This is a genomic window from Micromonospora palomenae, from assembly GCF_007829925.1.
In the GTDB taxonomy this organism is placed as follows: domain Bacteria; phylum Actinomycetota; class Actinomycetes; order Mycobacteriales; family Micromonosporaceae; genus Micromonospora; species Micromonospora purpureochromogenes.
In genome coordinates, this window is sequence record NZ_VIXA01000007.1 from 1 (window position 1) to 82,054 (window position 82,054).

Annotated in this window: 71 protein-coding genes and 1 pseudogene; 39 read left to right on the forward strand and 33 right to left on the reverse strand. The window is 74.7% G+C overall.

Annotated features, from left to right (window positions below; genetic code table 11):
- A partial coding sequence (locus FHX75_RS29960; RefSeq protein ID WP_154943947.1) for an MMPL family transporter occupies window positions 1–1,231 on the forward strand: 1,231 nt, incomplete at its 5' end.
- A gap of 246 nt (window positions 1,232–1,477) precedes the next feature.
- Here the strand turns inward: FHX75_RS29960 and FHX75_RS29965 are convergent.
- The 4 genes from FHX75_RS29965 to FHX75_RS29980 all read right to left on the reverse strand — a co-directional run bounded on the left by FHX75_RS29965 (window position 1,478) and on the right by FHX75_RS29980 (window position 5,822).
- Window positions 1,478–2,602: a glycosyltransferase family 4 protein gene (locus FHX75_RS29965; protein ID WP_154943948.1), complete on the reverse strand. Its 1,125-nt coding sequence runs from the start codon at window positions 2,600–2,602 to the stop codon at window positions 1,478–1,480.
- A complete protein-coding gene (locus tag FHX75_RS29970; protein WP_154943949.1) occupies window positions 2,599–3,858 on the reverse strand; it encodes a M48 family metallopeptidase in 1,260 nt (419 codons plus the stop codon). Before FHX75_RS29970 ends, FHX75_RS29965 begins: the two co-directional genes overlap by 4 nt.
- A gap of 226 nt (window positions 3,859–4,084) precedes the next feature.
- Window positions 4,085–4,297 (reverse strand): hypothetical protein, encoded by a 213-nt coding sequence (locus tag FHX75_RS29975; RefSeq protein WP_154943950.1) that lies wholly within the window; start codon window positions 4,295–4,297, stop codon window positions 4,085–4,087.
- Between the two features lie 121 nt (window positions 4,298–4,418).
- Entirely contained in the window at window positions 4,419–5,822 is a 1,404-nt protein-coding gene (locus FHX75_RS29980) for an NYN domain-containing protein (RefSeq protein ID WP_154943951.1), read from the reverse strand.
- 127 nt (window positions 5,823–5,949) lie between these two features.
- On the opposite strand from FHX75_RS29980, the gene FHX75_RS29985 reads away from it, so the two are divergent.
- The 5 genes from FHX75_RS29985 to FHX75_RS30005 all read left to right on the forward strand — a co-directional run bounded on the left by FHX75_RS29985 (window position 5,950) and on the right by FHX75_RS30005 (window position 11,504).
- Window positions 5,950–7,707, forward strand: a complete 1,758-nt coding sequence (locus FHX75_RS29985) for a DEDD exonuclease domain-containing protein (protein ID WP_154943952.1) — start codon at window positions 5,950–5,952, stop codon at window positions 7,705–7,707.
- A 128-nt stretch (window positions 7,708–7,835) separates the two neighbouring features.
- The gene (locus FHX75_RS29990) at window positions 7,836–9,623 is read left to right on the forward strand and encodes a RelA/SpoT family protein (protein ID WP_154944003.1); all 1,788 of its coding nucleotides are present in this window, start codon (window positions 7,836–7,838) and stop codon (window positions 9,621–9,623) included.
- A 79-nt stretch (window positions 9,624–9,702) separates the two neighbouring features.
- A complete protein-coding gene (locus FHX75_RS29995; protein ID WP_154943953.1) occupies window positions 9,703–10,239 on the forward strand; it encodes an NUDIX domain-containing protein in 537 nt (178 codons plus the stop codon).
- A gap of 50 nt (window positions 10,240–10,289) precedes the next feature.
- A complete protein-coding gene (locus tag FHX75_RS30000; RefSeq protein ID WP_154944004.1) occupies window positions 10,290–11,135 on the forward strand; it encodes a sugar phosphate nucleotidyltransferase in 846 nt (281 codons plus the stop codon).
- Between the two features lie 81 nt (window positions 11,136–11,216).
- Window positions 11,217–11,504 (forward strand): Lrp/AsnC family transcriptional regulator, encoded by a 288-nt coding sequence (locus FHX75_RS30005; protein WP_088961047.1) that lies wholly within the window; start codon window positions 11,217–11,219, stop codon window positions 11,502–11,504.
- A 67-nt stretch (window positions 11,505–11,571) separates the two neighbouring features.
- On the opposite strand, the gene FHX75_RS30010 is transcribed toward FHX75_RS30005, so the two are convergent.
- The 5 genes from FHX75_RS30010 to ctaE form a co-directional block, all read right to left on the reverse strand.
- Entirely contained in the window at window positions 11,572–12,243 is a 672-nt protein-coding gene (locus FHX75_RS30010; protein WP_154943954.1) for a DUF4142 domain-containing protein, read from the reverse strand.
- A 178-nt stretch (window positions 12,244–12,421) separates the two neighbouring features.
- On the reverse strand, window positions 12,422–14,050 hold the full coding sequence (gene qcrB, locus FHX75_RS30015; RefSeq protein ID WP_154943955.1) for a cytochrome bc1 complex cytochrome b subunit: 1,629 nt from the start codon (window positions 14,048–14,050) through the stop codon (window positions 12,422–12,424).
- Window positions 14,047–15,135 (reverse strand): cytochrome bc1 complex Rieske iron-sulfur subunit, encoded by a 1,089-nt coding sequence (gene qcrA, locus FHX75_RS30020; RefSeq protein WP_154943956.1) that lies wholly within the window; start codon window positions 15,133–15,135, stop codon window positions 14,047–14,049. The genes qcrB and qcrA overlap by 4 nt, the downstream gene beginning before the upstream one ends.
- Before the next feature lie 67 nt (window positions 15,136–15,202).
- On the reverse strand, window positions 15,203–16,036 hold the full coding sequence (gene qcrC / locus FHX75_RS30025; RefSeq protein WP_154943957.1) for a cytochrome bc1 complex diheme cytochrome c subunit: 834 nt from the start codon (window positions 16,034–16,036) through the stop codon (window positions 15,203–15,205).
- Between the two features lie 72 nt (window positions 16,037–16,108).
- Entirely contained in the window at window positions 16,109–16,708 is a 600-nt protein-coding gene (gene ctaE / locus FHX75_RS30030) for an aa3-type cytochrome oxidase subunit III (protein ID WP_154943958.1), read from the reverse strand.
- Window positions 16,709–16,816: 108 nt separating this feature from the next.
- Here ctaE and FHX75_RS30035 point away from each other — a divergent pair, with 108 nt between their 5' ends.
- The 4 genes from FHX75_RS30035 to FHX75_RS30050 all read left to right on the forward strand — a co-directional run bounded on the left by FHX75_RS30035 (window position 16,817) and on the right by FHX75_RS30050 (window position 19,771).
- The gene (locus FHX75_RS30035) at window positions 16,817–17,803 is read left to right on the forward strand and encodes a cytochrome c oxidase assembly protein (RefSeq protein ID WP_154943959.1); all 987 of its coding nucleotides are present in this window, start codon (window positions 16,817–16,819) and stop codon (window positions 17,801–17,803) included.
- Window positions 17,804–17,909: 106 nt separating this feature from the next.
- Complete coding sequence (locus FHX75_RS30040; protein ID WP_154943960.1) at window positions 17,910–18,305, forward strand: response regulator; 396 nt, start codon at window positions 17,910–17,912, stop codon at window positions 18,303–18,305.
- A gap of 89 nt (window positions 18,306–18,394) precedes the next feature.
- The gene (trpD, locus tag FHX75_RS30045) at window positions 18,395–19,441 is read left to right on the forward strand and encodes an anthranilate phosphoribosyltransferase (RefSeq protein ID WP_154943961.1); all 1,047 of its coding nucleotides are present in this window, start codon (window positions 18,395–18,397) and stop codon (window positions 19,439–19,441) included.
- 117 nt (window positions 19,442–19,558) lie between these two features.
- On the forward strand, window positions 19,559–19,771 hold the full coding sequence (locus FHX75_RS30050) for a hypothetical protein (protein WP_154943962.1): 213 nt from the start codon (window positions 19,559–19,561) through the stop codon (window positions 19,769–19,771).
- Window positions 19,772–19,954: 183 nt separating this feature from the next.
- On the opposite strand, the gene FHX75_RS30055 is transcribed toward FHX75_RS30050, so the two are convergent.
- Window positions 19,955–20,383: a cytochrome c oxidase subunit 4 gene (locus FHX75_RS30055; protein ID WP_154943963.1), complete on the reverse strand. Its 429-nt coding sequence runs from the start codon at window positions 20,381–20,383 to the stop codon at window positions 19,955–19,957.
- Window positions 20,384–20,393: 10 nt separating this feature from the next.
- Complete coding sequence (gene ctaC / locus FHX75_RS30060) at window positions 20,394–21,365, reverse strand: aa3-type cytochrome oxidase subunit II (protein WP_154943964.1); 972 nt, start codon at window positions 21,363–21,365, stop codon at window positions 20,394–20,396.
- A gap of 170 nt (window positions 21,366–21,535) precedes the next feature.
- On the opposite strand from ctaC, the gene FHX75_RS30065 reads away from it, so the two are divergent.
- Both FHX75_RS30065 and FHX75_RS30070 read left to right on the forward strand, forming a co-directional pair.
- Window positions 21,536–22,687 (forward strand): cysteine desulfurase family protein, encoded by a 1,152-nt coding sequence (locus tag FHX75_RS30065; protein WP_154943965.1) that lies wholly within the window; start codon window positions 21,536–21,538, stop codon window positions 22,685–22,687.
- Window positions 22,684–22,911 carry a sulfurtransferase TusA family protein gene (locus FHX75_RS30070; RefSeq protein ID WP_154943966.1) on the forward strand — a complete coding sequence of 76 codons (228 nt, stop codon included), beginning with the start codon at window positions 22,684–22,686 and terminating at the stop codon, window positions 22,909–22,911. The genes FHX75_RS30065 and FHX75_RS30070 overlap by 4 nt, the downstream gene beginning before the upstream one ends.
- Window positions 22,912–22,954: 43 nt before the next feature.
- On the opposite strand, the gene FHX75_RS30075 is transcribed toward FHX75_RS30070, so the two are convergent.
- From FHX75_RS30075 to FHX75_RS30090, 4 genes are all read right to left on the reverse strand, one after another.
- On the reverse strand, window positions 22,955–23,461 hold the full coding sequence (locus FHX75_RS30075; RefSeq protein WP_154943967.1) for a P-loop nucleotide/nucleoside kinase family protein: 507 nt from the start codon (window positions 23,459–23,461) through the stop codon (window positions 22,955–22,957).
- Complete coding sequence (locus FHX75_RS30080) at window positions 23,458–24,435, reverse strand: carbohydrate kinase family protein (protein ID WP_154943968.1); 978 nt, start codon at window positions 24,433–24,435, stop codon at window positions 23,458–23,460. The genes FHX75_RS30075 and FHX75_RS30080 overlap by 4 nt, the downstream gene beginning before the upstream one ends.
- A gap of 183 nt (window positions 24,436–24,618) precedes the next feature.
- Complete coding sequence (gene erpA / locus FHX75_RS30085; protein WP_088961031.1) at window positions 24,619–24,987, reverse strand: iron-sulfur cluster insertion protein ErpA; 369 nt, start codon at window positions 24,985–24,987, stop codon at window positions 24,619–24,621.
- A 185-nt stretch (window positions 24,988–25,172) separates the two neighbouring features.
- Window positions 25,173–26,309 carry a glycerate kinase family protein gene (locus FHX75_RS30090; RefSeq protein ID WP_154943969.1) on the reverse strand — a complete coding sequence of 379 codons (1,137 nt, stop codon included), beginning with the start codon at window positions 26,307–26,309 and terminating at the stop codon, window positions 25,173–25,175.
- 68 nt (window positions 26,310–26,377) lie between these two features.
- Between FHX75_RS30090 and nadA the strand changes: the two genes are divergently transcribed.
- The 3 genes from nadA (at window position 26,378) to FHX75_RS30105 (ending at window position 29,849) form a co-directional block, all read left to right on the forward strand.
- Window positions 26,378–27,577 (forward strand): quinolinate synthase NadA, encoded by a 1,200-nt coding sequence (nadA, locus tag FHX75_RS30095; RefSeq protein ID WP_154943970.1) that lies wholly within the window; start codon window positions 26,378–26,380, stop codon window positions 27,575–27,577.
- Window positions 27,578–27,809: 232 nt separating this feature from the next.
- Window positions 27,810–29,165: a UDP-N-acetylglucosamine 1-carboxyvinyltransferase gene (murA, locus tag FHX75_RS30100; protein WP_088961029.1), complete on the forward strand. Its 1,356-nt coding sequence runs from the start codon at window positions 27,810–27,812 to the stop codon at window positions 29,163–29,165.
- Window positions 29,166–29,207: 42 nt separating this feature from the next.
- Window positions 29,208–29,849: a DUF3043 domain-containing protein gene (locus tag FHX75_RS30105; protein WP_154943971.1), complete on the forward strand. Its 642-nt coding sequence runs from the start codon at window positions 29,208–29,210 to the stop codon at window positions 29,847–29,849.
- Between the two features lie 81 nt (window positions 29,850–29,930).
- Here FHX75_RS30105 and FHX75_RS30110 read toward each other — a convergent pair whose 3' ends face one another.
- The 3 genes from FHX75_RS30110 to FHX75_RS30120 are packed head-to-tail and all read right to left on the reverse strand — an operon-like array spanning window position 29,931 to window position 32,570.
- Window positions 29,931–30,917 carry an ABC transporter ATP-binding protein gene (locus FHX75_RS30110; RefSeq protein WP_154943972.1) on the reverse strand — a complete coding sequence of 329 codons (987 nt, stop codon included), beginning with the start codon at window positions 30,915–30,917 and terminating at the stop codon, window positions 29,931–29,933.
- The gene (locus tag FHX75_RS30115) at window positions 30,914–31,726 is read right to left on the reverse strand and encodes an ABC transporter permease (protein WP_154943973.1); all 813 of its coding nucleotides are present in this window, start codon (window positions 31,724–31,726) and stop codon (window positions 30,914–30,916) included. The genes FHX75_RS30110 and FHX75_RS30115 overlap by 4 nt, the downstream gene beginning before the upstream one ends.
- A complete protein-coding gene (locus FHX75_RS30120) occupies window positions 31,719–32,570 on the reverse strand; it encodes an ABC transporter permease (RefSeq protein WP_154943974.1) in 852 nt (283 codons plus the stop codon). Before FHX75_RS30120 ends, FHX75_RS30115 begins: the two co-directional genes overlap by 8 nt.
- Before the next feature lie 161 nt (window positions 32,571–32,731).
- Here FHX75_RS30120 and FHX75_RS31850 point away from each other — a divergent pair, with 161 nt between their 5' ends.
- Complete coding sequence (locus tag FHX75_RS31850; protein ID WP_246158831.1) at window positions 32,732–37,621, forward strand: WG repeat-containing protein; 4,890 nt, start codon at window positions 32,732–32,734, stop codon at window positions 37,619–37,621.
- 58 nt (window positions 37,622–37,679) lie between these two features.
- The gene (locus FHX75_RS30130) at window positions 37,680–38,678 is read left to right on the forward strand and encodes an aldo/keto reductase family protein (RefSeq protein ID WP_088961025.1); all 999 of its coding nucleotides are present in this window, start codon (window positions 37,680–37,682) and stop codon (window positions 38,676–38,678) included.
- Between the two features lie 105 nt (window positions 38,679–38,783).
- On the opposite strand, the gene FHX75_RS30135 is transcribed toward FHX75_RS30130, so the two are convergent.
- Both FHX75_RS30135 and FHX75_RS30140 read right to left on the reverse strand, forming a co-directional pair.
- Window positions 38,784–39,584 (reverse strand): site-2 protease family protein, encoded by an 801-nt coding sequence (locus FHX75_RS30135; protein ID WP_154943975.1) that lies wholly within the window; start codon window positions 39,582–39,584, stop codon window positions 38,784–38,786.
- A complete protein-coding gene (locus FHX75_RS30140; protein ID WP_088961023.1) occupies window positions 39,584–39,784 on the reverse strand; it encodes a hypothetical protein in 201 nt (66 codons plus the stop codon). Before FHX75_RS30140 ends, FHX75_RS30135 begins: the two co-directional genes overlap by 1 nt.
- 146 nt (window positions 39,785–39,930) lie before the next feature.
- Here FHX75_RS30140 and FHX75_RS31855 point away from each other — a divergent pair, with 146 nt between their 5' ends.
- The 4 genes from FHX75_RS31855 to FHX75_RS30160 all read left to right on the forward strand — a co-directional run bounded on the left by FHX75_RS31855 (window position 39,931) and on the right by FHX75_RS30160 (window position 46,311).
- Window positions 39,931–42,228, forward strand: a complete 2,298-nt coding sequence (locus tag FHX75_RS31855; protein WP_246158833.1) for a serine/threonine-protein kinase — start codon at window positions 39,931–39,933, stop codon at window positions 42,226–42,228.
- A 48-nt stretch (window positions 42,229–42,276) separates the two neighbouring features.
- On the forward strand, window positions 42,277–44,193 hold the full coding sequence (locus FHX75_RS30150; RefSeq protein WP_154943976.1) for a bifunctional adenosylcobinamide kinase/adenosylcobinamide-phosphate guanylyltransferase: 1,917 nt from the start codon (window positions 42,277–42,279) through the stop codon (window positions 44,191–44,193).
- On the forward strand, window positions 44,183–44,956 hold the full coding sequence (gene cobS, locus FHX75_RS30155; RefSeq protein WP_154943977.1) for an adenosylcobinamide-GDP ribazoletransferase: 774 nt from the start codon (window positions 44,183–44,185) through the stop codon (window positions 44,954–44,956). The genes FHX75_RS30150 and cobS overlap by 11 nt, the downstream gene beginning before the upstream one ends.
- Window positions 44,957–45,021: 65 nt before the next feature.
- Window positions 45,022–46,311 (forward strand): DUF2314 domain-containing protein, encoded by a 1,290-nt coding sequence (locus FHX75_RS30160; RefSeq protein WP_154943978.1) that lies wholly within the window; start codon window positions 45,022–45,024, stop codon window positions 46,309–46,311.
- Between the two features lie 112 nt (window positions 46,312–46,423).
- Here the strand turns inward: FHX75_RS30160 and gcvT are convergent, their stop codons facing one another.
- Entirely contained in the window at window positions 46,424–47,554 is a 1,131-nt protein-coding gene (gcvT, locus tag FHX75_RS30165; protein ID WP_154943979.1) for a glycine cleavage system aminomethyltransferase GcvT, read from the reverse strand.
- Between the two features lie 164 nt (window positions 47,555–47,718).
- Here gcvT and FHX75_RS30170 point away from each other — a divergent pair, with 164 nt between their 5' ends.
- On the forward strand, window positions 47,719–49,290 hold the full coding sequence (locus tag FHX75_RS30170) for a leucyl aminopeptidase (protein WP_154943980.1): 1,572 nt from the start codon (window positions 47,719–47,721) through the stop codon (window positions 49,288–49,290).
- Between the two features lie 161 nt (window positions 49,291–49,451).
- Here FHX75_RS30170 and FHX75_RS30175 read toward each other — a convergent pair whose 3' ends face one another.
- Window positions 49,452–49,781, reverse strand: a complete 330-nt coding sequence (locus tag FHX75_RS30175; protein ID WP_154943981.1) for a hypothetical protein — start codon at window positions 49,779–49,781, stop codon at window positions 49,452–49,454.
- 178 nt (window positions 49,782–49,959) lie between these two features.
- On the opposite strand from FHX75_RS30175, the gene lpdA reads away from it, so the two are divergent.
- Both lpdA and sucB read left to right on the forward strand, forming a co-directional pair.
- Window positions 49,960–51,348, forward strand: a complete 1,389-nt coding sequence (gene lpdA, locus FHX75_RS30180; protein WP_154943982.1) for a dihydrolipoyl dehydrogenase — start codon at window positions 49,960–49,962, stop codon at window positions 51,346–51,348.
- A gap of 73 nt (window positions 51,349–51,421) precedes the next feature.
- The gene (sucB, locus tag FHX75_RS30185; protein WP_154943983.1) at window positions 51,422–53,251 is read left to right on the forward strand and encodes a 2-oxoglutarate dehydrogenase, E2 component, dihydrolipoamide succinyltransferase; all 1,830 of its coding nucleotides are present in this window, start codon (window positions 51,422–51,424) and stop codon (window positions 53,249–53,251) included.
- A gap of 100 nt (window positions 53,252–53,351) precedes the next feature.
- Here sucB and FHX75_RS30190 read toward each other — a convergent pair whose 3' ends face one another.
- Complete coding sequence (locus FHX75_RS30190; protein WP_154943984.1) at window positions 53,352–54,296, reverse strand: SDR family NAD(P)-dependent oxidoreductase; 945 nt, start codon at window positions 54,294–54,296, stop codon at window positions 53,352–53,354.
- A gap of 150 nt (window positions 54,297–54,446) precedes the next feature.
- Between FHX75_RS30190 and FHX75_RS30195 the strand changes: the two genes are divergently transcribed.
- From FHX75_RS30195 to FHX75_RS30205, 3 genes are all read left to right on the forward strand, one after another.
- The gene (locus FHX75_RS30195) at window positions 54,447–55,790 is read left to right on the forward strand and encodes a low temperature requirement protein A (RefSeq protein ID WP_154943985.1); all 1,344 of its coding nucleotides are present in this window, start codon (window positions 54,447–54,449) and stop codon (window positions 55,788–55,790) included.
- A gap of 77 nt (window positions 55,791–55,867) precedes the next feature.
- Window positions 55,868–56,338, forward strand: coding sequence for a hemerythrin domain-containing protein (locus FHX75_RS30200; RefSeq protein WP_154943986.1), 471 nt, complete (start codon window positions 55,868–55,870; stop codon window positions 56,336–56,338).
- Between the two features lie 70 nt (window positions 56,339–56,408).
- Window positions 56,409–57,323 (forward strand): LLM class flavin-dependent oxidoreductase, encoded by a 915-nt coding sequence (locus FHX75_RS30205; protein ID WP_154943987.1) that lies wholly within the window; start codon window positions 56,409–56,411, stop codon window positions 57,321–57,323.
- Window positions 57,324–57,328: 5 nt separating this feature from the next.
- Here FHX75_RS30205 and FHX75_RS31065 read toward each other — a convergent pair whose 3' ends face one another.
- Both FHX75_RS31065 and FHX75_RS30210 read right to left on the reverse strand, forming a co-directional pair.
- Window positions 57,329–57,508, reverse strand: coding sequence for a hypothetical protein (locus FHX75_RS31065; protein ID WP_170285510.1), 180 nt, complete (start codon window positions 57,506–57,508; stop codon window positions 57,329–57,331).
- Window positions 57,509–57,511: 3 nt separating this feature from the next.
- Window positions 57,512–57,880, reverse strand: a complete 369-nt coding sequence (locus tag FHX75_RS30210) for a MerR family transcriptional regulator (protein ID WP_154943988.1) — start codon at window positions 57,878–57,880, stop codon at window positions 57,512–57,514.
- A 53-nt stretch (window positions 57,881–57,933) separates the two neighbouring features.
- On the opposite strand from FHX75_RS30210, the gene FHX75_RS30215 reads away from it, so the two are divergent.
- Both FHX75_RS30215 and FHX75_RS30220 read left to right on the forward strand, forming a co-directional pair.
- Window positions 57,934–58,932 (forward strand): aldo/keto reductase, encoded by a 999-nt coding sequence (locus FHX75_RS30215; protein WP_154943989.1) that lies wholly within the window; start codon window positions 57,934–57,936, stop codon window positions 58,930–58,932.
- 110 nt (window positions 58,933–59,042) lie between these two features.
- Complete coding sequence (locus FHX75_RS30220) at window positions 59,043–59,942, forward strand: TIGR01777 family oxidoreductase (protein WP_154943990.1); 900 nt, start codon at window positions 59,043–59,045, stop codon at window positions 59,940–59,942.
- 97 nt (window positions 59,943–60,039) lie between these two features.
- On the opposite strand, the gene FHX75_RS30225 is transcribed toward FHX75_RS30220, so the two are convergent.
- Together FHX75_RS30225 and FHX75_RS30230 are read right to left on the reverse strand one after the other, a co-directional pair.
- Window positions 60,040–61,233: an extracellular catalytic domain type 1 short-chain-length polyhydroxyalkanoate depolymerase gene (locus FHX75_RS30225; RefSeq protein ID WP_154943991.1), complete on the reverse strand. Its 1,194-nt coding sequence runs from the start codon at window positions 61,231–61,233 to the stop codon at window positions 60,040–60,042.
- 154 nt (window positions 61,234–61,387) lie between these two features.
- The gene (locus FHX75_RS30230) at window positions 61,388–61,777 is read right to left on the reverse strand and encodes an SCO5389 family protein (protein ID WP_088961009.1); all 390 of its coding nucleotides are present in this window, start codon (window positions 61,775–61,777) and stop codon (window positions 61,388–61,390) included.
- A gap of 136 nt (window positions 61,778–61,913) precedes the next feature.
- Here FHX75_RS30230 and FHX75_RS30235 point away from each other — a divergent pair, with 136 nt between their 5' ends.
- Genes FHX75_RS30235 through FHX75_RS30250 form a run of 4 tightly spaced genes read left to right on the forward strand, consistent with a single transcriptional unit; the run spans window position 61,914 to window position 65,455 of the window.
- Entirely contained in the window at window positions 61,914–63,764 is a 1,851-nt protein-coding gene (locus FHX75_RS30235; protein WP_154943992.1) for a DUF6311 domain-containing protein, read from the forward strand.
- Window positions 63,765–63,792: 28 nt separating this feature from the next.
- Window positions 63,793–64,431 carry a lipoyl(octanoyl) transferase LipB gene (gene lipB / locus FHX75_RS30240; RefSeq protein WP_154943993.1) on the forward strand — a complete coding sequence of 213 codons (639 nt, stop codon included), beginning with the start codon at window positions 63,793–63,795 and terminating at the stop codon, window positions 64,429–64,431.
- A 5-nt stretch (window positions 64,432–64,436) separates the two neighbouring features.
- Window positions 64,437–64,829 (forward strand): VOC family protein, encoded by a 393-nt coding sequence (locus FHX75_RS30245; protein WP_154943994.1) that lies wholly within the window; start codon window positions 64,437–64,439, stop codon window positions 64,827–64,829.
- Window positions 64,830–64,873: 44 nt separating this feature from the next.
- Window positions 64,874–65,455, forward strand: coding sequence for a mycothiol transferase (locus FHX75_RS30250; protein WP_154943995.1), 582 nt, complete (start codon window positions 64,874–64,876; stop codon window positions 65,453–65,455).
- A gap of 31 nt (window positions 65,456–65,486) precedes the next feature.
- Here FHX75_RS30250 and FHX75_RS30255 read toward each other — a convergent pair whose 3' ends face one another.
- A complete protein-coding gene (locus FHX75_RS30255) occupies window positions 65,487–66,245 on the reverse strand; it encodes an SRPBCC family protein (RefSeq protein ID WP_154943996.1) in 759 nt (252 codons plus the stop codon).
- 59 nt (window positions 66,246–66,304) lie between these two features.
- Window positions 66,305–66,910 carry an ArsR/SmtB family transcription factor gene (locus FHX75_RS30260; RefSeq protein ID WP_211364643.1) on the reverse strand — a complete coding sequence of 202 codons (606 nt, stop codon included), beginning with the start codon at window positions 66,908–66,910 and terminating at the stop codon, window positions 66,305–66,307.
- A 154-nt stretch (window positions 66,911–67,064) separates the two neighbouring features.
- Here FHX75_RS30260 and FHX75_RS30265 point away from each other — a divergent pair, with 154 nt between their 5' ends.
- From FHX75_RS30265 to FHX75_RS30275, 3 genes are read left to right on the forward strand one after another with little or no spacing between them, the layout of a single operon-like run.
- Window positions 67,065–67,775: an SRPBCC family protein gene (locus FHX75_RS30265; protein WP_154943997.1), complete on the forward strand. Its 711-nt coding sequence runs from the start codon at window positions 67,065–67,067 to the stop codon at window positions 67,773–67,775.
- The gene (locus tag FHX75_RS30270) at window positions 67,772–68,446 is read left to right on the forward strand and encodes a DUF4166 domain-containing protein (RefSeq protein ID WP_154943998.1); all 675 of its coding nucleotides are present in this window, start codon (window positions 67,772–67,774) and stop codon (window positions 68,444–68,446) included. The genes FHX75_RS30265 and FHX75_RS30270 overlap by 4 nt, the downstream gene beginning before the upstream one ends.
- 14 nt (window positions 68,447–68,460) lie before the next feature.
- Window positions 68,461–69,084 carry a TetR family transcriptional regulator gene (locus FHX75_RS30275; protein WP_154943999.1) on the forward strand — a complete coding sequence of 208 codons (624 nt, stop codon included), beginning with the start codon at window positions 68,461–68,463 and terminating at the stop codon, window positions 69,082–69,084.
- Between the two features lie 44 nt (window positions 69,085–69,128).
- Here the strand turns inward: FHX75_RS30275 and aspS are convergent, their stop codons facing one another.
- Complete coding sequence (gene aspS, locus FHX75_RS30280) at window positions 69,129–70,415, reverse strand: aspartate--tRNA(Asn) ligase (RefSeq protein WP_154944000.1); 1,287 nt, start codon at window positions 70,413–70,415, stop codon at window positions 69,129–69,131.
- Window positions 70,416–70,824: 409 nt separating this feature from the next.
- Here aspS and lipA point away from each other — a divergent pair, with 409 nt between their 5' ends.
- On the forward strand, window positions 70,825–71,814 hold the full coding sequence (lipA, locus tag FHX75_RS30285; protein WP_154944001.1) for a lipoyl synthase: 990 nt from the start codon (window positions 70,825–70,827) through the stop codon (window positions 71,812–71,814).
- A gap of 60 nt (window positions 71,815–71,874) precedes the next feature.
- The gene (locus FHX75_RS30290; RefSeq protein ID WP_154944002.1) at window positions 71,875–73,557 is read left to right on the forward strand and encodes a hypothetical protein; all 1,683 of its coding nucleotides are present in this window, start codon (window positions 71,875–71,877) and stop codon (window positions 73,555–73,557) included.
- A 248-nt stretch (window positions 73,558–73,805) separates the two neighbouring features.
- On the opposite strand, the gene FHX75_RS32070 is transcribed toward FHX75_RS30290, so the two are convergent.
- Window positions 73,806–76,589, reverse strand: a complete 2,784-nt coding sequence (locus tag FHX75_RS32070; RefSeq protein WP_281290854.1) for a helix-turn-helix transcriptional regulator — start codon at window positions 76,587–76,589, stop codon at window positions 73,806–73,808.
- 42 nt (window positions 76,590–76,631) lie between these two features.
- Here FHX75_RS32070 and FHX75_RS32075 point away from each other — a divergent pair, with 42 nt between their 5' ends.
- A complete protein-coding gene (locus tag FHX75_RS32075) occupies window positions 76,632–79,469 on the forward strand; it encodes an ATP-binding protein (protein ID WP_154944007.1) in 2,838 nt (945 codons plus the stop codon).
- 248 nt (window positions 79,470–79,717) lie between these two features.
- Here FHX75_RS32075 and FHX75_RS30305 read toward each other — a convergent pair whose 3' ends face one another.
- Both FHX75_RS30305 and FHX75_RS30310 read right to left on the reverse strand, forming a co-directional pair.
- Entirely contained in the window at window positions 79,718–81,400 is a 1,683-nt protein-coding gene (locus FHX75_RS30305; protein ID WP_154944002.1) for a hypothetical protein, read from the reverse strand.
- Between the two features lie 60 nt (window positions 81,401–81,460).
- Window positions 81,461–82,054 (reverse strand): annotated as a pseudogene (locus tag FHX75_RS30310) (lipoyl synthase); the annotation flags it as partial.

An 82,054-nucleotide genomic window follows, 5' to 3' on the forward strand; every position in this document is an offset into this window, starting at 1 on the left:
CGCCGACCTGCCGTCCACCCGTGGCCTCGGCCCGGTCGGCGCGGTCGGCATCGGCGCCGCCCTGCTCGCGATGACCACCCTGCTGCCGGCGGTGCTCGTCCTGTGCGGCCGGTGGCTCTTCTGGCCGTTCGTGCCGCGCTACACGCCGACCGCCGTCAGCGCCGACGTCACCGCCGACCACGGGATCTGGCGGCGGATCGCGGGGCTGGTCGGCGGACGTCCCCGCGCGGTCTGGATCGGCACCGCGGCGGCGCTCGTGGCGCTGACCTTCGGCATCGGCAACCTCAGCATCGGCCTGCCCAACGAGGAGTCCTTCACCTCCGAGGTCGGCTCGGTGACCGGCCAGCGGCTGATCGCCGCGCACTACCCGAGCGGTTCCGCGTCCCCGGCGGAGATCCTGGCCACCGCCGGCGCGGCCGACCAGGTGATCGCCGCCGCCCGGGCGGTGCCCGGCGTCGCCCGGGTCGACGAGCCGGAGCGCTCGCCGGACGGCGCCTGGGTACGGGTCCCGGCGGTGCTGGCCGACACGCCGGACAGCGACGCCGCCATGGCGACCGTGCAGCGGCTCCGCACGGCGGTGCACGAGGTGCCCGGCGCCCAGGCGCTGGTCGGCGGCAGGACCGCGGTGCTGGTGGACGAGGAGCGCATCGTCGGCCGCGACAACCGGGTGGTCATCCCGCTGATCCTCGCCGTCGTCCTCGTCATCCTGGTGCTCCTGCTGCGGGCGCTGGTCGCGCCGCTGCTGCTGATGGTGAGCGTGGTGCTGTCGTACGCCGCCGCGATGGGGGCCGCCGGTTTCGTCCTGGACGCGCTGGGCTACACCAAGCTCTTCGTGGGAATCCCGCTGCAGGCGTTCCTGTTCCTCGTCGCCCTCGGCGTCGACTACACGATCTTCCTGATGACGCGGGCCCGGGAGGAGGCGGCGCAGCTGGGCCACCGGCCGGGCGTCCTGCGGGCGCTGACCGTCACCGGCGGCGTCATCACCAGCGCGGGGATCGTGCTCGCGGCCACGTTCGGCGCGCTGGGCGTGCTGCCGCTGGTCCCGTCGATGCAGACCGGGGTGATCGTGGCCGTCGGCATCCTGCTCGACACGCTGCTGGTCCGCAGCCTGCTCATCCCGGCGCTGGCGCTCGACCTGGGCGCCCGCACCTGGTGGCCGGGGAAGCTGTCCCGGCGGACCGCCCCACCCGCCCCGGCCGCCCCGGCCGAGCGGGTCCCCGCCGGAGCCTGACCGCGACCGCACCCCCGCCGGACCGGGCGGGCCGGGCTTCACCGCCTGGCCCGCCCGGTCCCGCGTGCGCACTGCTGCACCGCGGCGTGTCTTTCCGACCCGGCCGTCACCGAACGAGCGTGATACCTCAGAGTCATATTGATGCCTCTGAGGTATCACGCTCGCGGTGTGCCATACCTCGCACCGGTGCGACCGGGGCGCGACCGCAGTCTCGCCACGCGGATCGCGCCAGCACGCGCCCGGTCGTCAGCCGGCGAGCAGAGCGGCCATCCGCTGCGCCTGGGTTTCCCAGCGCCACTCTCGCTCCACCCAGGCCCGGCCGGCCGCTCCGAGCTGCCGGGCCAGGTCCCGGTCGGCGAGCAGGGTGGCCACCCGGTCGGCGAGCTGGGCCACGTCCCGGCCACGCACCACGTACCCGGTCTCCCCCTCGCGGACCGCGTCCGGCGCGCCGCCGGAGTCGCCGGCGACCACCGGCAGGCCGGTCGCGGAGGCCTCCAGATAGACGATGCCGAGCCCTTCGACGTCCAGGCCGCGGTTGCGGGTGCGGCAGGGCATCGCGTAGACGTCACCGGCGGCGTAGTGCGCGGGCAGCTCGGCGGCCGGCACCGAGCCGGTGAAGACCACGTCGCGCTCCACGCCGGTGTGCCGGGCCAGCTTCTCCAGCGCCGCCCGGTACGGCCCGCCGCCGACCACCAGCAGCGCCGCGTCCGGCACCCGACGGCGGATCTCCGGCATGGCCCGGATCAGCATGTCCTGCCCCTTGCGGGGCACCAGCCGGGACACGCACACCACCACCGGCCGGTCGGCCAGGCCCAGCCGGACGCGGACCGGCTCGCCGTCGACGGCCGGGTGGTAGGTGTCCACGTCGACGCCGGGCGCCAGCCGGTGCAGGTCGGTCACCCCGTGCAGCGCCCGTTCGAGCCGTACCCGGGTGTAGTCGCCGAGGTAGGTGACCACGTCGGTGCCGCGACCGATCCGGCGCAGCGCGGCCCGGGCGGCGGGCAGCGCCGCCCAGCCGACCTCGTGGCCGTGGGTCTGCGCGACCACCCGGCGGATCCCCGCCCGGCGGCGCAGCCCGGCCGCGAGCAGGCCCAGCGGGGCGGCGGCGCCGAACCAGACGGTGTCGCAGTCGTGCTCGCGGGCCAGCCGGGCGGCCCGGCGGGCCACCAGCGGGGTTGGCAGCAGCACCCGGGTCCGCTCCCGGACCACCTCGAAGGGCTGGTCGGCGTCGAACTTCGCCGCGCCCCGCCAGCTGGAGGCGTAGACCACCACGGAGCCGGAGGGCTGCCGGACGGCGAGGTTGTGCACGAAGGACTGGATGCCGCCGGGGCGGGGTGGGAAGTCGTTGGTGATCAGCAGCGTCCGGCTCATCTGCCGGCCTCCCTGGCGTAGGCGCGGGCGGCGGCCATCCGCTCCACGGTGGACGGGTGCGACGCCGACCAGAGGTACTCCCAGCGCGGCGGGTCGGGATCGGCCAGGTTGACCCCGGCCAGCCGGCGCTGCATCGCCTCGAAGGTGGCCGGGTCGCCGGTCAGCGCGAGGGCGTGCGCGTCGGCGCGCGCCTCGACCCGGCGGGAGATCAGCGCCTGCGCCGGCGCGGCGACCAGCCCGGCCACCGTCACCAGGGCGATCAGCAGCGGGAACGCGCGCGGCTCGGCGACCGAGTCGACCCCGGCCAGCCGCAGCAGCGGACCCCAGGAGCCCAGCAGGTAGAGCGCGACGACCGCGAGGGCGGCGCCGAGCGCGCCGGTGAGCGTGCCGGTCCAGACGTCCCGGTCCTTCGCGTGCCCCAGCTCGTGCGCGACCACGCTGGTCACCTCGGCCGGGGTGGCCTCGCGCAACAGGGTGTCGTAGACCACCACCCGCCGGGTCGGCCCCAGCCCGGAGACGTACGCGTTGACCGCCTTCGTCCGCCGGGAGGCGTCGGCGACCAGCACGTCGCGCACCGGCACCCCGTCGCGGGCCGCCATCGCCATCAGCTCGGTGCGCAGCGGACCCTGCTCCATCGGGGTGAACCGGTTGAACACCGGCTCCACCAGCACCGGCAGCACGAACGACAGCAGCACGACCAGCCCGGCCGCCCCGGCGGCGCCGAACGCCCACCACCAGCGGGGGGCGAGCCGGGTCACGGTGTAGAAGCCGAGCAGCGCGATCGCACCGATGACGGCGCTGACCGCGTACGACTTGAGCAGGTCGACGGCCCAGCCGCTCCAGCCGTGGGTGCTCAGCCCGTACCGGGTGAGAACGGACTGCCGCCAGGCGGCGAAGGGCAGGGTGAGCAGGTCGGCGAGGAGCACCACGGCGAGCCCGCCGAGCACCGCGCGGGCGGTCCAGTGGCCGCCGAAGGGGCGCCCGGCCAGCTCGACCAGGCGGGCGCCGAGCGGGGTGAGCCCGAGCAGCAGCGCCACCAGCAGCCCGACCACCAGCGCGCCGTACGCGCCGGGGCGCAGCGCGGAGCGGAACTCGCGCGCGTGGGCCACCTGGTTGACGGGGAGTTCGCCCAGCGCGGCGACCTGGTCGGCCCGGGGTGCCGGCGGCCGGCTCCACGGCACCAGCACGATGCTGGCGACCAGCAGCGCCAGCACCAGCCCGCCGAGGGTCAGCACCGCCCATCCGCGGGGGGTCACGCCGGCACCTCGTCCGCCGGCCCGCCGCCACCACGCCGTAACCGCGTCATGCCGCCGCTCCTCCCGCCGTGAGCGCCCATCCTATTGCCCGCCGCCACCGGACCCGGCGCGGTGCCCGCGCCCGCGCGGGCCGACCGGCGCGGACCACTGTCGGGCGATCGGTGCGGCCCGCCGCCGAGCGGCCGGTGCGGCCGGTCGACGGAGGCGTGGCGGCGTGGCGTGCCGGTCAGGCCACCCGGCGCCGGCGGGCGGCACGGGTCGGCGCGGCCTCGTGGGCCAGCACCGCCACGTCGAAGCCGGCCCGGGCGAAGACCTCGACCGCCCGGAGCTCGGCCGGCCCGAGGTCGGCGGCCGGCGAGTCGGCGTCGAGCAGGGCGGTCACCAGGCAGCCGTTACAGCCGGCGCCCCGGATCCCGCACCTGTCGCAGTCGATGAGCATCGTGCCTCCCTGACGGAGTGCGGCGCGGCGGGTGCGACACCCTGGTCACCACCCGCGCACCGTCGGTCAGGTCGGACACTAGTCATCGGGTACGACAGAACCGGACAACAGTGATCAAGAGTCAGGAACGGGCCAGCCGGCGCAGCAGCGAGTCCGCGCCGAGCGGGTACGCGCCGTGCCGGCGCACGCCGTCGGCGACCTCGCGGTCCGACGAGACGACCACCACCGGCCGGCCCGCCGGCTCGGCCCGGACCAGGCGGCGGATCAGCTCGTCGGCGGTCTCCCCCTTGCGGGAGAAGAGCACCCGGACGCCGCGCGGGGTGGGCGGCAGCCCGTGCATCCGCTCCGCGCCGTCGAAGACCACGGTGACCTCGTCGCCGGTCTGCGCGGCGATCCCGCCCAGCCCGGTGATCAGCCGTTTGCGCTGCTGTTCGAGGGACATCTCGCCGAAGCCGCGCTTGGTGACGTTGTAGCCGTCCACCACCAGGTGCGCCCGGGGCAGGGCGAGCAGCTGGTCCAGCCGGGCCGGGTCGTCGGTGTCCCGGGCGCGGGCGGCGGTGCCGGCGGGCGTGACGGCCGACGAGTCGGCGAACGCGTCGGCCACGAAGTCGGCCGGCAGCTTTTCCACTGGGTCCAGCGCCAGCTCCCGGCGCAGCCCGACGGCGGCCTGGCCGATGGTCTCCAGCAGCAGCCAGAGCCGGGCGTCGTCGACCGAGCGGGCCTCCTTGGCGCTGGCCCGGGCGACCCCGGCCGCCGCCTCGGCCTCGGCCAGCCGGGCCCGCGCCCGGCGCAGCTCGGCGTCGCTGTCGGCGGCCGCCCGGGCCGCCCGGCCCCGCTCGGTGGCGAGCAGCTCGTTGGCCCGGCGCTCGCGCGCCTGCGTCTCCCGCAGCGCCCGCTGGACCTGGCGGTTCTCCTCCCGCAGCTGCCCCAGCTCCTCGCGGACCCGGGCCAGCTCGTCGCGGAGCTTCTCCGCCTCGACCCGGGCCACCGCCCGGTCGTGCTCGGCGCGGGTGGCCCGCTGCTCGGCCTCCCGGACCAGCTCGGCGATGACGGCGCTGTCCGCCTCGGCCCGCACGGCGGCGCCGCTGGCCTCGATCAGCTCCCGCCAGCCCCGGGGCCGGGCCAGGTACGCCAGCGCGGCCACCTCGACCGGGTCGGCGGCGGCCGGCGCGGTGCCCTCGACCACGGCGGCGCCCAGGTCGCCGGCATCGGCGAGCACCCGCGCGGTGACCCGCTGGCGGAACAGCGGGTCGGCGGTGAGTTGGGCGGCGATCACCGGCGCGCCCAGCCGGGCGCGGCGGTTCGGGGCGAACTTGGCCACCCGGCGCAGCGGCACCGGCAACTCGTCGGCGGCCAGCCCGGGCAGCACCGCCGCGGTGAGCGTGACGATGCGCTGGCGGACCGGCTCGGGGAGGGTGGGCTCCGGCTCGGGCGCCCCCGCACCCGGTTCCGCTCCGCCCTCGGGCGCGGCGGTGGACGACCCCTCCTCCGGGAGGTGGTCGTCGTACGGCTCGGTGAGGGGCATGGGGCAAGTCTCCCACCGCGACCGGGCCCACCGCCGGGTGAGTGAGCCGATCTCTCATCCTAGACCGGCGGTGACGGCTGGGACGCCTGCGACGGGAGTGTCGGACCGGGCCGCTAGCCTGCCGCGCGTGGCACCTGGGGAGTACGTCCAGCAGACGCTGGCCGGTCTGGATCCGACAGCGGGCGGCGGGGTGGACCCGGCGCTGCCGCTCTACGCGACGACCTTCGTGGTGGTCGACCTGGAGACGACGGGCGGCGCCCCGGACGGCGGCGGCATCACCGAGATCGGCGCGGTCAAGGTGCGCGGCGGCGAGGAGCTGAGCGTGCTGGCCACCCTGGTCAACCCCGGGGTGCCGATCCCGCCGTTCATCACCGTGCTGACCGGCATCACCCAGGCCATGCTGATTCCGGCCCCGCCGATCGAGCAGGTGCTGCCGAGCTTCCTGGAGTTCATCGCCGACGCCGTGCTGGTCGCCCACAACGCCCCCTACGACGTGGGCTTCCTCAAGGCGGCCTGCGCGAAGCACGGCTACCGCTGGCCCAACCCGCGGGTGCTCGACACCGCCGCCCTGGCCCGCCGGGTGCTCACCCGCGACGAGGTGCCCAACCGCAAGCTCGGCACCCTCGCCGCCTACTTCCGCACCGCCACCCAGCCCACCCACCGGGCGCTGGACGACGCCAAGGCCACCGTCGACGTGCTGCACGGGCTGATCGGGCGGCTGGGCGGGCACCGGGTGGACACGGTCGGCGAGGCCATCGAGTTCGCCCGCGCGGTCACCCCCACCCAGCGCCGCAAGCGGCACCTCGCCGAGGGCCTGCCCAAGGTGCCCGGGGTCTACATCTTCCGGGCCGCCGACGACCGGCCGCTCTACGTCGGCACCTCCGGCGACATCGCCACCCGGGTGCGCAGCTACTTCACCGCGGCGGAGAAGCGGGCCCGGATCTCGGAGATGCTGGCCGCCGCCGAGCGGGTGGAGGCGGTCGAGTGCGCCCACCCGCTGGAGGCCGAGGTCCGGGAGCTGCGGCTGATCGCGGCGCACGCCCCGCCGTACAACCGGCGCTCCAAGTTTCCGGAGCGGATGGTCTGGCTCAAGCTGACCGACGGCCCCTATCCGCGGCTGTCGGTGGTGCGCAGCCTCGCCCCCGGCGACACCGCCTACCTGGGGCCGTTCCGCTCCAAGCAGGCCGCCGAGCTGGCCGCCGCCGGTTTCCACGACGCCGTCCCGCTGCGCCAGTGCACCCACCGGCTCTCGCTGCGCACGGTCACGCCGGCCTGCGCGCTGGCCGAGCTGGGTCGCTGCCCGGCGCCCTGCGAGCACCGGATCACCCCCGAGGAGTACGACCACCGCGCCGCCGCCCCGTTCCGCACGGCGACGGCCAGCGACCCGCAGGTGGTGGTCGACGCCCTGCTCGCCCGGATCGAGACGCTGTCGGCGGGCCAGCGCTACGAGGAGGCGGCGGTGGTGCGCTCCCGGCTGGCGGCGGTGCTGCGGGCGAGCGTACGCATGCAGCGGCTGGCCGGGCTGACCCGGATCGCCGAGCTGACCGCGGCCCGGCGTGCCTCCGGCGGCGGCTGGGAGCTGGCGCTGGTCCGGCACGGCCGGCTCGCCGGGGCGGGGGTCTCCCCGCCCGGGGTCCATCCTCGACCGACCATCACCGCGATCCGGGCCACCGCCGAGACGGTGGAGCCCGGTCACGGGCCGGTGCCCCGCGCCTCCGCCGAGGAGACCGAACGCATCCTGTCCTGGTTGGAGCGACCGGAGACCCGGCTGGTGGAGATGTCCTCCGAATGGTCCTCGCCGGTGTCCGGCGCGGGCCGCTTCCGCGACCTGCTGGCCAAGGCCGAGAACGGCGGATCCCACCAACTCTCGACCGAACGCTCATGAGCAAGTGACCGATCGGACGACGGTGACTGACTTAGGCTGTTAAGGGAGTGCAGTCCTGCCCGTTTCGTGGGCCTGCTTCCGGTTACCAGAGATGGTGATCGCGGAGCCGGGGTGAGGAGGTGTCCCTCGTGGACGTCGACGCCGGACACGGCGCCGCCCTGGGGGGCGCGCTCCCGACCCAGCCCGGGGAGCTGCCGCTGGCCCGCCGGCTGCGGTCCCTGCTCACCTGGCCGACCAACGACACCGACCCGGTCAACCACCTGGTCCGCACCCACCGGGGCATCCACGCCAGCGCCGAGACGTCGGTGCTGCGCCGGGCCTACACGATCGCGGAGAACATGCACCGCGGCCAGTTCCGCAAGAGCGGCGAGCCGTACATCACCCACCCGCTGGCGGTCGCCCAGATCTGCGCCGACCTCGGCATGGACACCACCACCCTGGTCGCGGCGCTGCTGCACGACACGGTGGAGGACACGCGCTACACGCTCCAGGCGCTCTGCGAGGATTTCGGCCGCGCGGTGGCCCACCTGGTCGACGGGGTGACCAAGTTCGACAAGGAGTTCTACGGCAAGGCCGCCGAGGCGGAGACGATCCGCAAAATGATCATCGCGGCGGGCAAGGACGTCCGGGTGCTGATCATCAAGCTGGCCGACCGGCTGCACAACATGCGTACCCTCGGCGTGCGCTCGGCGGCGTCCCGCGAGCGGATCGCCCGCAAGACCCAGGAGGTGCTCGTCCCGCTCTGTGACCGGCTGGGCATCCAGACCCTCAAACGCGAGCTGGACGACGTGGTGCTGCTGCACCTGCATCCCGAGGAGCACGCCCGGATCGCCCGGCACGTGCACGACCGGCCCGGGTGGGACGCCTACCTGGACGACGTGGTCGCCCAGACCAGGACGGCGCTGCGCCGCAGCCGGGTCGACGCCGAGGTGAGCCCCCGACCCCGGCACCTCTACTCGATCTGGAAGGACACCGTCGCCGGTGGCCACACGGCCCCGTTCGACCTGCCCCGGATCGTGATCGTGGTGGACGGCCCGGCCACCGACTGCTACGCCGCGCTCGGCGCGGTGCACGGGCGCTGGCGGCCCGTGCCCGGCCGCTTCAAGGACTTCATCGCCTCCCCGAAGAACAACCTCTACCGGTCGCTGCACACCAGCGTCTGCGGCCCGCAGGACCGCACCGTCGAGGTGCTGATCCGCACCCGCGAGATGCACCGCTCCGCCGAGTACGGCGTCGCCGCCGACTTCCGCTTCCCCCGCTCCTCCGGCGAGGCGGCCCAGGCCGAGCAACTCGGCTGGCTGCGGCGGGTGCTCGACTGGGAGCAGGAGGCTCCCGACCCGGCCCAGTTCCTCCAGTCGCTGCGCTGCGACCTGGCCGAGACCCAGATCCAGGTGGTCGCCGACGGCCGGCAGGTCGTGCTCCCGGCCGGGGCCACCCCGGTGGACCTGGCGTACGAGCTGGGCACCGAGTGGGGCGACCACTGCCTGGCCGCCCGGATCAACGGCCGGCTGGCGCCGCTCTCGTCCGAACTGGACGAGGGCGACGTGGTGGAGATCTTCACGGAGAACGACGCGGAGAGCGGCTTCGAGGCCGACTCGGCGCCGCGCGGGCCCCGGCGCGAGTGGCTGGGCTTCGTCAAGTCGCCGCACGCGCAGATGCAGATCAGCCGCTGGTTCGCCGAGCACACCGAGCCGGGCATCTCGATCGCCGACAAGGTACGCCTCGGCCGGGCGACGATCGGGCTGGCGCTGCGCAAGCACGACCGGGGGCTGGCCAGTGACCTGCCGCTGCTGCGGCTCTCCGAGGAGCTCGGCTACCCCGACCTGGAGACCCTGCTGGTGGCGGTCTTCGACCGGGCGGTCGAGCCGGACACCGTCGTGCGGCAGCTCATCGACCTGGTCGACCATCGCCAGTGATCCCCGCCCGGCCCAGCCGTCCCGACGCGGGTGGTGGGGCCGGGGCGCGGGTGGGGGCCCGAGGGCCTAGCCTGGAGTCATGATCCCCCGCTCGCGCGCCACCGGCCGGGCCGTCGCCTACAAGGTCTTCTACCGCCTTCCGGTGGGGATGCGCCGCCGCCTGGTCCGGCTCGCCGTGCCGAAGTACGTCGTCGGCGCGGTCACCCTGGTCCGGGACAGCGAGGCCGAGGGGACCGGCCGGCTCCTGCTGCTGCGCCAACCGCCCGGGTACAGCTGGACCCTCCCCGCCGGCCTGCTCCAGCGCGCCGAGGCCCCGGTCGTCGGCGCCGCCCGCGAGCTGTACGAGGAGTCGGGCATCCGGCTCTCCCCCGACCGGCTCCGCCCGGCCGTCCCCAACGCCCTGGTACACGCCAAGGGCTGGGTCGACATGGTCTTCGAGGCGGAGGTGCCGGCGTCGACCACCGAGCTGAAGGTGGACGGCGCGGAGGTCTACGAGGCCGCCTGGCACCCGCTGGACGACCTGCCCCGGCTCAGCCGGGCCACCGCCTTCCTGCTCGGGCACTACGGCATCGGGCCGCTGGCCGGGCAGATCCCGCCCACCGGTCGAGCGGCGTGACCGCGATCCCCGACCGGCCGTCGCCCCGGCCGGCCGGTGACCCGGCGCCGGTGCCGCCGGCGGGGATCTGCGCGCTGGTGCTCGCCGCCGGCGAGGGGACCCGGCTGCGGCCGCTCACCGAGCGGGTGCCCAAGGCGCTCTGCCCGGTCGGCAACGTGCCGCTGCTGGACCGGGCGCTGGCCCGACTCGCCGGGCTGGGCCTGACCGGCCCGGGGACGGTCGCGGTCAACGCCAGCTACCTCGCCGACCAGGTGGTCGCCCACGTCGGCGCGCGGGCCCACCTCTCCGTCGAGCCGGACGGCCCGCTGGGCACCGCCGGGGGCGTGGGCAAGCTGCGGGACTGGATCGCCGGGCGCGGCGTGCTGGTCGGCAACGCCGACGCGTACCTCGCCGATCCGGCGGCCGCCCCCGGGCCGGACGTCGCCGCGCTGCTCGACGGCTGGGACGGGCGGAGCGTACGCCTGCTCGGCCAGCCCGCCGCGGACCCGGCGGCCCCCGGCACGTTCGACGGGCACGAGTTCACCGGGTTCTCCCTGCTGCCGTGGCGGCTGGTCCGGGAGCTGCCGGCGACCTTCGGCGACCTGGTCCGGGCGGTGTGGCGGCCGGCGGAGGCGGCCGGGGCGCTGGAGGTGGTGGCGTACCCCGGCACGTTCTACGACACCGGCACCCCGGCCGACTACCTGGCGGCCAACCTGCACGCCGCCGGCGACGGCGAACTGCTCGATCCCGGCGCCACCGTGACCGGCCGGGTGCGCCGCGCGGTGGTCGGGGCGGGAGCGGTGGTCCGCGGCGACGTCGAGCGGGTGGTGGTCTGGCCCGACGCCACCGTCGACGAGGGCGAACGGCTGTGCGACGTGATCCGGGCCGGCGACGCGCTGACCGTGCCGGCGGGCTGAGCGGCCCGCGCCGGACCGGTCCTGCGCCGGCTGGTGAACATCTAGCATGAGCCACGACGTCGACGAACGGAGAAGCGTCCAGTGATCACCGCGATCGTCCTGATCGACTGCGCCACCGACTCGATTCCCGAGGTGGCCGAGACCCTGGCCAACCTGCCCGGCGTCAGCGAGGTCTACTCGGTGGCCGGGCACGTCGACCTGATCGCCATGGTCCGGGTCCGGGAGTTCGAGCAGATCGCCCAGGTCATCGCCGGCAGCATCTCCAAGGTGCCCGGCGTGCTCAACACCGAGTCGCACATCGCGTTCCGGGCGTACTCCCAGCACGACCTGGAGGAGGCGTTCGCGATCGGGCTGGCCGGCGCCGACTGACCGGTGAACGCGCGGTGGCCGGCCCACCCCGGAGGGCGGGCCGGCCACCGTCGGCCGTGCGGTGACGTCAGCTGGTGCCCGGAGCCGGCGTCCCGGTGGTGGCACCCGGCGACTCGGGCGTGCCGCCCGGGGTCGGGCTCTCGGTGGTGCCGCCCGGCGCCGGCGTCGTGGTGCCGGTCGGGCTGGGCGTGGCGGTGGCGGTGGCCTCCGGCACCGGGATGCCCAGCTGCCGCGCGAGGTTCACCAGCTCGTCGTAGTGCGCCTGGAGCACCGGCAGCGCGGTCTGCGCCAGCTGGATAACCGACTGCTCCTGACCCTGTGAGATCTCGGTCTGGGTGGCCTGGATCGCCTGGATGTGCGCGGCGAGCTGCGCGGTCACCCACTGGCGGTCGAACTCCTCGCCCCTGGCGTTCTCCAGCCGGTCGAGGATCTGCCGCTGGTCGGCGGTCGGCTCATTCGGCAGTTGCACACCCAACTGGGAGGCGGTCTGCTGGACCGACTGGTCCAGCTGGGTGTGGTCGGTCTTGAACATCTCGCCGAGCCGCTTGACCTCCTGGTTCTGGCCCTTCTCCCGGGCCAGCTCACCAGCTCTGATCTCGAACAGGTTGGACTGGTGCACCGCCTGCAGGTACTGGCTGTCCTGCGTCGACGGCTGTGCCGCGGCCTGTACGGCCGCGGCAGGCGCCAGACCGACCAGCACCAGCGCGGCCAGCAGGCCGAGGCGTTTGATTCCCAACATGTTTCCCTCCCCGTTGACGTTGGATCGCACGGATACCCGGCTGGCGGGGGTTATTCCTGCGTTTCCACCCGTCGGTGGGCGGGTCGCGGGGTGGGCAGGGCGGACCCGGACGAACGTCGCGGAAATGGACGTGGCGCCCGCCGGAGAACTCCGGCGGGCGCCACGGTCGGGTACGTCGTCAGCGACGGCTCTCGCCGCTGCCGATCTCCTCCCGCTCGGGGCGGGGCTCGACCGGCGGGTGCCCCGGCGAGACCGGCGCCTCGGCCGGCTTCTCGATCGGGTAGAAGAAGCCCCGGATGGCCGGGCCGAGAGCCCCGAGCCGGTTCATCTTCTTCGGCACCACCCAGCCGACGTAGTCCAGCTCGGCGTGCCCGTCGTGGCCGTCGGCCGCGCTGAGCGGCTGGTGGACCTCGACGAACCGGCCGTCCGGCAGGCGCCGGATGATGCCGGTCTCCACACCGTGGGCCAGCACCTCCCGGTCGTGCTGCTGGAGACCGAGGCACATCCGGTACGCCACGTAGTACGCCAGCGGCGGGACCACCAGCAGGCCGATCCGGCCCGCCCAGGTCATCGCGTTGAGGCTGATCTGGAACTTGTCGGCGATCACGTCGTTGCCGCCGGACAGGGTCAGCACCACGAAGAACGACACCGCCATGGCGCCCGCCGCGGTCCGGGCCGGCACGTCGCGGGGCCGCTGGAGCAGGTTGTGGTGCTTGCGGTCCTTGAGGTGCCGCGCCTCCATGAACGGGTAGAACAGGGAGATCGCGACCAGGATGCCCGGCAGCACGACCGTCGGCCAGAACAGCGGCGGGATGACGTACCCGTCGCCGATCGGGATGTTGATCTCCCAGGCCGGCATGAGTCGGGTCGAGCCGTCGAGGAACATGACGTACCAGTCGGGCTGGCTGGCGGCCGAGACCACCCACGCCTCGTACGGGCCGAAGTACCAGATCGGGTTGATCTGGAAGAGGCCACCCATCAGCGCGATCACGCCGAAGACGACCATGAAGAAGCCGCCCTGCTTGAGCGCGTAGCGCGGGAACATCCGCTCGCCGACCACGTTCTCGTTGGTCCGGCCGGGGCCGGGCCACTGGGTGTGCTTCTGCTTGAACACCAGGCCCAGGTGGACGGTGATCAGCGCCACCAGCAGACCCGGGATCAGCAGGACGTGGGCGATGAAGAAGCGGCTGATGATGATCTCGCCCGGGAACTCCCCGCCGAAGACCGACGAGGTGACCCAGGAGCCGATCACCGGGATCGACAGCATGATGCCGGAGGCGATCCGCAGACCGGTGCCGGACAGGCCGTCGTCCGGCAGCGAGTAGCCGGTGAAGCCGGCCAGGAAGCCGACCCAGAACAGCAGCGAGCCGATGATCCAGTTCGTCTCACGCGGCTTGCGGAACGCGCCGGTGAAGAAGACCCGCAGCATGTGCACGACGATCGAGGCCATGAACAGCAGCGCCGCCCAGTGGTGCATCTGCCGCATGATCAGACCACCCCGGACGTCGAACGACAGGTCCAGGCTGGAGGCGTACGCGGCCGACATCGGCGTGCCCCGCAGCGGGGCGTAGCTGCCGTCGTAGACCACCTCGGTCATCGCCGGCTCGAAGAAGAAGGTCAGGAAGACACCGGTCAGCAGCAGCACGACGAACGAGAAGAGCGCGATCTCGCCGAGCAGGAAGGACCAGTGGTCCGGGAAGACCTTGTTGAGCAGCTTGCGCAGCGGGGTGGCCACCTGGAACCGGTCGTCCACCGCCCCGGCCGTCTTGGCCGGCACCGCTGCTACGTCGAACTTTCGGCGCTTCATGGCCGCTCCCAGAAGTCGGGGCCGATGGTTTCGGTGTAGTCGGACTTCGCCACGAAGAAGCCCTCCTCGTCCACCTCGATCGGCAGCTGCGGCAGCCGGCGGCTGGCCGGACCGAAGATGGGCCGGGCGTTGTCGGTGATCAGGAACTGCGACTGGTGGCACGGGCAGAGCAGCCGGTTGGTCTGCTGCTCGTACAGGCTCGCCGGGCAGCCGGCGTGCGTGCAGATCTTGGAGTACGCCGCGTAGTTGCCCCACATGAAGTCCGGGCGGCCCACCCGCGCGTTGGCCTCGCGGGACTCCTGGGCGTCCGTCTCGCGCAGGTGGATCAGCAGGGTCGGCGAGTCGGCGTGCTTGTTGCTCACGCCGTGCTCGATGCCCGGGAAGACGGTCAGCTGGCCACCGGCGCTGATGTCGGCGGGGCGGATCGGCCGGCCGTCCTCACGGACCAGCCGGATCTTGCGGCCGCCCTCGGCCGGCGCGAAGCCGGTGGTGAACATCTGGTTGTTCTTGTGCGGCTGCGAGATCAGGCCACCGATCAGCGGGGCCGCGACGACCGCGCCCACCGGCAGCAGGCCCGCCGCCAGCGAGACGCCGAGCAGCGGACGACGCCGCACGCCCATCTCGTCGGCCATGTAGAGCATGGTCTCCCCGGTGATCTTGCGATCCTCCGGCGCCCCCGGCTGGTCGTGCCGGTCCTGGATCGAGACCTCCTTGGGCAGCAGCTTCTTGCCCCAGGTGAGGATGCCGAAGCCGACGGCCAGGAGCGCGACGCCCAGGGTGAGGCCGAGCAGCGGGGTGTACCACTTGTCACCGCCGCGGCCGGCCTCCCACTTCCACGGCCACCAGATGTAGATGACCAGGAAGGCGGTGGCAGCGAGGCCGGTGAGCAGGAAGAAGCTGGCGACCGTACGGGTCAGCCGGCGCTCGGCCTTGCTGCCGGGCGCCACCTGCTCCTCGTAGTGGACGATCTCGATGTCGTCCCGACGCGCGCCCTCCTGGACGATGTCGAACCGGGACAGCCGGGGGTCCAGGACGTCGAGCGGCTCCCGACCCTGCGGGGCCTGGTGCTCGGTGTGGGTGCTCATGCCGTCACCTCGCTACGGGCGGTGCCGACGCACGGCACCACGGCAATGGTACTGACGTTCGACCGGGTCACGACTTGCCCGCAATCCACAGGCTGGCGAAGACCAGCGCGACGATGCCGATCAGGAAGATCGCCAGGCCCTCGGTGGAGGGGCCGTACCGGCCGAGGTTGAACCCACCCTGGTCCTGGTCGTGCTTCAGCGTCTCCTGGATGTAGGCGATGATGTCCGCCTTCTGCTCCGGGGTGATCTGGTTGTCGCCGAACACCGGCATGTTCTGCGGGCCGCTCAGCATGGCGGCGTAGATCTGCCGGTCGCTGGCCGGGCGCAGGCTCGGGGCGAACTTGCCCGAGGAGAGCGCGCCGCCGCCACCACCGAAGGCGTGGCACTGCGAGCAGTTGATCCGGAACAGCTCGCCGCCGGTCGCCAGGTCGGCGCCCTCACGCAGGTGGCCCTCGGGGACCTGCGGGCCGCCACCGAGCTCCTGGACGTACTGGGCGAGCTGGCGCACCTGCTCGTCGGTGAAGACCGGGGGCTTGCGCTGGGCCTGGGCCTCCTGTCGGGCCATCGGCATGCGGCCGGTGCCCACCTGGAACTCGACCGAGGCGGCGCCCACGCCAACCAGGCTCGGGCCACGACCCTCGACACCCTGCGCATTGCGACCGTGACAGGTCACGCAGCTCACGTCGAACAGCGCCTTGCCCTCGGCGGCGGCGCCGGTCAGCGGCGGGTTTTCCTGCGCCTGCACGCCAGGGGCGAAGACGGTGTAGGCGCCGCCGGCCAGCGTCAGCGCGGCGATCAGCCGGACCGCGGCGCCCAGCCGGCGGCGGCCCCTGCTGCGCGCTACGGGCCGCCCGCGCAGGCGCGCGAGCAGACCGCGTCGGCGGTCGTTGTCAGAAGTCATGACCTGTGTCCTTAACCGGTTGGACCTTGTCTCAGGGGACGGAGCAGCGGCGCGGTTCGTGACGCGCCAAGATCACTGGAGCCAGTAGATCATGGCGTAGAGCCCGATCCACACCACGTCGACGAAGTGCCAGTAGTACGACACGACGATCGCCGAGGTGGCCTGCGCCGGGGTGAACCGGCCCATGGTGGTGCGGATCATGAAGATGATGAAGGCGATCAGGCCGCCGGTCACGTGCAGGCCGTGGAAGCCGGTGGTGAGGTAGAACATCGACCCGTAACCGTCTTCGTTGATCTTCACGCCCTCGTGCACCAGGGTGCGGTACTCGTTCACCTGGCCGAGCACGAAGATCAGGCCCATCACGAAGGTGATCGTGAACCAACGCCGCAGGGCGTGGACGTCGCCCTTCTCCGCCGCGAAGACACCGAGCTGGCAGGTCACCGAGGACAACACCAGGATCACCGTGAAGGTGGTCGCGTAGGGGATGTTGAGGTGCTCGGTGTGCTTCTCCCACTGCTCCGGCGCTGCCGCGCGGATGGAGAAGTACATCGCGAACAGCGCCGCGAAGAACATGAGTTCGCTGGAGAGCCACACGATCGTCCCGACGCTGACCATGTTGGGTCGGGTCAGGGAGTGGATCCGGCTCTTGTCAATGGCTGGGGCCGCAGTCACGCGGTCATTATTGCCCTTGACCGGGGCGGGCGATCAGCGGGGGGCCAAACCCGGGCGGGGGATGGCCCGATCGTGGTGGTCCGGTTCGCCTGGCCTAGCCTGAAAAGCGTGCTGCACGTCGATTCGATCTTCGCCGCGACCTCGGCGGGCCCGTCGACGGTCCTCGCCGCCGGGGGCGAGGCCGTCCCGCCGCCGTTCACCGTCGCCCGGGTCTTCACCGAGACCCGCCTGGACAGCTGGCTCGCCCTCGGGCTGGTGCTGGCCGCCGGACTCTACCTCTACGGGGTCTACCGGCTGCGGCTGCGCGGGGACGCCTGGCCGGTCCTCCGGACGATCTGCTTCCTCGGCCCGGGCCTGGGCGGCATCGCCGCGGTCACGGTCAGCGGCCTGCACGCGTACGACACGGCGCTGCTGTCGGTGCACATGGTCCAGCACATGGTGCTGTCGATGATCTCGCCGATCTTCCTCGCCCTGGGCGCCCCGGTCACCCTGGCCCTGCGCACGCTGCCGGTACGCCCCCGCAAGCGGCTGCTGGCGGTCGTGCACAGCCGGTTCGCGAAGGTCTACAGCTTCCCGCTGGTGGCGTTCAGCATCTTCGTGGTGAACCCGTTCGCGCTCTACTTCAGTGGCCTCTACCACTACACGCTGGAGCACGCCTGGGCGCACGAGCTGGTGCACGCGCACTTCATCGCCACCGGCTGCGTGTTCTTCTGGCCGCTGCTCGGCCTCGACCCGCTGCCGGGGCGGTGGCCGTACCCGGCGCGGGCGCTGCTCATGCTGCTCTCCGTGCCGTTCCACACGGTGCTCGGCCTCACCATCATGCAGAGCACCACGCTGCTCGGCGGCGACTGGTACCCGTCACTCAACCTGTCCTGGTCGGACCCCTGGAACGACCAGGTGGTCGCCGGCGGCATCCTCTGGGCCGGTGGCGAGTTCGTCAGTGTGACGATGCTCGCGGTGCTGGTCGTGCAGTGGATCCGGCAGTCCGAGCGGGAAGCCCGCCGGCTCGACCGCGAGCTGGACCGCCAGGAGGCCCGCGACCGCGCCGCCGACGCCGCCGCGACCGCGACCCCCGCCCCGGGCACCCCGGCCTGAGCTGCGCCGACGCGGCGTCCGCGCGGGCCGGCCGGGCGGGATGTCGGGTACGCCACACCGGCGGGTACCATCAGCGGGCAGCTACGAGGTGGGAGCCAGTCCAGCGATGAGCGATCGTCAGTGCACCGTCCTGCTCTACAGCGACGACCCGCAGGTCCGTGACCGGATGCGGCTGGCCGTCGGCACCCGCCCGGCGCCCGGTCTCGAGATCGAGTTCGTCGAGGCCGCCACGTACGCCGAGTGCATCCGACTGGTCGACGACTACGAGATCGACCTCATGCTGCTCGACGGCGAGGCCAGCCCGGGCGGCGGCATCGGCATCGCCCGCCAGATCAAGGACGACCGGGACGACGCCCCGCCCACCTGCGTGGTCATCGCCCGCTCCGCCGACCGATGGCTCGCCGCGTACGCGCAGGTCGACGCCACGCTGGTGCACCCGCTCGACCCGGTGACCACCGGCACCACGGTCGCCGAACTGCTGCGTACGCACGCCGCCGCCTGAGTCTGCGCGCTCGGCGGCGCCTCCGGCGCCCGGGCTGACGGGCGCCGCCCCCGTCCCACCCGCACCCACGCCCGCTCGGGAGGCCCACCATGGGCGAACGGACCTGGCCGCACCTGCTCAACGCGCTGCTGCGCGGCGACGAGCTCTCCACCGCGGACACCGCGTGGGCGATGGACGAGATCATGACCGGAGCGGCCGCCCCGTCCCAGGTCGCCGGCTTTGCGGTGGCGCTGCGGGCCAAGGGCGAGACCCCCGCCGAGCTGGCCGGCCTGGTGGAGGCGATGCTCGGCCGGGCCGTCCCGGTCGAGCTGCCCGAGGAGCTGCGACGCACCGCGCTGGACGTGGTCGGCACCGGCGGTGACCTCGCCCACACGGTGAACATCTCCACGATGACCGCGCTGGTGGTGGCCGGCGCCGGGGTGCGGGTGGTCAAGCACGGCAACCGCGCCGCCTCCTCGCTCTGCGGCACCGCCGACCTGCTGGAGTTCCTCGGCGTGCCGCTGGACCTCGCGCCCGAGCAGGTCGCCCGCTGCGTCGAGGAGGCCGGGATCGGGTTCTGCTTCGCCGGCCGGTTCCACCCGGGGATGCGGCACGCCGGCCCGGTCCGCCGCGAGATCGGCGTACCCACCTTCTTCAACTTCCTCGGTCCGCTGACCAACCCGGCCCGTCCCCGGGCCGGCGCGGTCGGCTGCTTCGACGCGCGGATGGCGCCGGTGATGGCGGCCGTCTTCGCCGGGCGGGGCGACTCGGCGATCGTGATGCGCGGCGAGGACGGCCTGGACGAGTTCACCACCGCCGCCCCCACCCGGGTCTGGGTGGCCCAGCAGGGCACCGTCAGAGAGGCCGTGCTGGACGCGACGGACCTCGGGGTGCCCCGGTCCACCCTGGCCGACCTGCGGGGCGGGGACGCGGCGTACAACGCCGGGGTGGCCCGCCGGCTGCTGGCCGGGGAGACCGGCCCGGTGCGGGACGCCGTGCTGGTCAACTCCGCCGCCGCGCTGGCCACCCAGGGGCCGCTGGACGGCGACCTGACCGAGGCGCTGCGGGCCGGGATGGGCCGGGCCGCCGAGTCGATCGACTCGGGCGCGGCGGCCGCCGTGCTGGAGCGGTGGGTCGAGGTGGCCCGCACCCGCTGAGCGGGTGGCGCGGCGGAACTGTCGGAGGGGCGTGCCAAACTACACGGGAGTAATTTTCCGTTTTCCGCCGATGGCTCCGATGGTCGTCGGCGGGCACCGGAGCGAGAGGAGACGCCCGTGTCGGACCGCGAGCTCTACTGCGACACCTGCGAGGGCGTGCAGCCGTTCGAGGTCCCGCCCTGCGTCGACGGTCACGACCTCGACTGCCCCGAGCTGATCTGCACCGGCTGCGGCGCGGCCGTGCTGATCGCCACCTTCGCCTTCCACGCCCCGCGCCTGGCCGACCGGCGCCCGCGGGCGACATACCGGTCGGGCCGCCGCGCGGCCTGACCGCAGCCCCACCCTCATCGCGCACTCTCGCTCGCCGTGCTGCCGGGCCGTGGGCCCCGCCGGCGACCGCACCGTCGGCTTACCGGTCCTGTCGACCTGATGTCGTGGACGACTCAGGGGGCCGGAACACGCGTAGGCCCGCGTCCCGGAGCGGGACGCGGGCCTACGGGCAAAGCCGTCGGATCAGTGCTCGGCGGTACGCCGGGTGCCGGTGTAGTACTCGAAGAGCAGGCCGCACGCGGCAAAGATGACCGCGACCAGGCCGACGCCCACCAGCCAGAACTGCCAGTACACCAGGCCCATGCCGGCCACCGCGGCGGCCAGCGCCAGGCCGAACGGCCAGTAGCTGCCCGGGCTGAAGAAGCCGATCTCGCCGGCGCCGTCGGCGATCTCGCCGTCCGGCCGGTCCTCCGGCCGCAGGTCGATGCGCCGGGAGACGAACCAGAAAAAGCCACCGCACATCGTGCAGAGCAGGAACGACAGCAGCAGAGCCACCGTGCCGACCCACTCGACCTGGCCGCCCGAGTCACCCCAGGTCCAGACGCCGTACAGGACCGTCGCGCCGAGCAGGAACGCGGCGATGACCAGGAAGATACGCCACTCGGTCTTCATGCCTGATCCCTCAGCTTCCCGCGCCGGCCGACACGTCGTCGGGGTTGAAGTTGGCGGTGTTGCGCCGCGTCTTGAACGGCTCGGTGGTCTTCGCGTACGGGTCCTCGCCGATGGCGCTGAGCGCCTCCTGCGTCGACTTGCCGTCCCGCTTGGCCGCCAGGAACTGGTCGTACTTCTCCGGGGAGACGACGCGCAGCTCGAAGTTCATGAAGGCGTGGTAGCTGCCGCAGAGCTCGGCGCACCGGCCGACGTACGCGCCCTCGGACTCGAGCTTGGAGACCTCGAAGACGTTGCGGATGTTGCCCGGCATGACGTCCCGCTTGAACAGCAGCTCCGGCACCCAGAACGAGTGGATGACGTCGCGGCTGGTCTCCTCGAAGCGGATCGACCGGTCGGTCGGCAGGACCAGCACCGGGATGACCTCGCTGGTGCCCAGCACCGACGCCACGGTGTTCGCCTCGGGGCCCTGACCGTCGCGGTAGTTGAACTGCCAGTTCCACTTGAACGCGACGACCTCGACGGTCACATCGGGGTTCTTCGTGGTCCGCACCACGTCGGTCTGCACGACCGCCGTGTAGTAGAAGAGCACGGAGACGATCAGGATCGGCGCGATGGTGTAGAGGAACTCCATCGGCAGGTTGTACCGGGTCTGCACCGGCAGTTCGTTGCCCCGCTTGCGGTAGCGCACGACGCACCAGAAGATCAAGCCCCAGACGAAGACGCCGACCGCGAGGGCGGCGATGCAGGAGGCGATCCACAGGTCGTACATCCGGTGCGACTCCGGCGAGATGCCGCCCTGCGGCCAGCCGAAACCGTCGACCGAGCTGCCGACGTTGCAGCCGGTGAGCAGAACCAGCAGCGCCGCTCCGCCGAGACCGAGCCCGGCGAGTCGACCAGCACCACGCCGCCGGCGCCCACCGGCTCCTGGGGAAGCGCTGTGCCGTACGGCCGAGGGCCGTACCTCCGAACTCCTTGCGACCACCTGGTCCTGCCTCCCTAGCGCGCCGCGGTGGGTTTCCCTGAAGCACCGACGGCAAAGGCGTCACCGACGGTCGCAGATTACTCGACCATGACGGGCTCGACCGTGTTGGGGTCACTGTGCGCCCCCATCGGGGGGCTCGTGGGCATACCGACCCGATAGCGTGGGCTGTCGTGAGCCCTACCCCCGTCTACCTGGATGCGGCCACCGCCGCGCCGCTGCACCCGGTCGCCCGGCAGGCGCTGCTGGCCGCCCTCGACGACGGCTGGGCCGACCCCGCCAGGCTGTACACCCAGGCCCGCCGGGCCCGCCAGCTCCTCGACGCCGCCCGCGAGGCCACCGCGGCCACGCTCGGCGTCCGCGCCGACGAACTCTCCTTCACCCCCAGCGGTACGGCCGCGGCGCACGGGGCGGTGCTGGGTGGCCTGGCCGGTCGGCGGCGGGTCGGGGCGACGCTGGCGCACTCGACGATCGAGCACTCCGCGGTGCTGCACGCCGCCGAGCGGCACGTGGCCGGTGGCGGCGCCGCGGTCGCCGTGCCGGTGGACCGGCTCGGCCGGCTCGACCTGTCCGCCTGGTCCGACGCGGTACGCGCCCCCGGGGTCGCGCTGGCCGCGCTGATCGCCGCCAGCCACGAGGTGGGCACGGTCCAGCCGGTGGCCCGGGCGGCGGCCGACTGCGCCGACGCGGGTGTCCCGCTGTACGTCGACGCGGCCCAGGTGGTGGGGCGGGCGCCGGTGCCGGCGGGCTGGTCGGTGCTGACCGCCAGCGCGCACAAGTGGGGTGGGCCACCCGGGGTGGGGCTGCTGGTGGTGCGCAAGGGCACCCGGTGGGAGTCGCCCTGGCCGGCCGACGAGCGGGAGTCGGGGCGTACCCCCGGGGTGGTCAACCTGCCGGCGGTGGTGGCGGCGGCGGCGAGCCTGCGCGCGGCGGCGGCCGACGCCGCGGCCGAGGCGGCCCGGCTGGCGCCGCTGGTGGACCGGATCCGGGCCCGGGTGGCGGCCGAGGTGCCCGACGTGGAGGTGGTCGGCGACCCCGTCGACCGGCTCCCCCACCTGGTCACCTTCTCCTGCCTCTACGTCGACGGCGAGGTGCTGCTGCACGCGCTGGACCGGCGCGGCTTCGCGGTCTCCTCCGGCTCCTCCTGCACCTCCTCGACGCTGCGCCCGTCGCACGTGCTGGAGGCGATGGGGGTGCTCTCGCACGGCAACGTGCGGGTCTCGCTGCACCGGGAGACGACCGAGGCGGACGTCGAGCGGTTCCTGGCCGAGCTGCCCGGGATCGTCGCCGAACTGCGCGCCGAGGCGGGGGTGGTGGGGCTGTGACCGACCCCACGGAGGTGCTCGACTGCCGGGGCCAGCGCTGCCCGCTGCCGGTCATCGCGCTGGCCCGCCGCCTGCCCGAGCTGCCGGTCGGCGCGGTGCTGCGCGTCCTGGCCGACGACCCGGCCGCCGCCGTCGACATCCCGGCCTGGTGTCGCATGCGCGCCCAGGAGTTCGTCGCCGCCCACCCCGACACCACCGCCTACGACGTCCGCCGCACCCACTGATCCCCTCCCCCACCCCGAGATGGGCGTTCGGGGCGCGCGAGGGTCAGGTCAGGTAGCTGAGGATGGCGGGGAGGGGGTCCAGGTCCACGGCGGTGTCGACCACGAGGCGGGGGCCGATGATCGGCTCGTACTCGGCGCGGCGGAGCAGGGTCTGGTCCCAGGTGGGGAGCAGCGGGTCGGGCTCGACGGGCAGCCGCGCCTCGACCCGGCGGCGGTGCTCCGCCTCGTCGCCGCAGTGCACCTCGATCAGCCGCAGCGGCACCCCGGCCCGCTCGGCCAGGTCGTGCCAGAGGCCCCGGGCGCTGGCCACCGGGTTGACCGCGTCGACCACCACGGTCAGCCCGAGCCCCAACTGCACCTCGGCCAGCCCCGCCACCGCCTGGTACGCCGCCATCCCGGGCACGTCGCCGACCAGCCCGTGGTGGGCCAGCGCCCGCTCGACCGGGTCCACCGGCAGCACGGGCGCGCCCAGCGCCGCGCCGACCCGCCGGGCGAGGGTGCTCTTGCCCACCGCCGGCAGGCCGGCGAACGCGACCAGGACGGGCCTCACGGCAGCAGGTGCGGCCGCACGTCCTCGGCGGCGGCGTCGCCGTACGACTCGGCCAGGCGCTTGACGAACAGGTCGCGGCGGACGTCGTACTCCTGGGTGCCGACGGTCTCCAGCACCAGGGTGGCCAGCAGCGAGCCGACCTGCGCGGCCCGCTCCAGGCCGAGGCCCCAGGAGAGCGCGGCGAAGAAACCGGCCCGGAAGCCGTCGCCGACGCCGGTCGGGTCGACCGCCTGGATCTCCCGGGCGATCGGCACGTGGATCGTCCCGAAGTCCCGGCCGGCGATCTCCGCGCCGTGCTTGCCCAGCGTGGTGACCCGCACCTTCACCCGGTCGAGCAGCTGCTCGTCGGTGAGGCCGGCCTTGCTCTGCAGCAGGGACTTCTCGTAGTCGTTGGTCATCAGGTAGTCGGCGCCGTCGATCAGGCCGATCACGTCCGCGCCGTCCATCCGGGCGAGCTGCTGGGACGGGTCGGCGACGAAGGCGTAGCCGCGCTCCCGGCACTCGGCGGAGTGGCGGATCATCGCCTCCGGGTCGTTGGCGCTGACCAGCACCAGGTCGAGACCGCCGAGGCGCTGGGCGACCGGGGACAGCTCGATGTTGCGGGCCTCGCTCATCGCCCCGGCGTAGAAGGAGGCGATCTGGCACATGTCGGTGTCCGTGGTGCAGACGAACCGGGCGGTGTGCGCCACCTCGCTGACGTGCACCGACTGGCAGTCGACGCCGTGCCGCTCCAGCCAGGAGCGGTAGTCGGCGAAGTCGGCGCCGACCGCCCCGAGCAGCACCGGGCGCAGCCCGAGCTGCGCCATGCCGAAGGCGATGTTGGCGGCCACCCCGCCGCGACGCAGCACCAGGTCGTCCACGAGGAACGACAGCGACACCTTGTGCAGCTGGTCGGCGATGAGCTGGTCGGCGAAGCGACCGGGGAAGCTCATCAGGTGGTCGGTCGCGATCGAGCCGGTCACGGCGATCTTCATGTCAACCCTCGGGGTCGGGAGCACGGCGCCGGTCAGCCTACCGGTCCGCCCGGGGAGCCGGTCCAGGGTCGGTCGACAATGCGCCACCCGCCGCTCATCCGGACGTCACCCCCGACGGACCCGCACAGACGGCGGCGGGGCCGCCCCGAAGGACGGCCCCGCCGCACGCAGGTGCTGGTCGACTCAGCTGAACGAGTCGCCGCAGGCGCAGGAGCTGCCCGCGTTGGGGTTGTCGATGGTGAAGCCCTGGGCGTCGATCCGGTCGGCGAAGTCGATGGTGGCGCCGGCCAGGTAGGGGGCGCTCATCCGGTCGACGACGACCTCGACACCGTCGAAGTCGGTGACGACGTCACCGTCGAGCGACCGCTCGTCGAAGAACAGCTGGTACCGCAGGCCGGAGCAGCCGCCCGGCTGCACTGCGACCCGGAGCCGCAGGTCGTCGCGGCCCTCCTGCTCGATCAGGGCCTTGACCTTCTGCGCCGCGACGTCGGTGAGGACGACGGAAGTAGGGGCCTGGGCCTCGGTCGACTCGGTCTGCGCTGGCGTGGTCACGTGGAAATCTCCCTGCGCGGTATGGGTCCGGACGCACTGGCCAACGTCGCGCGTCGTCCAGTGATTCCCGGTGTGGTCCAGATCCGATGGTACGCCGCTCCGGCCGGCGGCACCCGGGTGGCGTGACGGGAGCTCCGTGAGCCGCGCCGCAGGTCCGCGGGGAAACACCTCCGCCGGCCGGTCGGTCAGCGGCTCCACTGCCCGGCCAGCCGGGCGCCCAGCGCCCGCAGCCCCTCGGCCGGGCGGCTCATCGCGGCCTCGACGCCGCCGCGTTCCTCCCCGCCGAAGTGCTCCACCAGGCTGTACGTCTCGGTGACGCCGGCCGAGGCGGCCTCCCGCCGCCCCGTGCTCACCCGCCCCGCCAGCACCACGCAGGGCACCCCGCGATCGCGGGCGGCCCCGGCCACCCCGGCGACGACCTTGCCGCGCAGCGACTGGTGGTCGAAGGACCCCTCCCCGGTGATCACCAGATCGGTGGCGTCGAGAGCGGCGTCCAGCCCGATCGCCCGGGTCACCAGGTCGATGCCGGACTCGCAGCGCCCGCCCAGGGCGAGGATCGCCGCGCCGAGGCCGCCGGCCGCGCCGCCGCCCGGGAGCGCGCCCAGTCCGGGCGGGCAGCCGGGCAGGTCCCGTTCGAGCACCGCCGCCCAGCGCTCCAGCGCGGCGTCGAGCAGCAGCACGTCCGCCCTGGTGGCGCCCTTCTGCGGGCCGTAGACGTTGCTCGCGCCGTGCAGCCCGAGCAGCGGGCTGTCGACGTCGGTGGCGGCGACCAGGGTGGCCCCGCGCAGCCGGGGCGCGCCGTCGAGGGTGGCGACCGCGGCCAGCGCCGCCCCGCCGTACGGCAGGGCCCGGCCGGCGTCGTCCAGCGGCGTCGCGCCGAGCGCGGTGAGCAGGCCGGCCCCGCCGTCGTTGGTGCCGGAGCCGCCCAGCCCGACCACCACCGTGCGCGCCCCGTGCTCGACGGCGGCGGTGACCAGCGTCCCCAGCCCGTACGAGGTGGTCGCCTTCGGGTCCCGCTCGGCGGCGGAGAGCAGGTGCAGCCCGCAGGCCTGGGCGCTCTCCAGGTAGGCGGTGCCGTCGTCGGTGAGCAGGATCTCACCGGTGGCCGGCCGGCCGAGCGGGTCGACGGTCGGCACCGGGATCCGCCGCCCGCCGAGGGCGTCGGCGAGCACCGCGACGAAGCCCGGCCCGCCGTCGGCGAGCGGTCGGATCAGCAGCTCGTCGCCGGCGGCGACGGCCCGCCAGCCCTCGGCGACGGCGGCGGCGACCTCCGGGGCGGCGAGGGTGCCGGCGAACTTGTCCGGACAGAGCAGCACGCGCATGCCTGGCAGTGTGGCAGCCCACACCGGCGGAGGCTGCGCGGCAGCCACGCTGTGGGACCATGGGAGGCGTGACTTCGACCTGGGTGGAACCCTCCAACACCGCCACTGCGCTGCTGCTCCTCGGCCGCGGCAGCGACCCCGCCACCGAGCGTGGCGTGGAGTGTCCGGGCGACCTGCCGGCGCCGAGCGACCCCGACCTGGTGGCCCGGGCGGCGGCGGCCAAGGCCGCGCTCGGCACCAAGGTGTTCGTGCTGGGTCACCACTACCAGCGCGACGAGGTGATCCAGTTCGCCGACGTGACCGGCGACTCGTTCAAGCTGGCCCGGGAGGCGGCGGCCCGGCCGGACGCGGAGTACATCGTCTTCTGCGGCGTGCACTTCATGGCCGAGAGCGCCGACATCCTCACCTCGGACGCGCAGAAGGTGATCCTGCCCGACCTGGCCGCCGGCTGCTCGATGGCGGACATGGCGGTGCTGTCGCAGGTCGAGACCGCCTGGGACGTGCTGACCGAGCTGGGCGTCGCCGCCGACACCGTCCCGGTGACGTACATGAACTCCTCGGCCGACATCAAGGGCTTCGTCGGGCGCAACGGCGGCGTGGTCTGCACCTCGTCGAACGCCAAGCGGGCCCTGGACTGGGCGTACCAGCAGGAGTCGAAGGTGCTCTTCCTGCCCGACCAGCACCTGGGCCGCAACACGGCGGTGCTGGAGATGGGCCTGTCGCTGGACGACTGCGTGCTGTACGACCCGCACAAGCCGGGCGGCGGGCTCACCCCGCAGCAGCTGCGCGACGCGAAGATGATCCTCTGGCGGGGGCACTGCTCGGTGCACGGCCGGTTCACCCTCGACAGCGTCAACGACGTGCGCGCGCGGGTGCCCGGGGTCAACGTGCTGGTGCACCCGGAGTGCCGCCACGAGGTGGTCACCGCCGCCGACCACGTGGGCTCCACCGAATACATCATCAAGACCATCGAGGCGGCTCCGGCCGGCTCGGCCTGGGCGGTCGGCACCGAGCTGAACCTGGTCCGCCGGCTGGCGCTGGCCCACCCGGACAAGCAGATCATGTTCCTGGACAAGGCGGTCTGCTACTGCTCGACGATGAACCGGATCGACCTGCCGCACCTGGTCTGGGCGCTGGAGGAGCTGGTCGCCGGGCGGGTGGTCAACCAGATCACCGTCGACCCGGACACCGCGCACCACGCGCGGGTGGCGCTGGACCAGATGCTCGCCCTGCCGGGCGCGGACACCCCGCCGCCCACCGTCAGCTGATCACCCACGGTCACATCGCTGGCACGGAAACATGCCGGAATCCCCGGTTCGTTCCGTGCCTGGCGATGTGACCGATTCCATTTTCGTCACGGAGGGCTATGCTGCCGGGGCGACGACATGGTGGACCGTTTTGCGCCGGTCCCATTCCGGGTAGCTGAACAGCCGGCAAGAGCTGGACAGCCCGACCCCATCCTCGACACACAGCACCACCCGACGCGCGCTGGAGGTTGCGTTGACCGACGACGTCCTGGTCGTACACGGAGGCACGCCGCTGGAAGGGCGGATCCGCGTGCGCGGCGCGAAGAACCTGGTCTCGAAGGCGATGGTCGCCGCCCTGCTGGGCGACACCCCCAGCCGGCTGTTCGACGTGCCGCGCATCCGTGACGTCGAGGTGGTCCGTGGGCTGCTCGGCCTGCACGGGGTCAAGGTCACCGACGGCGCGGAGGAGGGCGAGCTGGTCTTCGACCCGGCCAACGTCGAGAGCGCCAGCACCGACCAGATCAACGTGCACGCGGGCTCCAGCCGGATCCCGATCCTGTTCTGCGGCCCGCTGCTGCACCGGCTCGGGCACGCCTTCATCCCGGACCTGGGCGGCTGCCACATCGGGCCGCGCCCGATCGACTTCCACCTCCAGGCGCTGCGCGAGTTCGGCGCGACGGTCGAGAAGACCCCGGAGGGGCTGCACCTGTCGGCGCCGAACGGGCTGCACGGCACCAAGTTCGCGCTGCCGTACCCGAGTGTGGGCGCGACCGAGCAGGTGCTGCTCACCGCGGTGATGGCCGAGGGCGTCACCGAGCTGCGCAACGCCGCCGTCGAGCCGGAGATCATCGACCTGATCTGCATCCTGCAGAAGATGGGCGCGATCATCAAGGTCCACACCGACCGGGTGATCGAGATCCAGGGCGTCAAGCGGCTCAGCGGCTACACCCACCGGCCGATCCCCGACCGGATCGAGGCGGCGAGCTGGGCGGCGGCGGCGCTGGCCACCCGCGGGCACGTCGAGGTGCTCGGCGCCCAGCAGGTCGACATGATGACCTTCCTGAACATCTTCCGCTCGGTCGGCGGCGCGTACGAGGTGACCGACGCCCGCGCGCCGAAGCTCGGCGACCCGGGCCAGGAGGGCGGCATCCGGTTCTGGCACCCGGGCGGCGAGCTCAACGCCGTGGCGCTGGAGACCGACGTGCACCCGGGCTTCATGACCGACTGGCAGCAGCCCCTGGTCGTCGCGCTGACCCAGGCCCGCGGCCTGTCGATCGTCCACGAGACGGTCTACGAGCAGCGGCTGGGCTACACCGAGGCGCTGAACACGATGGGCGCCAACATCCAGGTCTACCGGGACTGCCTGGGTGGCACCCCGTGCCGCTTCGGCCGGCGCAACTTCAAGCACTCCGCGGTGATCGCCGGCCCGAGCAAGCTGCACGCGGCCGACCTGGTCATCCCGGACCTGCGCGCCGGGTTCAGCCACCTGATCGCGGCGCTCGCCGCCGAGGGCACCTCCCGGGTGTACGGCGTGGACCTGATCAACCGCGGTTACGAGGACTTCGAGGCGAAGCTGGCCAGCCTGGGCGCGCACGTCGAGCGGCCGTAACCGAACTCACCTGAGCTCCGAACGAGCGCCCGGTGCACCGTGATGTGCACCGGGCGCCGTCGTTTGGCTACCCTTCACCTCGTGCCGTCGCTGTTTCGTCGCAAGTCCGCCGACCCCGACTCCTCCGCCACCGTCGTGGTGACCGAGGAGCAGCCCTCCGCGCGCCCCCGGGGCTACACCCCGAGCAAGAAGGAACTGGGCCGGGAGACCCCGAAGCGGCCGGTCGCCGGTCGTCGCCCCGCGGGGCCGACGAAGCCGCTGACCAAGGAGGAGGCGCGGGAGCAGCGCCGGCTGGCCCGCGCGGAGGCGGCGGCGGAGTTCCGCCGCGAGGGCGGCCCGCGCGACCGCGGCCCGGAGCGGCTGCTGGCCCGCAACGTGGTCGACTCCCGGCGTACGGTCGGCACCTGGTTCTTCGGTGGCGCGCTGATCGTGCTGATCGGCTCCAACCAGGCGATGCCGCCGGCCATCCGGCTGGCCTCGAACATCATCTGGGGTGCACTCGCGCTCGGCGTGGTGATCGACTCGATCCTGATCTCTCGCAAGATCAAGAAGCTGGTCCGGGAACGCTTCCCGAACAGCGGCGAGCGGATGGGCTCGCTCTACCTCTACGCGATCATGCGCTCGATCACCTTCCGCCGGATGCGGGCCCCCGCGCCGCAGGTCAACATCGGCGACAAGATCTGACCCGTACGGTCCCTCCGGAGCCCCTTCCCGCCAGCGCGGGGAGGGGCTCCGGTCATCGCAGCGCCCGGACCGGCGGCGGGCTCAGCCGGTGACCGGGGCCGCCCGGCTCGCCGGGGACCGGTAGAGCCGGGTCACCACCTCCTCGATGTCCGGCTCGACGATCGAGATGTCGCGGAGCGTGGCCAGGCCGGCCAGCCCGGCCACCACCTCCGCCGCACCGGCCGACTCGCAGGCGTAGACCAGCCGGCGCCCGTCCGCCTCGACCCGTTCCAGCGGCGCGCCGGGCAGCGTCGGCGGGGTGGCCAGCGCGGTGTCCAGCTCGGCGACGACCAGCCGGCGGGAGCCGTAGCGGCTGTGCAGGGCGGCGATCGAGCCGTCGTGCACCACCCGGCCGTGGTCGATCACCACGAGCCGGCGGCAGAGCCGCTCGATGTCGGCCAGGTCGTGGGTGGTGAGCACCAGCGTGGTGTCGCCGGCCCGGCGCAGCTCGCCGAGGAAGTCGCGGACCGCCCGCTTGCTCACCACGTCCAAGCCGATGGTGGGCTCGTCGAGGAAGAGCACCCGCGGGCCGTGCAACAGGGCGGCGGTCAGCTCGCCGCGCATCCGCTGCCCGAGGGAGAGCTGCCGCACCGGGGTGTCCAGGAACTCGTCGAGGTCCAGCAGCGCGCGGCAGCGGCGCAGCCGGGTCGCGTGGTCCCCGGCCGGCACCCGGTAGACGTGCCGGAGCAGGTCGAACGAGTCGCGCAGCGGCAGGTCCCACCAGAGCTGGGAGCGCTGCCCGAAGACCACGCCGATGCCGAGGGCCAGCCGGGTGCGCTGGGCGACCGGGCGCAGCCCGCAGACGCGTACCTGGCCGGCGGAGGGGGTGAGCACCCCGGTGAGCATCTTCAGGGTGGTGGACTTGCCCGCCCCGTTCGGGCCGATGTAGCCGAGCGTCTCGCCGCGCTCCACCCGCAGGTCCACGCCGTCCACCGCGGTGACCGTCCGCTTCGCGCGGCGCAGCCGGCCGACCTTGACCCGGACCGTGAACTCCTTGCGCAGCCCCTGCGCGTCGATGACCAGGCTCATGACCCCGTGCTCCGGTAGTGGCGGACACCGACGCGCCAGGCCGCAGCCGCGCCGGCGGCGGCGACCAGCGCGACCCCGGGTGCGGCCCAGCCGGCCCAGGCCGGCAGGCCCAGCGGGTCGGCCCGGCCGAGCAGCGCCAGCGCCGGCTGGTAGCTGACGAAGGCGAATCCCATCCCGTACGCGAAGGCCGCGCGGAACCAGCCCTCGAAGACCGTGACCGGGTACGAGGTGAAGTCCCGTCCACCGTAGGTGACCGAGTTGGCCAGCTCCCCCGACTCCACCCAGTAGAACGAGACGGTGGCGGTGGCCACGAAGAGCGAGCCGAAGAAGACCATCCCGGCCAGCGGGGCGACGACGGCCAGCGCCACCCGGCCGGGCGTCCAGTCGATCGGGGCGGTGGCCAGCGCCACCACCAGCACGGCCAGGCCGAACAGCGCCCGGGACACCTTGCGCAGCGGCAGGTCCATCAGCAGCAGCTGGGGCAGCGCGCCGAGCGGTCGCAGCAGCACCCCGTCGAGCAGCCCGGTGCGCACGTACCGGGGCAGCCGCTCGATGTTGCCGACCAGCAGGTCGGCGGTGGCGAAGGCGCAGGAGGAGAGGCCGACCATCACCAGCGTCTCGGCGAGGGTGAAACCGCCCAGCTCGTGGGTCACCCCGTAGAGCACCAGGACGGTGACCACGTCGAAGACGGTGGCCCCGACGTTGCCCAGCAGGTCCACCACGAACGACGTCCGGTACGCCGTCTGCGACCGCGCCTGCGCCCGCAGCAGCGCCCGGTACGCGCTGGCCGCGCCGCCCGCCTCAGCCACCCTGCACCACCAGCCGCCGTTCGGCCCGGCGCTGCACGAGCCGGCAGGCGGCCAGGATCAGCACCGCCCAGCAGAGCTGGAGGGCGACCAGCCCGAGCTGGGTGACCGGCGGGTCCCGCTCGACCAGGACGTCCAGCGGGGTCTGCAGCAGGCTCGGGAAGGGGGTGCCGAGCCAGAGAGCGAGCTGCAGCGGCTCGGGCAGGAACCGCAGCGGGAAGTAGAGCCCGGCCAGCACCCCCGAACCGAGCGTCCAGAGGATCATCGGGCCCCGGACGTCCTGCAACCAGTACGCCGTGGCGTTGACCAGGTACCGGCAGCCGAAGCAGAGCACCAGCGCGGTGACCACGGAGACGCCGAAGAGCGGCAGGGTCGACCAGCGGGTGGGCAGGTACACGTCGAAGAAGAGCGGGCCGATGAGCAACGGCGGCAGGAAGCGGGCCAGCACGGCGTACCCGGCGCGGCCCAGGTCGGTGGCGAGGTAGCTGGTCACCGGGTGCACCGGGCGGAGCAGGTCACCGGCGACGTCACCGGTGCGGATCCGGTCGGCCAGGTCGCTCCAGCCCCAGAGCAGGATCACCGCCAGCAGGCCCTGCGCGACCCAGACGAAGGTGGCGAGCTGGGCCCGGTCGTACCCGCCGACGGTGCCGGCGGTCCCGACCGCCGCGAGCAGCACGTAGCAGTGCAGGAACCCGAAGACGGAGTTGGTGACGGCACCGGCCAGCGCGGCCTGACGATAGGTGGCGTATCGTCGGAAGCCGGAACGAGATATCGCCCAGAATGTCCGAAACCATAGGATAACGTTTGAGTCCGTGGGCGGTGCCACAGTGGCGGTGACCGAGCCCACGCCGTTACCCTCCATCCGCAGCCATGCCGTGCCGGGCCGGGCGACTCTACCGGCAGGTGGAGGCCCCGGCACGACAATTTCCAACGAGGTGACACCGCCGTGAGCGAGCGACGCGAGCCGGGCATCGGGCCGCGCCGCACGGGCGGCGACGAGGGCCTCCGATGACGGGCGGCTACCGCGACCGCTGGCACGACCCGGCCGAGCCCTCCTGGGTCGTCGAGCCGACCACCGAGTGGCAGCCGCAGTTCCCCGGCCAGCGCTACCCCGGCGACATCGGCGCCCGGCACGTCCCGGCGCCGCCCCCGCGCGGGCGGGCCGCCGTGGTCGGCCGGGCCGAGGTCCCGCCGCTCGCCCCGACCCGTCCCGACGGGACGTACCTCGGGCGGTCCTGGGACGACCACGACGAGGAACCGCCGCGCTGGGGTGGCCACCCGGTCGCCGAACCGCAGCCCCACGCCGACGAGGCGCACCGGCGCGACGACGACCTGTACCGGCGGCCGCCCTCCGACCTGACCTGGCAGCGCGAGCGCCGCCGGCCGGAGCCGGAGGCCCCGGCCCCGCGCGCCGCCCGTACCGCCTGGGCCGACCGCCACCCCGAGGTCGCCGACCGGCCGCGCGAGGGTGCCGACCGGCCGCGCGAGGCGGCGTGGCATCGCGACCGGGGCGCCCCCGACCGGTACGACGACCGTCGGCAGCGCCCCGCCCCGGGCATCACCCCGGTCTCCCCCGGGCCGAGGCACGAGCCGGCCCGTGGCGGCGAGCCCGGCTGGGTGCCCGAACCCGACGAGGCGCCGCCGGCGCGCCGGCCCGGCACCGGGTACGACCGCCGTCCGGCCGACGACGGCCGCCGGCGCGACGGTCACGAGCAGTTGCCGGCCGACCGGCGGACCCGCCCCGACCAGGAGGTCCCCGGCCGGTACCGCGAGCCGGACGAGCGCCGCCCGGCGCGCCACGACGAGCGCCCGCCGTCCCCGCCCGGATACGACGACCGCCCGCCCGCCCGCGACCACGCCGGCCACCGACCCGGACCGAACGGGTACGCGGACCGGCCCGCGCCGAACGGGTACGCCGAGCAGCGCCCGGCACCGAACGGGTACGCCGAACAGCGGCCCGCGCCGAACGGGTACGACGACGGGCGCCGCCCGCCGTCGCGAGGATCGGACGAGCGCTGGCAGCGCGGGTACGACGAGCGCCGCCACCCCGAGGAGCGGGGACCGTCGCGCGAGGCGGCCGCCCGCGCCGAGGCGTACCCGGACCGCCGGCCGCGCGAGGCGACGCCGCCCGCCGAGGCGTACCGCGAGCAGTGGAGCCGGCCCGGCGCGGACCGCGACGGCCGGGGCGGCCCTGGCCCGGATTACGGCCGGCACCCGGAGCAGCGGCCCGCTCGCCCCTCGTGGCACGAGGAGCGGCCCGCCGCCCACGGCCCGGTGCGTCCGATCTCTCCCGCGCCGGTCTCCGGGGCGCCGTCCTCCGGCGGCCCGGCCCCGGCCACACCCGTCTCCCCCGCCCCCACCTCGGGCGCCCCCGTGCGCCCGGTCGCGGACCCGCGTGCCCCGCACGGCCGGGACCAGTTCCCGCCCCGCGCCGCCGGCACGCCGCCCTTCGCCGGGACCATGCCCCCGGTCTCCGGTCCGCCGCGCCCCGCGCCGCCGGCCACCGGCGGCTCACCGGGCCGGACCCGCGACGACCGGCCCACCTCGGCCCCGACCGGCCCCGACCGCGACGCGCCGATCTCGTCGCCCCCGGCGGCCCGGCCGCGGCCGGAGTTCCGGCCCGGCCAGGAGGGCGCGGCGCGCCCCACCGTGCCCGGCGACGCCGGCCCGACCGCCCAGCGCCCCGCCCCGGCCGACCACCGGCCGGCGTCCGCGCCTCCGGCCGACACGCGACCGGTCTCCGGTGCCCCCGGTGCGGGATTCCGGCACCCGGCCGACGACCGGGTGCCGCCGGCGCACGGCCGGCCGTACCCCGGACAGCAGCCGACGCCCGGTCCGGCGCCCGACCGGCGCCCGGTGTCGGGAGCGCCCGTCGGGCACCAGCCCGTGCCGGGACCGTCCGTCGGCCACCGGCCGGTCTCCGGGCCGCCCGTCCCCCCGCCGCCCGAGGCCCGGGTCGCGCCGCAGCGGCCCGCCGGCCCGGCCCCCGCGCCGTCCACTTCGGCGAGCGCGGGCCCGTCCCTGGAGATCACGCCGGACAAGCCGCGCCGCTACGTCCCGCCGGCGCCGGAGCCCACCGCTCCCGTGCCCCCGGTGGCCCGCAGCACGGAGCCGAACAGTTCCGAGGCGTGGTTCCGCCCCGCCCGCCCGACGCCGGCCGACGAGGCCGACGACCGCCCGGTGTCCGCCCCGTCCGGCGCGGCGGGCACGTCCGCGCCGGCGGCCCGCCCGGCCCCGGACGCGGACCGGCCGACCCCGGTCGATCCGCCCCGGGACGCGTCCCGGTCGGCAGCCCCGGTGTCCGCGCCGCCCGAGGCCACCAACTCCTCGGACGAGCGGTTCCCGGACGACGAGCCGTACCGGCCGGTCTCCGCACCGCCGGCGTTCCGGCCGGTCGCCGACCGGGCCGCGTCCGACGTCACGGCACCGGCCGCGGCGCCTCCGGTCCCGCCCGTCTCCGATCCGGCCGCCGCACCGGTCGAGCCCACCGCTCCGACGCCGGAGCGGGATACCGCCGACGAGGTTGCCGCACCGCTGCCGGCCGAGGCCACCGCGTCCGCGCCGGAGACCTCCGCCGAGCCGGGGGCCGGGGAGTCGACCGTCCCGGTCTCACCCGCCCGGCCGCTGTCCACGCCGGCACCGGTCCCCGCAGCTCGCCACGACGCCGCGACGGTCCGGCCGCGCTCGGCACCACCGGTGCCCTCGGACGCTGCCGCCGGTCCGGCTTCCGACGACGCCGCCTCCGCGCCCGGGGCCGAGATCCCGGGGCCGTCCGTTCCGGTGTCCACGCCGCCGGCGGACGCCGCTGTGGAGCCGGCCCGGCCCATCTCCGCCCCGCCAGCCGACACCCTGGAGCCGGCCCGACCGGTCTCCGCTCCTTCGGTCGGCGACATGGCGGCGGGGACCGCCGGACCCCACGCGCCCGAACCGGCCCCATCGGTCACCGCCCCGACGGCCGACACCTGGGCGGCCGGGACAGCCGAACCGGACGCGTTCGACACCGCGGAATCGGTCCGCCCGGTCACCGCGCCACCGGCCGACAACTGGGCGGCCGGTACGACCGAATCAGGGGCGTCCGACGCCGCCGAACCGGCCCGACCGGTCACCGCACCGCCGGCCGAGCCCGACGCGGCCGCAACGGTCGAACCGGACGCCGTCAGCACGTCGACCCGACCCGTCTCCGCACCGCCGGCCGGCACGCCCGAGCAGTCCGCCCGGCCGGTGCCGGACGTCCCGTCGCCCGTGGCCGACGCACCGTCCGGCGAACCGGAGTCCGCGCCGCCGCCCGGGGTCGAGACCGACGAGGAGCCCGTCCATCCGGTCTCGGCTCCACCGTCGCCGACCGGCGCGGATACAACCGCACCCGAGGCGTCGACGCCGCCCGCCGCCGCTCCCGAGCAGTCCGCCGGGCTCGATCCGACGCCCCCAACCGCCGCTGCCACCACCGAAACGGCACCCGATGCGGACCCGGCCGACACCGCGACGCCGCCAGCCGACGTGACCGCGCCGCCGGCCACCGAGGCGGCGCCGTCCGCGGCGGACCGGCCGGCCACCACCGACCCGGAGACCACCACCACCGCGCCGGCCGAGCCGCCGGCCGACCCGGAGCAGGTCCTGGCCGCGTACCGGTGGCGGCTGGACTCCGAGACGCTGCGCGAGGTCGTCGACGACGCCGACGAGCTGCGGACGCTGCGCCGGCGGCTGACCGAGAAGCTCGGCGCGTCCCTGGACAACCGGGCCCGGGCGCGGCTGCTCAGCCTGCGCGCGGTGGTCTCCCGGGTCGTCCACGACCTGGACGACGCGCTCGCCGACGGCCGGCTCGCCCTCACCTACGCGGAGGCGACCGGCGAGCTGCGGCGGACCGCGCTGGCCCGGGCCCGGCTGGCGGAGGTGCTGCGCTGGAAGGGCGAGTTCGCCGAGGCGGACCGGCTCTTCGCCGAGGCCAACTCGGCCGAGCTGCCGGACCGGTTGCGGGCGGCGCTGCACGAGCACGCCGGCCGCTCCTGCTACGACCAGGGCCGGCTGATGGAGGCCTGCGAGCACTTCGAGCGCGCCCTGGACCTGCGCCGGGCCGACGACCCGGAGCTGACCGAGCGGATCCGGGTCTGCCTGGACGCGGTGCACACCCGGGCCGCCGCCCGGGGCGGCTTCGGGCCGTACCCCCGCAGCCGGGAGGAGGTGCTGCGCGGGCGCAAGTCCCCGGTGCCCACGCTCGACGGCGGCCTGGGCCGGTGGGGGTACGCGGACGCCGACGGTGAGCTGGTACTCGACTACCGGTACGCCGAGGCGCAGCCGTTCCGCGAGGGCCTGGCCTGGGTACGCCGCGCGGACGCGCCGGGCTGGGAGCTGATCGACGAGGCCGGCAGCACCCTGATCGGCCCCTCGTACGCGGCGGTGCGGGCCTTCTCCGACGGCCTGGCCTGGGTCTCGCGCGGCGGCGAGGCGGACTGGATGGCGATCGACGCCGAGGACACCGTGGCGGTGCCGGCGGGCTTCGAGGACACCCGGCCGTTCACCGCCGGGGTCGCCCCGGTGCGCCGGGGCGGCTGGGGCGCGGTGGACCGCACCGGCCGGCTGGTCGTCCCGACCCGCTACCACGGCTTCCGCACCGCGCTGGCCGACGGCCGCCGGCTCGACGGCTTCACCGACGAGGGGCTGGCCGTGGTGGAACTGGGCGGCTTCCGGGGCGTGGTGGACCGCACGGGCAGGGTGCTGGTCGCGCCGGCCCACCCGGAGCTGGTGATCCACCCGGTGGCGTTCCTGGCCAACGACCGCACCGGCCGGTGGGGCGCGCTGGACCGGCGCGGCGAGCCGCTCATCGACCCGGTGCACCCCAACCCGGACGCGGTGCTGGCCGAGATCGACCTGCTGCTGACCGACGCGCATCCGGTGCTCTGAAACACCCCGCCGCCGCGCCGTCCGGTAGTCATGATCGGAGCGGACTAGGGTCGGGGGCATGGAATTCCGACACCTGGGCCGTTCCGGCCTGATGGTCAGCGAGATCTCGTACGGCAACTGGATCACCCACGGTTCGCAGGTCGAGGAGGACGCGGCGCTGGCCTGCGTCCGCGCGGCCCTGGACACCGGCATCACCACCTTCGACACCGCCGACGTCTACGCCGGCACCCGCGCCGAGGAGGTGCTCGGCAAGGCCCTCGCGGGCGAGCGCCGCGAGGGCCTCGAGGTGTTCACCAAGGTCTACTGGCCGACCGGGCCGGGCCGCAACGACCGGGGCCTGTCCCGCAAGCACATCATGGAGTCGATCGACGGCTCGCTGCGCCGGCTGCGCACCGACTACGTGGACCTCTACCAGGCCCACCGGTACGACTACAGCACCCCGCTGGAGGAGACGATGTCGGCGTTCGCCGACATCGTGCACGCCGGCAAGGCGCACTACATCGGCGTCTCGGAGTGGAAGGCCTCGCAGATCCGCGAGGCCCACCAGCTCGCCCGCGAGCTGCGCATCCCGCTGGTGTCCAACCAGCCGCAGTACTCGATGCTCTGGCGGGTCATCGAGACCGAGGTCGTCCCCACCAGCGAGGAGCTGGGCATCGGGCAGATCGTCTGGTCGCCGATGGCCCAGGGTGTGCTCTCCGGCAAGTACCTGCCGGGCCAGCCGCCGCCGGCCGGCTCCCGCGCCACCGACGAGAAGTCCGGCGCCGGGTTCATCGCCCAGTGGCTGACCGACGAGGTGCTGACCCGGGTGCAGCGGCTCAAGCCGCTGGCCGAGCAGGCCGGGCTGACCATGCCGCAGCTCGCCATCGCCTGGGTGCTGCAGAACCCGAACGTCTCGTCGGCGATCGTCGGGGCGTCCCGCCCCGAGCAGGTGCACGACAACGTCAAGGCGGCCGGCGTGAAGCTCGACGCCGACCTGCTGAAGGCGATCGACGAGATCGTCGAGCCGGTCACCGAGCGGGACGCGGCGAAGACCGAGAGCCCGGCCCAGCGGCCGTGACGCTCCCCCGGGCCGGCGCGGCGTCCGCGCCGGCCCGGGCTCTTCCCGGGTACGCCGACCGACAGCCGCCCCGCCGCTGCGCGGCGGCTCGGCGGCTCGGCGGCCTCAGCCCTGCCAGAAGCGGATCAGGTCCAGCCCCAGGCCGTAGAGCCAGCTCGGCAGGCCGAGCAGGTCGCCGATCGCGAAGACCGCGTCGAAGAACCAGCCGCCGATGCGCGGGTTCCACAGCAGCGCGAAGAGCAGGATGAAGCCGTACGGGGCGAACATGTCGTACATCCGCCGCCACTGCGGGGTCAGCCAGGGCTGGATCATGTTGCCGCCGTCCAGGCCGGGCACCGGGAGCAGGTTGAGCACGCTCGCGGTGAGCTGGAGGAACGCCAGCAGCGCCACCCCGGCCCAGAACTCGATCGGCCCGCCGAGGGTGCCCGTGCCGATCCGCAGCGCCGCCACCAGCAGCAGCGTGAACAGCACGTTGGTGGCGGGGCCGGCGAGGCTGACCAGGGTGTGCCGCAGCCGGCCCGGGATCGCGTGCCGGTCCACCCAGACCGCGCCGCCGGGCAGGCCGATGCCGCCGAGCAGCACCACCACCACCGGCAGCACGATCGACAGCAGCGGGTGGGTGTACTTGAACGGGTTCAACGTCAGGTAGCCCCGGTGGGCGATGTCCCGATCGCCGGCCCGGAACGCGACCACCGCGTGGGCGTACTCGTGCAGGCAGAGCGAGACCAGCCAGCCCGAGACCACGAAGAGGAACACGTCGAACTTCACGTTGCCGAACCGGTTCCAGGCCATCACCCCGCTGGCCACGAAGAGCGCGACCAGGGCCAGGAAGACCGGGCTGGGCCGGAACGCCGCCCGGGGCACGCCGAGCACCAGCGGCTCGCCGCCCGGGCGGTCGTAGCCCATCACTCCGCCGTCGGGAGCAGGCTCATCCGGTACTCCACCCGGTCGTCCTCCACGAGCGCGACCGAGGTGACGCCGGACGCCGCGAGCTCCCGCCAGGTCTGGCCGATCCACGATTCGGCGTCCGCCTGACTGCCGAACGACTCCGCCGGTCCATCGACCGACGCGCCGTTCGCGCCCTCGTACCGCCAGCTCCACGCCATGCCGCGTCTCCCCTCGCCGCTACACCGTCCCCCGGGGACGGACCCCCGCAAGCGTAGTCGGCCGTCCGCGCGCCGGCCCGACGCTCACCCCCGCTGGGGCCCGGCCGGTGATCACCATGAGTGTCCCCGGCCGGTACGGTGGCGCGGTGCTGACTCAAGGAGTGGTGCTCAGCAACCGGTACCGGCTGGGCGAACGGGTGGCGACCGGCGGCATGGGCGCGGTCTGGCGGTGTGTCGACACGCTGCTGGACCGCGAGGTGGCGGTGAAGGTGCTGCTCCCGGCGCTGGTGGAGGACCCGGAGTTCACCAGCCGGTTCCACGCCGAGGCCCGGATGATGGCGGCCCTGCGGCACCCGGGCATCGTCGCGGTGCACGACTTCGGCTCCGCGACGCTGGCCGACGGCAGCCAGGTCAGCTACCTGGTGATGGAGTACGTCGACGGCGAGCCGCTGGTCACCTGGATCCGGCGCGCCGGCCGGCTCGACCCGACGTCGACCATGTCGGTGGTGGCGCAGGCCGCCGCCGCGCTGCACGCCGCGCACACCGCCGGCATCGTGCACCGGGACGTCAAGCCGGGCAATCTGCTGGTGAAGCGGGACGGGACGGTGGTGCTGGTCGACTTCGGCATCGCCCGCTCCAGCACGATGGCCTCGCTGACCGCCGCGCACATGGTGCTCGGCACGGCCTCGTACATGTCGCCGGAGCAGGCGGTCGGCCAGCCGGTCTCGGCGGCCACCGACGTCTACGCGCTCGGCGCGGTCGCCTACTACTGCCTGACCGGGCAGCCGCCGTTCGTCGGGGAGAACCCGTTGCAGGTGGCGCTGCGGCACGCCCAGGAGGAACCGGCCCCGCTGCCGCCGGGCACCCCGCCGGCGGTGGCCGAGGTGGTCGCGCGCGCCCTGGCCAAGAGCCCCGGTGACCGCTGGCCCAGCGCCGCCGCCCTGGCCGACGCGGCCCTGGACGCCCGGGACGCCACGCTGGCCGTGCTGCGGGTGCCGCCGCGTCCGCCGTGGGCGCTGGAGGGTCCGGCCCTGCCGACGCCGCCCGGGCCGTCGACGCCGCCCGGGCCGTCGACGCCGTCCGGGCCGTCGACGCCGTCCGGCCCGTTGACGCCGTCCGGCCCGTCGACGCCGTCCGGTCCGGCAGTGGCGGGCGACCCGTCGGGGCCCGCGTCCGCCGGATCGCGGGACTCCGGCTCGGGGACCAGCTCGGGAGCACGTCCGGCCGGACTGCCGACGCCGCCCGGCGCGGGAACCGGGGCGCTGTCCGCCGCGTCCTCCACCCCGCCCGCGCCGCCCGCCGGCCCCGACCGGCGCCCCGGCCCGGGCGCTGCTCCCCTCCCGCCCGCCGGCCCCGACAGACGTCCCGGCATCGGCGGTGCTGCCCTCCCGCCCGCCGGGCCCGGAACCGGCCCGGCACAGGTTGCCGGTCCGGGGCACGCGGCCGGCCCCGGACCCGGGCCCGCCCACGACGGCGCGGCGCCGGCAGGCCGCCCGGGCCACCCGGGCGGCGGCGGGACCGGCATCGGTCCCGGAATGATGGCGCCGCAGTGGCAGCAGAGCGGCCCACCCGCCACACCGCCGGGCGGCGCACCCGCTCCGACCGGGCACCCGGCTGGCGCCCCGTTCCCGGCCGCCGGGCAGCCGTACCCGGGCAGGCCGTACCCGGCCGTGGTGGGCGGCCAGCAGGCGACCCCGCCCGCCGGCTACCCCAGCCAGTACGTCGTACCGGAGACCGCCCCGACCCGGGAGGACCGGGCCGGCGGCGCGGGCCGGCGGCGCCGGCTCGCCCTGGCCGGCGCGGCGGGCGGGGTGGTGGCCGTGCTGGCCGCCGTGGCCGCGGTGGTGGCGCTTCAGCCGGACGAGCCCGCCCGGGGCGGCCCGGCGCAGACCGCCGAGTCGGAGGCGGCGGCACCGGTGCTGCCGGGCCCGAGCGTCAGCACCCGGGGCGGGAAGCCGAGGCCCAGCGCGAGCGCCACCGGCCCCCGGCCGGCCTCGGCGACGCCGACCGCCGGGTCGACCGGCCGGACGACCGGCCCGGGACCGAGCGCGTCCCCCACCACCTCCGCCCCGCAGCCGGGGACGACCACCACCCCGCCGGCGAGGACCAACCCGTACACGCCGGCCCAGGTCTGCGGCAGCGGCTACCAGGTGATCGACTCCGCCTCGTTGACCGCGAACGGGGTCCGGCGGGGAAAGGTCTACCTGCTGTGGAACGAGGCGGCCAAGGCCAACTGCGTGGTCACCATGAAGGTGACCGCGGTCGGCGAGCGCACCACGGCCTCGGCGTTCCTGGAGGTGCAGGGGAAGACCCGCGCCACCGACAGCGGCGCGTACGAGTACTACGCCGGCCCGGTCCGTGCCGGAGCCGGCGGGACCTGCGTGAAGTGGGGCGGGGCGACCGGCGGCGCCAGCTACGCCAGCGGATTCGAGCACTGCGGCTGAGCCCGGGCCGGGCGGCGACCGCAGCCCGGGCGGCTTTAAGGTACGGGCATGTCCGTTGACGGCTGGAACACGGTCCTGGTGCTCGGCGGTACCCGCTCGGGCAAGTCGGAGTTCGCCGAGTCCCTGGTGGGTGACGCCCCGACGGTGCGCTACGTGGCGACCTCCGCCGACGCGGACCCGGACGACACCGAGTGGGCCGCCCGGCTGGCGGCGCACCGGGAACGCCGGCCGGGCAGCTGGACCACCGAGGAGACCGCCGGCGACCCGCGCCGGCTGGCCGACGTGATCGCCTCCGCCGGGCCGAACGAGACGCTGCTGGTGGACGACCTGGGCGGCTGGGTGACGGTGCTGCTCGACCCGGCGCACCAGCCCGCCGACGACGTGGCCACCATCGCCGAACTGGCCGCGGCGGTGCGCGCCAGCGAGGCGCGGATCGTGCTGGTCAGCCCCGAGGTGGGGCTGTCGCTGGTGCCGACCACCCCGCTGGGTCGGGCCTTCACCGACGCGCTCGGCGCGGCGAACCGGGCCGTCGCGGACGCCTGCGACGCCGTGGTGCTGGTGGTCGCCGGTCAGCCGGCCTGGCTCAAGCCCGCCGTCACCCCGCGCGCGGCCGGGGTGCCCGCCCAGGCCGGCCCGGCCCGCCACGACGTGACCGCCGCCGCCGCGCCGGCCGAGGCGCCGCTGCCGGACGTGCTCACCCCGACCGCCCCCGCCGCACCCGCCGCACCCGCGGAGACCAACGGGACCGCCTGGGCGGCGCCGACCATGGCGCTGCCGATGGTCGCCACCGGCCTGGTCATCCAGCCCGGCATGGAGCTGCCCATGCCGGACGAGTACGCCGGCCCGCAGGCCGTCGACCGGCTCGCCACCCTGGACGTGGCGGGGGCCGGGTTCGGCGAGCTGGAACGGGTAGTCGGCTTCGCCGCCGCCACCCAGGGCACCGCGACCCCCACTCCGTGGGCGAACGTGCGGGTGCTGCTGCTGCACGGGGACCACCAGGGCGGCGCCGCCGCCGGCACGGTCCCCGGCGAGTCGTCGCGCCGGGCCCGGCAGGCGCGGGCCGGCCGGGGCGCGCTGGCCCGGCTGGCCGCCGAGAACGGCGCCAGCCTCCAGGTGGTGGACACCCCGTCCTCGGCGCCGATGGAGCAGGAGCCGGCGCTGGCCGGCGCCGCCGTCGAGTCGGCCCTGCGCTACGGCTGGCGGCTGGCCGAGGAGGCCGCCGACGCGGGCGTACAGCTGCTGGTGCTGGGGGCGTGCGGCGCCGGTACGGAGGCGGCGGCCGCGGCGGTGCTGGCGGCGACCGCCGGCGCGGAGGCCCCGGCGGTGCTCGGCCGGGTGATCACCGCCAGCGGCGAGATCGACGACGCGGCGTGGATGACCCGCTGCGCGGCGGTCCGGGACGCGCTGCACCGGACCCGCCGCTCCCCGCGCGACGCCAAGGACGTGCTGGCCGAGCTGGGCGGCGGCGACATCGCGGTGGCCACCGGCGTGCTGCTCGGCGCGACCGCCCGCCGGCTGCCGGTGATGCTCGACGGCCCGGTCGGCGTGGCCGCTGGCATGATCAGCCGCGACCTGGCCGGGCAGGCCCGGCACTGGTGCGTGCTGGCCGACCACGGCGGCCACCCGGCGGTCCGGCTCGCCGCCGACGTGCTCGGCCTGACCCCGCTGCTGAACCTGCGGCTGGACCTGGGCGAGGGGGCGAACGCGCTGACCGCGCTGCCGCTGCTGCGCTCGGTGCTGGCGCTGGCCGCCGCGCTGCCGGCACACCCCCGGCTCGGCGGCGGGGACCCCGACTCCGAGGAGCCGGACTTCGCCGAGCCGGAACCGGCGGGCCCCGGCCCGACCACCGTGGAGCCGGACGGCACCGAGCCCGACTTCACCGAGCCCGACTTCAGCGAGCCGGAGCCGGCCGGCCCGGGGCCGACGACCACGGAGCCGGACCCGTCCGGCTGGCGTGCCGGCTGAGTCGCGGGTCGTCGACGGCCTGCGGCTGGCGCTGACCACCTTCACCACGCTGCCGGTGCGCGCCGGCCGGATCGACCGCCCGACGGCGGGCGCCGCGATGGCGCTCGCCCCGCTGGTCGGGGCGCTGCTCGGCGCGGTGCTGGCCGGGGTGCTGCTGCTGTTGGCCGCGCTCGCTCCCCCGCTGGTCGCCGCCGGGGTGACGGTGGGCTGCGCCGCCCTGCTCACCCGGGGGCTGCACCTGGACGGGCTGGCCGACACCGTGGACGCGCTGGGGTCGTACCGGCGGGGGGCGGCGGCGCTGGAGATCATGAAGAAGCCGGACGTGGGGCCGTTCGGGGTGGTCGCGCTGGTGGTCGTACTCCTGCTCCAGACGGCGGCCCTCGCGGAGCTGGCGGGGCGGTCGTGGCCGGCGGTGCTCGCGGGCGTGGTGGCCGCGACGGCGGCGGGGCGACTCGCGGTGACGGTGGCCTGCCGGCGCGGGGTGCCGGCGGCCCGGCCGGAGGGGTTGGGCGCGCTGGTCGCCGGGACGGTCGGGCCGGTGGCGCCGGCGGTCGGCGCGGTCGCCGTCGCGCTGGCGGCGGTGGCGGCGGTGCCGGGCCGCCCGTGGCAGGGGCCGCTCGCCGTCGCGGCGGCGCTCGCCGTCGCGGTGGGGCTGCTGCGCCACGTGGTACGCCGGCTCGGCGGCGTCACCGGCGACGTGCTCGGCGCCGCCGTCGAGGTGGTCACCACGCTGGTCTACCTGGGACTGGTGCTGTCCGGCTGAACGCGGCACCGGGCGGCGGGTAGCGTTTGCCCCGACAGCACCGGCACGGCCTTCCGGGGGACGACTTGCTCATCACGGACGACTTCCTCCCCATCCCGGTGCCGGAGTCGCTCAGCGCGACGTACCTGGTGCCGATGGCGGGGCTGCCCCGGGTGAGCCCGAAGACGGCGGTGCGGGCGCTGGAGGGCCGGCTGGCCGAGCCGGTGCACGGGCTGGCGACGCAGATGCTGGACAGCCCACTGATGACCGTGGACACCCGGTCGATCGACGAGTTCCCGCAGCTGCCGCCGGACCTGCTCGCCGCGTTCGGCGCCACCGAGGCGCAGCTCGGTCGGCTGGCCGCGGCCAGCCATCTGGTGGTGGTGCAGGCCGAGTACCGGCCGGGCTGGCCGCCGGCGCACGAGTGGGCGGCCCGCGCGGTGGCCGCCGCGGTCGCCGAGTCCGTCGACGGCGACGTGGTGGACGTGTTCGGGTTGCAGTTCCTCGACCCGGCGGCCGCGCTGCGCTCGCTGCCGGACGCCGAGGGCCGGGTACGCCTGGTCGACTGGGTGCTGGTGCCCTACTCCTCCGACGCGGAGGGGCTCTGGTTCACCACCAAGGGGCTGCGCCGGTTCGGCCTGCTGGAGTTGCAGACCCAGGGGGTGCCGGACCATCTCACCCGGGCCTGGGGCGCGGTGATGACCGGGGCCGCCCGGCGGCTGCTGCGGGACTGGACCGACGGGCTGGCCGGCGAGGAGGTGCCGGCGTTCGTGCAGCTGCCCGTGCTGGCCACGGTGACCGGGCACGACATCGCGGTGGCGTACGGCAATCCGGAGCAGCACGGCGCGACGGCCCCGGTGCTGCTGCGGCTGGAGCTGGACCCGGCCACCGACCCGGAGGCGGACTCGTTCCTCAGCCTGCGCCCGCCGCCCGGGCACCCGGGCCCGCCCGGGAAGTACTTCGCCGCGGCCTGCGCGACGCTCTTCTCCGGCATCCAGCCCGACGTCCGCTACGCCCGGCCCGGTGACGCGATGAGCAAGGCGATCGCCACCGCCCGGGCCGGGCTGGACGACATCCGGGCCCGGTTCCTCGCCGGCACGCTGCCGCCGGAGTCGCAGCTCGTGGTCAAGTACGGCCTGCCCGGCGACGAGGGCCCCGAGTTCGTCTGGGCCGGGGTGACCTCCTGGGAGGTGCCGGAGCGGCTCGTCGGCGCCAGCGCCAGCGACGCCAACACCGACCCCACCGTCCGGATCGGCTCCCCCGTCGTGGTCGAGGCCGCCGACGTGGTCGACTGGGCCCTCCTCGACGGCACCGGCGTCATCGAGGGCGGCTGGACCCAGGCCGTCCTCGACGCCGGCGAACCCCCCACCGCCTGACCCACCGGGCCGCCCGCCCCACCCGCCTCTGCCCCCGTTGATCAAGAAGTTTGCGTCGGATCCGGTGCTCGGGCCGACGCAAACGTCTTGATCAACAGGGCTGGCGCCGGGGTTACTTGACCGAGGGGGTCACGAAGGGGGGTCGGGTGACGCGCATCTGGGCGCGGCGGCCGCGGATGTCGACCTCGACGAGGTCGCCGTCGGCGAGCTTGGCGTCGGTGTCGAGCAGGGCCAGGGCGATGCCCTGCTTCTTCGTCGGCGAGAACGTTCCGCTGGTGATCGTGCCGAGCTCGGTGTCGCCGGCGTACACGGTCATGCCGGGGCGCGGGATGGCCCGGTCGACGGCCTCCAGGCCGCGCAGCGTACGGCGCGGGCCGGCGGCCTTCTCGGCGAGCAGCGCGTCGCGGCCCCAGAAGGCCGGCTTGTCCCAGCCGACCGCCCAGCCGGAGCGGGCCTGCACCGGCGTGATCTCCAGCGACAGGTCCTGCCCGTGCAGCGGGTAGCCCATCTCGGTGCGCAGCGTGTCCCGGGCGGCCAGCCCGCAGGCCCGCAGCTCGTACGCCGCACCGGCGGCGAACAGCGCGTCCCAGACCGCGACGGCGTGCTCGGCCGGCACCACCAGCTCGAAGCCCAGCTCCCCGGTGTAGCCGGTGCGGCAGACGGTCAGCTCCACTCCGGCCAGGTCGGCGGCGGAGAAGCTCATGTAGCCGTGCTCCACCGGCAGGCCCAGCCCGCCGAGCAGCTCCGCCGAGCGCGGGCCCTGCACGGCCAGCACCGCGTACGCCTCGTGCTCGTCGGTGACGGTGATCCCGGCCGGCGCGGCGGCGCGCAGCCGGCGCACCACCTCGGCGGTGTTCGCCGCGTTCGGGATGAGGAAGACGTGGTCGTCGGCGTGCAGGTAGGCGATGATGTCGTCCACCACGCCGCCGGTCGCGTCGTCGCAGCAGAGCGTGTACTGCGCCCGGCCCGGGCCGATGCGGCCCAGGTCGTTGCTGAGGCAGGCGTTGACGAAGTCCGCCGCACCCGGCCCGGTGACCCGCGCCTTGCCCAGGTGGGAGACGTCGAAGACGCCCACGGCGGTACGCACCGCCGTGTGTTCCTTCAGCACGCCGCCTCCGGCGTACTCCAGCGGCATCTCCCAACCCCCGAAGGGGGCGAACTTGGCGCCGAGAGCGGTGTGCCGCTCGTGCAGCGGGGAACGGCGCAGCCGGGTCGCGGCGGCGTCGGAGGTCACGTCCGTCATGGGTGGCAACTTACCGGGGTACCCGCCGCTGGTTAGCATCGGCGGGACCCGCCGCGACAGCCATCGGCGGGACAGCCAAGCTTCCGGCGGGTAGGTTGCCGCCGGAGACCTTCATCGCCGGTACGCGACGACGCGACCGGCCCGGCCCGCCCGGAGTAGCTTCAGTGACATCGCCCAGCACCACCCTGAGCCTGGTCGACACCGACCCCGCCGAGCTTGCCGTCGACGCGATCGTGATCGGCGTGCACAGCCAGACCGGAGAGCAGGACGCCACCAGCGGCCTCGCCGGCACCCTGCTGCTCGCCAGTGGCGCGGAGAGCATCGCCGCCGCCTTCGACGGCAAGCTGACCGAGACGCTGGCGCTGCTCGGCGCGACCGGCGCTCCGGGCGAGGTGACCAAGCTGGCCACGCTGGGCACGGTCACCGCGCCGATCGTCGCCGCGGTCGGGTTCGGCCCCGAGCCGACCGGCGCCGCCCCCGCCCCGGAGACGCTGCGCCGGGCCGCCGGCGCCGTCGTCCGGGCGCTCGCCGGCGCGCCCCGGGTGGCGCTCAGCATGCCGCTGCCTGACGACGCCGACGCCCCGGCCGCGCTGCGCGCGGTCGCCGAGGGCGCGCTGCTCGGCGGCTACCGGTTCGCCGGCTACAAGACCAAGCCGCAGCCGACCCGGCGCACGCCGGTGGCCGAGGTGCTGATCTCCGTGCCGGACGCCGGTGACGCGACCGCCCGGGGCGAGATCGACCGGGCCACCGCGGTGGCCGGTGCGGTGCGTACCAGCCGGGACTGGGTGAACACCGCCCCGAACGAGCTGCGTCCGCCGGCCTTCGCCGAGGCCGTCGCGACGGCCGCCCGCGCGGCCGGGCTCGGCGTCGAGGTGCTCGACGAGGAGGCGCTGCGCGCCGGCGGGTACGGCGGCATCGTCGCCGTCGGGCAGGGCTCGGAGGCCCCGCCGCGCCTGGTCAAGCTCACGTACACCCCGTCGGGTGGCGGCAGCGGCAAGCGGGTGGCACTGGTCGGCAAGGGCATCACCTTCGACACCGGCGGCATCTCCATCAAGCCGGCGCAGGGCATGTGGGAGATGAAGTCGGACATGGCCGGGGCGGCCGCCGTCGGCGCCGCGATGCTGGCGATCGCCGCGGTGCAGCCGTCGGTGGCGGTGACCGCGTACCTGCCGATGGCGGAGAACATGCCGTCGGGCACCAGCTACCGGCCGGGTGACGTGATCACCATGTTCAACGGCAAGAAGGTCGAGGTGCTCAACACCGACGCCGAGGGCCGCATGATCCTGGGCGACGCGATGGCGCGGGCCTGCGCGGACGGCACCGACTACCTCTTCGAGACGTCCACCCTCACCGGTGGGCAGGTCATCGCGCTGGGCAAGAAGATCGCCGGCGTGATGGGCACCCCGGAGCTGTGCGAGCGGGTCAAGACCGTCGGCGAGTCCGTCGGCGAGCCGGCCTGGCCGATGCCGCTGCCGGACGACGTGCGCAAGGGCATGGACTCCGACGTCGCGGACATCTCCCAGGTCAACGCCGGCATGGACCGGGCCGGGCACATGCTGCAGGGCGGCGTGTTCCTGCGCGAGTTCGTCACCGAGGACGTGGCCTGGGCGCACATCGACATCGCCGGCCCGGGCTACCACTCGGGCGAGGCGACCGGCTACTGGACGAAGGGCGGCACCGGCGTCCCGGTCCGCACCCTGGTGCAGCTGGTCGAGGACGTCGCCGCCAACGGCTGACGCCCACCCGCAACCCCACGATCGGGGCGCCTCCCCCACCCGGGAGGCGCCCCGCCCGCATTCCACCAAGATCCGCGCACGTGCAGAGAAAGCGTGGCTGTCCGGCGCGGAACAGCCACGCTTTCCGGGAAAGTGCGCGACTCGGGGGAAGCGGGGTGGGGTCAGAAGAGTTCGGGGCGGCGTTTGCGGCGCTCGTTGTAGTCGCGCATCCGCTGCGGGTAGCCCATCAGGCGGACGTCGTAGATGGGGATGGCCAGCCGGTGGGCGAAGCGGCGGGCCCCCTCGGGGCCGTCGACGCGACGGCGGGTCCACTCCCCGTCGTCGGCGATCAGGATGACCGTGGTCTCGGTGACCGTGGTCCGCGGCTCGATGTACGCCTCGACGCCCCGCCGGGTCCGGACGAAGTTCTCAAGATGGTCCAGATCAGCCCGGTCGGCGGGGCGGCCACGACTGACCGCGCCCGTCTGCTTGCGTCGCCGGAAGAGCCCCACCGACTGTCTCCTCCCCCGTCCGTCATCGAAGACGGTGCCAAGAGTACGTGTCGACGACGTGTCGTTGGGCACCTCGGTACGCGCTCCGCATCCCCTAGTGACAAGATGACCGAGGTGGGGTGTGTCCCTGTTACCCCACCGTGACCCCCGATGCAGCGACGCGACCTGGGAGTTGGACGTGAGCGAGCCGAACGAGACCTTCGACATCGTCATTCTCGGAGGTGGCAGCGGCGGCTACGCGGCGGCGCTGCGCGCCGCCCAGTTGGATCTCTCGGTCGCGCTGATCGAGAAGGGGAAGCTCGGCGGCACCTGCCTGCACAACGGCTGCATCCCCACCAAGGCGCTGCTGCACGCGGCCGAGATCGCCGACCAGACCCGCGAGTCGGAGCAGTTCGGCGTGAAGGCCGAGCTGGTCGGCATCGACATGGCGGGGGTCAACTCGTACAAGGACGGCGTGGTCTCCCGCCTCTACAAGGGCCTGCAGGGCCTGGTGGGCAGCGCCAAGAACATCACCTTCGTGGCCGGCGCCGGCAAGCTGGTCGGCAAGAACGTCGTCGAGGTCGACGGCAAGCGCTACACCGGCCGCAACGTCATCCTGGCCTCCGGCTCGTACGCCAAGAGCCTGCCCGGCCTGGAGATCGACGGCGAGCGGATCATCACCAGCGACCACGCGCTGACCCTGGACCGGGTCCCGGCGTCGGTGATCGTGCTCGGCGGCGGCGTGATCGGCGTCGAGTTCGCCAGCGTGTGGAAGTCCTTCGGCGTGGACGTCACGATCGTCGAGGCGCTGCCCCGCCTGGTCGCCGCCGAGGACGAGGAGTCGTCCAAGGCGCTGGAGCGGGCCTTCCGCAAGCGGAAGATCAACTTCAAGGTCGGCAAGCCGTTCGAGAAGGTCGAGAAGACCGACAAGGGCGTCAAGCTGACCATCGCCGGCGGCGAGACCGTCGAGGCCGAGCTGCTGCTGGTCGCCGTCGGGCGTGGTCCGAACACCGCCAACCTCGGGTACGAGGAGCAGGGCGTGAAGATGGACCGCGGCTACGTGCTGACCGACGAGCGGCTGCGCACCAGCGTGCCGAACGTCTACGCGGTCGGCGACATCGTGCCCGGCCTCCAGCTCGCCCACCGCGGCTTCCAGCAGGGCATCTTCGTCGCCGAGGAGATCGCCGGCCAGAACCCGGCCGTGATCGACGAGGCCGGCATCCCGCGGGTCACCTACTCCGACCCGGAGCTGGCGTCGGTGGGTCTGACCGAGGCCCGGGCCAAGGAGCAGTACGGCGCGGACAAGGTCAAGACCTACAACTACAACCTGGGTGGCAACGGCAAGAGCCAGATCCTCAAGACGGCCGGCTTCGTGAAGCTGGTCCGGGTGGAGGACGGCCCGGTGGTCGGCGTGCACATGGTCGGCGCCCGGGTCGGTGAGCTCGTCGGCGAGGCGCAGCTCATCTACAACTGGGAGGCGTACCCGGCCGAGGTGGCGCAGCTCGTGCACGCCCACCCGACGCAGAACGAGGCCCTGGGCGAGGCGCACCTGGCCCTCGCCGGCAAGCCGCTGCACGCGCACGCCTGATCGAGAACTGATTCCGCGGCGTCCGGCGGCAGACGGGCGAGATCGCACCAGGGGAATGAAGGAGTCATAAGAGATGCCGGTATCGGTCACCATGCCTCGGCTCGGCGAGAGCGTCACCGAGGGCACCGTCACCCGCTGGCTCAAGCAGGAGGGCGACACCGTCGAGGTCGACGAGCCGCTGCTCGAGGTGTCGACCGACAAGGTCGACACGGAGATCCCGTCCCCCGCGGCGGGCGTGCTGAGCCGGATCGTGGTCGGCGAGGACGAGACCGCCGAGGTGGGCAGCGAGCTGGCCGTCATCGCCGGTGAGGGCGAGCAGGCCGGTGGCGGCGAGGCCGCCCCGCAGCAGGCGGCCGAGCCGGCCGCCGAGCCCACCGCCGCCGCGGCGGGCACCGGCCCGGAGCCGGAGCAGGAGCAGCCCGCGGCGCCGCAGCCGCAGGCCGAGGCCGCCCCGGCGCCGTCGGGCGAGGGCACGCCGGTGAAGATGCCGGCCCTGGGTGAGAGCGTCACCGAGGGTACGGTCACCCGCTGGCTCAAGCAGGTCGGCGAGACCGTCGAGGTGGACGAGCCCCTGCTGGAGGTCTCCACCGACAAGGTCGACACGGAGATCCCGTCGCCGGTCGCCGGCACCGTGCTGGAGATCAAGGTCGCCGAGGACGAGACCGCCGAGGTGGGCGCCGACCTGGCGATCATCGGTGCCGCCGGGGCCGCCCCGGCGGCGAAGCCGGAGCCGAAGCCCGAGCCCAAGGCGGAGGCCAAGCCCGAGCCGAAGCCGGAGCCGAAGGCCGAGGCCAAGCCGGAGCCCAAGGTCGAGGAGCCGACCCCGGGCATGTCGTACAACGAGCCGGCGGCCGAGGCGGAGACCGCCGCCGAGCCGGTCAAGGCCGAGCAGGCGGCGCAGCCGTCCGCGCCGACCCCAACCCCGCAGCGGCCCACCGCCCCGGCACAGGGCGGCGAGGAGGCGGCCGGCTACGTGACCCCGCTGGTGCGCAAGCTGGCCGGCGAGCACGGTGTCGACCTCTCCTCGGTCAACGGCACCGGCGTCGGCGGCCGGATCCGCAAGCAGGACGTGCTGGAGGCGGCGGAGAAGGCCAAGGCGGCCAAGGCCGCGCCGGCCCCCGCGCAGCAGCCCGCCGCGGCGGCCCCGGCCAAGCCGGCCGCGAAGCCGCAGCCGAGCGGCAAGCGCGGCACGACCGAGAAGCTGCCCCGGATCCGCAAGGCCATCGCCAAGCGGATGCACGAGTCGCTGCACGAGATGGCGCAGCTCACCACGGTGATCGAGGTGGACGTCACCAAGATCGCCAAGCTGCGGGCGCAGGCCAAGGAGTCGTTCCAGCAGCGGCACGGCGTCAAGCTGTCGTTCCTGCCGTTCTTCGCGCTGGCGGCCATCGAGGCGCTGCAGGCGTACCCGATCGTCAACGCCAGCATGGACCTCGAGGCCGGCACGATCACCTACCCGGACGCCGAGCACCTGGGCATCGCCGTGGACACCGAGCGGGGTCTCCTGGTCCCGGTCATCCACAACGCCGGTGACCTGAACCTGGGCGGCATCGCCAAGCGGGTCGCCGACCTGGCCGAGCGCACCCGGACCAACAAGATCAGCCCGGACGAGATCGCCGGCGCGACCTTCACGCTGACCAACACCGGCAGCCGGGGCGCGCTCTTCGACACCCCGATCGTGCCGTCGCCGCAGTCGGCGATGCTCGGCACCGGTGCCGTGGTCAAGCGTCCGGTCGTGGTCAACGACCCGGAGCTGGGCGAGGTCATCGCGGTCCGCTCGATGATCTACCTGGCCCTCTCCTACGACCACCGGCTGATCGACGGCGCCGACGCGGCCCGTTTCCTGGTCGCGGTCAAGGAGCGCCTGGAGGCCGGCAACTTCGAGGCCGACCTCGGCCTCTGATCCTCCCGTACGAACGCAGGGCGCCCCGGTCACACCGACCGGGGCGCCCTGCGCCGTTCAGTCCTGCGTGCGACGGCCGGACATCGGTGCCGCACCCGCGTCACGCCCGGAGGGTCTCCTCGGAGACCGTCCAGAGCCGCTCCGCCGCCTCCGGGTCACGCGCGTACGGCGCGTAGCCGGTGCGGGTGCCCGGCTGGTTCGGCCCGGCCTCCTGGCAGTCCTCGAAGTAGCGCCCGCCGATCCCGTCGAGCAGCGGCGAGGTGGCAACCAGCACCGAGGTGGCCGCGCCCTGCTCGGTGCTCTTCCAGTAGGCCGCGCCACCGCCGCTCTGCGCGCGCATCCGGTTCAGCTCCTCCTCGCTGATGTAGCGCTGGAGGTTGGTCCGGATCGCCCCGGGCATCAACGCGTTGCTGGTGACGCCGTCGTCGGCCCAGCGCCTGGTCAGCTCCACCGCGAAGAGCACGTTGGCCGTCTTGGACTGCCCGTAGGCCTCCCACGGGTCGTACGGACGCCGGGTGAAGTGGATGTCGTCGAAGACCACCGGCGAGCGCAGGTGGGCCGCCGAGCTGACCGACACGACGCGCGCGCCCCCGGCCGCCGCCAGCGCCCGGTGCAGCCCGGCGGCCAGGGCGAAGTGGCCCAGGTGGTTGGTCGCGAACTGCATCTCCCAGCCCTGCGGGGTGCGCATTTCGGGCGAGGCCATGATGCCGGCGTTGTCGACCAGGATGTGCAGCGGCCCGTCCCAGGTGCGCACGAACCCGGCCACCGACGACTGGTCGGCGAGGTCGAGCGGGGCGACGAGGATCCGGTCGTTGCCGGTGGTGTCCGTGATGTCCGCCGCGGCCCGCTGGCCGGCGTCGGGGTTGCGTACGGCGAGGGTGACCTCGGCCCCGGCGGCGGCGAGTGCCCGGGCGGTCTCCACGCCGATGCCGGACGCCCCACCGGTGACGACCGCCCGTCGACCGGTGAGGTCGATGCCGCGCACGACCTCCATGGCGGTGGACTCGCGGGAGAACGGCGTGCTGACAGGTGTGCTGGCGGTCATGATCCATCCTTGTCCGAGGCGCGGGCGGGCGGCTGCTGGACACCGCGGTGCGGGCGTTTTCCCACCAGGGCGCGGAGGTAACGCTGGAGGCGGTCGCCCGCGACGCGGAGAATCGCCTCCGGGCCGAGCCGACGCTGCGAGAGTGGACGGGTGGGCAGCGGGCAGTGGCGGTGGCGCAGATGGCTGGGGCCCGCCATCTCCGTCGCTCCCGGCGCCCGGGTGGACCGCTTCGAGGTCTTCTTCGACCTGGTCTTCGTCTTCTCGTTCTTCATCATCACCCGGGCCACCGCCGTCCAGATCACCGGTTCGGCGTTGCTGCACGGCATGCTGGTGCTGGCGGTGCTCTGGTGGACCTGGGTGGTGCACAGCGTGGTGGCCACCCGGGTCCGGCTCGGCCAGGGGTTCGTGCCGGTGCTGATGGTGGTCGGGATGGCGGCGCTGTTCTGCTTCGCGCTGGCCCTGCCGCAGGCCTTCGGCGACCCCCGCGTGGGCGCGGCCGGGCCGGTGGTCGTGGCGGTCAGTTACGTGGTGATCCGCGCGGTGCACTTCATCCTCTACCTGCACGTGGTGTGGAGCAGCCCGATTGAGCGCCGGCAGATGACCCGGTTCGCCCCGGAGATGGTGTTCAGCACTCTCCTGCTGCTCGGCGCGGCGCTGATCCCGACCCGGATCGACGACCTCGGGATGGCCGGGATGGTCCGGGACGGCCTGTGGGTTGCCGTGGTGCTGCTCCAGTACACGGCCGGGCTCCTCGGCGGCACCTGGGGCTGGGGGGTGACCTCTGCGGAGCACTGGACGGAACGCTACGAGCTCATCCTGATCATCGCGCTGGGCGAGTCGGTGATCTCGGTCGGCGTCGGCAGCAACCTGCTCGGCCAGCCGCCGACCTGGCCGGCGGTCGCGGCGGCGGTGCTGGGCATCTTCTTCACCGCCGCGCTCTGGTGGGCCCACTACGACGTGATCGGGCCGGCGGCCCGGATCGCCCTGCACGCCGCCGAGGGCCCCGCCCGGGTGTCGATGGCCCGGGACGCGTACGCGTACTTCTACCTGCCGATGATCGCCGGGATCATCCTGTTCGCCCTGGGCGCCGAGGGGATCGTGCACGAGATCGCCGACCCGTCGGTGCCGCTGCGCGAGCCGGCGCACGGTCCGAGCGTGCCCCTGCTCTTCGGCGGGGTGATCCTCTACCTGCTCGGCAACATGCTGTTCCAGTGGCGCACGCTGGCCACGGTCTCCTGGACCCGGGTCGGCACCGTGCTCCTGCTCGCCCTCGGCATCCCGGTCGGCTCCCACCTGCCCGGGCTGGCCACCTTGACCCTGCTCACCGTGATCTGCGTCGGGCTGGTGGTGGTCGAGGTGGTGACCATGGACGAAGGCCGGCGCGCGCTGCACGAACTGGTCTTCCACGAGAAGACCACCCACGAGGCGCACGAGGCGGCCTGGCGGGCCCGGTGGAAGGAGCGCGGGACGGACGAGACGGGCACCTCGACGTAGGATCACCGGCAGCGTCGCGGTGCACCCGGCAAGGAGACCGCCGAGGGCACGGAGGCGCGGGACAGCATGGGATCCACGTGCACCCCTCCACCGAGCCGGGCGACCGCCTGACCGCCCTCGGCAACCAGTTGATCGAGATCCACCTCTGGCTCCGCGAGGAGCTGGCCGCGCTGCGCGCCGGCCTCGACTCCCCCACCGGTCCGCGCGACCTGCGCGCCCACTGCCTCACCTTCTGCTCCGCGCTCACCCGCCACCACACCGGCGAGGACGGCGGCGCGTTCCGGGTGCTGGCCGAGCAGGCGCCACAGCTGCGCCCGGTCCTCGACGAACTCGCCGCCGACCACGAGGTGGTCGCGGCCGTCCTGCGCCGCGTCGAGGAGCTGGCCGCCGACCCGGCCGGCGTGGGCGGGGTACGCGCCGAACTGGACGGCCTGAGCGCGCTGCTCGAATCGCACTTCGTCTACGAGGAGAAGAAGCTGGTCGCCGCCCTGAACGCGGTGCGCGACGGGACGACCGAGGAGCTGCTCGGCGTGCCGCTGCCGGAATGAGGATTCGCCGGTCAGCAGAATCGGCCCGTCCGGGCTGGCCGGCCGGGCCCCGACGGCGCAGGCTGGCCCGGTGACCGTCTTCTCCCTCCAGGCCACCCCCACCGACGCGGCGAGCTGGCTGGACCTGGCCCGCCGGGCCGAGGCCGCCGGCTTCGACGCGCTGCTCGCCGCCGACCACCCCGGGGCGGTGACGTCCCCGTTCGTGGCGCTCGCCGCCGCCGCGTCGGTGACCTCGACGATCGGCCTCGGCTCGTACGTGTCGAACCTCGGCGTCCGCGAGCCGATACTGCTCGCCACCGACGTGGCCACCCTCGACCTGGTCTCCGGCGGGCGGGCCCGGCTCGGCGTCGGCGCCGGCCACACCCCGGCCGAGTGGCGCGCCGTCGGCCGCCAGCGCCCGGACGTCGCCGGCCGGGTACGCCGCTGCGTGGCCGTCGCCGAGGCCGTCCGCGCCCTGCTCGACGGCGACGAGGTCACCGTGGACACCCCCGAGCTGACGGTGCGGGAGGCCCGGCTGACCGCGCCCCGCCCGGTGCAGGACCGGATCCCGCTGACCATGGGCACCGCCAACTCGACGCTGCTGCGCTGGGCCGGTGCGCACGCCGAGGTGGTCGGGCTGACCGGCTTCGGGCGTACCCTCGCCGACGGCCACGCCCACGACGTGCGCTGGCGGACCGATCAGATCGAGGCGCAGCTCGACCACGTCGCTGCCGGCGCGGCCGGTCGGGACGACCCGCCCGCGCTGGAGGCGCTGGTGCAGAAGGTGGTGGTCACCGACGACGCGGAGGCCGCCGCGGCGGAGACCGCGCGCGAGGTCGGCCTGACCGTCGTCGAGGTGCTGGCCACGCCGTTCGTCCTGATCGGAACGACGGACGAGATCGTCGCGGCGGTCGCGGAGCACCGACGCCGCTGGGGCGTCACCCGCTTCGTGGTACGCCGGGACGCCCTCGAACCGCTGGCGCCGGTGCTCGCCCGACTGTCCTGACCCCGTCAGCGGCAGACCCAGCCGGGGGTACGGGTGATCCGACCGTCGCCGCGGTCGACACAGAGTTCGTCGGACTTCCGGTCGACCCAGTACGTCTCGCCGGGTCGGACCAGCACGGGGCGTTCCAGGATGAACCACTCGACCCGGTCCAGCAGGACGAGCCGGTCGGCCCTCACCGGAGGCACGGCTCAGGCCGTTCCATGGCTCGCCCGGTAGAACCGGATCTTCTCGCGGAGATGGTCGTACTGGCGTTCCAGCAGGCGCATCTGCTCCTCGACCCGTTCGGCGTGCCGCTCCAACAGGGCCTGTCGTTGGCCGGCGGTGTGCTCACCGTCGCGGGCCAGCTCGGCGTACCGGCACATCTCGGCGATCGGCATGCCCGTGTCCCGCAGACAGCGGAACAGCACCAGCCAGCTCAGGTCGTCGTCGGTGAAGACCCGACGGCCGCCGGAGGTGCGGCCGATGTCGCTGAGCAGGCCGATCTTCTCGTAGTAGCGGAGGGTGTCGAGGCTGAACCCGCTCCGGGTCGCCGCCTCCGAGGGGGTGTAGCCGCGCATGTCGCCATGCTAGGGCTTGACCTGGAGCGCACTCCAGGTTGAAAGCTGGCCGCATGACGATGACACGGACACTGGGCCGCAGCGGGATCGACGTCAGCGCCCTCGGCATGGGGTGCTGGGCGATCGGTGGACCGCTCTGGGGCGCGGACGGAGAGCCGTTCGGCTGGGGCGAGGTGGACGACGACGAGTCGGTGCGCACCATCCACCGCGCCCTCGACCTCGGCGTCACGCTCTTCGACACGGCCAGCAACTACGGCGCCGGGCACAGCGAGCGGGTCCTCGGCCGCGCCCTCGCCGGCCGCCGCGACCAGGCGGTGATCGCCACCAAGTTCGGCAACCGCGCGGACGAGCGGACCCGCCGGTGGACCGGCGAGGACGGCAGCCCGGCCTACGCGGTCGCCAGCCTGGAGGAGTCGCTGCGCCGGCTCGGCACCGACCATGTCGACCTCTACCAGTTGCACATCAACGGCCTGCCGGCGTCCGCCGCGCTCGACCTGGTCGACACCCTGGAGGACCTCGTCACCCAGGGCAAGATCCGCGCGTACGGCTGGAGCACCGACAACCCGGCGTCCGCGCGCGCGTTCGCCGAGGCCGGTCCGCACTGCGCGGCGATCCAGCACGACGAGTCGGTGTTCAAGGACAACGCCGAGCTGCTCGCCGTCTGCGACGCGCTCGACCTGGCCAGTCTCAACCGGGGACCGCTCGCCATGGGCCTGCTCACCGGCTCGACGCGGGCGGTCGGGGCGGACGACGTGCGCGGGCGGGCACCGGAGTGGCTGGTCTGGTTCACCGACGGGCGCCCGGCACCGCGGTGGTCGGCCCGGCTCGCCGAGATCCGGGAGGCGCTCACCGCGGACGGTCGTACCCTCGCCCAGGGTGCGCTGGGCTGGCTGCTCGCGCGCAGCCCACGGACGGTGCCCATCCCGGGCTGCCGGACCGTCGCGCAGGCCGAGGAGAATTTCGGCACCCTCGCCCGCGGACCGCTGTCGGCCGAGGCGTTCGCGGAGGTGGAACGCCTGCTCGCCGACCTGCGCGCCGTGCCGGTCGCCTGATCGCGGGCGGCCCTCGACCCGGTTGGGCGGGTCGGGGGCCGCTTCCGGCGTCTCGATCCGCAAACGGGCTGAACGCATCCGAACCCGCCTCCGTACCCGAAGATATGAGCATGCGGATCCTCATGGCCGGCGCGTCCGGCTTCCTCGGCACCCGGCTGGTCGACCGCCTCACCGCCGACGGGCACCAGGTCACCCGGCTGGTGCGACGGCCGCCGCGTACCCCCGACGAGCGACAGTGGAACCCGTCCGCCGCGCAGCTCGACCCGGCCGTGGTGGCCGAGGCCGACGCGGTGGTCAACCTGGCCGGCGCGGGCGTCGGCGACAAGCGCTGGAACGACGACTACCGGAGGCTCATCCGGTCCAGCCGGGTGGACACCACCACCACACTGGCCATCGCCATCGCCGGGCTGCCGGCCGCCGACCGGCCGACGGTGCTGCTCAACTCCTCCGCCGTCGGCTGGTACGGCAACACCGGCGACCGGGCGGTCGAGGAGGACTCCCCGGCCGGGGAGGGTTTCCTGGCCGACGTCTGCCGGGTGTGGGAGGCGGCGACCCGGCCGGCCGAGGACGCCGGGGTGCGGGTGGTACGGCTGCGCACCGGGCTGCCGCTGCACCGCGACGGCGGGCTGCTCAAGCCGCAGCTGTTGCCGTTCAAGCTGGGCATCGCCGGGAAGCTGGGCAGCGGCCGGCAGTGGCTGCCGTGGATCTCGATGCGGGACTGGCTGGACGCCGCGGTGTTCCTGCTCGACCGTGACGACATCGGCGGCCCGGTCAACGTGGTCGGTCCGGCGCCGGTCACCAACGCCGAGTTCACCCGGGAGCTGGCCCGCCAGCTGCACCGTCCGGCGATCATGCCGATCCCCGCGCTGGCCCTCAAGGTCGCCCTGGGCGGCTTCGCCCAGGAGGCCCTGACCAGCACCCGCGTCCTCCCCGGCGTCCTGACGAAGGCCACCTTCCACTACACCCACCCCGACCTGGCTGGTGCGCTCCACGCGGCGCTGACGGACTGACCCCCTGGCTCCCAAGGCGGTGATCATGAAGTTGTTGCCCCGACACGCCGGTGGGCGGGGCAACAACTTCATGATCGACGGGGTGCGGACGGGGGGGTCAGCAGCCGATGACCCAGTAGGAGGGGGCGGTCTGCTTGAGGGTGCTGGTGTTGAAGGTGTTGTAGAGGCCCATCCGCTGGTTGCTGCCGAGGGCGTAGGCGTAGCCGCCGGACTGGTAGGCGCGGCCGGCGGTCACGTGGGCGTAGTTGCTGGCGGTGACGCAGGTGGGGGCGGTGGTCGGGGTCGGCGAGGCCGTGGCGGTGGGAGTGGGGTTGACGCCGCCGCCGAGGCCGAAGAAGAGGGCGTCCCGGTAGGTCGAGCAGATGGTGTCCAGGAAGTACGAGGTCGCGGTGCCGCACTGGTCGGCGGCCGAGCCGGGGTCGACCGGCGTGCCGTGGCCCATGCCGGAGACCCGGTAGAGCCGGACGGCGTCGTTCCCGTACACCTCCAGGCCGGTGCCGCCGGTCAGCGACGCGGTGCTGGTCGGGGTCTGTGATACACCGAGCACGTTGGTCCACTGGTCGCGGGACTCGGTGGCGTTCATCGGCACCACCGTGGTGTCCGAGGTGCCGTGCCAGATGGCGACCCGGGGGCGGCGGCCGGTGTAGCCGGAGTAGGCGTTGCGGACCAGGTCGCCCCAGGCCGCCGGGCTCTTGTCCACCCCGGTGTACTGGCAGGTGTTGGTCGACGCCGGCGGCGAACAGCGGTACGGCAGCCCGGCGATGACCGAGCCGGCGGCGAAGACGTCCGGGTAGGTGGCGAGCATGACCGAGGTCATCGCCCCGCCGGCGGACAGCCCGCTGACGAAGATCCGGTTGCCGTCGAGGCCGTAGTTGGTCTTGGCGTGGTCGACCATCTGCTTGATGGACAGGGCCTCGCCCTGGCCCCGGCTGATGTCCCCCTCGACGAACCAGTTGAAGCAGCTCAGCGGCTGGTTGGCGCTGGACTGCTGGGGCACGATCAGGGCGAACTTCCACTGGTCGGCGTACTTCTGCCAGCCGGAGTTGGCGAAGTAGCCGGCGGCGTTCTGGGTGCAGCCGTGCAGCAGCACCACGGCCGGCGCGTTGGCCGGCAGCCCGTCCGGGCGGTAGGCGTACATGGCGAGGTTGCCCGGGTTCGAGCCGAAGCCGGTGACCTGGGTCAGCGTGGCGGCCTGGGCGGGCACGGCGACCGCGACCAGGGCGGCCGCGGCGACGACGGCCCCGGCCAGCGCCCCGGCGAGCCGGGCGAGGACGGATGGGGAACGGTGCACGGCGACCTCCTGTTGCGGCGTGTGAACTGGGTCACCCCCGAGTTGCCGAGACGTTACGTCCGTGTTTCAGACCAGCGACATGGCCGGCGCTCACACATTCGTCGTCGCCGATGTAGCGGTCGGGGGCCGGCAGCCCGACCCCCGACCCGACCCCTCAGCAGTTGCGCAGCTCCGGGCTCTGGTTACGGATCTGCGCCAGCGGCGAGACGAACTGCCGGTGGGCGTCGCCGCCGACCAGCGCCGGCGGGAAGGCGGCGACCCGGTGACAGTTCTGGAAGGCCAGCGTCACGTTGAAGTGCCGCTCCAGCCCGCCCCGGATGGCGTCGCTGGCCAGTGCGCGCAGCAACTGCCCGCGCTCGGCCTCCGACGGCGGCGGCACGGCGTGTTCGGCCATCCGGCCGCCGTCGGCCGCGCGCGCGGCGACGTCGGCGACCACCGACCAGGCGTACGGCAGGGACCGCCGGACACAGTCGACGAACTCCTCGTCGTCGACCCGGCCGGCCTCGGCCCGCTCCAAGAGGGCGGTGGGAACGTCGAGAGACATGGTGCTCCTCCGATCTGCGCACTGACGCGCGATCTGCGCGATGGCGCGACTCCTGCAATTGGAAGTCATTCCCAATAAGGAGTCAACGTTCCGTGTCCGACCGGCGTGTCCAGATCCTGTTGGTAACGTCCGCTCCGTGCCGACCTCCCCGACCCTGGCCGCCGACCAGCCGCCCGCCGCCGCACCCGCCGCCGGCCGGGGTCGCCGGGCCGATCTGAGCGTGGTGCTGGCCGCCGTGGTGCTGGCCGTCTGGGTGACCAGCGGCCTCTGGCGCGACCCGAGCAGCCGGGCGATCACGGTCAACTCCAGCGACCAGGCGCTCTTCGAGTGGCTGCTCGCCTTCGGCGGGCACGCGCTGACCCACGGGGAGAACCCGTTCTTCACCCAGCTGGTCAACGTCCCGGACGGGGTGAACCTCGCGGTCAACACCTCGATCACCGTCTACGCGGCGGTCTTCGCCCCGCTGACGTACCTGATCGGGCCCCCGGCGACGTTCCTGGTGATCCTCACCCTCAACCTGGTCGCCACCGCGCTGGCCTGGTACTGGCTGCTCTCCCGGCACCTGGTCCGCAGCCGGCTGGCCGCCGGCGTCGGGGCGCTGTTCATCGCCTACTCCCCCGGCATGGTCGCGCACGCCAACGCGCACCTGAACTGGACCGCCGGCTGGCTGGTGCCGCTGCTGACCTGGGGGGTGTTCGCGCTGCGCCGGCCCGGGCGCTGGCTGCGCGGCGGGATCGTGCTCGGCGTGCTGGTGGCGGTCGCCTTCTCGATCGCCGCCGAGGGGCTCTTCTTCACCGCGCTGGCGCTCGCCGTCTTCCTCGCCGTCTGGGCGCTGCACCCGGCCCGGCGGGCCGAGGCGCGGGCGGCGCTGCCCACCTTCCTGCGCGGGCTCGGCGTGACCGCGCTGGTGGCGGGGGCGCTGTTGGCGTACCCGCTCTGGCTGCACTTCGCCGGCCCGCAGCGCTTCCACGGCACGGGCTTCGACGCGGTGATCCACTCCGAGGACATCGCCGCGTTCGGCGCGTACCCGCAGCGGTCGCTGGCCGGCGCGGCGGGCCTGGGCACCAACCTGGCGCCCAACCCGACCGAGGAGAACTCCTTCTTCGGGCTGCCGCTGCTGCTGCTCGCCGTGGCCTGCTTCGTGGCGCTGTGGCGGCGGGCCGACCCGGGCCGCCGGGCCACGCTGGCCGCGCTGGGCGTGACCGCCGGGCTCTTCTCGGTGCTTTCCTGGGGGTCGCTGGCGAAGTGGGACGGGCGGCGCACCGACCAGCTGCTGCCGTTCGGCCTGCTGGACGGGCTGCCGGTGGTCAACGCCGCGTTGCCGTCCCGGCTGGCGCTGGTGGTCGCGCCGGTGATCGGCCTGCTGCTGGCGTACACCGTCGACCAGCTCCGGGCCGACCCGCCCCGGCGACGGCGCGTGGCGACGGCGTGGGCTGCCGGCTTCGCGGTCGCGCTGGTGCCGCTGCTGCCCACGCCGCTGGCGACCAGCGCCCGGCCGCCGGTGCCGGAGTTCATCACGGCCGGGACCTGGCGGCAGCACATCTCGCCCGGCGGGGTGCTCACCCCGCTGCCGCTGACCCTGGACGTGACGCCGGACGGGCAGCGCTGGCAGGCGTACGCGCTGGCGCACCGGCAGGGCGCGTTCCGCATCCCGGCCGGCTTCTTCCTCGGCCCCGGCGGCCCGGACGGCCGGGGCCGGATCGGCCCACCGCCGCGCACCTTCGACACGCTGATGGACCAGGCCGGCCGCACCGGCCTGGTGCCGATCATCACCGAGGGCAGCATCCAGCTCTGCCTGGCCGACCTGCGGTACTGGGGCGTCGAGGCGGTGGTGCTGCCGGACGAGGTGCACGGGGCGAAGTACGACCTCGACGAGGACGCCCTGCGCCGGACCGCGACGGCCCTGCTCGGTCCCCCGCGGCGGGTCGACGACGTCTGGCTCTGGGAGGTTCCCGCCGCCCGACGCGACGAGGCTCACCCCCGGTGAGCCCCGGTGGCGGGTCTAGGCTTGTGAGGTGACCGCGACGACTTCCGGCCTGACGGCCGTCCGCGCCGGCCTGCTCGACTACCAGGCCGCCTGGGACGAACAGCGCCGCCTCCACGAGTCGGTGGTGGCGGGTGAGCGCGGCGACACCGTGCTGCTGCTGGAGCACCCGAGCGTCTACACCGCCGGCAAGCGCACCGAGCCGTGGGACCGCCCGATGGACGGCACCCCGGTCGTCGACGTGGACCGGGGCGGCAAGATCACCTGGCACGGGCCGGGTCAGCTCGTCGGCTACCCGATCCTGCGCCTGCCCGACCCGGTGGACGTGGTCGCCTACGTGCGCCGCACCGAGCAGCTGCTGATCGACGTCTGCGCCGAGTTCGGGCTGGCCGCCGGTCGGGTCGAGGGGCGCAGCGGCGTCTGGGTGCCCGAGGACGACCGGGGTCCGGCCCGCAAGGTGGCCGCCATCGGCATCCGGGTGGCCCGTGGGGTGACCCTGCACGGCTTCTCGATCAACTGCGACTGCGACCTGACGTACTTCGACCGGATCGTGCCCTGCGGCATCCGGGACGCGGGGGTCACCTCGCTCACCGCCGAGCTGGGCCGACCGGTCAGCGTCGCCGACGTCCTCCCGGTGGTCGAGCGTCGCCTGCCCACCCTGCTCGGCTGAGCCGCGTGCACGTCGATCTCGTCACCGTCGTCGTCGCCGAGTACGACCCGGCGATCGCCTTCTTCACCGAGGTGCTCGGCTTCGACCTGGTCGAGGACTCCCCCTCGCTGACCACCGACGGGCGCCCCAAGCGCTGGGTCGTCGTCCGCCCGCCCGGGGCGCAGACCGGCCTGCTGCTGGCTCGCGCCGACTCCGAGCGCCAGGAGCGCGCGGTCGGCGACCAGGTCGCCGGCCGGGTCGGCTTCTTCCTCCAGGTCGACGACTTCGACGCGGTGCACCGGCGGATGGTCGACGCGGGCGTCGAGTTCGTGCGGCCGCCGCGCACCGAGCCGTACGGGCGGGTCGCCGTCTTCCGCGACATCGCCGGCAATCGCTGGGACCTGCTCGGCCCCGCCTAGCCGCGCGCCGTCCGACGGTCGTACCCCGGCTCTACGGTGGTGCGATGACGGACAACGACACCCCGTGGGAGCCACCCCTCGCGGGCACCGAGGTCGCGCACCTGGTCGGCGCGCTGGACCGCCTGCGTACCACCTTCCGCTGGAAGGCCGACGACCTCGACGCGGCCGGGCTGCGGGCCCGGGTCGGCGCCTCCGCGCTGACCCTCGGCGGCCTGCTCAAGCACCTCGCGGTCGTGGAGGACCACATGTTCACCGTCCGGCTGAGCGGCGCGCCGCTGGGCCCGCCGTGGGACCTTGCCGCCTGGGACAGCGAGGCCTGGCCGTTCACCTCCGCCGCCGCCGACAGCCCGGACGAGCTCTACGCGCTCTGGGACGGCGCCGTCGCCCGGTCCCGCGCGCGGCTGGCGGCGGCCCTCGCCGACGGCGGGCTCGACCAGCTCGTCCACGCCTCCGCCCCCGACGGCACCCGGGCCAGCCTGCGCCGGCTCGTCTGCGACCTGATCGAGGAGTACGGCCGGCACACCGGCCACGCCGACCTGCTCCGCGAGGCGGTGGACGGGCTGACCGGTGAGGACCCGCCGCCCGGGTGGCGCCCACGGGCGGGGCAGCCGATCCCGGGCAGCTGACGCCGACGAGGTGACGCCGGCCCGACCCCGGTCAGCCGATCGGCAGCCGGGTCAGCCAGTCCTGCCAGGCCTGCTCGGCGCGGGCCGGGTCCGGGTCGGCGGCGAAGAGGTGGTGCCCGAGCACCAGGACGTTGCCCCGGTCCGTGCCGGAGTGCAGGAACCGGTAGAGCGCGTCCGAGGTCCGCACGCCGAAGTACGTCGGCAGGCCGACGAGGTCGACCACGCCGTCGACCGGCGGCAGCCCGGGCAGCTCGAGCCGGACCGGCTCGCCCCCGGTGACCGGGCCGGTGAGCCCGAACGCGCCGGCCACGGCCGCCCAGACCTCATCCGGTTCGCCCGCCCCGGGCCGGAACGCCGCGACCGGGGTGCCGGCCCGGCCGGCGAAGTGCGCCAGGTACGCCGCGAGCGTCTCCAGGTACATGTCCCAACCGGTCCGCATGGCCTCGTACTCGGTCTCCCAGTTGTCCCCGAGGACACCGCTCTGCACCAGCCGCAGCACGGTGCCGCCCTGCTCGCGGCCCTCGATCAGGTACTCGATGGCCATGAAGGTGCCGTCCGGCCCCGGGTCGCTCCGGTACGCGAACCGCTTACCGGGCTCCCAGGCCGTCACGGTCGACTCGGCGACCTCACCGGCCATGGTGAACCGGGTCCGGCCGCCCTCGCCGGGCTCGACCTCGCTGCGGCCCATGAACCAGGAGTCGATGCCCGGGCCGGTCGCGATCGCCGCCCACACCTGCTCCGGCGTGCCGGGCAGCGCGATGTCCTTGTCGAGCTCGAACGGGTGTCCCATGGTGGTGCCTCTCTCTGTGTGGTGCGCGGAGTGGGTCGCGAGCGAAAATTCAGTGACCGTCAGGAGTCCTCGGCTGCGCCGGTCGGGAGGTCGGCGCTGGGGTGCAGGGCGACGACCACCCGGTGCCGCCGGCCACCGGGAGCCTGCTCGTCGTGATAGCGGCCGACCAGGCCGGCGACGGCGGCCGCCAACTCCTCGGCGAACGCGGCCCGGTCGGTCGCCGAGGCGAACCGGACGTCGGCGTCCACGGCGAAGGTGGCGACCCGCTTCCCGGCCCGGTCCGCGCCGGTGATCAGCGCGCCGACGTCCTGGACGAGCCGGGCGGCGAGCGCCAGCAGCCACCGCGCGGAGAGCCGGTCGGGCGCCTGGGCCGGATCCGGGCGCACGGCGGCGAGCGCGGCCGGCGAGATGACGTACGACGCCGCGGTGGCGCGCATGACCCGCTCGGTCACGTTGCCCTTGCGGCGCTCCTCGACCAGCTCGATCAGGCCGTGCTGCTCCAGCGCCCGGAGGTGGTAGTTGACCTTCTGCCGGGCCAGCCCGACCCGGGCCGCGAGCATCGTCGCCGAGGCCGGCTCGGCGAGCGCGGCGAGCAGCCGGGCACGCACCGGGTCCAGCGACGCCTCGGCGGCCGCCGGGTCCTCGATCACTGCGATGTCGAACATGCCCTCAGCCTCTCACCGACAACTTTTCTTGTCAAGACAATGCAAGTTGTCGGTAGCGGGGTCTGCGCTGCGGACGCTCCCCCGCGCGAGGGATTGAGCGGTCGCTCAACCGTCGATACCGTTCGTTGAGCGACCGCTCAAAAGGGAGGCTGACGTGCGGGGCATCTACGTGGAGACACTGATCGACGCGCCGGTGGAACGGCTCTGGCAGGCGACCCAGGACCCGGCGGCGCACCGCCGCTGGGACGCGCGGTTCGGCCGGATCGACCCGGTGCCGGGCAGCACCCCCGCCCGGTTCCGGTACGCCACCGCCGTACTGCCCGGCGTGCGGATCGCCGGCCACGGCACGCACGCCGGTGAGCAGCACCGCCCGGACGGCACCCGCACCTCGGCGCTGCGCTTCGGCTCCGACGACCCGCGCTCGCTGATCGCCACCGGGTCCGGCTACTGGCGCTACCTGCCCGGGCCGGACGGCGTACGGTTCCTGACCGGCTACACGTACGCCCCACGCTGGGGGCGCGCCGGCCGGCTGGCCGATCTCGCCTTCCGGCCGCTGTTCGGCTGGGCGACCGCGTGGTCGTTCGACCGGCTGCGGCTCTGGCTGGAACGGGGCGTGCCGCCCGAGCGCGCCCGGCGGCAGGCGTGGCGGGAGGTGGCCCTGCGGGCGCTCGCGGTGGCCTGCGTCGGCGCGCTGGCCGCCCGGCTGGGCGCGGGAGGCGCGGGGGTCGCCGGGGCGGTGCTCGCCACGGCGGCGGTCGCGCTGGCGCTGCCGCCCCACCCGCACACCCCGGCCGCCCGCCGGTGCCGACGCCGGCCGGCGGACCGCCTCGCCGCCCGGACGCCGTCGCTGCTGGAGCGGCTGTGACCTCCGTCTTCCAGCGCGCCCTGGGCGCCGACTTCGACCGGCTGCACCCCCGACTGCGGCGCCGCTTCGGCGTCGACGGCCGCACCGACCTGGGCTGTGTGGGCACCGGCGTGATGGACCGGGTCTGGCGCGGCGCCGCCTTCACCGCGCCGTTCCTGCGGCTGGGCACCCTGCGGCACGTGTTGTTCCCGGAGACCGGCACCGGCGTGCCGTTCACCATCGAGAACTACGCCTACACCGACTCGTACCGCCGCCCGACGCTGACCTTCGTGCGTACCTTCGAGGTCGCCGCGCACCGCCGCCGCCGGTTCGACGCCACGATGGTGTGGAGCCCCCGGCGCGGCGTCCTGGTGGACTACCTGGGCACCCACCAGCACCTCGCGGTCGACCTGCACCTCGGCGTCGACGCCGCCGGGGCGCTGACGATCCGCAGCGGCGCCCAGCGCTTCCGCGGCGGGCTGCCCTGCCCGCCGGGGCTCAGCGGCGAGGCCCACCTGCGCGAGTGGTACGACGACCGGACCGGGCGGTTCCACATCGACGTACGGGTCACCAACCGCCACGTCGGGCCGCTGTTCGGGTACACCGGCAGCTTCACCGTCGACTACGTGCCGCCGGACGGGGCACCGGTGCCCGCCGCCGTGCGGCCGCTGCGGGAGAATCCCCGGGACTGACGGAGAGGATCACCATGGCCGCCACCCGGCAGAAGCTGATCGACGGGGCGCTCGCGGCGATCCGGTCCCACGGCATCGCCGGCGCCTCGGCCCGCACGATCGCGGCGGCCGCCGGGGTCAACCAGGCCCTGGTCTTCTACCACTTCGGCACCGTCGACGCGCTGCTCGCCGAGGCGTGCCGCAGCGCGACGGCGGCCCGGGTGGCGGCCTACCGGGACCGGTTCGCCGAGGTCGGATCGCTGCGCGAGCTGCTCGACCTGGGGCGCGCGCTGCACGAGCAGGAACGCTCCGCGGGCAACGTGGCCGTGCTGGCCCAACTGCTCGCCGGGGCGCAGACCGACCCGACGCTCGCGGAGGCCACGGCCGCCGCGCTCGGGCTCTGGACGGCCGAGATCGAGACGGTGCTGCACCGGCTGCTGCGCGACTCGCCGGTCGCCCCGGTCGCCGACCCGGCCGGGCTGGCCCGCGCGATCTCCGCCGCCTTCATCGGGCTGGAACTCTTCGAGGGCGTCGACCCGGCCGGCGCCCAAGACGCGTTCGACGCCCTGGAACGCCTCGCCGTCCTCATCGAGGTCGTCGAGGACCTCGGACCGCTGGCCCGCCGCACCCTGCGCGCCAGACTCCGCCCGCACGCCTGACCCGCCCCGGCCCGGTACGCGAACCGGGCCGGGGCGGGGACCCGTCAGGGGGTGAGGCGGTGCAGGTCACGGGGGAAGGCGGTGACCTCACGGACGTTGGCGGCGCCGGTCAGCCGGGCGACGAAGCGTTCCAGGCCGATGGCGAAGCCGCCGTGCGGAGGCATGCCGTGCCGGAACGCGTCGACGTAGCCGGCGTACGGCTCGACCGGCTCGCCGCGCGCGGCCAGCGCCGCCAGGTAGTCCTCGTACCGGTGCAGCCGCTGCCCGCCGGTCACCAGCTCCATCCCCCGGAAGAGCAGGTCGAAGCCGTTGGAGTACGCCGGCCGCTGCGGGTCCGGATGGGTGTAGAAGGGCCGCTTCGCCATCGGGTACCCGGTGACGAAGAGGAAGTCCGAGCCGTGCTCGGCCCGCGCCCACTCCCCCAGCGCCCGCTCGTGGGCGGGAGCGAGGTCCGGCTCGTCGGCCGGCGCGCCGGCGATCCGCAACGCCTCGGTGAAGTGCACGGCGGGGATCTCGGCCGGCACCTCGGGCAACCCGATGCCGAGGGTCGCCACCGCCGCGCCGGCCCGGTCCGCCACGCCGGCCAGCATCCCGGCGAGGGTGGCGCGCAGCACGGCCATCACGTCCCGGTGGTCGGCGACGAAGCCCAGCTCCACGTCGAGCGAGGTGTACTGGGCCAGGTGCCGGACCGTGTCGTGCGGCTCGGCCCGGAACACCGGGCCGACCTCGTAGACCCGCTCGAAGACGCCGACCATCAGCTGCTTGTAGAACTGCGGCGACTGCGCCAGGTACGCGGGCCGGCCGAACCAGTCCAGCGCGAAGACGTTCGCCCCGCTCTCGGTGGACGAGCCGACCACCTTCGGGGTGTGGATCTCCACGAAGTCACGAGCGTCGAGGGTGGCCCGGAAGCCGGCCACCGCCGCCGCCGAGATCCGCAGCGCCGCCGAGCGGGTCGGGTGCCGCAGCGCGGTGGGCGCGTGGTCGAGCTGGGTGGGCAGGGTCGCCGTCAGCGTCGGCCGGTACAGGTCGAACGGCGGCGGCACGGCGGCCGGGCCGAGTGGTCGTACCGTCGGGTCGGTCAGCTCGACCCCGGCGGGCGCCGTCGGGTTCGCGACCACCGTGGCGGTGACCTCGACGACCGTCTCCTCGGTGAGCTTCTCCAGCGCGGCGCGGACGGCCGGGTCGCTGACCACGACCTGGCTCAGGCCGCCGGCGTCCCGCACGATCAGGAAGGCCACCGACTTGAGCAGCCGGCGGCGGTGCACCCAGCCGGCGATCCGGACGGTCCGCCCGACGTGGGCGGGGAGTTGGGTGGAGAGGATGCGTTGCACGGTGGTACCTCCTCGATCGATCGCAACGCGATCCCAGGGAGGTGTGGGCGAGCGGGAACCTCGCGGTGCCACCACACCTTCGCCCCCGCGGGCGGGGGCCTCGTTCGTCGCCTTTTCACCGGGGCCAGCCGGGCGGGCTCTACTGGGCGCGAACGCCGTTCTTCCCGCAGCTCGGGAGGGTCTTCGTGCCCCGGCGCCAGACCGCCTTCCAGCATCCGGCGGCTCTCTGCACTGGCGGGTCGGGGCCCTACTCGGCTCCGTCACAGCTCTGCGGCAGACGCTAGCACCACTGGCGGGACCGGTGTGACGTGGTTTTTCGGCCCCCGGTGTCCGGTGTCACAACATCTGCGGCGTGACGCCGGTCGCCCGCGGTTCATCGACCGCCACCGCCGGGCGTAGTCTCGGTTTTGTGACGATCGAGCACTCCACGCCGACGACCGAGCAGGCCGGCCGTACCGCGACTGCCGCACCTGAGGGGCGGCGGCTGCTGCGGATCGAGGCCCGCAACGCCGAGACGCCGATCGAGCGCAAGCCGCCGTGGATCAAGGTCAAGGCCAAGATGGGCCCGGAGTACACCCAGCTGCGCGGCCTGGTCTCGCGCGAGGGGCTGCACACCGTCTGCCAGGAGGCCGGCTGCCCCAACATCTACGAGTGCTGGGAGGACCGCGAGGCCACCTTCCTCATCGGCGGTGACCAGTGCACCCGGCGCTGCGACTTCTGCCAGATCGACACGGGCAAGCCGGCCGAGTTCGACGCCGACGAGCCGCGTCGGGTCGCCGAGTCGGTCGCCGCGATGGGGCTGCGCTACGCCACCATCACCGGCGTCGCCCGCGACGACCTGCCCGACGGCGGGGCCTGGCTCTACGCCGAGACGGTCCGGCAGATCCACGCCCTTCAGTCCGGCTGCGGCGTCGAGCTGCTGATCCCCGACTTCAACGCGGTCCCCGAGCAGCTCGCCGAGGTGTTCAGCTCCCGTCCCGAGGTGCTGGCGCACAACGTCGAGACGGTGCCGCGGATCTTCAAGCGGATCCGGCCGGCGTTCCGCTACGAGCGCTCGCTGGACGTGATCCGCCAGGCCCGCGCCGACGGCCTGGTCACCAAGAGCAACCTGATCCTGGGCATGGGCGAGGAGCGGGCCGAGGTCTCCCAGGCGCTGCGCGACCTGCACGAGGCGGGCTGCGAGCTGATCACCATCACCCAGTACCTGCGTCCCTCCCCCCGGCACCACCCGGTCACCCGCTGGGTCAAGCCGGAGGAGTTCGTCGAGCTGCGCGAGGAGGCCGAGGAGATCGGCTTCGCCGGCGTGATGAGCGGTCCGCTGGTGCGCTCGTCGTACCGGGCCGGGCGGCTCTACAAGCAGGCGCTGGAGGCCCGCGAGGGCGTCATCGCCGCCGGCTGAGGCCGGCCGACGGCCGCGTCACCCGCCGCCGGCCCGTGGCCGGATGCCATGATCGCAGGCATGACCACCGGGGTACGCCAGGCGGCGCGCGACGCCGTTCGCCCGCGCACGCCCCGGTGGCCCACGCCGGTGGTGCTCGCCCTGCTGGTCGGCCTGGCCGGGGTGGGGTACCGGCTCGCGTTGTTGCTCGGGGACACCCCACGCACCAACAGCGACGAGGCGACCATGGGGCTCGCCGCGCTGCACATCGCCCGGGGCGAGGACTTCCCGGTCTTCTTCTACGGGCAGGCGTACATGGGTGCGCTGGAGGCGTACCTGGCCGCGCCGCTGCTCGCGCTGGCCGGGCCCTCGGTGCTCGCGCTGCGCCTGCCGCTGCTCGCCCTGTACGCGCTCTTCCTGCTGCTGAGCTGGCGGCTGACCCGCCGCCTCGGCGGGGACCGCTGGTTCGCGCTGCTCGTGGTCGGGCTGCTGGCGCTGGGCGCGGACCGGATCGTCAAGAACCAGCTCATCGCCGGGGGCGGCTATCCCGAGCTGAACCCGATCGGGGCGGGCCTGGCCCTGCTGACCCTCGACCTGGTCACCGGCCGGCCGGCGGGACGCCCGTGGCGTTTCGCCGGGTTCGGCTTCCTCGCCGGGTTGACCGTCTGGGTCGACCCGCTGCTGCTGCCGTACGTGCTGGCGCTCGGGGCGGTGCTCGTCACGATGACCGGGCGGGACCTGCGCGGGCGCCACGGCGTCCTGCTGGCCGGGGCCGCGCTGGTGGGGGCGGCGCCACTGCTCGGGTACGGCCTGGCGCACGGCCACAACCCGCTCGCCGCGGCCGTCACGGCCGGCGGCGGGGACGCGGTGGCGAGCTGGGCGGACCGGCTGCACGGCGGGCTGGTGCTCGGGCCGGCGCTGGGCATGGGCCTCTGCTCCCCGGGGCACTGCGCGACCTGGCAGCTCTGGTGGGCGCTCGCCCTGCCGGTGCTGCTGGTGCTGGCCGGGTTGTCGGCCTGGCGGGCGTGGCGGGCCGACGGCGTGCGGGCGGTGCGGGCTGACGACGTGCGGGCGGCGCGGGCTGACAACGTGCGCGCTGACAACGTGCGGGCTGACGGCGTGCGGGCTGACAGCGTGCGGGCTGACGGCGCTCGGGCGGTGCGGGCCGGCGCGGCGGTCCGGCTCGCGCTGCTGGCCGGGGCGGTGGGCACGCTGGCGGCGTACACGGTCAGCAGCGCCGCCGGGCGGACCCCGGTGGAAAGTGCCCGCTACCTGTCCTGTCTGGCCGTCTCGCTTCCGGCGCTGCTCTGGCCGCTGTGGACCGTGGCACGGCGACGCGGTCCGGTCGACCTCCCGCGGCTCGCGGCCGTCGGCGCGCTGGTCGCCCTGCTCGGCACCGCCACGGTCGCCACCGCCGGCGCCCTGTCCACGGTCCCGGCGAACCGGGCGGAGGCGCAGCGGCACCGCGCGCTGGTCGAGGCGCTGCGCGAGCGGGACGTCCGCCACGTCTACGGCGAGTACTGGACCTGCAACCGGCTCACCTACGCCACCGGCGAGAAGATCGTCTGCGCGGTGCTCGACGAGACGCTGCGCCCCGGCCTCGACCGACTGCCCGCCTACCCCCGCGCGGTCCGCGAGTCACCGGCCCCGGCCTACGTCGCCCCGGTCGGCTCTCCCCTCGCCCGAAGCCTCGACCGCTCCCCGCCCTCGGCCCGACAGGCGGTCACGCTGAACGGCTGGCGCATCTGGCTCCCCCACCCCTGACCCGCCGGCCCGCCCCCGATCCACTCACCTCCGCGCCCGCGGCGCGCCGTTCCTTCCTCACCGCACCGCGCCGGCTTTCCTCACCGCGCCTCCCCCAACGCCCCTCCCGCGTCCCCCAGGCACGCCCCGCTCAGGCGCGCCCCCCGGAGGCATGCACTTTCACGGAAAGAGTGGCCTCGCGGGCCGGATAGCCACTCTTTCCGTGAAGTGCGCGCCTGCGGGGTGGTCGGCGGGGCGAGGGGGGCGGGTCAGCGCGGGGGGTGGAGGAGGTTGAGGCGGTGGGCCAGGGCGGCGGCTTCGACCCGGTTGGTGACGTCGAGCTTGGCGATGATCCGTGAGACGTGCACGCTCGCGGTCTTCGGCGAGATGAAGAGCTGCTCGGCGATCCGGCTGTTGCTGTGCCCCTCGGCGACCAGCCGCAGCACCTCCTGTTCCCGGGAGGTGAGCAGGTCCGCGCCGGGGCGGCCCCGGCTCGCCCCGCGCAGGCCTACGCGGCGGGCCAGGGTGGCGGCCTGCTCGGCCAGCGGGGTCGCGCCCAACCGCTGGGCGATCCCGGCGGCCTCCGCCACCGCCTCGGCGACCTCGTCCCGCTCCCCCGCCGACGCGGCCGCCTCGGCCAGCGCCAGCAGGGCCCGGCCGAGCGGGTACGGCTGGCCGTCGACCCGCCACGCCCGCACCGCCGTACGCCAGGCGGGCAGCGCGCGACCGCCGGCCGTCAGCAGCGCGGCGACCTGGGCCGCGTGGGCCTGCTCGGCGGGCTGCCGGACGGGCAGCTCGGCGGCGAGCGCGGTGACCGCCGCGGCCAGCTCCCGGTCCTCGACCCGGGCGGCGGTACGGGCGGCGGCGCTGAGCACCGGCCACCCCTCGCGGGGCAGGTGCGGCAGGCGGTCGTCGGCCAGCGCGGCGCGGGCCGCCCGGACCGCCTCGACCTTGTCGTCGGCCGCCAGCGCCGCCTCGATCCGCAGTTCGTGCAGGGGCAGCCGGTGGTTCGGCCACAGGTACGGCCGGGCGAGGAAGCCCAACGCGCGGCCGACCAGCTCGTCGGCGGCGGGGTGGGCCCGGGCCAGGCGCAGCCCGGCGCGCAGTTGGAGCCAGTGCAGGCCGGAGACGCCGGGCGGGTCGATCCGGGCCGCGTCGGCGCAGGCCGCGTCGGCCTCGTCCCAGCGGCCCAGGGCGAGCAGCGCCTCGGCCTGGTTGGACAGCAGGTACGCCCCGGTGGAGCGGCTGATGCCGACCCGCCGCGCCTCGCTCACCCCGGCGGCGGCCGCGTCGGCGGACTCGGCGTAACGGCCCAGCTCGAAGAGCACGTCGGAGAGGTGGACCAGCGCGCTGACCAGCGCCGGCGCGTTGCCGGCGGCCCGGGCCAGCGCCTCGGCCCGGCGCAACTCGGCCAGGCCGAGGTCCGGAGCCTGGTCGGTGCGGCAGAGCATGGCGATCCGCGTGGGCAGCAGGGCGAGGTCCTCGCCGACCGCCTCGGCGACCGTGCGCGCCTCGGTGGCGACGGCCGCGGCCAGCTGCGGATCGATCTTCACCAGGTGCGCGGCGATGTCGGCGAGGAGTCGGACCCGCTCCGGTCCGTCCGGTACCCCGCCCGCCAGCCGGTACGCCTCGCGCAGCTCGGCGCTGCCGTCGCTCTTGCCGAGCAGGGCGAGCAGCCGTCCCCGCTGGTCCAGCAGCCGCGCGGCGCGCAGCGGCGCGGCGTCGGCGTCCATCTCGGCCAGCGCGGCCCGGGTGAGGGTGAGCGCCCGGCTGTAGTCGCCGGCCGTGGTGGCGGCGTCCAGGGTCTCCTCCAGCACCGCCAGGTGGTCCATCCCGAGCCGGTCGGCGGCGTCGGGCACCAGCTCCCACAGTTCCAGCACCCGCTCCAGCAGCCGGCTCTGCTCCGCGTACGCGTACCGGTCGGCGGCGGCGCAGGCCGCCGCGCGGGCGGTGACCAGGGCGCGGGGGTGGTCGTGGGCGGCGTACCAGTGGTGGGCCAGCTCGGCCGGGGCGCGGCCGGCGGCGACCAGGTGCGGCTGCGCCTCGATGGCGGCGGCGTACCGGGCGTGCAGCCGGGCGTGCTCGCCGGGCAGCAGCTCGTCGTGGACGGCCTCGCGGACCAGGGCGTGCCGGAACTCGTAGTCGCCGTCCGGGTCGGCGACGACCAGTTGGGCGGCGACGGCGGCGCGCAGCGCGTCCTCCAGCTCGGGCTCGGGCAGGCCGGCGACCTCGGCGAGGAGCTGGTGCGCGAAGCGGGTGCCGCCGGCGGCGGCGATGCGCAGCACCCGCTGCGCGGCGTCGGGGAGCCGGTCGACCCGGGCCAGCAGCAGGTCGCGCAGGGTCTCCGGCAGGGTGGCGCAGCCGACCGGATCGCCGGCCGCGGCCAGTTCCTCGATGAAGAACGGGTTGCCCTGGGTACGTTCGTGGACGTCGTCGACGGCGCGGGCGGCCGGCTCGGCGCCGAGGATGTCGGCGAGGATCGCGGCGGTGCCGTCCCGGTCGAGGCGGCCCAGTTCGATCCGCTCGACGCTGCGGGACCGGTCCAGCTCGGCCAGGAACGGCCGCAGCGGGTGGCCCCGGTGCAGCTCGTCGGTGCGGTACGTGCAGACCAGCAGCAGCCGGGCGGTGCGGGCGGCCCGGACCAGGAAGCCGATCAGGTCGCGGGTGGACCGGTCGGCCCAGTGCAGGTCCTCGATGACCAGCACCAGCGGCTGGTCGGCGGCGAGCCGGTGGAACAGCTCCCCGACCAGGTCGAACAGGTAGCCCCGGGGGGCGTCGGAGAGGGCCGGCCCGGCCGGCGCGGCGACGGCGGCCGGTCCCCGGCCCAGCTCGGGCAGCAGGCGGGCGAACTCCGGCTCGTACCCGTCGAAGACGCCGGGACCGTCGCGGCGCAGCACCTCGCGCAGCGCGGCGGCGAACGGCGCGAAGGGCAGGCCGGCCTCGCCCAGCTCCAGGCACTGGCCGACCAGCAGCCGGGCGCCGGCGGCACCGGCCAGCGCGCCGCAACTCCTCCAGCAGCCGGGTCTTGCCGACGCAGCCTCGCCGCCGACCAGGACGGTGGTGGGTTTCCCCGGCCCCGGGCGCGGGCCAGGGCGGTGCGCTGCGCCACCGCCCTGGCCCGCGCCCGGGCCGGGGAACCCACCACCGTCCTGGTCGGCGGCGAGGCTGGCGTCGGCAAGACCCGGCTGCTGGAGGAGTTCGGCGCGCTGGCCGGTGCCGCCGGCGCCCGGCTGCTGGTCGGCCAGTGCCTGGAGCTGGGCGAGGCCGGCCTGCCCTTCGCGCCGTTCGCCGCCGCGCTGCGCGAGGTGCTGCGCCGCGACGGTCCCGGCGTCTTCGACGGGTACGAGCCGGAGTTCGCCCGCCTGCTGCCCGAGCTGGGCCGGGGACCGGCCGCCGTCGCCGCGCCGGCCGGGCCGGCCCTCTCCGACGCCCCCCGGGGCTACCTGTTCGACCTGGTCGGGGAGCTGTTCCACCGGCTCGCCGCCGACCAGCCGCTGGTGCTGGTCATCGAGGACCTGCACTGGGCCGACCGGTCCACCCGCGACCTGATCGGCTTCCTGGTCCGGGCCGCCCGCACCGCCCGGCTGCTGCTGGTCTGCACGTACCGCACCGACGAGCTGCACCGGGGCCACCCGCTGCGGCCGTTCCTGGCCGAGCTGGACCGGTCCCGCAGCGTCGAGCGGATCGAACTGGGCCGCCTCGACCGGGACGGCACCGCCGCGATCCTCGCCGACATCCTCGGCGCCGAGCCGGCCGCCCGCGCCGTCGACGACGTCCACGAACGTACCCAGGGCAACCCGTTCTTCATCGAGGAACTGGCCGCGGCCGGCGATCCGGTCGGCTGCGCCACCCTGCCGGAGACCCTGCGCGACCTGCTGCTGGCCCGGGTCGACCGGCTCCCCGACGCCGCGCAGCGGGTGCTGCGCATCGCCGCCGCCGGCGGCACCCGCTTCGCGCACCAGCTCCTCGCCGAGGTCGCCGGCCTGCCCGAGCCCGAGCTGGAGGACGCGCTGCGCGCCGCCGTCGCCGCCCAACTGGTCGTCGCCGACCCGGACGGCGACTACGAGTTCCGGCACGCCCTGGTCCGCGAGGCCGTCCACGACGAGCTGCTGCCCGGCGAGCACGCCCGGCTGCACGCCCGGTACGCCGCCGCCATCGAGGCGCAGCCGCACCTGGTCGCCGCCGGCCGCGCCCCGGCCGAGCTGGCCCACCACTGGTACGCCGCCCACGACCACCCCCGCGCCCTGGTCACCGCCCGCGCGGCGGCCTGCGCCGCCGCCGACCGGTACGCGTACGCGGAGCAGAGCCGGCTGCTGGAGCGGGTGCTGGAACTGTGGGAGCTGGTGCCCGACGCCGCCGACCGGCTCGGGATGGACCACCTGGCGGTGCTGGAGGAGACCCTGGACGCCGCCACCACGGCCGGCGACTACAGCCGGGCGCTCACCCTCACCCGGGCCGCGCTGGCCGAGATGGACGCCGACGCCGCGCCGCTGCGCGCCGCGCGGCTGCTGGACCAGCGGGGACGGCTGCTCGCCCTGCTCGGCAAGAGCGACGGCAGCGCCGAGCTGCGCGAGGCGTACCGGCTGGCGGGCGGGGTACCGGACGGACCGGAGCGGGTCCGACTCCTCGCCGACATCGCCGCGCACCTGGTGAAGATCGATCCGCAGCTGGCCGCGGCCGTCGCCACCGAGGCGCGCACGGTCGCCGAGGCGGTCGGCGAGGACCTCGCCCTGCTGCCCACGCGGATCGCCATGCTCTGCCGCACCGACCAGGCTCCGGACCTCGGCCTGGCCGAGTTGCGCCGGGCCGAGGCGCTGGCCCGGGCCGCCGGCAACGCGCCGGCGCTGGTCAGCGCGCTGGTCCACCTCTCCGACGTGCTCTTCGAGCTGGGCCGTTACGCCGAGTCCGCCGACGCGGCCGCCGCCGGGGTGAGCGAGGCGCGGCGGGTCGGCATCAGCCGCTCCACCGGGGCGTACCTGCTGTCCAACCAGGCCGAGGCGCTGCTCGCCCTGGGCCGCTGGGACGAGGCCGACGCGGCCTGCGCCGACGCGGCCCGGATCGACCCGCCCGGCGTCTCCGGCCTGCACTGGCTCCAACTGCGCGCCGGGCTGCGCCTGGCCCGGGCCCACCCCGCCGCCGACGAGCTGGTCGGCCGCGCGTTGGGCTTCCTCGCCCGGCCGTACCTGTGGCCGAACCACCGGCTGCCCCTGCACGAACTGCGGATCGAGGCGGCGCTGGCGGCCGACGACAAGGTCGAGGCGGTCCGGGCGGCCCGCGCCGCGCTGGCCGACGACCGCCTGCCGCACCTGCCCCGCGAGGGGTGGCCGGTGCTCAGCGCCGCCGCCCGTACCGCCGCCCGGGTCGAGGACCGGGAGCTGGCCGCGGCGGTCACCGCGCTCGCCGCCGAGCTGCCCGTCCGGCAGCCCGCCGAGCAGGCCCACGCGGCCCAGGTCGCCGCGCTGCTGACGGCCGGCGGTCGCGCGCTGCCCGCCTGGCGTACGGCGGTGCGGGCGTGGCGGGTCGACGGCCAGCCGTACCCGCTCGGCCGGGCCCTGCTGGCGCTGGCCGAGGCGGCCGCGTCGGCGGGGGAGCGGGACGAGGTCGCCGAGGCGGTGGCGGAGGCCGCCGGGATCGCCCAGCGGTTGGGCGCGACCCCGCTGGCCGAGCAGGCCGCCACCCTGGCCCGCCGCGTAGGCCTGCGCGGGGCGAGCCGGGGCCGCCCCGGCGCGGACCTGCTCACCTCCCGGGAACAGGAGGTGCTGCGGCTGGTCGCCGAGGGGCACAGCAACAGCCGGATCGCCGAGCAGCTCTTCATCTCGCCGAAGACCGCGAGCGTGCACGTCTCACGGATCATCGCCAAGCTCGACGTCACCAACCGGGTCGAAGCCGCCGCCCTGGCCCACCGCCTCAACCTCCTCCACCCCCCGCGCTGACCCGCCCCCCTCGCCCCGCCGACCACCCCGCAGGCGCGCACTTCACGGAAAGAGTGGCTATCCGGCCCGCGAGGCCACTCTTTCCGTGAAAGTGCATGCCTCCGGGGGGCGCGCCTGAGCGGGGCGTGCCTGGGGGACGCGGGAGGGGCGTTGGGGGAGGCGCGGTGAGGAAAGCCGGCGCGGTGCGGTGAGGAAGGAACGGCGCGCCGCGGGCGCGGAGGTGAGTGGATCGGGGGCGGGCCGGCGGGTCAGGGGTGGGGGAGCCAGATGCGCCAGCCGTTCAGCGTGACCGCCTGTCGGGCCGAGGGCGGGGAGCGGTCGAGGCTTCGGGCGAGGGGAGAGCCGACCGGGGCGACGTAGGCCGGGGCCGGTGACTCGCGGACCGCGCGGGGGTAGGCGGGCAGTCGGTCGAGGCCGGGGCGCAGCGTCTCGTCGAGCACCGCGCAGACGATCTTCTCGCCGGTGGCGTAGGTGAGCCGGTTGCAGGTCCAGTACTCGCCGTAGACGTGGCGGACGTCCCGCTCGCGCAGCGCCTCGACCAGCGCGCGGTGCCGCTGCGCCTCCGCCCGGTTCGCCGGGACCGTGGACAGGGCGCCGGCGGTGGCGACCGTGGCGGTGCCGAGCAGGGCGACCAGCGCGCCGACGGCCGCGAGCCGCGGGAGGTCGACCGGACCGCGTCGCCGTGCCACGGTCCACAGCGGCCAGAGCAGCGCCGGAAGCGAGACGGCCAGACAGGACAGGTAGCGGGCACTTTCCACCGGGGTCCGCCCGGCGGCGCTGCTGACCGTGTACGCCGCCAGCGTGCCCACCGCCCCGGCCAGCAGCGCGAGCCGGACCGCCGCGCCGGCCCGCACCGCCCGAGCGCCGTCAGCCCGCACGCTGTCAGCCCGCACGCCGTCAGCCCGCACGTTGTCAGCGCGCACGTTGTCAGCCCGCGCCGCCCGCACGTCGTCAGCCCGCACCGCCCGCACGCCGTCGGCCCGCCACGCCCGCCAGGCCGACAACCCGGCCAGCACCAGCAGCACCGGCAGGGCGAGCGCCCACCAGAGCTGCCAGGTCGCGCAGTGCCCCGGGGAGCAGAGGCCCATGCCCAGCGCCGGCCCGAGCACCAGCCCGCCGTGCAGCCGGTCCGCCCAGCTCGCCACCGCGTCCCCGCCGCCGGCCGTGACGGCCGCGGCGAGCGGGTTGTGGCCGTGCGCCAGGCCGTACCCGAGCAGTGGCGCCGCCCCCACCAGCGCGGCCCCGGCCAGCAGGACGCCGTGGCGCCCGCGCAGGTCCCGCCCGGTCATCGTGACGAGCACCGCCCCGAGCGCCAGCACGTACGGCAGCAGCAGCGGGTCGACCCAGACGGTCAACCCGGCGAGGAAGCCGAACCCGGCGAAACGCCACGGGCGTCCCGCCGGCCGGCCGGTGACCAGGTCGAGGGTCAGCAGGGCCAGGCCCGCCCCGATCGGGTTCAGCTCGGGATAGCCGCCCCCGGCGATGAGCTGGTTCTTGACGATCCGGTCCGCGCCCAGCGCCAGCAGCCCGACCACGAGCAGCGCGAACCAGCGGTCCCCGCCGAGGCGGCGGGTCAGCCGCCAGCTCAGCAGCAGGAAGAGCGCGTACAGGGCGAGCAGCGGCAGGCGCAGCGCGAGCACCGAGGGCCCGGCCAGCGCGAGCAGCGGCGCGGCCAGGTACGCCTCCAGCGCACCCATGTACGCCTGCCCGTAGAAGAAGACCGGGAAGTCCTCGCCCCGGGCGATGTGCAGCGCGGCGAGCCCCATGGTCGCCTCGTCGCTGTTGGTGCGTGGGGTGTCCCCGAGCAACAACGCGAGCCGGTACCCCACCCCGGCCAGGCCGACCAGCAGGGCGAGCACCACCGGCGTGGGCCACCGGGGCGTGCGCGGGCGAACGGCGTCGCGCGCCGCCTGGCGTACCCCGGTGGTCATGCCTGCGATCATGGCATCCGGCCACGGGCCGGCGGCGGGTGACGCGGCCGTCGGCCGGCCTCAGCCGGCGGCGATGACGCCCTCGCGGGCCTCCAGCGCCTGCTTGTAGAGCCGCCCGGCCCGGTACGACGAGCGCACCAGCGGACCGCTCATCACGCCGGCGAAGCCGATCTCCTCGGCCTCCTCGCGCAGCTCGACGAACTCCTCCGGCTTGACCCAGCGGGTGACCGGGTGGTGCCGGGGGGAGGGACGCAGGTACTGGGTGATGGTGATCAGCTCGCAGCCCGCCTCGTGCAGGTCGCGCAGCGCCTGGGAGACCTCGGCCCGCTCCTCGCCCATGCCCAGGATCAGGTTGCTCTTGGTGACCAGGCCGTCGGCGCGGGCCTGGCGGATCACGTCCAGCGAGCGCTCGTAGCGGAACGCCGGCCGGATCCGCTTGAAGATCCGCGGCACCGTCTCGACGTTGTGCGCCAGCACCTCGGGACGGGAGCTGAACACCTCGGCGAGCTGCTCGGGGACCGCGTTGAAGTCGGGGATCAGCAGCTCGACGCCGCAGCCGGACTGAAGGGCGTGGATCTGCCGGACCGTCTCGGCGTAGAGCCAGGCCCGCCGTCGGGCAGGTCGTCGCGGGCGACGCCGGTGATGGTGGCGTAG

What these genes read in the sequence shown, in the direction of transcription:
- FHX75_RS29965 (WP_154943948.1), bottom strand. Translation starts at nt 2,602, where the DNA reads ATGAGCCGGACGCTGCTGATCACCAACGACTTCCCACCCCGCCCCGGC.
- FHX75_RS29975 (WP_154943950.1), bottom strand. Translation starts at nt 4,297, where the DNA reads ATGCTCATCGACTGCGACAGGTGCGGGATCCGGGGCGCCGGCTGTAAC.
- FHX75_RS29980 (WP_154943951.1), bottom strand. Translation starts at nt 5,822, where the DNA reads ATGCCCCTCACCGAGCCGTACGACGACCACCTCCCGGAGGAGGGGTCG.
- FHX75_RS29995 (WP_154943953.1), top strand. Translation starts at nt 9,703, where the DNA reads ATGATCCCCCGCTCGCGCGCCACCGGCCGGGCCGTCGCCTACAAGGTC.
- FHX75_RS30010 (WP_154943954.1), bottom strand. Translation starts at nt 12,243, where the DNA reads ATGTTGGGAATCAAACGCCTCGGCCTGCTGGCCGCGCTGGTGCTGGTC.
- qcrB (WP_154943955.1), bottom strand. Translation starts at nt 14,050, where the DNA reads ATGAAGCGCCGAAAGTTCGACGTAGCAGCGGTGCCGGCCAAGACGGCC.
- qcrA (WP_154943956.1), bottom strand. Translation starts at nt 15,135, where the DNA reads ATGAGCACCCACACCGAGCACCAGGCCCCGCAGGGTCGGGAGCCGCTC.
- qcrC (WP_154943957.1), bottom strand. Translation starts at nt 16,036, where the DNA reads ATGACTTCTGACAACGACCGCCGACGCGGTCTGCTCGCGCGCCTGCGC.
- FHX75_RS30040 (WP_154943960.1), top strand. Translation starts at nt 17,910, where the DNA reads ATGAGCGATCGTCAGTGCACCGTCCTGCTCTACAGCGACGACCCGCAG.
- trpD (WP_154943961.1), top strand. Translation starts at nt 18,395, where the DNA reads ATGGGCGAACGGACCTGGCCGCACCTGCTCAACGCGCTGCTGCGCGGC.
- FHX75_RS30055 (WP_154943963.1), bottom strand. Translation starts at nt 20,383, where the DNA reads ATGAAGACCGAGTGGCGTATCTTCCTGGTCATCGCCGCGTTCCTGCTC.
- FHX75_RS30080 (WP_154943968.1), bottom strand. Translation starts at nt 24,435, where the DNA reads ATGAAGATCGCCGTGACCGGCTCGATCGCGACCGACCACCTGATGAGC.
- FHX75_RS30090 (WP_154943969.1), bottom strand. Translation starts at nt 26,309, where the DNA reads ATGCGCGTGCTGCTCTGTCCGGACAAGTTCGCCGGCACCCTCGCCGCC.
- FHX75_RS30105 (WP_154943971.1), top strand. Translation starts at nt 29,208, where the DNA reads ATGTGCACCGGGCGCCGTCGTTTGGCTACCCTTCACCTCGTGCCGTCG.
- FHX75_RS30110 (WP_154943972.1), bottom strand. Translation starts at nt 30,917, where the DNA reads ATGAGCCTGGTCATCGACGCGCAGGGGCTGCGCAAGGAGTTCACGGTC.
- FHX75_RS31850 (WP_246158831.1), top strand. Translation starts at nt 32,732, where the DNA reads ATGACGGGCGGCTACCGCGACCGCTGGCACGACCCGGCCGAGCCCTCC.
- FHX75_RS30130 (WP_088961025.1), top strand. Translation starts at nt 37,680, where the DNA reads ATGGAATTCCGACACCTGGGCCGTTCCGGCCTGATGGTCAGCGAGATC.
- FHX75_RS30135 (WP_154943975.1), bottom strand. Translation starts at nt 39,584, where the DNA reads ATGGGCTACGACCGCCCGGGCGGCGAGCCGCTGGTGCTCGGCGTGCCC.
- FHX75_RS30140 (WP_088961023.1), bottom strand. Translation starts at nt 39,784, where the DNA reads ATGGCGTGGAGCTGGCGGTACGAGGGCGCGAACGGCGCGTCGGTCGAT.
- FHX75_RS30150 (WP_154943976.1), top strand. Translation starts at nt 42,277, where the DNA reads ATGTCCGTTGACGGCTGGAACACGGTCCTGGTGCTCGGCGGTACCCGC.
- gcvT (WP_154943979.1), bottom strand. Translation starts at nt 47,554, where the DNA reads ATGACGGACGTGACCTCCGACGCCGCCGCGACCCGGCTGCGCCGTTCC.
- sucB (WP_154943983.1), top strand. Translation starts at nt 51,422, where the DNA reads ATGCCGGTATCGGTCACCATGCCTCGGCTCGGCGAGAGCGTCACCGAG.
- FHX75_RS30190 (WP_154943984.1), bottom strand. Translation starts at nt 54,296, where the DNA reads ATGACCGCCAGCACACCTGTCAGCACGCCGTTCTCCCGCGAGTCCACC.
- FHX75_RS30210 (WP_154943988.1), bottom strand. Translation starts at nt 57,880, where the DNA reads ATGCGCGGCTACACCCCCTCGGAGGCGGCGACCCGGAGCGGGTTCAGC.
- FHX75_RS30215 (WP_154943989.1), top strand. Translation starts at nt 57,934, where the DNA reads ATGACGATGACACGGACACTGGGCCGCAGCGGGATCGACGTCAGCGCC.
- FHX75_RS30220 (WP_154943990.1), top strand. Translation starts at nt 59,043, where the DNA reads ATGCGGATCCTCATGGCCGGCGCGTCCGGCTTCCTCGGCACCCGGCTG.
- FHX75_RS30230 (WP_088961009.1), bottom strand. Translation starts at nt 61,777, where the DNA reads ATGTCTCTCGACGTTCCCACCGCCCTCTTGGAGCGGGCCGAGGCCGGC.
- FHX75_RS30250 (WP_154943995.1), top strand. Translation starts at nt 64,874, where the DNA reads ATGACGGACAACGACACCCCGTGGGAGCCACCCCTCGCGGGCACCGAG.
- FHX75_RS30255 (WP_154943996.1), bottom strand. Translation starts at nt 66,245, where the DNA reads ATGGGACACCCGTTCGAGCTCGACAAGGACATCGCGCTGCCCGGCACG.
- FHX75_RS30260 (WP_211364643.1), bottom strand. Translation starts at nt 66,910, where the DNA reads ATGTTCGACATCGCAGTGATCGAGGACCCGGCGGCCGCCGAGGCGTCG.
- FHX75_RS30275 (WP_154943999.1), top strand. Translation starts at nt 68,461, where the DNA reads ATGGCCGCCACCCGGCAGAAGCTGATCGACGGGGCGCTCGCGGCGATC.
- FHX75_RS30290 (WP_154944002.1), top strand. Translation starts at nt 71,875, where the DNA reads ATGACCACCGGGGTACGCCAGGCGGCGCGCGACGCCGTTCGCCCGCGC.
- FHX75_RS30305 (WP_154944002.1), bottom strand. Translation starts at nt 81,400, where the DNA reads ATGACCACCGGGGTACGCCAGGCGGCGCGCGACGCCGTTCGCCCGCGC.